Source organism: Pseudomonas sp. MF08817, from assembly GCF_059862705.1.
In genome coordinates this window covers 1-115,343 of record NZ_JCBCUY010000004.1, presented here as the reverse complement: position 1 = coordinate 115,343, position 115,343 = coordinate 1, and the positions used below count along the sequence as shown (strand labels likewise).

Annotated in this window: 98 protein-coding genes, 2 tRNA genes and 1 pseudogene (1 of these 101 running past the window's edge); 56 read left to right on the top strand and 45 right to left on the bottom strand. The window is 62.2% G+C overall.

Annotated features, from left to right (window positions below; genetic code table 11):
* The 15 genes from gltB to AC19YR_RS04080 form a co-directional block, all read left to right on the top strand.
* A protein-coding gene (gene gltB, locus AC19YR_RS04150; protein ID WP_500597293.1) for a glutamate synthase large subunit crosses the window boundary here: on the top strand, window positions 1-3,041 show its 3' portion. It extends 1,405 nt beyond the left edge of the window; the window shows 3,041 of its 4,446 coding nt (coding positions 1,406-4,446); its start codon lies beyond the left edge, outside the window; it ends in the stop codon at window positions 3,039-3,041.
* A 123-nt stretch (window positions 3,042-3,164) separates the two neighbouring features.
* Window positions 3,165-4,583: an FAD-dependent oxidoreductase gene (locus tag AC19YR_RS04145; RefSeq protein WP_500597291.1), complete on the top strand. Its 1,419-nt coding sequence runs from the start codon at window positions 3,165-3,167 to the stop codon at window positions 4,581-4,583.
* Between the two features lie 143 nt (window positions 4,584-4,726).
* On the top strand, window positions 4,727-5,794 hold the full coding sequence (gene hemE, locus AC19YR_RS04140) for a uroporphyrinogen decarboxylase (protein ID WP_095108908.1): 1,068 nt from the start codon (window positions 4,727-4,729) through the stop codon (window positions 5,792-5,794).
* Window positions 5,795-6,086: 292 nt separating this feature from the next.
* Window positions 6,087-7,550: an N-acetylglucosamine-binding protein GbpA gene (gene gbpA, locus AC19YR_RS04135; RefSeq protein WP_500597289.1), complete on the top strand. Its 1,464-nt coding sequence runs from the start codon at window positions 6,087-6,089 to the stop codon at window positions 7,548-7,550.
* A 24-nt stretch (window positions 7,551-7,574) separates the two neighbouring features.
* Window positions 7,575-8,168: a type II secretion system protein N gene (locus AC19YR_RS04130; RefSeq protein WP_500597287.1), complete on the top strand. Its 594-nt coding sequence runs from the start codon at window positions 7,575-7,577 to the stop codon at window positions 8,166-8,168.
* Window positions 8,161-10,080 carry a type II secretion system secretin GspD gene (gene gspD, locus AC19YR_RS04125; protein WP_500597285.1) on the top strand — a complete coding sequence of 640 codons (1,920 nt, stop codon included), beginning with the start codon at window positions 8,161-8,163 and terminating at the stop codon, window positions 10,078-10,080. The genes AC19YR_RS04130 and gspD overlap by 8 nt, the downstream gene beginning before the upstream one ends.
* Window positions 10,077-11,543 (top strand): type II secretion system ATPase GspE, encoded by a 1,467-nt coding sequence (gene gspE, locus AC19YR_RS04120; RefSeq protein ID WP_500597283.1) that lies wholly within the window; start codon window positions 10,077-10,079, stop codon window positions 11,541-11,543. Before gspD ends, gspE begins: the two co-directional genes overlap by 4 nt.
* Window positions 11,543-12,751, top strand: coding sequence for a type II secretion system inner membrane protein GspF (gene gspF / locus AC19YR_RS04115; RefSeq protein WP_500597282.1), 1,209 nt, complete (start codon window positions 11,543-11,545; stop codon window positions 12,749-12,751). The genes gspE and gspF overlap by 1 nt, the downstream gene beginning before the upstream one ends.
* A 3-nt stretch (window positions 12,752-12,754) precedes the next feature.
* Entirely contained in the window at window positions 12,755-13,210 is a 456-nt protein-coding gene (gene gspG, locus AC19YR_RS04110) for a type II secretion system major pseudopilin GspG (RefSeq protein ID WP_095108913.1), read from the top strand.
* A 3-nt stretch (window positions 13,211-13,213) separates the two neighbouring features.
* A complete protein-coding gene (gene gspH, locus AC19YR_RS04105) occupies window positions 13,214-13,681 on the top strand; it encodes a type II secretion system minor pseudopilin GspH (RefSeq protein ID WP_500597280.1) in 468 nt (155 codons plus the stop codon).
* Window positions 13,674-14,039, top strand: a complete 366-nt coding sequence (gspI, locus tag AC19YR_RS04100) for a type II secretion system minor pseudopilin GspI (RefSeq protein ID WP_500597279.1) — start codon at window positions 13,674-13,676, stop codon at window positions 14,037-14,039. The genes gspH and gspI overlap by 8 nt, the downstream gene beginning before the upstream one ends.
* Window positions 14,036-14,578 carry a type II secretion system minor pseudopilin GspJ gene (gene gspJ / locus AC19YR_RS04095; RefSeq protein ID WP_500597278.1) on the top strand — a complete coding sequence of 181 codons (543 nt, stop codon included), beginning with the start codon at window positions 14,036-14,038 and terminating at the stop codon, window positions 14,576-14,578. The genes gspI and gspJ overlap by 4 nt, the downstream gene beginning before the upstream one ends.
* Window positions 14,575-15,423, top strand: a complete 849-nt coding sequence (locus AC19YR_RS04090) for a type II secretion system minor pseudopilin (protein ID WP_500597276.1) — start codon at window positions 14,575-14,577, stop codon at window positions 15,421-15,423. Before gspJ ends, AC19YR_RS04090 begins: the two co-directional genes overlap by 4 nt.
* Complete coding sequence (gspL, locus tag AC19YR_RS04085; protein ID WP_500597274.1) at window positions 15,420-16,505, top strand: type II secretion system protein GspL; 1,086 nt, start codon at window positions 15,420-15,422, stop codon at window positions 16,503-16,505. Before AC19YR_RS04090 ends, gspL begins: the two co-directional genes overlap by 4 nt.
* On the top strand, window positions 16,502-16,942 hold the full coding sequence (locus AC19YR_RS04080; RefSeq protein WP_500597273.1) for a type II secretion system protein M: 441 nt from the start codon (window positions 16,502-16,504) through the stop codon (window positions 16,940-16,942). The genes gspL and AC19YR_RS04080 overlap by 4 nt, the downstream gene beginning before the upstream one ends.
* Here the strand turns inward: AC19YR_RS04080 and AC19YR_RS04075 are convergent.
* Complete coding sequence (locus tag AC19YR_RS04075; RefSeq protein WP_500597272.1) at window positions 16,935-18,209, bottom strand: MFS transporter; 1,275 nt, start codon at window positions 18,207-18,209, stop codon at window positions 16,935-16,937. The genes AC19YR_RS04080 and AC19YR_RS04075 overlap by 8 nt on opposite strands.
* A gap of 120 nt (window positions 18,210-18,329) precedes the next feature.
* Between AC19YR_RS04075 and AC19YR_RS04070 the strand changes: the two genes are divergently transcribed.
* Both AC19YR_RS04070 and AC19YR_RS04065 read left to right on the top strand, forming a co-directional pair.
* Window positions 18,330-19,223, top strand: coding sequence for a LysR family transcriptional regulator (locus AC19YR_RS04070; RefSeq protein ID WP_095108920.1), 894 nt, complete (start codon window positions 18,330-18,332; stop codon window positions 19,221-19,223).
* A gap of 301 nt (window positions 19,224-19,524) precedes the next feature.
* A complete protein-coding gene (locus AC19YR_RS04065; RefSeq protein ID WP_095108921.1) occupies window positions 19,525-20,295 on the top strand; it encodes a ParA family protein in 771 nt (256 codons plus the stop codon).
* A 19-nt stretch (window positions 20,296-20,314) separates the two neighbouring features.
* Here AC19YR_RS04065 and trxC read toward each other — a convergent pair whose 3' ends face one another.
* From trxC to AC19YR_RS04045, 4 genes are all read right to left on the bottom strand, one after another.
* Complete coding sequence (gene trxC / locus AC19YR_RS04060; RefSeq protein WP_095108922.1) at window positions 20,315-20,752, bottom strand: thioredoxin TrxC; 438 nt, start codon at window positions 20,750-20,752, stop codon at window positions 20,315-20,317.
* Window positions 20,753-20,818: 66 nt separating this feature from the next.
* Window positions 20,819-22,603, bottom strand: a complete 1,785-nt coding sequence (locus AC19YR_RS04055; RefSeq protein ID WP_095108923.1) for an SLC13 family permease — start codon at window positions 22,601-22,603, stop codon at window positions 20,819-20,821.
* A 147-nt stretch (window positions 22,604-22,750) separates the two neighbouring features.
* Window positions 22,751-23,515, bottom strand: a complete 765-nt coding sequence (locus AC19YR_RS04050; protein ID WP_095108924.1) for a TOBE domain-containing protein — start codon at window positions 23,513-23,515, stop codon at window positions 22,751-22,753.
* Between the two features lie 62 nt (window positions 23,516-23,577).
* Window positions 23,578-24,318, bottom strand: a complete 741-nt coding sequence (locus AC19YR_RS04045) for a ComFC family protein (RefSeq protein ID WP_500597271.1) — start codon at window positions 24,316-24,318, stop codon at window positions 23,578-23,580.
* Window positions 24,319-24,408: 90 nt separating this feature from the next.
* Between AC19YR_RS04045 and bioB the strand changes: the two genes are divergently transcribed.
* From bioB to AC19YR_RS03995, 10 genes are all read left to right on the top strand, one after another.
* Window positions 24,409-25,464 carry a biotin synthase BioB gene (gene bioB / locus AC19YR_RS04040; RefSeq protein WP_095108926.1) on the top strand — a complete coding sequence of 352 codons (1,056 nt, stop codon included), beginning with the start codon at window positions 24,409-24,411 and terminating at the stop codon, window positions 25,462-25,464.
* 79 nt (window positions 25,465-25,543) lie between these two features.
* Window positions 25,544-26,722: an 8-amino-7-oxononanoate synthase gene (gene bioF, locus AC19YR_RS04035; protein WP_095108927.1), complete on the top strand. Its 1,179-nt coding sequence runs from the start codon at window positions 25,544-25,546 to the stop codon at window positions 26,720-26,722.
* Entirely contained in the window at window positions 26,715-27,446 is a 732-nt protein-coding gene (locus tag AC19YR_RS04030; protein ID WP_500597269.1) for an alpha/beta fold hydrolase, read from the top strand. The genes bioF and AC19YR_RS04030 overlap by 8 nt, the downstream gene beginning before the upstream one ends.
* Window positions 27,439-28,251, top strand: coding sequence for a malonyl-ACP O-methyltransferase BioC (gene bioC / locus AC19YR_RS04025; protein WP_500597268.1), 813 nt, complete (start codon window positions 27,439-27,441; stop codon window positions 28,249-28,251). Before AC19YR_RS04030 ends, bioC begins: the two co-directional genes overlap by 8 nt.
* Entirely contained in the window at window positions 28,248-28,928 is a 681-nt protein-coding gene (gene bioD / locus AC19YR_RS04020; RefSeq protein ID WP_095108930.1) for a dethiobiotin synthase, read from the top strand. The genes bioC and bioD overlap by 4 nt, the downstream gene beginning before the upstream one ends.
* A 118-nt stretch (window positions 28,929-29,046) precedes the next feature.
* On the top strand, window positions 29,047-29,313 hold the full coding sequence (locus AC19YR_RS04015) for a pyrroloquinoline quinone biosynthesis protein PqqE (RefSeq protein ID WP_095108931.1): 267 nt from the start codon (window positions 29,047-29,049) through the stop codon (window positions 29,311-29,313).
* A gap of 251 nt (window positions 29,314-29,564) precedes the next feature.
* Window positions 29,565-31,370, top strand: coding sequence for a phenylacyl-CoA dehydrogenase (locus AC19YR_RS04010; protein ID WP_095108932.1), 1,806 nt, complete (start codon window positions 29,565-29,567; stop codon window positions 31,368-31,370).
* Between the two features lie 300 nt (window positions 31,371-31,670).
* Window positions 31,671-32,960: a GGDEF domain-containing protein gene (locus AC19YR_RS04005; RefSeq protein ID WP_095108933.1), complete on the top strand. Its 1,290-nt coding sequence runs from the start codon at window positions 31,671-31,673 to the stop codon at window positions 32,958-32,960.
* 90 nt (window positions 32,961-33,050) lie between these two features.
* Window positions 33,051-34,847: an acyl-CoA dehydrogenase C-terminal domain-containing protein gene (locus AC19YR_RS04000; protein ID WP_500597265.1), complete on the top strand. Its 1,797-nt coding sequence runs from the start codon at window positions 33,051-33,053 to the stop codon at window positions 34,845-34,847.
* A gap of 374 nt (window positions 34,848-35,221) precedes the next feature.
* Entirely contained in the window at window positions 35,222-37,000 is a 1,779-nt protein-coding gene (locus AC19YR_RS03995) for an acyl-CoA dehydrogenase C-terminal domain-containing protein (RefSeq protein ID WP_500597264.1), read from the top strand.
* A gap of 232 nt (window positions 37,001-37,232) precedes the next feature.
* On the opposite strand, the gene AC19YR_RS03990 is transcribed toward AC19YR_RS03995, so the two are convergent.
* The gene (locus AC19YR_RS03990) at window positions 37,233-38,159 is read right to left on the bottom strand and encodes a LysR family transcriptional regulator (RefSeq protein WP_500597262.1); all 927 of its coding nucleotides are present in this window, start codon (window positions 38,157-38,159) and stop codon (window positions 37,233-37,235) included.
* 102 nt (window positions 38,160-38,261) lie between these two features.
* Here AC19YR_RS03990 and AC19YR_RS03985 point away from each other — a divergent pair, with 102 nt between their 5' ends.
* From AC19YR_RS03985 to AC19YR_RS03965, 5 genes are all read left to right on the top strand, one after another.
* Complete coding sequence (locus AC19YR_RS03985; protein WP_095108937.1) at window positions 38,262-38,960, top strand: MOSC domain-containing protein; 699 nt, start codon at window positions 38,262-38,264, stop codon at window positions 38,958-38,960.
* On the top strand, window positions 38,957-40,156 hold the full coding sequence (locus tag AC19YR_RS03980) for an aminotransferase class III-fold pyridoxal phosphate-dependent enzyme (protein WP_500597261.1): 1,200 nt from the start codon (window positions 38,957-38,959) through the stop codon (window positions 40,154-40,156). Before AC19YR_RS03985 ends, AC19YR_RS03980 begins: the two co-directional genes overlap by 4 nt.
* 238 nt (window positions 40,157-40,394) lie before the next feature.
* The gene (locus AC19YR_RS03975) at window positions 40,395-40,751 is read left to right on the top strand and encodes a type II toxin-antitoxin system RelE/ParE family toxin (protein ID WP_500597260.1); all 357 of its coding nucleotides are present in this window, start codon (window positions 40,395-40,397) and stop codon (window positions 40,749-40,751) included.
* Window positions 40,744-41,064, top strand: a complete 321-nt coding sequence (locus tag AC19YR_RS03970) for a helix-turn-helix domain-containing protein (RefSeq protein WP_500597259.1) — start codon at window positions 40,744-40,746, stop codon at window positions 41,062-41,064. The genes AC19YR_RS03975 and AC19YR_RS03970 overlap by 8 nt, the downstream gene beginning before the upstream one ends.
* Window positions 41,065-41,150: 86 nt before the next feature.
* Entirely contained in the window at window positions 41,151-41,309 is a 159-nt protein-coding gene (locus tag AC19YR_RS03965; RefSeq protein ID WP_500597258.1) for a YqaE/Pmp3 family membrane protein, read from the top strand.
* 31 nt (window positions 41,310-41,340) lie between these two features.
* Here the strand turns inward: AC19YR_RS03965 and AC19YR_RS03960 are convergent, their stop codons facing one another.
* The 16 genes from AC19YR_RS03960 to rpsU form a co-directional block, all read right to left on the bottom strand.
* On the bottom strand, window positions 41,341-43,164 hold the full coding sequence (locus tag AC19YR_RS03960) for a S9 family peptidase (protein ID WP_500597256.1): 1,824 nt from the start codon (window positions 43,162-43,164) through the stop codon (window positions 41,341-41,343).
* Window positions 43,130-44,260, bottom strand: a complete 1,131-nt coding sequence (gene pqqE, locus AC19YR_RS03955) for a pyrroloquinoline quinone biosynthesis protein PqqE (RefSeq protein WP_371856234.1) — start codon at window positions 44,258-44,260, stop codon at window positions 43,130-43,132. Before pqqE ends, AC19YR_RS03960 begins: the two co-directional genes overlap by 35 nt.
* A gap of 4 nt (window positions 44,261-44,264) precedes the next feature.
* Window positions 44,265-44,540 (bottom strand): pyrroloquinoline quinone biosynthesis peptide chaperone PqqD, encoded by a 276-nt coding sequence (gene pqqD / locus AC19YR_RS03950; protein ID WP_095108944.1) that lies wholly within the window; start codon window positions 44,538-44,540, stop codon window positions 44,265-44,267.
* Entirely contained in the window at window positions 44,537-45,289 is a 753-nt protein-coding gene (gene pqqC, locus AC19YR_RS03945) for a pyrroloquinoline-quinone synthase PqqC (protein WP_095108945.1), read from the bottom strand. The genes pqqD and pqqC overlap by 4 nt, the downstream gene beginning before the upstream one ends.
* Before the next feature lie 114 nt (window positions 45,290-45,403).
* The gene (gene pqqF / locus AC19YR_RS03940; protein WP_500597254.1) at window positions 45,404-47,836 is read right to left on the bottom strand and encodes a pyrroloquinoline quinone biosynthesis protein PqqF; all 2,433 of its coding nucleotides are present in this window, start codon (window positions 47,834-47,836) and stop codon (window positions 45,404-45,406) included.
* A 38-nt stretch (window positions 47,837-47,874) separates the two neighbouring features.
* Window positions 47,875-48,669, bottom strand: a complete 795-nt coding sequence (locus AC19YR_RS03935; protein ID WP_500597253.1) for a carbon-nitrogen hydrolase family protein — start codon at window positions 48,667-48,669, stop codon at window positions 47,875-47,877.
* Between the two features lie 12 nt (window positions 48,670-48,681).
* Window positions 48,682-50,373, bottom strand: coding sequence for a flavin monoamine oxidase family protein (locus AC19YR_RS03930; RefSeq protein ID WP_500597252.1), 1,692 nt, complete (start codon window positions 50,371-50,373; stop codon window positions 48,682-48,684).
* 168 nt (window positions 50,374-50,541) lie between these two features.
* A complete protein-coding gene (locus AC19YR_RS03925; RefSeq protein ID WP_095108949.1) occupies window positions 50,542-51,003 on the bottom strand; it encodes an Lrp/AsnC family transcriptional regulator in 462 nt (153 codons plus the stop codon).
* A gap of 247 nt (window positions 51,004-51,250) precedes the next feature.
* A complete protein-coding gene (locus AC19YR_RS03920) occupies window positions 51,251-53,101 on the bottom strand; it encodes a reverse transcriptase domain-containing protein (protein ID WP_500597337.1) in 1,851 nt (616 codons plus the stop codon).
* Between the two features lie 122 nt (window positions 53,102-53,223).
* A tRNA-Ile gene (locus tag AC19YR_RS03915) sits at window positions 53,224-53,299 on the bottom strand.
* Between the two features lie 537 nt (window positions 53,300-53,836).
* Window positions 53,837-55,687 (bottom strand): reverse transcriptase domain-containing protein, encoded by a 1,851-nt coding sequence (locus AC19YR_RS03910; RefSeq protein WP_500597337.1) that lies wholly within the window; start codon window positions 55,685-55,687, stop codon window positions 53,837-53,839.
* 122 nt (window positions 55,688-55,809) lie between these two features.
* A tRNA-Ile gene (locus tag AC19YR_RS03905) sits at window positions 55,810-55,885 on the bottom strand.
* A gap of 493 nt (window positions 55,886-56,378) precedes the next feature.
* On the bottom strand, window positions 56,379-60,122 hold the full coding sequence (locus tag AC19YR_RS03900; RefSeq protein ID WP_095108950.1) for a bifunctional diguanylate cyclase/phosphodiesterase: 3,744 nt from the start codon (window positions 60,120-60,122) through the stop codon (window positions 56,379-56,381).
* A gap of 110 nt (window positions 60,123-60,232) precedes the next feature.
* Window positions 60,233-62,083 (bottom strand): RNA polymerase sigma factor RpoD, encoded by a 1,851-nt coding sequence (rpoD, locus tag AC19YR_RS03895; protein ID WP_095108951.1) that lies wholly within the window; start codon window positions 62,081-62,083, stop codon window positions 60,233-60,235.
* A gap of 67 nt (window positions 62,084-62,150) precedes the next feature.
* The gene (dnaG, locus tag AC19YR_RS03890) at window positions 62,151-64,112 is read right to left on the bottom strand and encodes a DNA primase (protein WP_095108952.1); all 1,962 of its coding nucleotides are present in this window, start codon (window positions 64,110-64,112) and stop codon (window positions 62,151-62,153) included.
* Between the two features lie 481 nt (window positions 64,113-64,593).
* Complete coding sequence (gene rpsU, locus AC19YR_RS03885) at window positions 64,594-64,809, bottom strand: 30S ribosomal protein S21 (protein WP_002551877.1); 216 nt, start codon at window positions 64,807-64,809, stop codon at window positions 64,594-64,596.
* Window positions 64,810-65,008: 199 nt separating this feature from the next.
* Between rpsU and tsaD the strand changes: the two genes are divergently transcribed.
* Window positions 65,009-66,034 carry a tRNA (adenosine(37)-N6)-threonylcarbamoyltransferase complex transferase subunit TsaD gene (tsaD, locus tag AC19YR_RS03880; protein ID WP_095108953.1) on the top strand — a complete coding sequence of 342 codons (1,026 nt, stop codon included), beginning with the start codon at window positions 65,009-65,011 and terminating at the stop codon, window positions 66,032-66,034.
* A 43-nt stretch (window positions 66,035-66,077) separates the two neighbouring features.
* On the opposite strand, the gene plsY is transcribed toward tsaD, so the two are convergent.
* Window positions 66,078-66,647 (bottom strand): glycerol-3-phosphate 1-O-acyltransferase PlsY, encoded by a 570-nt coding sequence (plsY, locus tag AC19YR_RS03875; protein WP_095108954.1) that lies wholly within the window; start codon window positions 66,645-66,647, stop codon window positions 66,078-66,080.
* A gap of 74 nt (window positions 66,648-66,721) precedes the next feature.
* Between plsY and folB the strand changes: the two genes are divergently transcribed.
* Both folB and folK read left to right on the top strand, forming a co-directional pair.
* A complete protein-coding gene (folB, locus tag AC19YR_RS03870) occupies window positions 66,722-67,075 on the top strand; it encodes a dihydroneopterin aldolase (protein ID WP_095108955.1) in 354 nt (117 codons plus the stop codon).
* The gene (gene folK / locus AC19YR_RS03865; protein ID WP_500597249.1) at window positions 67,066-67,584 is read left to right on the top strand and encodes a 2-amino-4-hydroxy-6-hydroxymethyldihydropteridine diphosphokinase; all 519 of its coding nucleotides are present in this window, start codon (window positions 67,066-67,068) and stop codon (window positions 67,582-67,584) included. Before folB ends, folK begins: the two co-directional genes overlap by 10 nt.
* A gap of 41 nt (window positions 67,585-67,625) precedes the next feature.
* Here folK and AC19YR_RS03860 read toward each other — a convergent pair whose 3' ends face one another.
* The 11 genes from AC19YR_RS03860 to AC19YR_RS03810 form a co-directional block, all read right to left on the bottom strand.
* On the bottom strand, window positions 67,626-68,855 hold the full coding sequence (locus AC19YR_RS03860; RefSeq protein ID WP_500597248.1) for a multifunctional CCA addition/repair protein: 1,230 nt from the start codon (window positions 68,853-68,855) through the stop codon (window positions 67,626-67,628).
* 64 nt (window positions 68,856-68,919) lie between these two features.
* On the bottom strand, window positions 68,920-70,482 hold the full coding sequence (locus tag AC19YR_RS03855) for a SpoVR family protein (RefSeq protein ID WP_095108958.1): 1,563 nt from the start codon (window positions 70,480-70,482) through the stop codon (window positions 68,920-68,922).
* A complete protein-coding gene (locus AC19YR_RS03850; protein ID WP_095108959.1) occupies window positions 70,479-71,750 on the bottom strand; it encodes a YeaH/YhbH family protein in 1,272 nt (423 codons plus the stop codon). Before AC19YR_RS03850 ends, AC19YR_RS03855 begins: the two co-directional genes overlap by 4 nt.
* A 117-nt stretch (window positions 71,751-71,867) precedes the next feature.
* A complete protein-coding gene (locus tag AC19YR_RS03845; protein ID WP_095108960.1) occupies window positions 71,868-73,790 on the bottom strand; it encodes a PrkA family serine protein kinase in 1,923 nt (640 codons plus the stop codon).
* 286 nt (window positions 73,791-74,076) lie between these two features.
* Window positions 74,077-74,406, bottom strand: a complete 330-nt coding sequence (glpE, locus tag AC19YR_RS03840; protein WP_095108961.1) for a thiosulfate sulfurtransferase GlpE — start codon at window positions 74,404-74,406, stop codon at window positions 74,077-74,079.
* Between the two features lie 31 nt (window positions 74,407-74,437).
* On the bottom strand, window positions 74,438-75,310 hold the full coding sequence (locus AC19YR_RS03835; RefSeq protein ID WP_095108962.1) for a symmetrical bis(5'-nucleosyl)-tetraphosphatase: 873 nt from the start codon (window positions 75,308-75,310) through the stop codon (window positions 74,438-74,440).
* Entirely contained in the window at window positions 75,310-75,690 is a 381-nt protein-coding gene (gene apaG / locus AC19YR_RS03830; protein ID WP_095108963.1) for a Co2+/Mg2+ efflux facilitator ApaG/CorD, read from the bottom strand. The genes AC19YR_RS03835 and apaG overlap by 1 nt, the downstream gene beginning before the upstream one ends.
* A gap of 123 nt (window positions 75,691-75,813) precedes the next feature.
* Entirely contained in the window at window positions 75,814-76,632 is an 819-nt protein-coding gene (rsmA, locus tag AC19YR_RS03825) for a 16S rRNA (adenine(1518)-N(6)/adenine(1519)-N(6))-dimethyltransferase RsmA (protein WP_500597245.1), read from the bottom strand.
* A complete protein-coding gene (pdxA, locus tag AC19YR_RS03820) occupies window positions 76,629-77,618 on the bottom strand; it encodes a 4-hydroxythreonine-4-phosphate dehydrogenase PdxA (protein WP_500597243.1) in 990 nt (329 codons plus the stop codon). The genes rsmA and pdxA overlap by 4 nt, the downstream gene beginning before the upstream one ends.
* Window positions 77,615-78,931, bottom strand: a complete 1,317-nt coding sequence (surA, locus tag AC19YR_RS03815; RefSeq protein WP_500597241.1) for a peptidylprolyl isomerase SurA — start codon at window positions 78,929-78,931, stop codon at window positions 77,615-77,617. Before surA ends, pdxA begins: the two co-directional genes overlap by 4 nt.
* Window positions 78,912-81,710 (bottom strand): LPS-assembly protein LptD, encoded by a 2,799-nt coding sequence (locus AC19YR_RS03810; protein ID WP_500597239.1) that lies wholly within the window; start codon window positions 81,708-81,710, stop codon window positions 78,912-78,914. Before AC19YR_RS03810 ends, surA begins: the two co-directional genes overlap by 20 nt.
* 130 nt (window positions 81,711-81,840) lie before the next feature.
* Here AC19YR_RS03810 and AC19YR_RS03805 point away from each other — a divergent pair, with 130 nt between their 5' ends.
* Genes AC19YR_RS03805 through AC19YR_RS03795 form a run of 3 tightly spaced genes read left to right on the top strand, consistent with a single transcriptional unit; the run spans window position 81,841 to window position 84,300 of the window.
* Window positions 81,841-82,860 carry an aminoglycoside phosphotransferase family protein gene (locus AC19YR_RS03805; protein ID WP_500597238.1) on the top strand — a complete coding sequence of 340 codons (1,020 nt, stop codon included), beginning with the start codon at window positions 81,841-81,843 and terminating at the stop codon, window positions 82,858-82,860.
* Complete coding sequence (gene murU / locus AC19YR_RS03800; protein ID WP_500597237.1) at window positions 82,857-83,531, top strand: N-acetylmuramate alpha-1-phosphate uridylyltransferase MurU; 675 nt, start codon at window positions 82,857-82,859, stop codon at window positions 83,529-83,531. Before AC19YR_RS03805 ends, murU begins: the two co-directional genes overlap by 4 nt.
* Window position 83,532: 1 nt before the next feature.
* On the top strand, window positions 83,533-84,300 hold the full coding sequence (locus AC19YR_RS03795; protein WP_500597235.1) for a TerB family tellurite resistance protein: 768 nt from the start codon (window positions 83,533-83,535) through the stop codon (window positions 84,298-84,300).
* 177 nt (window positions 84,301-84,477) lie between these two features.
* Here the strand turns inward: AC19YR_RS03795 and AC19YR_RS03790 are convergent.
* Window positions 84,478-85,464 (bottom strand): annotated as a pseudogene (locus AC19YR_RS03790) (alpha/beta hydrolase family protein).
* A 74-nt stretch (window positions 85,465-85,538) separates the two neighbouring features.
* On the opposite strand from AC19YR_RS03790, the gene AC19YR_RS03785 reads away from it, so the two are divergent.
* From AC19YR_RS03785 to trpE, 9 genes are all read left to right on the top strand, one after another.
* Window positions 85,539-87,932: a PAS domain-containing sensor histidine kinase gene (locus AC19YR_RS03785; RefSeq protein ID WP_500597234.1), complete on the top strand. Its 2,394-nt coding sequence runs from the start codon at window positions 85,539-85,541 to the stop codon at window positions 87,930-87,932.
* A 69-nt stretch (window positions 87,933-88,001) separates the two neighbouring features.
* Window positions 88,002-88,631: a response regulator gene (locus AC19YR_RS03780; RefSeq protein ID WP_003210977.1), complete on the top strand. Its 630-nt coding sequence runs from the start codon at window positions 88,002-88,004 to the stop codon at window positions 88,629-88,631.
* A gap of 281 nt (window positions 88,632-88,912) precedes the next feature.
* Window positions 88,913-90,037 carry an ABC transporter ATP-binding protein gene (locus tag AC19YR_RS03775; RefSeq protein ID WP_500597231.1) on the top strand — a complete coding sequence of 375 codons (1,125 nt, stop codon included), beginning with the start codon at window positions 88,913-88,915 and terminating at the stop codon, window positions 90,035-90,037.
* A 47-nt stretch (window positions 90,038-90,084) separates the two neighbouring features.
* Window positions 90,085-91,128, top strand: coding sequence for an ABC transporter substrate-binding protein (locus AC19YR_RS03770; RefSeq protein ID WP_500597230.1), 1,044 nt, complete (start codon window positions 90,085-90,087; stop codon window positions 91,126-91,128).
* Window positions 91,129-91,248: 120 nt separating this feature from the next.
* A complete protein-coding gene (locus AC19YR_RS03765) occupies window positions 91,249-92,496 on the top strand; it encodes an ABC transporter permease (protein ID WP_095108974.1) in 1,248 nt (415 codons plus the stop codon).
* Between the two features lie 16 nt (window positions 92,497-92,512).
* On the top strand, window positions 92,513-93,337 hold the full coding sequence (locus AC19YR_RS03760; protein ID WP_095108975.1) for an ABC transporter permease: 825 nt from the start codon (window positions 92,513-92,515) through the stop codon (window positions 93,335-93,337).
* 317 nt (window positions 93,338-93,654) lie between these two features.
* The gene (gene rpe / locus AC19YR_RS03755) at window positions 93,655-94,329 is read left to right on the top strand and encodes a ribulose-phosphate 3-epimerase (RefSeq protein WP_095108976.1); all 675 of its coding nucleotides are present in this window, start codon (window positions 93,655-93,657) and stop codon (window positions 94,327-94,329) included.
* On the top strand, window positions 94,326-95,144 hold the full coding sequence (locus AC19YR_RS03750; RefSeq protein ID WP_095108977.1) for a phosphoglycolate phosphatase: 819 nt from the start codon (window positions 94,326-94,328) through the stop codon (window positions 95,142-95,144). The genes rpe and AC19YR_RS03750 overlap by 4 nt, the downstream gene beginning before the upstream one ends.
* Before the next feature lie 71 nt (window positions 95,145-95,215).
* Entirely contained in the window at window positions 95,216-96,697 is a 1,482-nt protein-coding gene (gene trpE / locus AC19YR_RS03745; protein ID WP_095108978.1) for an anthranilate synthase component I, read from the top strand.
* 63 nt (window positions 96,698-96,760) lie between these two features.
* Here trpE and estP read toward each other — a convergent pair whose 3' ends face one another.
* Window positions 96,761-98,671 carry an esterase EstP gene (gene estP / locus AC19YR_RS03740; protein ID WP_500597228.1) on the bottom strand — a complete coding sequence of 637 codons (1,911 nt, stop codon included), beginning with the start codon at window positions 98,669-98,671 and terminating at the stop codon, window positions 96,761-96,763.
* Window positions 98,672-99,080: 409 nt separating this feature from the next.
* On the opposite strand from estP, the gene AC19YR_RS03735 reads away from it, so the two are divergent.
* The 4 genes from AC19YR_RS03735 to AC19YR_RS03720 all read left to right on the top strand — a co-directional run bounded on the left by AC19YR_RS03735 (window position 99,081) and on the right by AC19YR_RS03720 (window position 102,332).
* Window positions 99,081-99,674 (top strand): aminodeoxychorismate/anthranilate synthase component II, encoded by a 594-nt coding sequence (locus tag AC19YR_RS03735; protein WP_095108980.1) that lies wholly within the window; start codon window positions 99,081-99,083, stop codon window positions 99,672-99,674.
* 9 nt (window positions 99,675-99,683) lie between these two features.
* Window positions 99,684-100,733 carry an anthranilate phosphoribosyltransferase gene (gene trpD / locus AC19YR_RS03730; protein WP_095108981.1) on the top strand — a complete coding sequence of 350 codons (1,050 nt, stop codon included), beginning with the start codon at window positions 99,684-99,686 and terminating at the stop codon, window positions 100,731-100,733.
* Window positions 100,730-101,566, top strand: coding sequence for an indole-3-glycerol phosphate synthase TrpC (gene trpC, locus AC19YR_RS03725; RefSeq protein WP_095108982.1), 837 nt, complete (start codon window positions 100,730-100,732; stop codon window positions 101,564-101,566). Before trpD ends, trpC begins: the two co-directional genes overlap by 4 nt.
* A gap of 64 nt (window positions 101,567-101,630) precedes the next feature.
* Window positions 101,631-102,332, top strand: a complete 702-nt coding sequence (locus AC19YR_RS03720) for a lipoate--protein ligase family protein (RefSeq protein WP_500597226.1) — start codon at window positions 101,631-101,633, stop codon at window positions 102,330-102,332.
* On the opposite strand, the gene crp is transcribed toward AC19YR_RS03720, so the two are convergent.
* Complete coding sequence (gene crp, locus AC19YR_RS03715; RefSeq protein ID WP_095108984.1) at window positions 102,329-102,973, bottom strand: cAMP-activated global transcriptional regulator CRP; 645 nt, start codon at window positions 102,971-102,973, stop codon at window positions 102,329-102,331. The genes AC19YR_RS03720 and crp overlap by 4 nt on opposite strands.
* A gap of 230 nt (window positions 102,974-103,203) precedes the next feature.
* Between crp and AC19YR_RS03710 the strand changes: the two genes are divergently transcribed.
* Together AC19YR_RS03710 and speD are read left to right on the top strand one after the other, a co-directional pair.
* Window positions 103,204-103,626, top strand: a complete 423-nt coding sequence (locus AC19YR_RS03710; protein ID WP_500597225.1) for an OsmC family protein — start codon at window positions 103,204-103,206, stop codon at window positions 103,624-103,626.
* Between the two features lie 241 nt (window positions 103,627-103,867).
* A complete protein-coding gene (gene speD, locus AC19YR_RS03705; protein ID WP_095108986.1) occupies window positions 103,868-104,662 on the top strand; it encodes an adenosylmethionine decarboxylase in 795 nt (264 codons plus the stop codon).
* Between the two features lie 64 nt (window positions 104,663-104,726).
* Here speD and coq7 read toward each other — a convergent pair whose 3' ends face one another.
* From coq7 to hemJ, 6 genes are all read right to left on the bottom strand, one after another.
* A complete protein-coding gene (gene coq7 / locus AC19YR_RS03700; protein WP_095108987.1) occupies window positions 104,727-105,374 on the bottom strand; it encodes a 2-polyprenyl-3-methyl-6-methoxy-1,4-benzoquinone monooxygenase in 648 nt (215 codons plus the stop codon).
* Window positions 105,375-105,506: 132 nt separating this feature from the next.
* Window positions 105,507-105,845 (bottom strand): histidine triad nucleotide-binding protein, encoded by a 339-nt coding sequence (locus AC19YR_RS03695; RefSeq protein ID WP_017128660.1) that lies wholly within the window; start codon window positions 105,843-105,845, stop codon window positions 105,507-105,509.
* Between the two features lie 65 nt (window positions 105,846-105,910).
* Entirely contained in the window at window positions 105,911-106,699 is a 789-nt protein-coding gene (locus tag AC19YR_RS03690; protein ID WP_500597222.1) for an SDR family NAD(P)-dependent oxidoreductase, read from the bottom strand.
* A gap of 130 nt (window positions 106,700-106,829) precedes the next feature.
* Complete coding sequence (locus AC19YR_RS03685) at window positions 106,830-107,639, bottom strand: DUF805 domain-containing protein (RefSeq protein WP_500597221.1); 810 nt, start codon at window positions 107,637-107,639, stop codon at window positions 106,830-106,832.
* Between the two features lie 83 nt (window positions 107,640-107,722).
* Window positions 107,723-108,691: an NAD(P)H-dependent flavin oxidoreductase gene (locus AC19YR_RS03680; RefSeq protein WP_095108990.1), complete on the bottom strand. Its 969-nt coding sequence runs from the start codon at window positions 108,689-108,691 to the stop codon at window positions 107,723-107,725.
* Between the two features lie 34 nt (window positions 108,692-108,725).
* Window positions 108,726-109,157, bottom strand: coding sequence for a protoporphyrinogen oxidase HemJ (hemJ, locus tag AC19YR_RS03675; RefSeq protein ID WP_500597219.1), 432 nt, complete (start codon window positions 109,155-109,157; stop codon window positions 108,726-108,728).
* Window positions 109,158-109,292: 135 nt separating this feature from the next.
* Between hemJ and argC the strand changes: the two genes are divergently transcribed.
* Window positions 109,293-110,327 carry an N-acetyl-gamma-glutamyl-phosphate reductase gene (gene argC / locus AC19YR_RS03670; RefSeq protein WP_095108992.1) on the top strand — a complete coding sequence of 345 codons (1,035 nt, stop codon included), beginning with the start codon at window positions 109,293-109,295 and terminating at the stop codon, window positions 110,325-110,327.
* A 153-nt stretch (window positions 110,328-110,480) separates the two neighbouring features.
* Entirely contained in the window at window positions 110,481-110,831 is a 351-nt protein-coding gene (gene erpA, locus AC19YR_RS03665; protein WP_095108993.1) for an iron-sulfur cluster insertion protein ErpA, read from the top strand.
* A gap of 62 nt (window positions 110,832-110,893) precedes the next feature.
* Here erpA and AC19YR_RS03660 read toward each other — a convergent pair whose 3' ends face one another.
* Together AC19YR_RS03660 and AC19YR_RS03655 are read right to left on the bottom strand one after the other, a co-directional pair.
* Complete coding sequence (locus AC19YR_RS03660; protein ID WP_500597217.1) at window positions 110,894-111,985, bottom strand: anhydro-N-acetylmuramic acid kinase; 1,092 nt, start codon at window positions 111,983-111,985, stop codon at window positions 110,894-110,896.
* Window positions 111,986-111,988: 3 nt separating this feature from the next.
* Entirely contained in the window at window positions 111,989-113,410 is a 1,422-nt protein-coding gene (locus tag AC19YR_RS03655; protein WP_500597215.1) for a peptidoglycan DD-metalloendopeptidase family protein, read from the bottom strand.
* A gap of 210 nt (window positions 113,411-113,620) precedes the next feature.
* On the opposite strand from AC19YR_RS03655, the gene tyrS reads away from it, so the two are divergent.
* Window positions 113,621-114,820: a tyrosine--tRNA ligase gene (tyrS, locus tag AC19YR_RS03650; protein WP_500597214.1), complete on the top strand. Its 1,200-nt coding sequence runs from the start codon at window positions 113,621-113,623 to the stop codon at window positions 114,818-114,820.
* The last annotated feature ends 523 nt before the right edge of the window (window positions 114,821-115,343 follow it).

The following is a 115,343-nucleotide window of genomic DNA, read 5'->3' as shown; positions in this document are numbered from 1 at the left end:
ACCAGGTGCTGCGCCCACTCGGCGAGCAAGGCTACGAAGCGGTCGGCTCCATGGGTGACGACACACCGATGGCCGTGCTGTCCCAGCGCGTGCGTACGCCGTACGACTACTTTCGCCAGCAGTTCGCGCAGGTCACCAACCCGCCGATCGACCCGCTGCGCGAAGCTATCGTCATGTCCCTGGAAATCTGCCTGGGGGCCGAGCGCAACATCTTCCAGGAATCGCCGGAGCACGCCTCGCGCGTCATCCTCAGCTCGCCGGTGATTTCCCCGGCCAAGTGGCGTTCGCTGATGAACCTTGATCGCCCGGGCTTTGAGCGCCAGGTCATCGACCTCAATTACGACGAAAGCGTCGGTTTGGAAGCGGCGGTGCGCAACATCGCCGACCAGGCCGAAGAGGCGGTACGCGCCGGGCGCACGCAAATCGTGCTCAGCGACCGCCACATCGCCCCGGGCAAACTGCCGGTGCACGCTTCCCTGGCTACCGGTGCGGTGCACCATCGCCTGACCGAAAAAGGCCTGCGCTGCGACTCCAACATCCTGGTGGAAACCGCCACCGCCCGCGACCCGCACCACTTCGCGGTGTTGATCGGTTTCGGCGCCTCGGCGGTGTATCCGTTCCTGGCCTACGAAGTGCTGGGCGATTTGATCCGTACCGGTGAGGTGCTGGGCGACCTCTATGAGGTGTTCAAGAACTACCGCAAGGGCATCACCAAGGGCCTGCTCAAGATCCTGTCGAAAATGGGTATTTCCACCATCGCCTCGTACCGCGGTGCGCAACTGTTTGAGGCCATCGGCCTGTCCGAAGAAGTGTGCAACCTGAGCTTTCGTGGCGTGCCGAGCCGGATCAAGGGCGCGCGCTTCGTTGACCTGGAAGCCGAGCAGAAAGCCCTGGCCGCCGAAGCCTGGAGCCCGCGCAAGGCGATCCAGCAGGGCGGTTTGCTCAAGTTCGTCCACGGTGGCGAGTACCACGCCTATAACCCGGATGTGGTCAGCACCCTGCAAGCCGCCGTGCAGCAGGGTGACTACAGCAAGTTCAAGGAATACACCGCGCTGGTGGACAACCGTCCGATCTCGATGATTCGCGACCTGTTCAAGGTCAAGACCCTCGAGACGCCGCTGGACATCAGCGAGATCGAACCTCTGGAATCGGTGCTCAAACGCTTCGATTCCGCCGGTATCTCCCTCGGCGCCCTGTCCCCGGAAGCCCATGAAGCCCTGGCCGAAGCGATGAACCGCCTCGGTGCGCGTTCCAACTCTGGCGAAGGCGGCGAAGACCCAGCGCGCTACGGCACCATCAAAAGCTCGAAAATCAAGCAAGTGGCCACGGGCCGTTTCGGCGTGACTCCGGAATACCTGGTCAACGCTGAAGTGCTGCAAATCAAGGTTGCCCAGGGCGCCAAACCGGGCGAGGGCGGGCAACTGCCGGGCGGCAAGGTCAATGGCCTGATCGCCAAGCTGCGTTATGCGGTGCCGGGCGTGACCCTGATTTCGCCGCCGCCGCACCACGACATCTATTCGATCGAAGATTTGTCGCAACTGATTTTCGACTTGAAGCAGGTCAACCCCAAGGCCCTGGTTTCCGTGAAACTGGTGGCCGAGGCGGGCGTGGGCACCATCGCCGCGGGCGTGGCCAAGGCCTACGCGGACCTGATTACCATCTCCGGCTACGACGGCGGCACCGGCGCTTCGCCGCTGACCTCCATCAAGTACGCGGGCGCGCCGTGGGAACTGGGCCTGGCCGAAACCCACCAGACCCTGCGCGGCAACGACCTGCGTGGCAAGGTCCGGGTGCAGACCGACGGCGGCCTGAAAACCGGCCTGGACGTCATCAAGGCCGCGATCCTCGGCGCCGAGAGCTTCGGCTTCGGCACCGCACCGATGATCGCCCTGGGCTGCAAATACCTGCGCATCTGCCACCTGAACAACTGCGCCACAGGCGTGGCCACCCAGAATGAAAAACTGCGCAAGGACCACTACATCGGCACCGTCGACATGGTGGTCAACTTCTTCACCTACGTGGCCGAAGAAACCCGCGAGTGGCTGGCCAAACTGGGCGTGCGCACCCTCGAAGAGCTGATCGGGCGCACCGACCTTTTGGAGGTGCTCGAAGGCCAGACGCCCAAGCAGAACCACTTGGACGTGACCCCGTTGCTGGGCAGCGACCACGTGCCGGCGGACAAGCCGCAGTTCTGCCAGGTCGAGCGCAACCCGCCATTCGACAAAGGCCTCTTGGCCGAGAAAATGGTCGAGATGGCCACCGCGGCCATCAACGACCTCAGCGGCGCCGAATTCGCCCTGGATATCTGCAATTGCGACCGCTCCATCGGCGCCCGCATCTCCGGGGAAATCGCGCGCAAGCACGGCAACCAGGGCATGGCCAAGGCACCGATCACCTTCCGCTTCAAGGGCACGGCCGGGCAGAGTTTTGGCGTGTGGAACGCCGGCGGCCTGAACATGTACCTCGAAGGCGACGCCAACGACTACGTGGGCAAGGGCATGACCGGCGGCAAACTGGTCATCGTTCCTCCCAAGGGCAGCGTCTACAAGACGCAGGACAGTGCCATCATCGGCAACACCTGCCTCTACGGCGCCACTGGCGGCAAGTTGTTCGCTGCCGGCACGGCGGGCGAGCGCTTCGCGGTGCGCAACTCCGGCGCTCACACCGTTGTAGAAGGCACCGGCGATCACTGTTGCGAATACATGACCGGCGGCTTCGTCTGCGTGCTGGGCAAGACCGGCTACAACTTCGGCTCAGGCATGACCGGCGGTTTCGCCTACGTGCTCGACCAGGACAACACCTTCGTTGACCGGGTCAACCACGAACTGGTGGAAATCCAGCGCATCAGCGGCGAAGCGATGGAAGCCTATCGCAGCCACCTGCAGCGTGTGCTGGACGAGTACGTTCAAGAGACCGACAGCCCATGGGGCCGCGAGCTTGCCGAGAACCTGGACGACTACTTGCGTCGTTTCTGGCTCGTCAAACCCAAAGCGGCGAGCCTCAAGTCGTTGCTCTCCAGCACGCGTGCCAATCCGCAATAGGGCACAGCTGCACGCGGCGAGTTTCAAGCCGCAAGTTAACAGCAGTGCGCGACTGGCCTGCCACCGTGATTGTCTTGCAGCTTGAAGCCTGGCGCTTCGAGCTGCTGCTAAGAGGTTTTGAAAATGGCTGAACGTCTGAATAACGACTTCCAGTTCATCGATGTCGGGCGCAAAGATCCGAAGAAGAAGCTGTTGCGTCAACGCAAGAAAGAGTTCGTGGAGATCTACGAACCGTTCAAACCCCAGCAGTCGGCCGACCAGGCCCACCGCTGCCTGGGTTGCGGCAACCCCTATTGCGAATGGAAGTGCCCAGTGCACAACTTCATTCCCAACTGGCTGAAACTGGTGGCCGAGGGCAACATCCTCGCCGCCGCCGAGCTGTCGCACCAGACCAACACCCTGCCGGAAGTCTGCGGCCGGGTGTGCCCGCAGGATCGCCTCTGCGAGGGTGCCTGCACCCTCAACGACGGTTTCGGCGCGGTGACCATTGGTTCGGTAGAGAAGTACATCACCGACACCGCGTTCGCCATGGGCTGGCGCCCGGATATGTCCAAGGTCAAACCCACCGGCAAGCGCGTCGCGGTGATCGGCGCCGGCCCGGCGGGCCTGGGCTGTGCCGACGTGTTGGTGCGCGGCGGCGTGACCCCGGTGGTGTTCGACAAAAACCCGGAAATCGGTGGCCTGCTGACCTTCGGCATCCCCGAGTTCAAGCTGGAAAAAACCGTGCTCAGCCACCGTCGCGAAGTGTTCACGGGCATGGGCATCGAGTTCCGCCTCAATACCGAAGTGGGCAAGGACGTGACCATCGAGCAATTGCTCGAAGAATACGATGCCGTGTTCATGGGCATGGGCACCTACACCTACATGAAGGGCGGCTTTGCCGGCGAGGACTTGCCGGGTGTCTACGACGCCCTGGATTTCCTGATCGCCAACGTCAACCGCAACCTGGGTTTTGAAAAAGCCCCGGCAGACTTCATCGACATGAAAGGCAAGAAAGTCGTGGTCCTGGGCGGCGGCGACACGGCGATGGACTGCAACCGCACCTCGATCCGCCAGGGCGCCAAGTCGGTGACCTGCGCCTATCGGCGTGACGAAGCGAACATGCCGGGTTCGCGCAAAGAGGTGAAGAACGCCAAGGAAGAAGGGGTGAAATTCCTCTACAACCGCCAGCCGATCGCCATCGTCGGTGAAGACCGGGTCGAAGGCGTGAAAGTGGTCGAAACCCGTCTCGGCGAACCGGACGCCCGTGGCCGTCGCAGCCCGGAGCCGATTCCCGGTTCCGAAGAGATCATCCCGGCGGACGCCGTGGTCATCGCTTTTGGCTTTCGGCCAAGCCCGGCGCCGTGGTTCGAGCAGTTCAGCATCCAGACCGATAGCCAGGGCCGCGTCGTGGCGCCGGAGCAGGGCCAGTACAAGCACCAGACCAGCAACCCGAAAATCTTCGCCGGTGGCGACATGGTGCGCGGCTCCGACCTGGTGGTGACGGCGATCTTCGAGGGGCGCAACGCCGCCGAAGGGATCCTCGACTACTTGGGCGTCTGACGACGTTAGCTGCCAGTTCCAAGCTGCAAGCTGCAAGTGGAAGCAACCACGCTTTTGACTTGCCGCTTGTAGCTTGTCGCTAGTCACTGTCTTTCTCTGTCTCGCTCTGAGAAAATGCCCGCACTTTTTTTGCGGATGCCGACATGACTGCCCTGAAGAACGACCGTTTCCTACGTGCCCTGCTCAAGCAACCTGTAGACGTCACTCCGGTGTGGATGATGCGTCAAGCCGGGCGCTACCTGCCGGAATACCGCGCTAGCCGCGCTAATGCCGGTGATTTCATGAGCCTGTGCATGAACCCGGAGTTCGCCTGCGAAGTCACCCTGCAGCCATTGGACCGCTACCCACAACTGGACGCGGCCATCCTTTTCTCCGACATCCTGACCATCCCCGACGCCATGGGCCAAGGCCTGTACTTCGAGACCGGCGAAGGCCCGCGCTTCAAGAAAGTCATCAGCACCCTGGCCGACATCGAAGCCTTGCCGATCCCCGATCCGCATAAGGACCTGGGCTACGTCATGGATGCGGTCAGCACCATCCGCCGTGAGCTCAACGGCCGCGTGCCGCTGATCGGGTTCTCTGGCAGCCCCTGGACCCTGGCCACCTATATGGTCGAAGGCGGCTCGTCGAAGGATTTCCGCAAGACCAAGGCCTTGCTCTACGACAACCCGCAGGCCATGCACCTGCTGCTGGACAAGCTCGCGCAGTCGGTTGTCAGCTACCTCAATGGCCAGATCATGGCTGGCGCCCAGGCTGTGCAGATTTTCGACACCTGGGGCGGCAACCTGTCGGCGGCGGCGTACCAGGAGTTCTCCCTGGCCTACATGCGCAAGATCGTCAGCGGCCTGATCCGCGAGCACGAGGGCCGCAAGGTGCCGGTGATCCTGTTCACCAAGAACGGTGGCCTGTGGCTGGAAAGCATCGCCGACGCCGGTGCCGATGCCCTGGGCCTGGACTGGACCTGCGACCTGGGCAACGCCCGTGAGCGCGTGGGCAGCAAGGTTGCCCTGCAAGGCAACATGGACCCCACCGTGTTGTACGCCAAGCCTGAAGCCATCCGTACTGAAGTCGGGCGCATCCTGGCCAGCTATGGCAAAGGCAGCGGCCACGTGTTCAACCTCGGCCATGGCATCACCCCGGAAGTCGATCCGGAGCATGCGGGCGCGTTCCTGCGGGCCGTGCACGAGTTGTCGGCGCAATACCACGAATAAGCTGTCCTGATGTTGCCAAAGCCTGTCCCGCCCCGTGCCGGACAGGCTTTTTTATGGAGAAAAATCGGATGGCAATTGTTTAAAACGTTTTTTCTTGTAAGAGGTTTTTCTTTATTTGTCAGACGTGGCAAATACAAGGAATGGTCCTGCTTTTAGCGGTTATTTGCCCTACATAGAATTTTTATCTACTCCAGTAAGGTTCCAGCCCTTGCTGGGCGCCGTCCGAGCGAGGTTGCGAGCCTAGGTGTCGGCACGATGCCTGCTTTTCTATAAGTTGTCTGGAATCCATCCCATGATTAGAACTGTCCGAAAGTGCGGCATTTTTTCTGCCTGCACGTCATCCATGATCTTTTTCTCGGCCCTGTTAGCGTCGCAAGGCGCCCAGGCCCACGGTTACCTGGAAGTACCGCCCTCGCGGGCGCTGGCTTGCCAGAAGGGCCTGAATACCAACTGTGGCGGCGCGCAATACGAACCGCAAAGCGTTGGCGAAACCTTCAAGGGCTTCCCGGCGGGTGTGGGCGGTGCGCCCTTGCAAGGGCCGGTTGATGGCAAGATCGCCAGCGGCGGTGCCTCGCTGTTCTCCGCGCTGGACGCCCAGTCCGCTTCGCGCTGGTACCAGAGCGAAATCAAGGATCGCAACATCGATTTCCAGTGGCGTTACACCGCGGTCCACCCGGCCACCAAGCACGAATACTTCATCACCCGTAACGGCTGGAACCCCAATGCAGCCCTCACCCGTGCTTCGTTTGAAAGCACCCCGTTCTGCACCGTCGACGGCGGCAACCAGAAACCGGTTTCCGGTGCCCGCCACAGTTGCGTGCTGCCCGACGACAAGGCTGGCCCCCACATCGTTCTGGCCATCTGGACAGTGGGCGACACCGACGCCGCGTTCTACAACGTCGCCGATGTGAACATCCTCGCTGAAACGGCACTGCCTGGCGGCTGGTCGGCGGTGGGCAGCATCGCCCCGGCAACCCGCTTGCTGGTCGGCGACAAGGTCAAGGCCCGGGCGTTTTCCGCCGAGGGTGAGAGCCCGGCCTACAGCGTCGAAATCAGCATTGACAGCGCCGAAGACGGCGCCCCGGAAAACTGGGGCTTCAAACTGGCGGAAAAAATCAATGCCACCCACAGCCTCGTGCGCGCCGGTGTGCGTGACGAAAGCGGTAATGTTGAACCGGCCAAAGGCACCAACAGCCTGTACGCGCAAAAGGATAGCGGCGTGACCCGCTTTGAGGTGCAACTGCAGATGGTTGAAGATGCCGGCGCACGCCTGGCGGTATCTTCGCAACAAGCTGAGTATGTGCTGGACAAAGGCCGCGTGCGGATGGATTTCGGTGCGCTGAGCAACCGCAAGATGAACGTCGAAGCGACTCTGTTCGACGCCAGCAACAAGCCTGTTGGCGTGACCACCGCGCTGCTCGATGGCTCGACGATGCTGGCGATGGATGTGCGCAGCAACCCGGGTGTACACACCCTTACTCTAGTCGGCACCACCGCCGACGGCCGTACCACGCGCCAGGATACCCAGTCCGTTAACCTGACCGGCGAAGGCCTTGGCATCGAGCATGACTTTGTGTTCCCGCAAGGCATCGACCAGTACACCGCTGGGACCAAGGTGCTGCAAGCCAAGACCAACGAAGTCTTCGAGTGCAAGCCGTTCCCTGCGTCTGGCTACTGCAAGCAGTACAGCCCGACTGCCACAGGCTTCGAGCCAGGTGTCGGCGAACACTCGCACATGGCCTGGGACAAACTCTGACGCTAACAGGGCGGGCGGCCCGCAATGGGCCGTCCGCAACCTGATCCTTCTGTGAATGTCGACGTGAAAAAAATGCTCTCGGGATTGGCCAAACACTGCGCCGGCAGGCGCCTGGGCAATGGGTTGCTGCTGGTGCTGCTGCTCGGCGGTGGTCTGTTCCTGGCCTGGCGCGAATGGCTGTTCCGCCAGGACCTGCGTGTGCCGCTGCCGGTAGCGGTTACACCCGCCACGCCCAGCGTCGCGTTTGACAGCACGGCGCTGGCCAGCGTCCTGGGCTTTGCCGCCGCCACCGCGCCCCGGCCTACTGCCGAGCCGCTGACCTTGCACGCCAGTGTGCTGGTCAGCCCTGGCCCGTCCAAAGCCTTGCTCGCCCATGCCCAGGGAGCGCGGTTTTACCTGGAGGGCGAACGCCTGCCGGGCGGTAGCGTCCTGCGCCGCGTGGCCTCTACTTATGTGGTGCTGTGGAACAAGGGCCGCGAAGAGCGGCTGGCCTTGGCGTCAAGCGCCGAGCCTTTCCTGCGCCGGCTCGACCCGGCCCACCGCGTGTCACCCGTTACCGCTTCCGAGCGTTTTCTGCGCCCGTTTCCGGGCCGTCCGAGTAATGCCACTGATGAATAACTTCACCGGCGCGCCTGTTTTGCGCCAACTCATGTTTCTCTGCGCCCTGGCCGTTGTGCTCTTCCACGGCGCGCTCAAGGCTACCCCCGCGCAATGGCAGTTGGCGATGAACAACGCCGAACTTCGGGATATCGTCGAAGAAATCTCGACCATCCTGGGTACCACCGTGGTACTCGACCCGCGCGTGTCCGGCCGGGTCACGGTGATGTCGCACCAGCCCCTTGACCGCGAAGGTGTGCGGCGCCTGTTCTATTCGGTGCTCGATGCCCACAACTTCACGGTGATCGACGAAGGCGACCGCATCCTGATTACCCCGGTCAGCGAAGCCAAGACCCGTGCGGGGCAGGGCGGGGCGAACCCTGCCAGCGCGGCGCAATTTGTCACCCGGGTCATCGCCCTGGGCAGCGCCAGCGCTGCCGACCTCACCGGGTTGCTGCGCCCACTGGTGTCAGCCAACGGCTACGTCGGCCCGTCGGTATCGGCCAATGCCCTGGTGATTACCGACACGGCGGCCAACGTGCAGCGCCTGGCCGGCGTGGTGCAGCAACTCGACTCGGGGCAGAACAACCGCCACACCGTGGTGCAATTGCGCCATGCCCTGGCCGGCGAAGTGGCGCCGGTGGTTGAGGCATCCTTGGGCAAGCGCAACGCCGAGACGGCGGTCCAGGTGCTGGCCGACCTGCGTGGCAACCGTTTGGTGGTGATCGGCCCGGCCACGGTACGCCAGCGCTTGATCGAACTGGTGCGCGGCCTCGACGTCCCTGCCGCCGCCAGCCAGGGCAACGCTCGGGTGATTCGTCTGCGCCACAGCGACGCCGGGCAATTGGCGCAAGTGCTGGAAACCATGGGCCAGGGGCGTAGATCCGCCCAGGCCAGCGGCGGCGCCAAGGACCCGTCGACCGAGGGCAGCTTCATCATCAAGGCCGACGAAAGTCAGAATGCTCTGGTGTTGCTCGCCGAGCCCGCGCAGCTCCGTACCATCGAAAACATCGTGCGCGAACTCGATCAGCCCCGCGCCCAGGTACTGATCCACGCCGCCATCGTCGAGATATCCGGGGACATTGCCGAAGCGGTCGGCGTGCAATGGGGCGTCAACACCGGGGGTGCTCAGGGCTTTATCAACTTTCCCGGCACCAACATCCCGATCGTCGGTGGGTTGACCTTCGACGATAAGCAAGCGGCCCCCGAAGGCGCGCTATTGCACCTGGGCAGCGACCGCTTCGGCGCGCTGATTTCCGCCCTGGCCAGCAACACCCGCAGCAACCTGCTGTCCACGCCCAGCCTCCTGACCCTGGACAACCAGGAAGCGCACATCATCGTCGGCCAGAACGTGCCGTTCAAAACCGGCTCCTACGCCACCAACAGCAACGGTGCGGACAACCCCTTCACCACGGTTGAGCGCAAGGACGTGGGCATCAGCCTGAAGATCAAGCCGTATATCAATGAAGGTTCGACCCTGCGCCTGGAGGTCGAGCAGGAAGTGTCGGACATCGCCCCGGCGGTTTCGGGCATCGATTCCTCGGACCTGATAACCAACAAACGTGCGCTTAAAAGCACGATCCTCGCCGATGACGGCGAGATCATCGTCATTGGCGGGCTGATCCGCGACAGCGTGCGCACCCAGAAAAGCGGCGTGCCGCTGTTGCGCGACATCCCCTACCTGGGCGCGCTGTTTCGCTGGAGCCGCGACACCCAGACCAAAAGCAACCTGATGGTGTTCCTGCGGCCGACCATCGTGCGCAGCAAAAGTGATTTGGCCGAGGTTAGCCAGCAGCGCTACAACGCGCTGCGCGAACTGAGCCAACCCGGCGCGCGGGAAAGCAACTCGCTGTTGTTGCCGGCCGACGCCCGGGAGCTGTTCGAGCCGCCCGCCCAGGCGCCCGTATTTGACCTGCGCAAGGGCGCGCGATGAGCTTGCCCAGCGAGTTGCCCTTCGGCTTCGCCCGGCGTTTTGGCGTGCTGCTGGACCACAGCGGTGCCGAGGCTTGCCTGGCCCTGCGCGACGATGCTCCGCTCACCGCGTTGGCGGAGGCACGGCGGGTGTGCGGGCGCGACCTGCCGTGGCGGGTGCTGGCGGCGGACGCGTTCGCTGCGCGCCTGGCTGCCACCTATCGTGAAGGCCAGAGCGCGGCCGAGCAGGTAGCCCAGGGCCTGGACGAAGAACTCGACCTCCTCAGTCTGGTCGAGCAAGTGCCGCAGACCGCCGACCTGTTGGAGCAACAGGGCGACGCGCCGATCATCCGCCTCATCAATGCCCTGCTCAGCGAGGCGATGCGCGAGCAGGCGTCCGATGTGCACCTGGAAACCTTCGAGCACTACCTGTCGGTGCGCCTGCGGGTCGATGGCCAGTTGCGCGAGATCTTCCGCCCGCGGCGTGAGCTGGCGTCCTTGTTGGTGTCACGGCTCAAGGTCATGGCGCGCCTGGATATCGCCGAAAAACGCGTGCCCCAGGATGGCCGCATGGCCCTGCGCCTGGCCGGGCATGAGGTGGACGTGCGGGTTTCGACCCTGCCGTCGGCCCACGGTGAGCGGGTGGTGCTGCGCTTGCTCGATAAACAGGCCGGGCGCCTTGAATTGCCACGCCTGGGTATGCCCGCCGACACCCTGGCGGCGCTGCGCCAGTTGCTCGGCAAGCCCCACGGCATCGTCCTGGTGACCGGCCCCACGGGTTCGGGCAAAACCACCAGCCTGTACGCCGCCCTGAGCAGCCTCAACGACCAGACGCGCAACATCCTCACCGTGGAAGACCCTATCGAATACCACTTGCCGGGCATCGGCCAGATGCCGGTCAACCCGAAAGTGGACATGACCTTCGCCCGAGGCCTGCGGGCGATTCTGCGCCAGGACCCGGATGTGGTGATGGTCGGTGAAATCCGCGACCGCGAGACGGCGCAAATCGCCGTGCAAGCCTCGCTCACCGGGCACCTGGTGCTGTCGACCCTGCACACCAACAGCGCAGTGGGTGCGGTCACCCGGTTGCTCGACATGGGCGTGGATGCCTACCTGCTGGCCTCGTCCCTGGTGGGCATCCTCGCCCAGCGCCTGCTGCGCACGCTGTGCCCGCACTGCAAGGCGCCGTACCTGGCCGACGCCGCCGAGTGCCAGCGCCTGGGCCTGGCGGTAGCGCCGCAATTGTTCCGCGCCGTGGGGTGCGAGCAATGCCAGCACGGTTATCGCGGGCGTATCGGTATCTATGAACTGATAAGCATCGGCGGGCCGCTGGCCGCGCTGATCCACCAGGGCGCCAGCGAACAGGCCCTGGCCGACGTGGCGCGCCAGCACTCGCGCAGCCTGTTTCAGGACGGCCGGCAACGGGTGCTTGACGGCCTGACCAGCCTCGATGAGTTGCTGCGCGTGACCCAGGAGGCCAACTGATGCCCACCTTCGATTACCGCGCCCAGGACGCCCGAGGCCAGCGCTGCAAGGGGCAGTTGGAGGCGGACAATCCGCGCCAGGCCCGGCAACGGTTGCGTGAGCAGGGTTTCTGGCCCCATTCGGTGAGCGAAGTCAGCGCCGCGCCCGGCACGGAAGCCACCCCCCAGGGCGGCCGCTTGAGCGCCGCCGACCTGGCCTTGGTGACCCTGCAACTGTCCACCCTGGTGCAGGCCGGGTTGCCGTTGGAAGAAGCCCTGCACGCAGTGGCCAAGCAGAGTGCTAAGCGCCGGGTCGCGGCCTTGCTCGCGGCGGTGCGGGCCCGGGTGACGGAGGGCCATGCTCTGGCCACCGCGTTGGGGTATTTCCCCCGCGCCTTTCCCGAACTGTTCCGCGCTACGGTGGCGGCGGGCGAGCGCTCCGGGCACCTGGGCCAAGTGCTGGAGCAACTGGCCAGCTACACCCAGGCGCGCCAGGCCTCGCGGCAGAAAATCCAGATGGCGTTGGTGTACCCGCTGATCCTGATGCTCGCCAGTGTGGCCATCGTCAGCTTCCTACTGGGGTACGTGGTGCCGGATGTGGTGAAGATTTTCGTCGATAGCGGCCAACCGCTGCCGTGGCTGACCCGTAGCCTGATCGCCCTGAGCGACGGCGTGCGTAGCCATGGCCTGTGGCTGCTAGGCGCCCTGGCGCTGGCGTTGATGCTTGGGCGCTGGAACCTACGCCGCCCGGGTTGGCGCCTGCGCTGGCATCAGGTGTTGCTCGACATGCCCGTGCTGGGTGGCCTGTGGCGGGCGATGGAGGCGGCGCGGTTTGCCAGCACCCTGGCGATCCTCGGCAAAAGCGCTGTACCCCTGGTGGATGCCCTGGAAATCGCCGCCGCAGTGGTGGGCAACCTGACCATCCGCGCTCGCATGCTCGCCGTTGCCCGCGCGGTGCGTGAAGGCACCACCCTGACCCGGGGCCTGGAACGCAGCGGCGACATCCCGCCGATGATGCTGCACCTGATCGCCAGCGGTGAACGGGCCGGTGAACTCGACGCCATGCTCGAACGCGCCGCGCAGCAGCAGGAAGCCAGCCTGGCGGCGCGCATCGCCTTGGTGGTGAGTTTGTTCGAGCCGGCGATGCTGGTGCTGATGGGCGCCGTCGTGCTGCTGATCGTCCTGGCGATCCTGCTTCCAATCCTCAGCCTCAACCAATTGGTGAACTGACCCATGCAAACCCAACGCACAGTTTCTCGCCGCGCCCAACGCGGTTTTACCCTGATCGAAATCATGGTGGTGGTGGTCATCATCGGCATCCTGGGGGCCATTGTGGTGCCGCAGTTCATGAGCCGCCCGGACCAGGCCAAGGCCACGGCCGCCCGGGTGGATATCCAGGCGATTTCCACGGCACTGGAAATCTATCGCCTGGACAACGGCCACTACCCCTCCACCCAGCAAGGCCTGGAGGCGCTGAAAAAACGCCCCACTGGCACGCCCGTGGCCCGCGGTTGGAACCCCCAGGGCTATCTGAAAACCCTGCCGACCGACCCCTGGGGCACGCCCTACCAGTACCTCAACCCCGGGGTGCGGGTGCTCGATGGCGGCTACGACCTGTATTCGCTGGGCGCCGATGGCGGAGTCGGCGGCGACGGCCCGGCGGCCGACCTCGGCAATTGGGGGGAGTGAGCCATGCGTGCCTCTTGCCAGGGTTTCACCTTGCTGGAACTGATGCTGGTGGTGGTGTTGGCCGGGGTGTTGCTGGGTGTGGCCAGCCTGGCCTTGGGCAATGGCCCGGCGCGCCAGGCCCGCCAGCAGGCCCACGCCATGGCCGGCCTGATCGAGCAATTGCGCGAGCGGGCAGTGCTCGATGGCCGCGAATACGGTTTGCGGGTGGGTGCCGAAGGCTACCAGTTGCTGCGCTACGAGACGTTGGGCTGGGAACCGCGTGGGCCGCTAAAGCGCTGGCCCGCCAATGTGCGCCCGTACCTGGTGCAAGAGGATCGGCCCCTGCACCTGGGCCAGGAGACGGACACGCCGCAATTGCTGATCCTCAGCAGTGACGAAATCAGCCCCTTTCGCCTGACCCTGGAACACGATGGCAAGGTCCTGGCGAGCCTTTACAGCGATGGCGTGGGCGATGTGGTGGTCGATGGCTAGGCGCACCGTGGGCGGTTTCACCTTGCTGGAAATCATGGTCGCTCTGGCGGTGTTCGCCACCTTAGCGGCGGCGGTGTTCTCCGCCAGCCACGCTGTCATCGGCCAGGGGCGGGGTGTGGAACAGCGCCTCTTCGCCGCGTGGCTGGCAGACAACCGCTTGAACGAGTTGCGTCTGGAAAAAAACCTGGCGCTCGGCCAGCACACCCGTCAAGTCAGTCTGGATCGCCGTGACTGGCACGTACAGCAAAACCTCAGTGCCACGGCGGATAGGCGCTTGCTCAAGGTCGAGGTGGCCGTCAGCCTGGTTGGCCAGGAACACGTCGTATACCGCACCACTGGCTGGATTCCCGCGCCATGACCCGGCGCCAGGGCGGTTTCACCCTGCTGGAGCTGCTGATCGCCCTGACGATCTTCGCCTTGCTCGGGCTCGGCGGCTGGCGCCTGTTCGACGCCGTGGTGCGTGTGCAGCAGGCCACCCAGAGCCACGAACAGGCGCTGCGCGGCCTGCAACGGGCGGTGGCGGTGATTGAGCGCGACGTGCTGCACATCATCGCCGAGCAACCGGTGGTGCTGAGCGCCACCGGGTTGCACTTGCAGCGCGGCAATTGGCGCAACCCGCTGGACTTGCCGCGCAGTGAGCGCCAGGCCCTGAGCTATCGCCTGGACAACGGCGTGCTCTGGCGCGACAGCCGAGCCGAGGGCGATGACCGGGTGCAACGGCAAAAACTTCTCGACGATGTGCGCCACCTGCGCTGGCGCCTGTATGACGCGCAGCAGGGCTGGCGCAACGAATGGCCGCCCGGGCCCAAGGCGCCGCTGGCGTTGGAAGTGCAGTTGTCGAGCGGGCGCTTCGAGGGTATCCGCCGGGTCTTGCTGCTGCCGGCGGCGCTGCCATGAACCGTCGGCAAACCGGCGTGGCGCTGATTAGTGTGTTGCTGGTGATGAGCCTGGCGCTGCTGATCCTCGGCGCGGTGCTGCACAGCCATCGCCTGCTGGTCAAAAGCAGTGCGCAACAGTTGCAGCAACTGCACCTGCGCCAACTCGCCACGGCCGGCGAAGCCTGGGCCTTGCGCCTGTTGCAGGATTCCCCGCGCGGCGCCAACCCGACCTTGGACCTGAGCCAGGAATGGGCTCGTGCGGTGCCGGGGTTCGACACGAACCAGGCCCAGGTACAGATCGAAATCCACGACTTGGCCGGGCGCTTGAACCTCAATCGGCTGCTGGCCGGGGGGCGGGTCGATCAGGTCACACTGGAGCGTTGGGCGCGATTGTTGGCGCTGCTCGACCTGCCGCCACTGGTGTTGCCGCAGGCCGGCGCGCTGCACGAGCTGAGCCAATTGCGCTTGCTGGCGGGTATCGACGGCCTCTTCCTGCAGCAACTGGAGCCTTGGGTGGCCCTGTTGCCCGCGGATGCGGCATTCAACGTCAACACCGCGCCGGCGCTGCTGCTGCGCACCCTCGGCGACCTTGACGACGCCACTGCCCAGGCCTTGGCCCGCCAGCGCGAGGCCGACCCTTGGGCGACGGCCCAGGCCTTCACCCGCGACCCGCTTTTGGCGGGGCTTGAGGTCAATGGCCATGGCTTGGGCGTGGACAGCCGCTGGCTGCGTATCGAGGTTTCGGTGAACGACGGTGATGGCCACTTGCGCCTGAGCAGCGACGTGGAGCGCGACGCCAAGACCGGCCAACTGAACGTCCTGCAACGCCGCCTGCTTCCTTCCATCGACCCGAGGCTGCCATGAACCCCTGGCTCTACCTGAATGCCACTGGCCTGCACGAGCCTTCGCTCGACTGGCCCTGCTACCTGCCGGCCAGCGGCCAGTGGCAGCCTTTGCGCGACGCTGCCCAGGCCCTGGATGGGCAGGCGGTAAACCTGCTGCTGCCCATGGAAGCGTGCAGCTGGCTGCGCAGCGAGCCTTGGCCGGGCAAGCGCCGGCCCGCCGTACAAGCGGTCGCCTTCGCGGTGGAAGAACAGTTGGGCGAAAGCCTGGAGACATTGCACCTGAGCGTTGGCGCGCGCGATAGCGAGGGCTGCTACCCGGTGCTGGTGGTGGGCCGCGAGCGCTTTGCCCACGTGCTCGCGTTGCTGGCCGAGGCAGGCGTGGAGGTGCGCGGGGTGTACGTCGATGCCGACCTGCTGCCCACGGATCAGGCGTGGGGTGTGCGTTGGGCGGGTCGCTGGTTGCTGGGCGGGGCGTTGCCGGCACGCCTGGCGCTGACGGATGAGGCGCTGGCGCTGCTGCGCCCGAGCCTGCCCGCGACCTTACAGTGGCGCGACGACGGGGACCTGGCGCCCTGGCCGTTTCAAGGCGCGGCCACGGCCATCAACCTGCGCCATGGTGAATTCGCCCCGCGTCGCCGGCCGCTGCCCTGGCGCCTGGGCGCGGCGACTTTGCTGGGCTTGGCGCTGCTGGCCTGGGCAGCGGCCGAAGTGCGCTTGAGCTTTTTACACAGCGAAACCCGCCAGCTCCAGGCCCGCAACGAAGCGCGCTTCAAGGCGCTGTACCCGCAGCAAAGCCGTATCGTCGATTTGGCCGCGCAGTTGCAGGCCCAGCAGGTACGTGGTGCGCAGCCCCAGGGCGGGCGCATGGCCGAGTTGGTCCGCCTCACCGAACAAGTGATCGGCGCCAGCACGGTGCAGGTGCGGCGCATTGAGTTGCGCCCGGGCGAGGGTTGGAAAATCCAACTCGACGCCAGCAGCTTCGCCGAACTGGAACAACTGCGCGAACGAGGCCGCGAACAGGGCCAGGCGTTGCGCCTGGACAGCGCGAGCAAGGACGGCGACCGGGTGCAGGCCACCCTAGTGGTGGAGGCGGGCGCATGAGGGCATTAATGCAGCATTGGCGGCGTTTGTCGCGCCGCGAGCAAGGGTTGCTGCTGGGTTTGGCGCTGTTTATCGGCGCGGTGCTGGCCTACAGCCTGATCGGGCAACCGACCCGCCAACGCCTGCACACCGCCGAACGCCAGTATCAGCAACAACGCGTGCTGGCGGCGCAACTGGCAGGGGCGCAGCCAGCCCGGGCCGCATCGGCCGCCGACGGCCGGCCCTTGTCGCTGCGCATTAGCGAGAGCGCCAGCGCGGCGGGGCTGCACGTGGAGCAGATGGAGGTGGACGACGAAGGCCTGGAGCTGACCCTGGCGGGCGAGGCCCGGGCCGTGTTGCAGTGGTTGGCTCAGGTTGAGCGTGAGGGCGCCACGTTACACGGCCTGACCCTGGAAAAACGCGAAGACCTGCTGCAAGCGCGGTTGCAGCTCAGGTAGCGGCCCCCGACAACGGCGCCAGGCGCGCCAGTTTTAGCGCCACCAGCAGGGCCAGCATCAGCAGGGTCGCGATGAACAGGCCAATGCCATTCCAGCCGCCCCAATGCCAGAACACCCCGCCCGCCGTGCCAGCGATGCTGGAGCCGGCGTAGTAGCTGAACACATACAGCGACGAGGCCTGGCCCTTGGCGTGGGTGGCGCGGCGGCCGATCCAACTGCTGGCCACCGAATGGGCGCCGAAGAAGCCGAAGGTGAACACCACCATGCCAATCAACACCAGGCTCAGCGGCGCGAACATCGTCAGCCCGATGCCGCCCAGCATCAGCACGATGGTGCCCCACAGCATCTTGCGCCGCCCGTAGGTGTCGGCCAGGGCACCGACCTGGGCCGAGCTATAAATCCCCGAGAGGTACACCACCGACAGCAGGCCGACGAACGCCTGGCTCAAGTGGTACGGCTCGGCCAGCAGGCGATAGCCGATGTAGTTGAACAGGGTGACGAACGCGCCCATCACCAAAAAGCCTTCGAGAAACAACCACGGCAGGCCGGCGTCTTTGAATTGCAGGGTGAAGCCTTCGAGCAAACTGCGCGGTTGCAGCGAGCGGGCGCGGAAATTGCGCGAATCGGGGAGCAACTTCCAGAAAATCACCGAGGCCGCCAGGGCTAGCACGGCGATCACCAGCATGGCCGTGTGCCAACTGACGAAATCGATCAACACCCCGGCGACCAAGCGCCCGCTCATGCCGCCAATGGCATTGCCGCCGATGTACAGGCCCATGGCCAGGCCCAGGTGCTGCGGGTGGATCTCCTCGCTCAGGTAGGTCATGGCCACCGCCGCCAAACCGCTCAACGACAGCCCGGTGAGGGCGCGCATCAGCAGCACGCCTTCCCAGGTGGGCATCAAGGCGCTGGCCAGGGTGCACAGGGTGGAGGCGAACAGCGCCGCCACCATCATCGGCTTGCGCCCAATGCGGTCGGAAATCGGCCCGGTTACCAACAAACCGATGGCCAGCATGCCGGTGGCCACGGACAGGATCAGGCTGCTGCGCGCCGCGTTGATCCCATATTCAGCCGACAGCAGCGGCATCATCGGTTGCACGCAATAGAGCACGGCGAACGTGGCGAAGCCGCCGGCGAACAGCGCCAACACCGTGCGCATGAACAGGGGCGTGCCTTTTTCGATGTAGAGGTCGTTGAGTTCGGCCACCGCATCGCCCAGGGGCGCGGGCGGGATTTCGTGGGCCAGGGGAGCGGCAGCAGTTTTCACGGAGGGCCTCGCGGGAGGGGCAAGCGGTCAGGCGATGGAAAAAGCATATAGGCGGCGAATGATTCAATCCAATATATTGTTCGACCTGTTTGATAGGTTTAACGACTCAATGGAGGCTTTATGGAATTGCGCCATTTGCGCTACTTCATCGCGGTGGCCGAAGAGCTGCATTTCGGCCGTGCAGCCCAAGTGCTGGGCATCTCCCAGCCGCCGCTGAGCCAGCAGATCCAGGCCCTGGAGCAGGAAGTGGGGGCGCGGTTGTTCGAGCGCACTAACCGCCGGGTGGAACTCAGCGAAGCGGGGCGGCTGTTTTTGGAGGAGGCGCGGCTGGTGCTGGCGCAAGTGGACAAAGCCGCTGACGTGGCCCGGCGCGCGCAACTGGGGGAGTTGGGCGAACTGAAGGTCGGGTTCACCTCCTCGGCGCCGTTCAATTCCACCATTCCCCAGGCCATTTTTGCCTTTCGCCAGCGTTTCCCGGCGGTGCACCTGCACCTGCGGGAGATGAGCAGCACCCAAGTGGCGCAAGCCCTGGTGGACGAAACCATCGATGTGGGGCTGATGCGGCCGTTGCCGTTGGCCGATTCCCTGGATGTTGTCGAGCTGATGCGCGAGCCCCTGGTGGCGGTGCTCAGCGCTACCCATCCACTGGTGCAGGGCAGTGACGAGGGCCTGTTCCTCGCGGCGCTGGCCCAGGAGCCCTTTGTGTTTTTCCCGCGCAGCTACGGCAGCGGCCTGTACACCCAGTTGCTGAGCCTGGCCCGCGACGCCGGGTTCAGCCCCCATTTCGCCCAGGAAGCGGGCGAGGCGATGACCATCATCGGGCTGGTGGCGGCGGGGTTGGGGGTGTCGGTGCTGCCGGCGTCCTACCGGCGCATCCGCATCGACGGCGTGGTCTACCGCCCGCTGCTGGACCCCAAGGCGATATCGGCGGTGTGGCTGGTGCAACGCAAGAACCAGCGCTCGCCCATGGCCAAGGCATTCGTGGAGTTATTGACCCGTAAGGCTGAAAACTAAGGCGCCGCCCTGTGTGGGGCCTTGTCCGCGATGGCGGTCTGCCAACCACCATGTACATGGTCAGACCCACCCCTATCGCGGGCTAGGCCCGCCCCCACAGTTGAACGTGTTCATTTTTCCTCTGTGGGAGCGAGCCTGCTCGCGATGGCGGCACGCAGTGGCGGTGACGAATGGCAGGGGTGTCACAGTTGCTCTCACTGGGATATGAGGCGGCACAAAGGTCAGACAAATGCCAGCGAGGTAGCGAAGCAGCGACGCGGCCTACTACACTCGGGAATTCTTTAGTACACGGAGGTTTGTCATGCGGCGCGTGGTGTTCAATCAGAAAGGTGGCGTGGGCAAGTCCAGTATTGCCTGCAACCTGGCGGCGGTGAGCGCCAGTGAAGGCTATCGAACCCTGCTGGTGGATCTCGATGCCCAGGCCAACTCCACCCAATACCTCACCGGGCTGACCGGCGAGGACATTCCCATGGGCATCGCCGACTTTTTCAAGCAAACCCTGTCGTCCGGGCCGTTTGCCAAGAAAAACAAGGTGGATATCTACGAAACGCCGTTCGATAACCTCCATGTGATTACCGCCACGGCGGAACTGGCCGACTTGCAGCCCAAGCTGGAGGCCAAGCACAAGATCAACAAGCTGCGTAAGTTGCTCGATGAGCTGTCAGAAGATTACGACCGCATCTACCTGGACACCCCGCCAGCCCTGAACTTCTATGCGGTGTCGGCGCTGATTGCCGCCGATCGTGTGTTGATCCCCTTCGATTGCGACAGCTTCTCCCGCCAAGCCCTGTATGGCCTGCTGCGCGAGATCGAAGAACTCAAGGAAGACCACAACGAAGGCCTGGAAGTGGAAGGCATTGTGGTCAATCAGTTCCAGGCCCGGGCCAGCCTGCCCCAGCAGATGCTCGACGAGCTGATCGCCGAGGGCCTGCCGGTGTTGCCGGTGTACCTGGGCAGTTCGGTGCGCATGCGCGAATCCCACCAGGCCAACCTGCCGCTGATCCACCTCGACCCGCGGCACAAACTCACACAGCAGTTCATCGAGTTGCACAACCTGCTGGAAAACGCCTGACGCTTCCCGGCGCCAATGCTTAGGCGATACCGTGCCCGCGCAGCCAGCCCAGGAGCTGCTGCAACGGCAACGCGCCGCTCTGGCGCGCCACTTCGCGGCCATTCTTGAAGAGAATCAGGCTGGGGATCGAACGAATCGCCAGTTGCCCCGACAACTGCGGGTTGGCTTCGCTGTCGAGTTTGGCGAAGCGGCATTTGCCGCTCAGTTGCGCGGCGGCCTGGGCAAAGGTCGGTGCGAACGACTTGCACGGCCCGCACCAGTCGGCCCACACATCCACCAATAGCGGCAGGTCGCCCTTGATCTGGCTGGCGTAGTCGCCCTGGGTCAGGTCGAACGGTGTGCTCAGCAGCACGCCGGCCTTGCAGCGCCCGCACTTGGGCGCGTCCCCCAGGCGTTGGGCGGGGATGCGGTTGAGCCCGTTGCAGTGGGGGCAGGGGATCAGCAGAGGGTCGGTCATGGCGCGGCTCCAGGGCAGTGGGGGTAGACAGCTATCTGGAGCCAAAGCCTGCGCTAATCAAGGGGGCTATTGCAGTGGCCAGAACCACGGGATCACCAGCATCGCCACCAGCATCATCAGGATGTTGAGCGGGATGCCGATGCGCAGGAAGTCGCTGAACTTATAGCCGCCGGCGTTATATACAAAGGTATTGGTCTGGTAGCCGATGGGCGTGGCGAAGCTGACGCTGGCGGCGAACATCACGGCCACCACGAACGGCCGTGGGTCGACGCCCAGTTGTTGCGCCACGCCGATGGCTATGGGGGTCAGCAGCACCGCCACCGCGTTGTTGGAGAGGATTTCGGTGAGGGTGGTGGTCAGCAGGTAGATGAAACCGAGCATCAGCAGCGGCCCCGGGTTAGGGATCGCAGCCATGGTGGAGCTGACCACCAGGTCGATCAGGCCGACCTTGTCCATGGCGATGCTGATGGCCAGCATGCCGAAAATCAGGCTGAGGATTTTCCAGTCCACCGCTTTGTAGGCGTCTTCCACGTCCAGGCACCGGGTGGCGATCACGACCACGGCCGCGATCAGCGCCAGGCCTTCGATCGGCATGAGCTCGAACGCGGCCAGCAACATCACCGCCAGGGTGGCGATGATGGCGATGGGCGCCTTGTCGCGGCGATAAGCGCGCTCCTGCACGGTATTGAGGCTAATCAGGTCGCCATTGTCGGCGAAACGGCGGATTTGCGAGGGCGTGCCCTCCACCAGCATGACGTCGCCGAATTGCAGGTGCAGGTCGTCGAGGTTGCCTTGGATGTTTTCGTCCTGGCGGTGCACGGCCAGCACGTTAATGCCGTAGCGCGCGGTCAGGTCGAGGTCGCGCATGGGCCGGTGGCTGTAGCGCGAACTGCGCCCCACGATGGCTTCGGCGAGGATCACGTCGTGGCTGCTGATGGTCTCGAAGGCTTCGCCACGGTTGAAGCTCAGGCGCCCGCTTTCGCGCAACTCGACCACATCCTGGACTTGCCCGTGCAGCACGAGGCGGTCGCCGCTGGCCAGTTGGGTGGTGGAGCAGGGCGTGCTCAGTTCCTGCTCTTCGCGAAAGATTTTCAGCACTTGCAGGCCGCTGCCGCCGTTGAGGTTGGCCTCGGCCAGGGTCTTGCCGATCACCGGTGAGTCGTGGGGCACCAGCAACTCGCTCATGAAGGTGCGGGCCAGGTCCGGGCGCAATTGCTTGGACAGGCTGTCGCGGTCGGGCAGCAGGCGATTGCTGAACAGCATCAAGTAGACAAAGCCCACGGCGGCGAACATTAGCGCCGCCGGGGTGATCTCGAACATGCCGAACGGCGCCAGCCCGGCCTTGCGCGCCACGCCGTCGACGAGAATGTTGGTCGAGGTGCCGATCATGGTCAGCATGCCGCCCAGCACCGTGGCATAGGACAGCGGGATCAGCAGTTTCGACGGCGAGGTGCTGGAGCGCTTGGCCAGGGCAATGGCCACCGGGGTGAGGATCGCCACCACCGGGGTGTTGTTGAGGAACGCGGAAATCACCAATGCGGTAATCATCAACCCGCCCAGCACCCGCAGCGGCCGGTCGCCCACCAGGTTGCCCAGCCAGTTGCCTAGGGCGTCGATGCAACCGGTGCGCTCCAGCGCCGCCGAGAGCACGAACATGCAGGCGATGGTCACCGGCGCCGAGTTGCTCAGCACGCCGAGCACTTCGCTGGGGCTGAGGATCTGGGTCACCAGCAGGGCCGCGACACCAATGGCGGCGACCACATCGGCGCTCCATTTTTCGCGCACGAAGGACACCAGCAGCCAAAGCAACAGGGCGGCGACAAACAACAGGGGTAGCGAGTCCCAGGACATCGGGCTTCCTTTGGCGGACGAATCTCGTATGAGGTATCGGGCGCGCTCGGGGCGGCCGCGGGCGACACCTTAGAGAGCCGCGCTTAGAGAGTCTAAGACTGATTGGATTGGTTGATATGCAATTTGGTTATTGAGTGCCGCCAAGGTTTACAGCGGCGTGCCCAGCAACACAAGGGAAGGGGCGAATTGCACTTGCACCGGTTTGCCCGCCACCAGGGCCAGCTCGCGCAATTGCTCGGCCTCGGCCAGGGCACAGAGGGTTTGGCCGTTGGGCAGGGCGATGCGCACTTCGCTGGGGCCGCCCTCGGCGTCGAGGATCTCATCGATCAGGCCCAGCAGGCAGTTGTGCCCAGCGATGGGGGCCTGGTCGGCGCCCAGCAATTGCAGCCACCCGGCCTTGATGAGGGCCACCACCTGGGTGCCAACGTGCAGTTCCAGGCGTTGGGTGCTGTCGCGGGTGATCTGCGCCTGGATGGTCAAGCCGGCAGCCAGTTCCAGGCTAATCAGGTCGTTGCGGCCCTGGCTGTCGATGCGCTGGACCTTGCCATGCAACTGGTTGCGCGCGCTGGTGCGCAGCATCAGGCGCCCGAGCAGGTCGAGGTCGCTGGCGTCCTCGGCCGCTTCCAGCACCTGAGCCTGCAAGGCTTGCAAACGCTGATACAGGCGCAGCACCCGCAGCCCTTCTTCGGACAACCGCGCACCGCCGCCGCCCTTGCCGCCGACGCTGCGTTCCACCAGGGGCTTATGGGCCAGGTTGTTGAGTTCGTCGATGGCGTCCCAAGCCGCCTTGTAGCTCAGGCCAGCGCTTTTCGCGGCGCGGGTGATCGAGCCCTGGTCGGCGATGTGCTGCAACAGGGCAATGCGCTGCGGGCGGCGGACGAAATGTTGGGACAGCGGTGACGGTACGGGCATGGCGGCGTGCTACTAACGGCTGGAGTGAGGGGACGTTGGCCGCTTGGCGCTTGAGAGTCAAGTCAGCGCGGGCCTTCGGGCTTGGGCGTGCGGGCCAGGCAATACACATCGACCCGCGCCGCGCCGCCCGCCCGCAGCAGGCGCGCCAGGTTGTGGGCGGTGGCGCCGGTGGTCAACACGTCGTCCACTAGGGCCAAGTGGCGGCCGTGCACCTGGGCCTCGGGCGCCAGGGCAAAGGCGCGGCGCAGGTTACGTTGCCGGGCCTTGGCCGACAGCCCTTGCTGGGTGGGCGTCTCCAGCGGGCGCAGGAGCCAGTGCGGCTGCTCGGGGATGTGCAGGCGTTCGCTCAACCATCGCGCCAGCAGGGCGGACTGGTTGAAGCCGCGCTCGCGCAGGCGCCGGGCGGCCAGCGGCACGGGTAGCAGCAGGTCGGGGCGGGGCAGGCCTTCATCGAAGCGATAGCGCAGGAGTTGGCTGAGAAGTTCGGCCATCATGCGGCCATATGGCCAGTTTGCCTGGTGCTTGAAACGGCTCACCAGGCTGTCCACCGGGAAGCCGTAGGCCCAAGGCGCAACGACTTGTTGGAATGCGGGAGGTCGCTTCAGGCATTGGCCGCAGGTCAGGCCCGCCATGGCCAATGGCAGGGCGCAGCGCAGGCAGTGATCGCCCAACCACGGCAGCTCGCTCTCGCACGGCGTGCAAATGGCTTGAGGCGTACCGGTGGATTCATCGCAAAGCAAACAGGATTGGTTTCTTTTTAACCAGATGTAAACCTGGTGTTTGTCGCGTGGTTGACAGCGCATGGCTCTTCCTTAACTATGCCGAACATCCGTGTCACGACTGTGGGTATCGCCGCCCGGTCGTCTGCCCAGCATAAACAAGGAAATCCGCCGATGAGCGCCAGCATCACCGCCAAACTGCGTCACGATTGGTCTTTGGCCGAAGTCAAGGCGCTGTTCGTTCAGCCCTTCAACGACCTCTTGTTCCAGGCGCAAACGGTGCATCGCGCGCATTTCGACGCCAACCGCGTGCAGGTTTCCACCCTGCTGTCGATCAAAACCGGCGCCTGCCCGGAAGACTGCAAGTACTGCCCACAGTCCGGCCACTACAACACCGGGCTGGAAAAAGAAAAGCTGATGCAAGTGCAGCAGGTCCTCGAAGAAGCGGCCCGGGCCAAGGCCATCGGCTCGACGCGTTTTTGCATGGGCGCGGCGTGGAAGCACCCGTCCGCCAAGGACATGCCCTACGTGCTGCAAATGGTCCAGGGCGTCAAGGCCATGGGCCTGGAAACCTGCATGACCCTGGGCCGCCTCGACCAGGAACAGACCGAGGCGCTGGCCCAGGCCGGGCTGGATTACTACAACCACAACCTCGACACCTCGCCGGATTTCTACGCCAACATCATCACCACCCGCACTTACAGCGAGCGCCTGCAAACCCTGGCCTACGTGCGTGATTCGGGCATGAAAATCTGCTCCGGCGGCATCCTGGGCATGGGCGAGTCGCTGGACGACCGCGCCAACCTGCTGATCCAACTGGCCAACCTGCCACAGCACCCGGAATCGGTGCCGATCAACATGCTGGTCAAGGTTGCGGGCACGCCCCTGGAAAACGCCGAGGATGTCGACCCGTTCGACTTCATCCGCATGCTGGCCGTGGCGCGCATCCTCATGCCCCAATCCCACGTGCGCCTGTCGGCCGGGCGCGAGGCGATGAACGATCAGATGCAGGCCCTGGCGTTTTTTGCGGGCGCCAACTCGATTTTCTACGGCGACAAACTGCTCACCACCGCCAACCCCCAGGCCGACAAGGACATGCAACTGTTCGCGCGCCTGGGCATCGCCCCCGAAGCCCGCGAAGAGCACGCCGACGAAGTGCACCAAGCTGCCATCGAACAAGCGCTGGTGGAGCAAAAGAGCAGTGAGCTGTTCTACAACGCGGCGCTCTGACCGGCCCGAAACAACGGTGGGCGCGAACCGGCGCCCACCGCTTGATTGCTTCCTGCTTTGATCCCCTTTCGAGGCCCCCATGCCCTTCGATCTTCCCGCACGCCTGGCCGCTCGGCGCGCCGCTAACCTCTACCGCCAGCGTCCGCTGCTGGACAGCCCGCAAGGGCCACAGGTGGTGGTCGATGGCCAGCCCTTACTGGCGTTCTGCAATAACGACTACCTGGGCCTGGCCAATCACCCGCAAGTGATCCAAGCCTGGCGCGCCGGGGCCGAGCGCTGGGGCGTGGGCGGCGCAGCGTCGCATCTGGTGGTCGGCCATGCGGGCCCGCACCACGCGCTGGAAGAAGCCCTGGCCGAATTCACCGGGCGGGCGCGGGCGCTGCTGTTCACCACCGGCTACATGGCCAACCTCGGGGCGGTGACTGCGCTAGTGGGGCAGGGCGACACGGTGCTGGAAGACCGCCTCAACCACGCCTCCCTACTGGATGCCGGGTTACTGTCCGGGGCGCGTTTCAACCGCTATCTGCACAACGACGCGGCCAGCCTGGCCAAGCGCCTGGAGCGCGCCACGGGCAATACCCTGGTGGTCACCGATGGCGTATTCAGCATGGACGGCAATTTGGCCGACCTGCCGGCCCTGGCCCGCGAAGCCCGGGCCAAGGGCGCGTGGCTGATGGTGGACGACGCCCATGGCTTCGGCCCGTTGGGCGCCACGGGCGGCGGTATCGTCGAGCATTTTGGCCTGGGCGCGGAAGAGGTGCCGGTGCTGGTCGGCACCCTGGGCAAGGCGTTCGGCACCGCCGGGGCGTTCGTTGCCGGCAGCGATGACCTGATCGAAAGCCTGATCCAGTTCGCCCGGCCTTACATCTATACCACCAGCCAACCGCCGGCCTTGGCCTGTGCCACCCTCAAGAGCCTGGAGCTGCTGCGCAGCGAACATTGGCGGCGCGAGCACTTGAACGGCCTGATCCGCCAGTTCCGCCGGGGCGCCGAGCAGATCGGCCTGCAACTGATGGACAGCTTCACGCCGATCCAGCCGATCCTGGTGGGCGACAGCGCCCGTGCCGTGCGCCTGTCTCAGCGCTTGCGCGAGCGAGGCCTGATGGTCACCGCGATCCGCCCGCCCACCGTGCCGGCCGGCAGCGCCCGGTTGCGCGTGACCCTGACCGCCGCCCACAGCGAGGCGCAGGTACAGCTACTGTTAAATGCACTGGCCGACTGCTTTGCCGAACCTGGACCGGAGCCTACTGATGCGTGATCGACTGATTCTGCTGCCGGGCTGGGGCCTGGGCGTCTCGCCGCTGGAACCCTTGGCGGCGGCGCTGCGGGGCCTGGACGAACACCTGCGGGTGGAGATCGAGCCGCTGCCGGCGCTGTTGTCCGGCGACCCCGAGGAGTGGCTCGACGAACTTGACGCCAGCCTGCCCGATGATGCCTGGCTCGGCGGCTGGTCCCTGGGCGGCATGCTTGCCTCGGCCCTGGCGGCGCGCCGTGGCGAGCGCTGCTGCGGCTTGCTGACCCTGGCCAGCAACCCGAGTTTTGTCGCCCACGAGCACTGGCCCAGCGCCATGCCGGGCGAAACCTTCGACGCCTTCCTCAGCGGTTGCGCCAGCGACCCGCGCCAGACCCTCAAACGCTTCAGCCTGCTGTGCGCGCAAGGCGCCGAAGACGCCCGAGGCCTGGCGCGGCTGATGCTGGCGGCCGCGCCGGCCACCGCGCCCGACGTGTTGTTGGCAGGCCTGGAGTTGTTGGCGCAACTGGATACCCGCCAAGCCCTGCAAGCCTATCGCGGCCCGCAGTTGCACCTGTTCGCCGGCCTCGACGCGTTGGTGCCCGCCGAAGCCGCCGGTGACCTGCTGGCGTTGCTGCCGGATATAGAGGTGGGTCTGATCGAACAGGCCAGCCACGGTTTCTTGTTGGAAGACCCCCATGGAGTGGCGGGTGCGATCCAAGCGTTTTTGCATGAGTGTGCCGATGACTGATTTAGCCTTGCCGCGCCTGAGCGCCGTGTTGCCCGACAAACGTCAGGTGGCGGCCTCGTTTTCCCGGGCGGCGGCCACTTACGACAGCGTCGCCCAGTTGCAACGCGGGGTGGGCGACGCCTTACTGCAACGCCTGCCCCAGGGCTTGCGCCCGGGGCGCTGGCTCGACCTGGGCTGCGGCACCGGCCATTTCAGCCGCGCCCTGGCCCGGCGTTTTACCGGCAGCGAAGGGGTGGCGCTGGATATCGCCGAAGGCATGCTCAACCACGCGCGGCCTTTGGGCGGCGCGGCGCATTTTGTCGCCGGGGATGCTGAGCGCTTGCCGTTGCAGGCCGGGAGCTGCGACCTGGTGTTCTCTAGCCTGGCGGTGCAATGGTGCGCCGACTTCGCCACGGTGCTCAGCGAAGCGCGGCGGGTACTGAAGCCGGGCGGCGTGCTGGCCTTCGCCAGCCTGTGTAGCGGCACCTTGGCCGAGTTGCGCGACAGTTGGGCGGCGGTAGACGGCCAGGTGCACGTCAACCGCTTCCGCGAACGGGGCGACTACCAACGCCTGTGCGCGGCCAGTGGCTTGCGGGTCGTCAGCCTGCAGGTGCGGGCGCAGGTGCTGCATTACCCCCACGTGCGCAGCCTGACCCACGAACTCAAGGCCCTCGGTGCCCACAACCTCAACCCGGGGCGCCCGGGCGGGCTGACCGGGCGGGCGCGCCTGCTCGGCTTGATCCAGGCCTATGAGCAGTTCCGCCAGCCCCAGGGCTTGCCCGCGACTTACCAAGTGGTCTACGCCGTGCTGGAGAACCCCTTATGAGCGCCGCTTACTTCATCACCGGCACCGACACCGATGTCGGCAAGACCACCATCGCCGCCGGCCTGCTGTACGCCGCGCGGTCGGCGGGGCTGAGCACCGCGGCGGGCAAACCGGTGGCCTCCGGGTGCGAGGTGACGGCCAAGGGCCTGCGCAACGCCGATGCCCTGGCGCTGCTGGCCGAATGCACGCTGGCGCTTGCCTACGAGCAGGTGAACCCGGTGGCGTTTGCGCCGGCCATCGCCCCGCACCTGGCGGCGCGCGAAGCCGGCGTGGCGTTGACGGTGCAATCGTTGCTGGGGCCGATGCGCGACATCCTCGCCCTGCAGGCCGATTTCACCCTGATCGAAGGCGCCGGTGGTTGGCGCGTGCCGTTGGCGGGCCAGGACAACCTGTCGGACCTGGCCATGGCCCTAGGCTTGCCAGTGATTTTGGTGGTGGGCGTGCGCCTGGGCTGCATCAGCCATGCCCTGCTCAGCGCCGAAGCCATCGCCCGCGATGGCCTGCAACTGGCCGGTTGGGTGGCCAACATCATCGACCCCAATACCTCGCGGCTGGAAGAAAACCTCGCCACCCTGGCCGAACGCCTGCCGGCGCCGTGCCTTGGGCGGGTGCCGACCCTCAAGGTGGCCAGTGCCCAAGCCGTGGCCGAACACCTGCAACTGGACCTGCTGGATTAGCCACGGGGAAGATTTTGCCTATGGTGGCGCCCCGTGCCATTAGTGTTATTGACGGGCCTTTTGCCGGTGACTCTGCTTCAATGATGGCTGTTTGCCCTTTTAAGGATTGAGTGCTCCCATGAATATCTCCGGGAATACCGCGTTTTATTCCGGCGTCAGCGCCATCCAGACCGGCTTGAACCGCGTCGATCAGGCGGCCGGCCAGATCGCCGGCCAAAGCGTCGACCGCACGCCTGCTGGCTTTCAGGTCGATCGCGCGCAGCAATCAGACATGGCCAGCGACCTGGTGGACATGGCCCAAGGCAAGATCCAGGCAGAACTGGGCGTAAAAGTCGCCAAGGCCTCCGACGAAGTGCTCGGCACCCTGATCGACACTTACGCTTAAGCCCTTCCCCCGACCCTGACGCGGCGTTGCCCGTGTCAGGCGTATAGCTTCGCCTTTATCCCTCTGAAATATTTTGCGGCATTCGCTGCAGGCAACTGTGTGCCCGTGTGTGCGGCGAGCCTAGACGAATGGCGCATCCACGATGCTTGACAAGGTTTGGTCGTAAACGTATGTTTCAAACAACTGTTTGACCGTTACAACAAATCCATACGGTCGTTCATCCCCGGTTACATCAGCAGAGGTTTATCGCTATGCCTGACTACAAGGCCCCCTTGCGTGATATTCGCTTCGTTCGTGACGAACTGCTCGGCTACGAAGCGCATTATCAGAGCCTTCCGGCTTGCCAGGACGCTACCCCCGACATGGTTAACGCCATCCTCGAGGAAGGCGCCAAGTTTTGTGAACAGGTGCTGGCACCGCTGAACCGCGTGGGCGACCTGGAAGGTTGCACCTGGAGCGAGTCAGGCGTGAAGACGCCGACCGGCTTCAAGGAAGCCTACAAGCAATTCGTCGAAGGCGGCTGGCCGAGCCTGGCCCATGACGTCGAGCACGGTGGCCAGGGTCTGCCTGAGTCCCTGGGCCTGGCGGTCAGCGAAATGGTCGGCGAGTCGAACTGGTCGTGGGGCATGTACCCAGGCCTGTCCCACGGCGCGATGAACACCATCTCCGAGCACGGTACGCCTGAGCAGCAAGAGGCCTACCTGACCAAGCTGGTTTCCGGCGAATGGACCGGCACCATGTGCCTGACCGAACCGCACTGCGGCACCGACCTGGGCATGCTGCGCACCAAGGCCGAACCTCAGGCCGACGGCTCCTACAAAGTCACCGGCACCAAGATCTTCATCTCGGCCGGCGAACACGACATGGCCGACAACATCGTCCACATCGTCCTGGCTCGCCTGCCCGATGCACCGGCCGGCACCAAAGGCATTTCCCTGTTCATCGTTCCCAAGTTCATGCCTAACGCCGATGGCAGCATCGGTGCGCGCAACGCAGTCACCTGCGGTTCCCTGGAACACAAGATGGGCATCCACGGCAACGCCACCTGCGTGATGAACTTCGACGCGGCCACCGGTTTCCTCATCGGCCCGGCGAACAAAGGCCTGAACTGCATGTTCACCTTCATGAACACCGCACGCCTGGGCACCGCGCTGCAAGGCCTGGCCCACGCCGAAATCGGCTTCCAGGGCGGCCTGAAATACGCCCGCGATCGCCTGCAAATGCGCTCCCTGACCGGCCCTAAAGCGCCGGACAAAGCCGCTGACCCGATCATCGTGCACCCCGATGTACGCCGCATGCTGTTGACCATGAAGGCATTCGCCGAAGGCAACCGCGCGATGGTGTACTTCACCGCCAAGCAAGTGGACATCGTCAAATACGGCGTCGACGAAGAAGAGAAGAAGAAAGCCGACGCACTGCTGGCTTTCATGACTCCGATCGCCAAGGCCTTCATGACCGAAGTCGGTTTTGAGTCCGCCAACCACGGCGTGCAGATCTATGGCGGCCACGGTTTTATCGCCGAATGGGGCATGGAGCAGAACGTTCGCGACAGCCGCATTTCCATGCTGTACGAAGGCACCACCGGCATCCAGGCACTCGACCTGCTGGGCCGTAAAGTGCTGATGACCCAGGGCGAAGCGCTCAAAGGCTTCACCAAGATCGTGCACAAGTTCTGCCAGACCAACGAAGGCAACGAAGCCGTCCAGGAATTCGTCACGCCGCTGGCTGCACTGAACAAAGAGTGGGGCGAGTTGACCATGAAGGTCGGCATGGCCGCGATGAAAGACCGCGAAGAAGTCGGTGCCGCCTCGGTGGATTACCTGATGTACTCCGGTTACGCCTGCCTGGCCTACTTCTGGGCCGACATGGCACGCCTGGCGGCGGAAAAACTGGCGGCCGGCACCAGCGAAGAGGCGTTCTACACCGCCAAGCTGCAAACCGCGCGCTTCTACTTCCAGCGCATCCTGCCGCGTACCCGTACCCACGTGGCCACCATGCTGTCGGGCGCCAACAACCTGATGGACATGAAAGAAGAGGACTTCGCACTGGGCTACTAAGCCCCGGCGAATTCACCTCTAGCGCCGCCGCCCCCTCGGGAGCGGCGGCCTGCACCCCGCGAGAGCCTGGCTTTCGCGGGGTGTTTTTTTTGCGGCGCGGTCAGGCTCGGGCAGCGGCTCGCCACCGCGTTTTTTGGCGCCCGCCATGTGCCCCAAAAAAACTTGACCTAAACACTCAGGGATTCGCCACGGCGGCCGTTAACGTGATGGCAATGTGCTGTGTGTCACATTGCCTGTGCTTAACTGCCAAAGAAGCAGGCACAATGCCATCTATCTAACCGACGAGTCGGAGCTTTACCCTTGCCGCGTTCTTCCGCTGTACGTTTGAGTCATTTCGTCCCTTCTTTAGTACTGCTGCTGACCGGGCTTGCGGCCGCCTACGTCAAGGAACTCAACGTCTTCTTCACCTCGCTGTTCAACGTGTTGCCGACCCTGGTGCTGTTGCTCGGCGGTGCGTACTGCGCGGTTTACCGACGCCAGCGCGAACTGTTTCTGATGGTCACGGTGTACATCGCCTACTTCCTGCTGGACACCCAGACCGACTACTTCCGCGATAACGGCGTGGTACGTGCGGATGCGGCGGTGGTGTTCCACCTGTGTTGCCTGTTGCTGCCGCTGTTGTATGGCCTGTTCGCCGCATGGCAGGAGCGCACGCACCTGTTCCAGGACATGGTGGCGCGGTTCGCGGTGTTGCTGGTGTTCGGCAGCGTGGCCCTGAGCCTGGAGCAGAGTTACCCCGAGGCGTTGCTCAATTGGCTGGCGGAGATCCGTTGGCCGGCGCTGCACGGCGCGTGGATGAGCCTGATCCAGTTGTCGTACCCGGTGTTCCTCGCCGCGTTCGTGTTGCTAGGCGTGCAGTATTGGCGCCATCCGCGGCCGTTGCACGCGGCGCAATTGGTGGGCCTGCTGGGGTTGTTTTGGATGCTGCCCAAAACCTTCATCCTGCCGTTCACCCTGAACATCCTGTGCAGCCAGGTGATGTTGATGATCGCCGCCGCAGTGGCCCACGAGGCCTACCAAATGGCCTTTCGCGATGAGCTGACCGGCCTGCCGGGGCGGCGCGCCCTCAACGAGCGTTTGCAGCGCTTGGGCCGCAACTACGTGCTGGCGATGAGCGACGTCGACCACTTCAAGAAATTCAACGACACCCACGGCCACGACGTTGGCGACCAGGTGCTGCGCCTGGTGGCCAGCAAACTGTCGAAGATCGGCGGCGGCGGGCGCGCGTACCGCTATGGCGGCGAAGAGTTCGCCCTGGTGTTCGCCGGCAAGACCCTGGAGGAATGCCTGCCGCACCTGGAGGTGATCCGCGAAGCCATCGCCACCTACAACATCCACCTGCGCAACCCCGACAGCCGCCCCCAGGACGACCAACAGGGCCGCCAGCGTCGCGCCGGTGCGGCGGCGACCACCGTGGCGGTGACGGTCAGCATCGGTGCCGCCGAGCGCCAGGAGCAACGCACCCCCGAAGAGGTGCTCAAATCCGCCGACCAGGCGCTGTACAGCGCCAAGGGCGCGGGCCGCAATTGCGTCATGGCGTTCGGCCAGGCGCGGCGCGGGGCGGTGCGCATGGACGAAGCTGCGGGTTGAGTGATGATGGCGCATTCAGCGCCCGCACGGTGATTGTCGGGTGCGGTAGGCGGCAGTAGGTTGGAGCGATCTGCCGCCGGAGAAACCACCATGCCCGAGTACAAAGCTCCCCTGCGCGACATGCGCTTTCTGATCGACCACGTGTTTGATTTCCACGCCAACTACGCCGCGTTGGGGGCCACGGACGCCAGCCCGGACATGGTCGATGCAATCCTCGAAGAGGGCGCCAAGTTCTGCGAAAACGTGCTGGCGCCGCTCAACCGCAGCGGCGACGAAGAGGGCTGCCACTTCGACAACGGCGTCGTCACCACGCCCCAGGGCTTCAAACAGGCGTTCGCCCAGTACGTCGAGGGCGGCTGGCATGGCCTGGCGGCGGACCCGGCCTACGGCGGCCAGGGCTTGCCCCATTCCTTGGGGCTGGTCATCAGCGAAATGGTCGGCTCCAGCAACACCTCCTGGGGCATGTACCCGGGCCTGACCCACGGCGCGATGTCGGCGATCCACGCCCACGGCACCGAGGCGCAAAAACAGCTGTACCTGAACAAACTCACCGCCGGCCAATGGACCGGCACCATGTGCCTGACCGAAGCCCATTGCGGCACCGACCTGGGCATCATCAAGACCCGCGCCGTGCCCCAGGCCGACGGCAGCTACGCGGTGTCCGGCAGCAAGATTTTCATCTCTGCCGGTGAGCACGACCTGAGCGACAACATCATCCACCTGGTGCTGGCTAAGCTGCCGGACGCGCCGGCCGGCACCAAGGGTATTTCCCTGTTCATCGTGCCCAAGTTCCTGCCCGATGCGGCGGGCGAGGCGGGGGCGCGCAATGGCGTGAGCTGCGGCTCGATCGAACACAAAATGGGCATCAAGGCTTCGGCCACCTGCGTGCTGAACTTCGACGAGGCCCAGGGCTTTCTGATCGGCGAGGCCAACAAGGGCCTCAACTGCATGTTCACCATGATGAACCACGCTCGCCTGGGCACCGGCATGCAGGGCTTGTGCCTGGGGGAAGCGAGCTTCCAGGGTGCGATCAAGTACGCCAACGAGCGCCTGCAAATGCGCGCGCTGACCGGCCCCAAGGCGCCAGATAAGAGCGCCGACCCGATCATCGTCCACCCCGACGTGCGGCGCATGCTGCTGACCATGAAAGCCTTCAACGAAGGCAACCGCGCCCTGACCTACTTCACCGCGCAACTGCTGGACGTGGCCCACCTGGGCGCGGACGAGGCACAACGCCAGGACGCCGAAGACCTGCTGGCGTTTCTCACGCCGATTTGCAAGGCGTTCATGACCGAAACCGGGCTGGAAGTGACCAACCACGGCATGCAGGTGTTTGGCGGCCACGGTTTCATCCGCGAATGGGGCATGGAGCAACTGGTGCGCGATTGCCGTATCGCGCCGATCTACGAAGGCACCAACGGCATCCAGGCCCTGGACTTGCTGGGGCGCAAGGTGCTGGGCAGCCAGGGCAAATTGCTGCGCGGCTTCACCAAAATCGTGCATAAGTTCTGCGAAGCCAACAGCGGCCACCCGCAGTTGGGTGCCTATGTCGCTCAGCTCAATGGCCTGAACCAGCAGTGGGGCGAATTGACCACGAAGGTCGGCATGGCCGCGATGAAAAACCCTGACGAAGTGGGCGCCGCCGCCCTGGATTACCTGATGTACAGCGGCTACATCATCCTCGCCTACCTGTGGCTGCGCATGGCCCTGGTGGCCCAGGCGCAATTGAACGAGGGCAGCGGTGTCGGCGATTACTGCCAGGGCAAACTGGCAACGTGCGAGTTCTACTTCAAGCGCCTGCTGCCACGCACCGCCGCCCATCGCGCCGCCATCGAAGCGGGCAGCGATTGCCTGATGAAACTGCCGGCGGGGTTGTTTGCGCTGTGAGAGGAACGGTGTGAGCGTGCCGCGCGGGGCTCCGCTCGTCCGCGATAGCATTGGCTCAACCAGCACTGATGTTGGATATGCCGCCGCCATCGCGGGCGAGCCCGCTCCCACCGTTGAACTGTGGTGTGGGTGAGGTTTTCATTTTTTCTCTGTGGGAGCGAGCCTGCTCGCGATGGCGGCACGCAGTGGCGGTGATGAGTGGTAGGGGTAACACAGTTGCTCCCACAGCGCGGTTTCCCTTCTTTTTTGGTGACCAAAAATAACAAATAAGTCACGAGGCGACCCTATGTGTCGCAAAAGTTGTTCGGGTACACTCGGGGCCTTGTTGACACCCGATCCCACGAATCACTTTTCACGTTCCCACGAGGTTTGCCATGGCTGACTACAAAGCGCCCCTGCGCGATATGCGCTTCGTCCTCAATGAAGTTTTCGAGGTCGCCAAACTCTGGGCCGAGCTGCCTGCACTGGCCGACAGCGTTGACGCTGAAACGGTCGAGGCGATTCTCGAAGAGGCTGGCAAGGTCACCAGCAAAAGCATCGCACCCCTGAGCCGCAGCGCCGACGAAGAAGGCTGCCGCTGGAACGATGGCGTGGTTACCACTCCGCAAGGCTTCCCCCAGGCTTACCAGACCTACGCCGAAGGCGGCTGGGTAGGCGTGGGCGGCGACCCGGCGTTCGGCGGCATGGGCATGCCCAAAGCCGTGTCGGCCCAGGTCGAAGAGATGATTAACTCCTCCAGCCTGGCCTTTGGCCTGTACCCGATGTTGACCTCCGGCGCCTGCGTTTCGATCAACGCCCACGCCAGCGAAGAGCTCAAGGCCGCGTACCTGCCGAACATGTACGCCGGCGTTTGGGCCGGCTCCATGTGCCTGACCGAGCCCCATGCCGGCACCGACCTGGGCATTATCCGCACCAAGGCCGAGCCGCAGGCCGACGGTTCCTACAAGGTCAGCGGCACCAAGATCTTCATCACTGGCGGCGAACACGACCTCACCGAAAACATCATCCACCTGGTGCTGGCCAAGCTGCCGGACGCCCCGGCCGGGCCCAAAGGCATCTCGCTGTTCCTGGTGCCCAAATTCATGGTCAATGCCGACGGCAGCCTGGGTGCGCGCAACCCGGTGACCTGCGGCTCCATCGAACACAAGATGGGCATCCAGGCATCCGCCACCTGTGTGATGAACTTCGACGAAGCCATCGGCTATCTGGTGGGCGAGCCGAACAAAGGCCTCGCGGCGATGTTCACCATGATGAACTACGAGCGTCTGGGCGTGGGTATCCAGGGCCTGGCCTCCGGCGAGCGCTCGTACCAGAACGCCATCGAATACGCCCGCGATCGCCTGCAAAGCCGTTCGCCGACCGGCCCGCAAGCCAAGGACAAAGTCGCCGACCCGATCATTGTCCACCCGGACGTGCGGCGCATGCTGCTGACCATGAAAGCGGCGAACGAAGGCGGCCGTGCGTTCTCCACTTACGTGGCCATGCAGCTCGATACCGCCAAGTTCAGCGAAGATGCTGCCACACGCAAACGCGCCGACGACCTCGTGGCGCTGCTGACCCCCGTGGCCAAGGCCTTCTTGACCGACCTGGGCCTGGAAACCACCGTGCACGGCCAGCAGATTTTCGGCGGCCACGGCTATATCCGCGAATGGGGCCAGGAGCAACTGGTGCGTGACGTACGCATCACCCAGATCTACGAAGGCACCAACGGTATCCAGGCGCTGGACCTGGTGGGGCGCAAGATCGTCGGCAGCGGCGGCGCGTTCTATAAATTGTTCGCTGACGAAGTGCGCCATTTCACCGCCACCGCCAGTGCCGACCTGGGCGAATTCACCAAACCGTTGAACGACGCGGTGGACAACCTCGACGACCTGACGGCATGGCTGCTGGACCGCGCCAAGGGCAACCCGAATGAAATCGGCGCCGCGTCGGTGGAGTACCTGCAAGCGTTCGGCTACATGGCTTACGGCTACATGTGGGCACTGATGGCGAAGGCGGCATTGGGCAAGGAAACCCAGGACGACTTCTACGCCAGCAAACTGGGCACGGCGCGCTTCTACTTCGCCCGCCTGCTGCCGCGTATCCATTCGCTGAGTGCTTCGGTCAAGGCCGGCAGCGAATCGTTGTTCCTGTTGGATGCGGCGCAGTTCTGATGTTTGTAACGCCATGTAAGCATTCTCTTACGTGGCGTGCTGCCGTTCTCCCATATCGGCAGATTGGATCCACAGCTAATCTACTGTTCATGGACGTCGCGCAGGAAGCGCACAAGTAACAACACGGACACGTAGGATTCTGCCAGGACGGCGGAGTGAAATGGATGTCAGGGAAACAGTCTGCAAAGCCCCGCTTCGGCGGGGTTTTCTTTTGCCCGCGAAAAAGTCGCGGCTACAACACGTCCAGGGTCGTCGGCCCGTTCAAGCGCCCGTCCGGGCCGTTCATCACCTCTTCCAGCAGGTTGCGCAGCAACGCTAATGACACTTGCTGGCGCTGCATGTCGCGGCACACCAAGCCCACCTTGAGCAGCACCCGTGGCTCGCTCAGCGGTTTCCACAGCAGCGCCTGATTACCGTGGGCCTGTTGCGAGCGCCCGGGCAACACCGTGGCCAAGCGTGTGTGGGGCAGGCTGTCGAGAATCCCCGCCATGTTGTTCAACTCAGCCTGCACCTGCGGGCGGCGGCCGAGGCTGGCCAGTTGCGCCTGCCAGATTTGTCGCACCTGGAACTCCTCCCCCAGCAGCAACATCGGCAATTCCGCGGCTTGGCTCATGGAAACTTTCTTGAATTCGCGCAGCGGATGATCCTCGGGGATGACCAGCGTCAGTTCATCTTCGTACAACAACACGCCGTGTAAACCGGGCTGGCGCGGCGGTAGATAACTGATGCCGATGTCCAGCGAGCCATTGAGCAAGCGCCGTTCGATCTCCAGCCCCGTGAGTTCGTAGATCTGCACCACCAAGTGCGGTTGGGCCTGGCGCACCCGTTCGAGCATTTGCGGCACCAGGCTGGTGTGCACGGTTTGCAGCACGCCAATGGCCAGGGTGCGCAGGGCCTGGCCCTGGAAGTTGCGCAGGGCCTCGCGGGCGCGTTGCATGCCGTCGAGCAAAGGCAGGGCGTGGTTGTACAGAGTGTGTGCGGCGAGGGTCGGCAGCAGGCGTTTGCTGCTGCGCTCGAACAGGCTCACGTCAAGGTTCTGCTCCAGTTGGCGGATCTGCTGCGAGAGCGCCGGTTGGGAGATCGACAGGCGCTCGGCGGCCCGGCCCACGTGGCCTTCTTCATACACCGCGACGAAATAACGCAGTTGCTTAAAATCCATAAGTTTTACTTATCGAAAATGCTGAAAAAACGAAATGGCCGTTTGCCGCCAAGGCGCCTAGTCTAACCCCTATTCACAGGGCTTACAGGGCCATAAAGCAAGATGAACAGCGTGTGCGTGGAAGGGGTTTACATAGGCAAGGCAAAAAACCTCGGGCAGGGTTTGGTCAGTGACACGGATAAACACCGGGTTGCAAACCGGCTCTGGTTGTGGCCACAGGGCCTGGGCAGCGATGAACACGGCGACCCGCGCTTCCATACCGGCCCCGAACGGGCGCTGCATCACTACCCCGCCGAGCACTACGCCTACTGGCGCAAACGTTATCCACAGATCGACTGGTGCGCGCCAGCCTTCGGCGAAAACCTCTCCTCCCGTGGCCTGAGCGAAGAACACGTGTGCCTGGGTGACCTGTTCCGCTGGGGCGGCGCCTTGCTGCAAGTCAGCCAGCCGCGCTCGCCGTGCTATCGCCTGAGCCACCGCTGGGGCCTGCTCGACTTGCCGCAACAAGCCCAGGACAGCGGCCGCTGCGGCTGGTTCTACCGCGTGCTCAAGCCCGGTTTTGTCAGCGCCGACCAGCCTTTCGAGCTGATCCAACGCAGCTACCCCGGCTTGACCGTGGCCTGGGCCCTGCGCAGCTTTTATCAGGAGCCGCTGGAACACGCCGGGCTGAAAAAACTGGTGGACTGCCCGGCGCTGTCCTCACGCTGGCGCGACATTGCCATCAAGCGCATGCGCAGCGGCCGCGTCGAAGACTGGACCGCGCGCCTGTTGGGGCTGCCCCTGGAAGGCCTGCGCGCATGAACCTGTTCAACTTGCGTCGCAACCCCCCGAGCCTGGATGACCTGGTGACCAGTCCCTGGCAATCGTCGCCCCGCGACAACCTTTCAAGTGAGTGCCTGATGCCCAGTGTGGAACGGCCCCAGCAAATATTCGTGCGTGGCCAGGGTTCCTGGCTGTGGGACAGCGAAGACCGCGCCTACCTGGATTTCATCCAGGGCGCGGCGGCCAACACCCTTGGCCATAGCCCTTCGGCACTGGTCAAGGCCATGACCGCCCAGGCCCAGGCGCTGATTAACCCCGGCGCGGGTTTCTACAACCGTGGCCTGCTTAACCTGGCCGAACGCCTGTGCCACAGCACCGGCAGCGACCAGGCCTACCTGCTGGGCAGCGACAGCGAAGCCCGCGATGCGGCCATTCAACTGGCGCGCAAGTGGGGCCGCTTGCACCGTGGCGGCGCGGCGCGGGTTATCCGGGTCGGCCAGGACTACGCGCCAGCCTTCAACGACTTGCCCGCCCTGCACGCCGATGTCGACGCGCAAACCGTGGCGATCCTGCTCGAACCGCTGCACAGCACCCCCCAGGTAGAGGCGGCTAGCGAGCATTACCTCAAGGGTGTGGAGCGGCTGTGCCGGGAATTGGGCATCTTGCTGATCCTGGACGAAACCCACACCGGCATGGGCCGTTGCGGCACGTTGCTGGCGGAACAGGCCTACGGTGTGCTGGCCGATATCGTCATCCTCGGCCAAGGCCTGGGCGGCGGCGTGCCCCTGGCCGCCCTGCTGGCGCGGGGCCAGGCCTGCTGCTTTGAAGTGGGCGAGGTGGGCGAACAGCACCACGGCAACGCGCTGACGATGGCCGCAGGCCTGGCGGTGCTCAACAGCGTGCTGGACAACGGCTTCCTGGCCCATGTACGCGAGAGCGGCCATTACCTGGGCGAAGGCCTGGCGCGGCTGGCCAACCGCTATGCGCAAAAACAGGTGCAAGGCTGCGGGCTGCTATGGAGCGTGCAACTGGCCGACGACTCGGCGGATGCGGTGGTCAAGGCCGCACGCTACGAAGGCCTGCTGCTCAAGGCTTGCGCCCCGGACAGCCTGAGCTTCACCCCGGCCCTGACCGTCAGCAAAGGCAATATCGACGAAATGCTCCTGCGCCTGGCTCGCGCCTTCGCCCGGGTGCGCACCGCGCAATTGCAATGCCGCAAGGGCATCGCCGTCTGAACCCACGCAATTCCCGAACCGTCTCGCGGTAATAACGCACGCCTCCTGCCTGATTTTTTCGGCAGGGGGCGTTTTTTTTACCGGGTTTTGCACCGGGCCACGTGCGGCTTGGAACCGGCCTGCGGCAGTGGTGTTTTATCGGGGCTGGCAGGGATTGCCCGCTCGCGGCACCTGACGGGTTGCGATTCATCACTTGATTCCATACCACTTGGTGGTATGGTTATGGGAAGGGATGTCCATGACGTTAAGACTGTTCAAGACCAAACGCTTTGCTACCCAAGCCCGCAAGGCCTGGATTTCTGACGCGGACCTGCGCCAGGCCTTCAGGGAAATCCTGCAGGGGCGTGTGGACAACCTCGGTGGCGGGGTGTGGAAAAAACGCCTCAACAGCAATCGCCATCGCTCGATTGTGCTGGCCCGCGGCGGGCGCTACTGGGTTTATCAATGTCTGTTCGCCAAGCAGGACCAGAGCAATATCAGCCCTGATGAGCTGTTGGCGTTTCGCGAGTTGGCCAAGGCCTACGAAGGCTTGAGCGAAGCGCAGGTCGAGGCGTTGTTGGCGATGAACGAATTTATGGAGTTAGACGATGAGTAAGAAATTCAAGAGTGAGGCCCTCGAATCGGTCCACGAATCGGCCAGCGCGTTGCTGGCCGTGGGGGCGATCAGCAAGACCACCATGCGCCAGTTCGACGCGGCGTGCCTGGCGCCCGTACCGGCGCAGATTTCCCCGCAGCAAATCCAGCAACTGCGCGAGCGCAACAATGTCAGCCAACCGGTGTTTGCCCGTTACCTCAACACCAGCGCGTCCACGGTCAAGCAGTGGGAAGCGGGGGACAAGCACCCCAGCGGCATGGCGCTCAAGTTACTGAGCATCGTGCAAAAATATGGCCTTGAGATATTGGCCTGAGAAGGGCGCGGCACTGAACCCTGGCGTTGGGGGGCGGTCGATTGATTGTCCGGCTCCCATGAGCCGATTTTTTCAGGAGCTGCCCCATGGACTTTATCCGCATCATCATCGCCATTCTGTTGCCGCCGCTGGGTGTGTTCCTGCAAGTGGGTTTCGCCGGCGTGTTCTGGCTGAACATCCTCTTGACCTTGTGCGGCTACATCCCCGGCATCATCCATGCGGTGTACATCATCGCCAAGCGCTGACGTTGTTGTAGTAAGCGGGCTGGCCCGCTTACTACAACAGCACCTCGCAATAAAACAACCACTCCTGTTCCAGCGCATGGGCCTGGTTGTGGGCGTTGCGAAAGCCGTGGCGTTCGTCCGGGTAATAGTGGGCTTGGGTGCGAATGCCGTTGGCTTGCAGGGCCGCGAGCATGTCGCGGGTCTGTTGTGGCACGACCACGGCGTCCAGTTCGCCCTGGAAGAAAATCACCGGCACGCAGATGTTCCCCGCATGGAGCAGCGGCGTGCGGGCCGCGTAACGTTGGGCATCCTGCTCGGGGTCGCCGATCAACCAATCCAGGTAATCGCTCTCGAATTTGTGGGTGGTACGGGTCAGGGCCTGTGGGTCGCTGACGCCGTACAGGCTCGCGCCGCCACGGAACACCTCGGTGAACGCCAAGGCGCACAGGGTGGTGTAGCCGCCCGCACTGGCGCCGCGAATGAACGCCCGTTCGCCATCGATCAAGCCTTCCCCGGCCAAGTGGCTGACCACGGCGCAAGCATCTTCCACATCCACTTCGCCCCAACTCAAGTGCAGCGCCTGGCGATAGGCGCGGCCGTAACCGCTGCTGCCGCGGTAGTTGAGGTCGGCCACGGCGAAGCCGCGTTGGGTCCAGAACTGGATGCGTGGGTCGAACACCGGGTAGCAAGCTGACGTTGGGCCGCCGTGGACGAACACCAGCAGCGGTGGTTTCGTCGCGCCGTCGCTGGGCGGGTAGAAGAAGCCGTGGGCCTCGCCGTTGCCGCTGGGGTAGCGCAGCGGCTGGGGTTGGCTGATGCGCTCGGCGGGCAGGGGCGCGCTGCCGCCGGCGAGGATGTATACGCTGCCGCCCTGGCGGTCGATAGCGATCACGGCGGCCGGGGCCAAGGGCGAGGCGGCGACCGCGTAGAGTCGTTCTTCGTCCAGGGCCAGGCTACGAAAACGGCTGTAGGCGCCGGTAAAGTCCCTCCACTCACCTGCGCCGTTGCGGATGCCGAGGCGGCCGAAACCCGCTTCGCACCAACTCGCCAGGTAACCGCCATCGGCCAAGGGCTGCCAGGTGCTGGCGCCCAGTTGCCACGGCGCCGGGCCGTGGTCCGCCGCTGCCGCAGGCAACGGGCGCAGGCCGGATACGCACTCCACCCACGGCTGCCAGAACCCGGCGCGGTCGGTCAGGCAATGGAGCCGCGAGGCGGCGTCGAAGCGCGGCTGCTGCAAAGACTCCTCGGCAGCGTCGCCGGCCACGCAGCGCGGCGCGGCCCATGGCTGGCCTTGCTGGCGTTCGGCGAGCATCAGGCGTGTGGCGGTCCAGGGCTGATGCGGGCGGCTCCATTCGATCCAGGCCAGGCGCAGGCCATCGGGGCTGAGGGTGGGCGCGGCGTAGAAATCGGCCCCTTGCGCCAGCACCTGGCGCGTGCCGTCTTGCAGGCTGAAACTCACCAACCGATGCTGGTTGCCATCTTCTTCCAAGGCCAAAACCTGGCCAGCCGCCCAGTGCAGGTCGCCGTAGCGGCGCGTGCCCAGGGTCAGTGGCGCCGGCGCGCTGCCGTCGAGGGCTTGGCGGTACAGCTGCTGGTCGGCCTCATTGACGAACACCAGGCCTTGATCGCTCAGGCAGAACGCGCCGCCGCCGTATTCGTAGACACGGCTGCGCACGCTGAACCCCTCGGGCGTCAGGCAACGGGCCGCGCCGCCCTGCCAGTGCCAGATACGGCTGGCGCCGTCGCCGGGGTTGTACTGGTTCCAGAACAGCCCTCGGGCGTCGGCGCATAGCTCGGCGAAGTCCGTGCCGGCGGCCACCGCGGCGGTCGCGCTCAGGGGCTTAAATTTTGGCGATAAGGCGTGAGTTCCGTTCATTGCGAAAGGCCAGTTGCGAGATGGATTGGCCAGCCTGCTCGGCTTCGGCGCGGGCGGCAAGGATCATGGGGTGGTGGGGGGATTTGCTGCACACCGGGTCGGCGTGGCTGGCGTCGCCCGTGAGCATGAAGGCCTGGCAGCGGCAGCCGCCGAAGTCCTGTTCCTTTTCATCGCACGAGCGGCAGGGTTCGGGCATCCAGTCGTAGCCGCGATAACGGTTGAAGCCGAACGAGTCGTACCAGATGTGTTGCAGGCTGTGCTCGCGCACGTTGGGGAACTGCACCGGCATTTGCCGCGCGCCGTGGCAGGGCAGCGCGGTGCCGTCCGGGGTGACGGTCAGGAACAGGTTGCCCCAGCCGTTCATACAGGCCTTGGGGCGTTCTTCGTAGTAGTCCGGGGTGACGAAGATCAATTTGCAAGGGTGGCCTTGGGCCTCCAGTTGGGCGCGGTAGTCGTTGGTCACCCGTTCGGCGCGCACCAGTTGCTCGCGGGTTGGCAACAGCCCTGCGCGGTTGAGCTGGGCCCAGCCGTAGAACTGGCAGGTGGCGAGTTCGACGAAGTCGGCCTCCAGGGCCAGGCACAGCTCGATGATGCGTTCGATCTGGTCGATGTTGTGCCGGTGGGTGACGAAGTTGAGCACCATCGGGTAGCCATGGGCCTTCACGGCGCGGGCCATGGCCAGTTTCTGCGCGAAGGCTTTTTTCGAGCCGGCCAGCAGGTTGTTCACCTGCTCGTCGCTGGCCTGGAAGCTGATCTGGATATGGTCCAGCCCGGCCTCTTTGAAATCGCGGATTTTCGCCTCGGTCAGGCCGATGCCGGAGGTAATCAGGTTGGTGTAGAAGCCCAGCCTGCGGGCTTCGCCGATCAGCTCGGCAAGGTCCTGGCGCACCAGCGGCTCGCCGCCGGAAAAGCCCAGTTGCGCCGCGCCCATCTCCCGCGCTTGCGCCATCACTTGGAACCACTGCGCGGTGCTCAGCTCCTGGCCCTGGGCGGCGAAATCCAGCGGGTTGGAGCAATAGGGGCATTGCAGCGGGCAGCGGTAGGTCAGCTCGGCGAGCAGCCACAGCGGCAATCCGACGGCGGGTTTGGGCGGCAGGCGTTCAGGCCAGTTCGATCCAGTGCTGGGCACGGGCGACCTCCATGAATTGCTCGATGTCGTCACCGAGTTCGGCTACATCCGGGAACTGCCGGGCCAGTTCACCGATGATCGCCGCCACATCGCGGCGGCCATCGATCAGGCCACCGATCAGGGCGGCGCTGTCGTTGAGCTTAATCATGCCTTCGGGGTACAGCAGCACATGGCCACGCTGTGCCGGTTCGTACTGGAAGCGGTAGCCGCGGCGCCAGCGCGGGGTGTGGCGACGGTCCAGGCTCATGGCGTGACTCCCCGGTGCCAGGCGCGCTGCGTGGTGACGCTGTGGTAGGGCGGGCGGTCGAGCTCGTAGGCCATGGTCATGGCGTCGAGCATGGTCCAGAGGATGTCGAGCTTGAATTGCAGGATGTCCAGCATGCGCTCCTGGCCCTCGCGGGTGCGGTAGTGCTGCAGGGTAATCGCCAAACCGTGCTCCACATCGCGCCGCGCCTGGCTCAGGCGATTGCGAAAGTATTGGTAGCCGGCCGGGTCGATCCAGGGGTAGTGCCGGGGCCAGGCGTCCAGGCGCGATTGGTGGATGTGGGGGGCGAAGAGTTCGGTCAGGGAGCTGCTGGCGGCTTCTTGCCAGCAGGCGCGGCGGGCGAAGTTGACGTAGGCGTCCACCGCGAAGCGCACGCCAGGCAGTACCAATTCCTGGGAGCGCAGTTGCTCCGGGTCCAGCCCCACGGCTTGGCCCAGGCGCAGCCAGGCTTCGATGCCGCCCTCTTGGCCGGGGGCGCCGTCGTGGTCGAGCAGGCGTTGCAGCCATTGGCGGCGCACGTCGCGGTCGGGGCAATTGGCCAGGATCGCGGCGTCTTTGAGCGGGATGTTCACCTGGTAGTAGAAGCGGTTGGCGACCCAGCCCTGGATCTGTTCGCGGCTGGCCCGGCCCTCGTACATCGCCACGTGATAGGGGTGGTGCACGTGGTAGTAGGCGCCCTTGGCACGCAGTGCGTGCTCGAACTCGGCGGGGGACAGCGGGGTGTCGGTCATCGCGGGGCTCCGGTGAGGGCTGTGGGGAGGCAACCCCAGGCTTCACCGGATCGTGGAGCGGGCGTGCGCGGCGCTCAATAGTCTTTGCGTCGTAGAGCGCCTACGCCTTTTGGCCTAGACCGCCACCGTTTGCCAGGGCGCACCGGGGCTCTCGCCGCTGGCCAGGCAGCGCCAACCGCCGACACGCTCGTTCAGGCGCCGGGCCGCGGCCAGCAGGCTGTGGCGGTCCAGCGCCAGGATGGCCGTTTGCAGTTGCCCCAGGTACTGCGGCCCATGGCCGGCCAACCGAGCGTGCCAGAGCAAATCGGCGGTGATGGGCAGGGTCATGGCTCGGGTGTCGTAATGGCCGGCCACGTCCTGCAACTGCTGGTGCAGGGCCGTGTCGTCGAGGGCAGCGATGCGGCTGGGCAACTGGGCGAGGAAGGCTTCGATGTGCGCCAGGATGCCCGCCACCGGCGTGTGCGGCGATTGCACACCGAACACGATGCCGAGCTGGCCGTTGAACGGGCGCAGGCCACAGAACACCCCGTAGCCCAGTTGCAACTCCACCCGCAGGCGTTGGTAGAAAGCGCTGTGGCACAGCTGCGCCAGCGCGCGCCATGCGGCTTCGTCGGCGAGGTCTTGGGTGGGCGCGGGGCAGAACAGCAGCAAGGCGTTTTCGCCGGATGCGTTGGCAACGGTGCTCCAGCGCTGCTCGCCCATAAGGGAGGGCGGCGTGTCGAGTTGGCTGTCGGGGATGCCCGGGGCACTGCCGAGGACTGCGCTGATGGCCGTTAGCACACTGGCCGGCAGGGCCACGGCCAAGCCATCGCGGCGGGCCTCGCGCCACAGGCTGTGCAGGTCGCCGTCGCTTGGCGGCGCCATGGGCCGGCAATGCCGCGCCAGCAGGCAGGCCAGGTGGTGAAGGGGCATCAGCGTGGCGTGTGAGGTGTGGGCGGGCGCGGCTTGGGGTTCGTCGAGGCAGCGTATGGCCTGTTCCAGCACGGCAGCGAAGGCGTGATGGCGGCCGCTCAGGGTAAGCAGGCAGTGCTCGCCGTGGAGGCTCAGTTCCAAACGGACCCCCGCTTGCCCGGCCTCGCGCGCAAGCGGTTCGAGGCGCTGGTTCAGGGCGCTGGTGCGCTGCTCTGCCAGGGCCGCAGGCAGGCGCCAGCGCAGGTAGAGCGCGCCGTCGCGGCCATCGCTGGGCAGGGCTTGGCTGATGTTCAGGCTGGCATGTTCGCGCCGGCCCCGTGTGCGGTCCTGGGCAAACGTGCGCACGCCACGGTGGGCGCTGGTCTGGCCGCGAATCAGGCCGGCGCGCGGCGCCTCGCTGGGGGGTTGCAGGAAAGGGTTCGGCGCGGGCAGGTGCCACGTCTCGGTCGCCGTTGTGCCCGGTAGCCATTGGCGCAGCAGGCCCTTGAGGGCGGCGATGGCCGCTTCGCTCATGTGGGCTTGCAGCGGTTCTACCCCCAAGCGCGATAGCGCCAGGGCACCGGCGGTTTCACGTTTGCACTGTTGCAGCAAGGCGTATTCCTCGCACAGCGGCGCCCAGTCGGCATCGCGCAAGAAGGCCAGCCAATCGAGCAGCAAGGTGCCGATCTCGGTGCCTTGGTCGACGTCGGCCGGTAGCTCACAACCGACGTGCAGCAAAACCTGCCCGCCGAACAGGTACTGCGGCGCGGCGCTCAGGGTGGTCGCCCAACCGCGTTGCTGCAGTTGCGCCATCACGCCGCCGGGTTTCGGGTTGTTAAGCCAGGTACAGAGAAAATCCAGGGCCTGGGCCGCCACTGCCGGGGCGGCGTGGCCGGCGAACAGCAGGTTGAGGCGCCGCGGGGTGATGTGTGGGTGGACGTGTTGCCCCGCCGCCATCAGCGGCGGTGGCGGCGTTTGCGGTTGATGGGCGCCGCTGTTCTGTTCGGCGGCAAAGCGCAGCGCCAGGGCCTTGAGTTCGTCCAGGGGCTGGGGCCCGGCTAGGCTGAGGGTCATTTGAGCGCTGCGATAAAACTGTTCGTAGAAACCGCGTAACGCCTGCTGGAAAGCCGGGTTGGGCACCGGCAGGCTGAAGCGGTTGCCCGAGTGAAAGGCGCGCAGCGGATGGGCCGCATTCAGGCCATTGAGCAGCAGCGTTTCACCCTGGGATTGCTCATCCCGGGCCCAGGCAATGAACTCGGCGTGCAGCACCTCGCGCTCGCGCAACTGGTCGGCCAGGCTCAGGCGCGCGTGGGCGAGCATGTCGCTCAGGCGCTCGAGGGCGGCGGGGAAGGCGTGGGGCACCAGCTCGATAAAGAAGTCGGTGGTGCGCGCCTGGGTACTGGCGTTGAGCAGGCCGTTTTGGGCCTGCACAAAGGCCATCAAGCCCTGGGCGATCGGAAAGCGCTCGGTGCCCAAAAACAGCAGATGCTCAAGAAAGTGCGCCAGCCCCGGCCAGGCCTGTGGCGCGTCGTGGCTGCCCGCCGCGACCCGCAGCGTGGCCGCGCACCGCGTGAGGTGCGGGGCGCTGTGCAGGGAAATTCGCAGCCCGTTGGCCAGGGTTTCGCAGTGGGGAGGGGGCAGAGTGGGCACGGGCATGGGCGCTTCCAGAACGGTGAAGCGCCCATGCTAGCGGATCAGCGCCGGTTGAGCTCGCCATAAAGCTCGGGGCGGCGGTCGGCCAGATACGGCGTGGCGGCCCGTGAATCCAGGAGCAGTTGGCGCTCCAGGGTGGCGACGATCAGTTCCTCGCCCAACCCGGCGTGGGCGATGCGGCTGCCGTTGGGGGCAGCGATGCTGCTTTGCCCACAGTAGTGGATCGCGCCTTCCTCACCGCAGTAGTTGGCGTAGGCCACATAGCACTGGTTTTCATAGGCGCGGGCGCGCACGGTGACGTCGGCGACAAAGTCGTAGGGCACCATGTTGGCGGTCGGCACCAGGATCAACTCGGCCCCGGCCAGGGCCAGGCGCCGGGTGTTTTCCGGGAACTCCAGGTCGTAGCAAATCAGCAAGCCCAACTGCCAGCCCTTGAACTCGATCACCGGCAAGTCAGCGTTGCCGGCGCTGAACATGCCGTGGTCGAGTTCGCCGAACAAATGGCTTTTGCGGTAGTTGCACAGGCTGTGGCCGTTGGCGTCGATCAACTGCACGGCGTTGTAGATGTGGCCGTTCGCGGCGCGCTCCGGGTAGCCATAGAGGATGGCCACGCCGCTGGCCTGGGCGATCTGCGCAATGCGCTGGGCGCTGGCGCCGTCGCGGGCCTCGGCCAGGGTGCTGACCGCGTCGCTGCCGATGTTGTAGCCGGTGAGGAACATCTCCGGCAGCACCAGCAGGTCGGCCCCTGCCGCCTCGTGGGCGAAGCGCTGCAGGCGTTGCAGGTTGCCCGCCACCTCCAGCGGCTGCGGCGGGCATTGGTACAGGGCTAGGCGCATGGCGGGGGCTCCTCAGTCGGCCAGGGCAATCGGCCCGATATAGGCGAACACATCGCCGGGGCCGGGGTTTTCGGCGTGGGTCTTGCCGCCGAAGTGGGTCATGATGCCCCACACCGCGTTGAGCGAGGTCTGCACCGCGCCTTCGACCCAGGCCGGGGTCCAGGACACATCGTCGCCAGCGATGAAAATACCCTTCTGCGCGGCGGGCATGTCTTGCTGCATGAAGTGCGCGTACATGCGCTGGTTGTAGCGGTAATGGCCCGGCAGTGCGCCCTTGAAGGCACCGAGGAAATGCGGGTCGGCCTCCCAGGACACGGTGATCGGGTCGCCGATGATGCGCGCGGCGATGTCGACCTTGGGGTAGATCTTCTTCAGGGCGTCGAGGGCCAGCTTCACCCGCTTGTCGATGGGTTGGGGGAGCATTTTCAGGGCGTCGCTCATCCACGAGTACGACAGGCAGATCACCCCTGGCTTGTCGTCGCCGTTATCAAACAGGTAGGTGCCGCGGGTCAGGCGATCGGTGAGGGTCATGCTCATCAGGTCGCGGCCGGTCTCTGGGTCTTTGTCTTTCCAAAATGGCCGGTCGACCATGACGAAGGTCTTGGACGACTGCATGTAGCGCGTGCGGTCCAGGGCCATCCACATTTTTTGCGAGAACAGCGACTCTTCGCACTCGATCTGGGTGGTCAGCAACCAGCTCTGGCAGGTGGTCAGCACGGCGGCGTATTCGCGGGTATCGCCCCAGTTATCGGTGACGCTGAAACGGCCATCGGCGGCGCGGGCGATACGCTTGACCCCGGTACGCGGCGCGCCGTGGTGCAACGTGCTCAGGCTGGTGCCGGCGGGCCAGTGGGCGCAGCGCTCGGGCACGTGGCGCCAGATGCCCAGCGGCACCTGCTCGACACCGCCGACCACCAGGTGCTGGTGATCGTCGCAATTGGTCATTACCACGCGGAAGATTTCCAGCATGGAATTTGGGAAATCCGAATCCCAGCCGCCCGTGCCGAAACCGACCTGGCCAAACACCTCGCGGTGCTGGAACGACAGCTTGGCGAACGCCTTGGACGTGGCGACAAAGTCGTAGAACGTGCGGTCATCCCACAGCGGCACCAGGGTGTTCCACAGCTCTTTGAGGCGCGGTACATCGCGCTCGCGGATGGCTTGCTGGATGTCACCGAAGCGCGAGCCGTCCTCCAGGGCATCGGCCCAGGCGTCGGCCACTTCCTGGAACAGCGCCGGCAGGTCGGCGAGTTTTTGCGCGTAGTAGGTTTCGCCTTCGAGGTCGATCACGGTACTGCCGGAGGCGGGCGTTAACGGGTTGGGGAAGGGCTTGGTCTCAAGGCCGAGCTTGTCGACGTAGTGGTAGAACGCCGTGGACGACACCGGAAACCGCATACCGCCCAGTTCGGCGATCACGCCCTCGGCGCCTTCAAACGCCTGGGAACGCAAGCGCCCGCCCATTTTCGAAGCCTCGTACACCACAGGCTTGAGGCCCAGCTTCATCAACTCGTAGGCCGCCACCAACCCGGCGATGCCGGCGCCGACAATCGCCACCTCGGTGCCGTGCTGGGCGGCGGGAATACTGCCCAGGCCGGCCGGGTGCTCGATCCAGTCGTCAAAGGCGAAAGGGAAATCCGGGCCAAAAATGGTGATTGGCTTTTTACCGTCTACAGGGTGGCGATTGTTCTTATTGGAAGGGTTCATGGCGGACCTGGCTGGCGACTCGAACGGGGCACGACCCGCTGAGTATAGGAAAGATGCCGGCCATTCTAGGCAGCGTTGCGCCCGTTAATAAGACGCAGAGTGCTGTCGTATTGGTTTGTTTTCAGGCGATATGACGAAGTTGGCGGGCATTTCGACCAGTGTCGCCCTTCAAATCGGCTGGCCGCGGTCGATCTTGTGGCTGAGGATGATCGAGGTGGTGGTTTTTTCCACCCCTTCGACACTGCCGATCTGGTCCAGCAATTGGTCCAGTTGCTCCGGCGATTCGGTGCGCAGCCACGCCACGTAATCGAACTCGCCACTCACCGCGCACAACTGCTGCACCTGGGCCATGGCACTGAGGCGGCGCAGCACGTCCTTGCCACTGCGCGGCTGCACTTTGATGCCGACATACGCCTGCAACCCGCCATCGGCCAACCGCGTGCCCAGGCGCACGCCATAACCGGTGATGACCTTGCTCTTCTCCAGCCGCGCCAACCGCGACGTCACCGTGGTGCGCGCAATACCCAACTGCCGCGCAAGCATGGCCACGCTTTCGCGGGCATTGATTTGCAGCGCGGCGATCAACTGGCGGTCGATTTCATCAAGAACGACGGGGCGCGAATCAGGCAAGGTGCTCTCCAGCGGCGGACGGCAATGGGCGTGCATCTTAGCGCGTGAACGCTTGGCCCGTAGGGGCAACCTGCGAAAACACAAAAGCCGCGCAATGCGCGGCTTTGGAGTTGGTGGGCCCACACGGACTTGAACCGTGGACCAAAGGAGTTGGATCGCCAACCGGCTCCGGCTTCCAAACGGATACCAACTAGCTTCCACCGAACGCAGCGTGCAGGTTTCCAAGCACTGCGCTCTCCAGATGTAATCAGGCTGCCGCCACGTTAGGCAGGGTGAATTGGCTAAGGGATATACCGTCGTACTTACCACTGTGAATCTTGTGGTGGCACTCATGACATACTGGGAGCTGCTTCCTATTCAGCGAAGCCATAACCCGTTTGAACCCCTTCACCTCTTGTCCCATTTTCCTAATATGCTTTACGTGGTGCATCGCCACTCGGTCGTCACTGCCACAGATTACGCAAGGTGATCCCAGTTTCGAGCGAGTCCGAAGTCTCAAGTTACGCTCCAGGTAGTTAACATCAACGAGACCTGTTTTGAATCTATTGGGTGACGAAGTCCAGCTCTTAATTAGCGGGAACTCAACTTGTCTTATCACTTCGCTGGCTTCATTCCTCACACGGATACGGAGGTTTGCCCCATATTTGCTGAAGACCTTACTTCTCGATGACCTATGTTTGGCCGCCAAGGTTTTCGCCGCTGCGTGTTGAAGAATGTACTGGATACGGGACAACATTCCGAACCGGTCTACGAAAGAGTAGTAGTTCGATATCCCTCTCCATACAGCCCCAACCTGCTCTACGATTTGTATGTCGTCTAGCAATATCCATTTGTTAATCGCCGTGGGTCCACCATTGAGGTCACAGAACCCTTTGGTGTGGAGTTTCTGGATCAGTTCGCTTATAGGGGCGTACATCACCGGGGTCCAACCCGCGACTCTTTTCCTGAATACCGCTCCGTTGCGACTGACTTTCATAATCTTCGGGCGTTCGCTGCCGACTCTGAGGTTTACACCCAAGAATTTTGCCTTCTCGCTCTTCGCATGACGGATGTGCGTCTTTTCCATACTGAGATCGAGTCCCGCTATGGCTAGATGCTCACCGATTTCTGTTCGGAGCTTCTCGGCAAGGCATTTCGGCCCGTTGATCCCTACTACCCAATCGTCCGCGTATCTGACGTATTTCACCCTGATAAAACCGTTGTTTGCCACAAGGGTGGGGGGTATGGTCAGGGCGGCATTGCTTATCGCCTTAATTTCGGCGATGGCAGCCTCCCGTTGTGCGCCCTCCAGGTTTACAACTTTTCCTTGGAGCAAACTCCTACGGCGGAGTAGTTTCCGATATTCTGGGTTGAGTGCTTTCTTATCTTCCTTACCCATCTCATGCTCTTGAATCAAAAGTTCAACCTTACGGTCGAGTTGATGCAAGAATATGTTCGCCAATATTGGGGAAATAATACTCCCTTGTGGTGTGCCGATGGTGCCGGAGAAGAAAGCCCCGTTATCGAAATAGCCCGCTTTCAGCGCTTTTCTGATCAGGTTTACAAATCGTTCGTCCTTGATTCGCAGCTCTAGTTGTTTGATTAGTTTGTCATGGGCAATATTATCGAAGCAGCCTTTGATATCTCCCTCGATTATCCATGTTACTCCTGACCAGTTCTCCCGGATCTGCTTGAGAGCAGAATGACAACTCTTTCCCGATCTAAACCCATGACTGTTATCGCTAAACGTGGGTTCGAAGATAGCTTCGAGGATCATTCGCATGACCTCTTGCACGACCTTGTCAGTGGGTGGCGCAACCGATAGTGCTCGGGTTTTGCCGTTCGCCTTAGGGATTAGAACCCTTCGGGCCCCTCTAAAGGAGAAGCTTTCGTCCCTCATTTTGTCGATGATGTTCTTGATCGTTTTGAGCGAGAACTCATCTAGGGTCGTTCCATCGTTACCCGCAGTCATGTTGCCGGGTTTGCTTTTGATTTTTTCGTACGCAGCAATGTACAAGTCTTCCTTGAACATCAGGCGATAGATACGATCATTAACAAAGTTCGGTACGGTGTTGGCTTTCCTGATTGCTTCTATTCTGGTGAAGCTTTTATTCTGCATCACGCATACCCCCACCGTCCTAGAAACATTACATCCTAGGCCCCTTCCCTTTCACCGGTGATTAGCCGGTCGTATTCGTGGTGGCGGTAGCTGGTGAATGGACGTGTCCCCTCACCGAAAGGTGGTGGGCCGGGCGGGATTTGAACCCGCACTCAACGGTTTATGAGACCGCTGCATTAACCGTTATGCTACCGGCCCAATACAAACAGGTACTACGAGCCTTCCGTCACCATGGGGATTGCTCCCGTTAGGTGATCCCGCAGTTAACGCAACAACGTGCTCAGGTGTTAGGTCGCCCGTTCGGTTATCTTTCGCACTACTTGTGCTAGCGCTTCTGGTGTGGCTTGCAGGGGGCTCATAATCGTCTCCCTGCAACCAGAAGAAGTGGCCTCAATCTCATGCCACCCCGATGTCGAATTTCCCGCGCATCACCTAGGCTTCAAGCAATACAGCTTTGACCATGACCTGCCTACCTGACCTCCTCTCTTGAGGGCGAGATTCCCTCGCAGGAGGCCTTTTGACGGCATGCTCTTGTCCCTTACGGGGTTTCCCCTTCCGGTAAGCCGCTGGTTTACCCCTAAATGCCACAAGGGGATGGCTATTAACCACAACGTTGTTGCGCCATCTTACGGCGCACGTTGGATCGCCAACCGGCTCCGGCTTCCAAACGGATACCAACTAGCTTCCACCGAACGCAGCGTGCAGGTTTCCAAGCACTGCGCTCTCCAGATGTAATCAGGCTGCCGCCACGTTAGGCAGGGTGAATTGGCTAAGGGATATACCGTCGTACTTACCACTGTGAATCTTGTGGTGGCACTCATGACATACTGGGAGCTGCTTCCTATTCAGCGAAGCCATAACCCGTTTGAACCCCTTCACCTCTTGTCCCATTTTCCTAATATGCTTTACGTGGTGCATCGCCACTCGGTCGTCACTGCCACAGATTACGCAAGGTGATCCCAGTTTCGAGCGAGTCCGAAGTCTCAAGTTACGCTCCAGGTAGTTAACATCAACGAGACCTGTTTTGAATCTATTGGGTGACGAAGTCCAGCTCTTAATTAGCGGGAACTCAACTTGTCTTATCACTTCGCTGGCTTCATTCCTCACACGGATACGGAGGTTTGCCCCATATTTGCTGAAGACCTTACTTCTCGATGACCTATGTTTGGCCGCCAAGGTTTTCGCCGCTGCGTGTTGAAGAATGTACTGGATACGGGACAACATTCCGAACCGGTCTACGAAAGAGTAGTAGTTCGATATCCCTCTCCATACAGCCCCAACCTGCTCTACGATTTGTATGTCGTCTAGCAATATCCATTTGTTAATCGCCGTGGGTCCACCATTGAGGTCACAGAACCCTTTGGTGTGGAGTTTCTGGATCAGTTCGCTTATAGGGGCGTACATCACCGGGGTCCAACCCGCGACTCTTTTCCTGAATACCGCTCCGTTGCGACTGACTTTCATAATCTTCGGGCGTTCGCTGCCGACTCTGAGGTTTACACCCAAGAATTTTGCCTTCTCGCTCTTCGCATGACGGATGTGCGTCTTTTCCATACTGAGATCGAGTCCCGCTATGGCTAGATGCTCACCGATTTCTGTTCGGAGCTTCTCGGCAAGGCATTTCGGCCCGTTGATCCCTACTACCCAATCGTCCGCGTATCTGACGTATTTCACCCTGATAAAACCGTTGTTTGCCACAAGGGTGGGGGGTATGGTCAGGGCGGCATTGCTTATCGCCTTAATTTCGGCGATGGCAGCCTCCCGTTGTGCGCCCTCCAGGTTTACAACTTTTCCTTGGAGCAAACTCCTACGGCGGAGTAGTTTCCGATATTCTGGGTTGAGTGCTTTCTTATCTTCCTTACCCATCTCATGCTCTTGAATCAAAAGTTCAACCTTACGGTCGAGTTGATGCAAGAATATGTTCGCCAATATTGGGGAAATAATACTCCCTTGTGGTGTGCCGATGGTGCCGGAGAAGAAAGCCCCGTTATCGAAATAGCCCGCTTTCAGCGCTTTTCTGATCAGGTTTACAAATCGTTCGTCCTTGATTCGCAGCTCTAGTTGTTTGATTAGTTTGTCATGGGCAATATTATCGAAGCAGCCTTTGATATCTCCCTCGATTATCCATGTTACTCCTGACCAGTTCTCCCGGATCTGCTTGAGAGCAGAATGACAACTCTTTCCCGATCTAAACCCATGACTGTTATCGCTAAACGTGGGTTCGAAGATAGCTTCGAGGATCATTCGCATGACCTCTTGCACGACCTTGTCAGTGGGTGGCGCAACCGATAGTGCTCGGGTTTTGCCGTTCGCCTTAGGGATTAGAACCCTTCGGGCCCCTCTAAAGGAGAAGCTTTCGTCCCTCATTTTGTCGATGATGTTCTTGATCGTTTTGAGCGAGAACTCATCTAGGGTCGTTCCATCGTTACCCGCAGTCATGTTGCCGGGTTTGCTTTTGATTTTTTCGTACGCAGCAATGTACAAGTCTTCCTTGAACATCAGGCGATAGATACGATCATTAACAAAGTTCGGTACGGTGTTGGCTTTCCTGATTGCTTCTATTCTGGTGAAGCTTTTATTCTGCATCACGCATACCCCCACCGTCCTAGAAACATTACATCCTAGGCCCCTTCCCTTTCACCGGTGATTAGCCGGTCGTATTCGTGGTGGCGGTAGCTGGTGAATGGACGTGTCCCCTCACCGAAAGGTGGTGGGCCGGGCGGGATTTGAACCCGCACTCAACGGTTTATGAGACCGCTGCATTAACCGTTATGCTACCGGCCCAATACAAACAGGTACTACGAGCCTTCCGTCACCATGGGGATTGCTCCCGTTAGGTGATCCCGCAGTTAACGCAACAACGTGCTCAGGTGTTAGGTCGCCCGTTCGGTTATCTTTCGCACTACTTGTGCTAGCGCTTCTGGTGTGGCTTGCAGGGGGCTCATAATCGTCTCCCTGCAACCAGAAGAAGTGGCCTCAATCTCATGCCACCCCGATGTCGAATTTCCCGCGCATCACCTAGGCTTCAAGCAATACAGCTTTGACCATGACCTGCCTACCTGACCTCCTCTCTTGAGGGCGAGATTCCCTCGCAGGAGGCCTTTTGACGGCATGCTCTTGTCCCTTACGGGGTTTCCCCTTCCGGTAAGCCGCTGGTTTACCCCTAAATGCCACAAGGGGATGGCTATTAACCACAACGTTGTTGCGCCATCTTACGGCGCACTTATGAGTCCTCTGCTCTAACCAACTGAGCTATAGGCCCTCAGTAGGCCGCGGATTATAACGATGGTTTCTCGGCTGTGCTATCCGAAAAGTCTGAAAGGGTGCTGCGAAGAAAGGCTGCGGCGAATTCCTCGGCGGGCAGGGGCAGGCTGATGATGTAGCCCTGGATCTGTTCGCAGCCTTCGGCGGCGAGGAAGGCTTGTTGGGCGTGGGTTTCCACGCCTTCGGCGATGACGGTCAGTTGCATGCTGCGGCCCAGGGCGATGATGGCGCGCACGATGGCGCCGTCGTGGGTGTCGTCGGGCAGGCCGCGGACGAAGGACTGGTCGATCTTCAGGAAGTCTAGGGGCAGGCGCTTGAGGTAGCTCAGGGATGAATAGCCGGTGCCGAAGTCGTCGATGGCCAGTTGTACCCCCAGGTGTTTGAGCTGGTGCAGCACGGCCAGGGCTTCTTCGGCCTGGCTCATGATGAAGTTTTCAGTGATTTCCAGTTGCAGCAGTTCGGGTTTGAGGCGGTTGTCGTGCAGCAGTTGTTCAATACGTGCCAGCAGGTTGGGCTGGCGCAGCTGGGCCCCGGCGAGGTTCACCGACAGTGGGCCGAAGCTGTCGTAGCACAGGTGCCAGGCGTGCATCTGCTGGCAGGCTTGCTCCAGCACCCAGTCGCCGATTTGCAGGATCATGCCGTTTTCTTCGGCCAGGGCGATGAAGTGTTCGGGTGGCACTTCGCCGAAGGTGGGGTGGTGCCAGCGCAGCAGTGCTTCGGCGCCCACCAGGCATTGGTCGCGCAGGCTGAATTTTGGTTGGTAGTACAGCGACAGTTCGTTGCGCTCGATGGCGCGGCGCAGCTCGTGTTCCAGGGCGATGCGTTCGCTGGCCTGGGCGGTGAGGTCGCAGGTGTAGCTTTCGACGCGGTTACGGCCCTTGGATTTGGAGCGGTACATGGCCGCGTCGGCGTTTTTTACCAGGGTGGCGACGTCGCAGCCGTCCTGGGGGTAGAGGCTGGTGCCGATGCTGGCGCTGATGAAGAACTCGTGCTCGCCGGCCTGGAACGGTGCGCCAAAGCAGCAGAGCAGTTTGTTGGCGACGGTTTGCGCGTCGCTGGCGTGTTGCAGGCCCGGCAGCAGGATGATGAATTCGTCGCCGCCCAGGCGTGCCACGGTGTCGATGTCGCGCAGTTGCTCCTTGAGGCGCACGGCGATGCCCTTGAGCAGCAGGTCGCCGACCGGGTGGCCGAGGCTGTCGTTGATGTGCTTGAAGCGGTCCAGGTCGAGAAACAGCACGGCGCCGTGGCCGCCGTTTTCCTGTTGATGGTTGAGGGCGCTGAGTAGGCGGCTCTCGAACAGGGTGCGGTTGGGCAGGCCGGTGAGAGGGTCGTGGTGGGCCTGGTAATCGAGCCGCGCCTGGGCGTGCTTGAGGCTGGAGATGTCGGCAAATACCGCGACGAAGTGGGTGATGAACTTGTCGCGGTTGCGCACGGCGCTGATGGTCAGCCAACTGGGGTACAGCTCGCCGTTTTTACGGCGGTTGGAGATTTCCCCTTGCCAGTGGCCTTCGGCCGTCAGTTGATGCCACATGGCCGCATAGAAGGCGCTGTCGTGCAGGCCAGAGGCCAGTAATCGCGGTGTGTGGCCTAGGGCTTCGGTCTCGCTGTAGCCGGTGATTTCGGTGAAGGCGCGGTTGACGGCGCTGATGTGCTGCTGGGTGTCGGTTATCAGCACGCCTTCGGCGGTGCTTTCGAACACGGTGGCGGCCTGTTGCAGTTTCTCCTGCATCAGGTGGCGTTCGGTGATGTCGCGGGCGATGGTCAGCATGCAGTTGTCGTCGCCGATGGGCAGTGGGCGGCTGGACATTTCGCAGAGGCGGATCTGGCCGTCGTTGCGGCGTATATGGCAGCGGAAGTCGCGCACGAAGCCATCCCGTTGCAGCATATCGAGCATCTGCTTGCGCTCATTGAGGTTGACCCAGATGCCCAGGTCCAGGGTCGAGCGGTCCAGAGACAGGGCGCTGTTGAACCCGGTGATGCGGCTAAAGCCTTCGTTGACTTCTATCAGCAGGCCATCGCGCTGGCGGCTCAGGAGCAAACCGTCGGGCGAGGCGTGGAAAGCCTTGGCGAACTTCTCTTCCGAGGTTTGCAATTGCCGTTGGGTTTCCTTGAGCTGGCTGATATCACGTACCACGACCACCAGGGCGGGGGTGGTATCGAGGTCGAAGGGTTCGGCAGAGATCAGGCCGGTGAACAGTTGCCCGTTACTACGGCGAAAGGGCATTTCGAGGTTGCGGATGCTACCGCCCTGCAAGCGTTGCAGCAGGCCCGGGCCGACCCCGGGGATGCCCCAGATGTTCAGGTCGGTAGCGGTTTTGCCGATGACCTCTGCCGCACTGAGGCCGATCTGTTCTTCAAAGGCGTTGTTAACCTCCAGCAGGCAGCCGTCGCTCAGCCGCGCGATCACCAGAATGTCCGGGCATTGCTGGAACACCGAGGCGAATTTCTGCTCGGACAGGCGCAAGGCCTCTTCGGTGTGCTTGGCTTCGCTGATGTCGATCATCAGGCCGCGCAGGACTGGCTCGTGGCCGTGTTCGATCAGGCTGACGATGTCGCGCACCCACAGGCAGCGACCGTCGGCGGTGATGACGCGGTAGTCGATGCTGTGGTCGCGCCCGGCCAATACTTCCCGGTCGCAGAACGTCTGGGCGCGGGTCAGGTCGGCGGGGTGGATGATGTTGCGCCAGAAGCCCGGGACCAGCCAGTTGGACAGCGGATAGCCGAGCAGGGCTTCGGCATGGGGCGAGACGTAGCTGTAGGTGAAATCGCTGATACGCGCTTCCCAGGCAATGGCCGAAAGGCTCTCCACCAGGCCTCGGTAGTGGTACTCGCTGCTGCGCAGTTCCTGTTCCAGGGCCACGCGCCGGGCGATTTCCGAGCTGAGCCGGCGATTGATGCGAATGACCACGGCCAAAATAGTGAACACCAGGGTCAGACCGGGGAGGCCGTAGATCAGCAGGTCGGACCAGAAAGCGCGGTGGTCAAGGACATTGCCGACCCAGCGCTCATGGATGTTGCTGACTTCCTCCGGGCTCAGATCGGCCAGCACTTTATCGAGGATACCGACGAGGATTTTGCTGTCCTGGGGCACAGCCATGGCCAGTTGATAGCGATACGGTGTTTCGCCACTGACGTACATGCCTTCGAGCTTGAGCTGGCGCAGGCTCCAGACGCTGGACGCGAGGTCGCCGACCACGGCGTCCACTTGGTCGGTGGCCAGGGCTTGCAGGGCCGAGCTGACGTTGGGCAACGCTACCAGGTTCAGGTCCGGATGTTGGGTGCGCAGCAGTTCGTGGGGGGCGTAGTTCTCCACCACCGCCACTTTCAGGCCATACAGGTCCTGGAGTTTGCGCGGCTGGGGCCCGCCTTCGTGGGCGAGGATGACGATGGGGAAATCCAGGTACGGACGAGTGAACGCCAGATAGCCCTGGCGCTCCGGCGTGGACATGATTCCGGGCAGCAAGTCCAGCTTGTTTTGCCGGGCCTGTTCCAGCACCTGGCTCCAGCTCACGGGCTCCACTGGCGTAACGGCGACACCGAGGCGTTTTTCGATCAGGCTGATGTAGTCGGCAGCAAGGCCCTGGTAGCGACCTTCTTCGTCGCGGTACTCGAACGGCGGCCACGAAGCATCAACACCCAGGCGCAATTGCGGGTGGGAGGAAAGCCAGCCACGCTCTTCATTGGTGAGAGTCAACGCGCCAGCTGTTGCGGTCCAGGTCAGCAGCGACAGCAAAAGCACAGTCGACAGTCTGGGCATCACACTCTCGGAGGGCTTGGGAGGGAATGGTTCGAGTGTAGACGGGCAATGGCATGCGGGGATTTTATCGGCATATAGCAAAACCCCCAGCCAGGCTGGGGGTTTTGTTATCACTCGTCGAGGAAGGAGCGCAAATGCTCGCTTCTCGTCGGGTGGCGCAGCTTGCGCAGCGCCTTGGCTTCGATCTGGCGAATCCGCTCACGGGTAACGTCGAACTGCTTACCGACTTCCTCAAGGGTGTGGTCGGTATTCATGTCGATGCCGAAGCGCATGCGCAAAACCTTGGCTTCACGGGCAGTGAGGCCGGAGAGGACTTCGCGCGTTGCTTCTTTAAGGCTCTCAACGGTGGCGACATCGATTGGCGACTGCATGGTCGAGTCTTCGATGAAGTCACCCAGGTGGGAGTCTTCGTCATCACCGATCGGGGTTTCCATGGAGATCGGCTCTTTGGCGATCTTCAGTACCTTGCGGATCTTGTCCTCAGGCATTTCCATGCGCTCGCCCAGCTCTTCCGGGGTCGGTTCGCGACCCATTTCCTGCAGCATCTGGCGGGAAATACGGTTGAGCTTGTTGATCGTCTCGATCATGTGCACCGGAATACGGATGGTGCGGGCCTGGTCGGCGATCGAGCGAGTGATCGCCTGACGGATCCACCAGGTGGCATAAGTCGAGAATTTGTAGCCGCGACGGTATTCAAACTTGTCTACCGCTTTCATCAAGCCGATGTTGCCTTCCTGGATCAGGTCGAGGAATTGCAGGCCACGGTTGGTGTACTTCTTGGCGATGGAGATCACCAGACGCAAGTTCGCTTCCACCATCTCTTTCTTCGCGCGGCGGGCCTTGGCCTCACCGATCGACATGCGACGGTTGATGTCCTTGATCTCGGAAATCTTCAGGCCGGTTTCAGCTTCCAGCGCGCTCAGCTTCTGCTGGCAGCGAACGATGTCCGGCTGCAGGCGCGCAATGGCTTCGGCGTATTTGCTCTTACCCTTGGCCAGTGCGTCGGTCCAGCTTTCGTCAACTTCATTGCCGGGGAACTGGCGCAGGAAGTCGGCACGCGGCATCCGTGCATCACGAACGCACAGTTGCATGATGGCGCGCTCTTGCTGGCGCAGGCGATCCAGGGCGCTACGAACGCGCTCTACCAGGCCTTCGAACTGCTTAGGCACCAGTTTGATCGGCATGAACAGCTCAGCCAGCAGCAACAGCTCGACGATAGTCTGCTTGTGGTCGCGACCGTGCTTTTTCAGGGCCTTGCGGGTCACTTCCATCTGGTCGGAGACAGCGCCAAAACGCTGTGCGGCGACAATCGGGTCGGGACCGCTTTCAACTTCTTCTTCGTCGTCGGTGCTGGCTTCAGCTTCTTCGTCTTCGGTCTCGTCATCCGCTTTCGCGGTTTTCGGGTCGACAGGCGGAGGCACTTCAGCAGCAGGCGGCGCAATGCCGTCGTCCGGGTCGATATAACCGCTCAGGACGTCGGACAGGCGGCCACCTTCGGTGGTGACGCGAGTGTACTCGGAGAGAATATGGTCAACTGTGCCAGGGAAGTGCGCGATTGCGCCCATCACTTCACGGATGCCTTCTTCGATACGCTTGGCGATTTCAATTTCGCCTTCACGTGTGAGGAGCTCTACCGTACCCATTTCACGCATATACATGCGCACAGGGTCAGTGGTGCGGCCAATGTCGGTCTCGACCGCTGCCAACGCGGCGGCTGCTTCTTCAGCGGCTGCCTCGTCGGTATCGGCGTCGGCCAACATAAGGGCGTCCGCATCCGGAGCACTCTCGTGTACGGGAATCCCCATGTCATTAATCATGCGGATGATGTCTTCCACCTGTTCCGGATCTGAAATATCCTCCGGCAGGTGGTCGTTGACCTCTGCGTAAGTCAGATACTTCTGCTCACGACCCAGGGTGATCAACTCTTTGATACGAGACTGCTGTTGCGCTTTTCCGGACATAACACCCTATCCACTGAAGGTCTTGGCGGGCAAAAAACAAGCCGAGGATTATACCTGAGCTATGACCTCACGCGCCAGTTGAGGTCGGGTTTGATGTGGAAACAGTGCGACTGAGAAGGTCGCGCAATTGGTTTTTCTCTTCGGCACTCAATTCACTTTGGCGTGCTTTTCTCAGAAGTTGTTCCAGATTTCGCTCACGTTGGCGAGCTGACAAGCTAGTTATGGTGTCGAAAAACTGTTGTTCAAGGTTATCGCCATCAATCAGCCACTCCTTTTCTGCCAGCGCTCTGAGCAGGCGACCTTGTTCGGTGCCGTGCCAGCGTGCAATCAGTTGAAATGAGTTTAGCTTAGGATTCTTCTGTACGGCCTCGAGCAGTGCCACCAGCAACTGTGTGTTGGTGTGGTCCTCGGCAGCAAAGTGCCCGGCGTCCTCGACTTTTTTTGCCAGTTGCGGGTGATGCAGCAAAGTGCGCAGGGCGGCCAAGGTCGGCGGCTCCACGGCGGCCGGGATGCGCGGTGCTCTTGGTTGGTCACGATCACCGCCGCGCTTGCCCTTTTTATCCCAGGGCTTGTTCTCCCACTTTTTACCGCCGGCCCCTGGTTTTTTCGGGCTCCACTCCTGCTGGGGGGCATACGCCTCATGGGGCTGGTGGTAGTCGGCGTAATCGGGCACCGCGTCGTAGTTGATGCCAGGGTCGTAAGCGGGTGGTGCCTCTTGTGGCGCGCTGTGCACTAGCTGGCTAACGGCTTCGCTGTTGAGGCCGGTGATTTCGCTCAGGCGCTGGCGCATCAGGGTGCGCAGGTTGGCTCCCGGGACTTTGTCGATCAGCGGCGCGGCGAGGGTGGCCATGTGGGCCTTGCCTTCGAGGGAGCGCGGGTCGGCCTCTTCGGTCAGTTGCTGGAAGAAATAATCGGCCAGCGGCTGGGCGTGCTGGTTGATCCGTGCGCGGAACGCATCAGTGCCCTCGGAGCGCACCAAGGTATCGGGGTCTTCGCCTTCGGGCAGGAACAGGAATCGCGCGCGCCGCCCGTCTTGCAGGCTGGGCAGTGTTGCTTCCAGAGCCCGCCATGCGGCGTTGCGGCCGGCCTGGTCACCGTCAAAGCAGAACAGCACGCTGGGCACCACGCGGAACAGGCGCTTGAGGTGCTCTTCGCTGGTGGCGGTGCCCAGGGTCGCCACCGCATTGCGTAGGCCTTGCTGCGCCAAGGCGATGACATCCATATAGCCTTCGACGACGATGATTTCGTCAAGGTTGCGGTTGTTCTTGCGTGCCTCGAACAGGCCATACAGTTCCTGGCCCTTGTGAAACACCGGGGTTTCCGGTGAGTTCAGGTACTTGGGCTTGTCGTCGCCCAGCACGCGGCCACCGAACGCGATGATCCGGCCACGGCTGTCGCGGATCGGGAACATCACCCGATCACGAAAGCGGTCGTAGCGCTTGCCGGTCTCGGCGTTTTCGACCAGCAGGCCGGCGTCGATCATGGCCTTTTGCTGCAAGGTGTCGCTGCTCAAGTGCTTGAACAGGTTGTCCCAACCCGGCGGGGCAAAGCCCAAGCCAAAATCGCGGGCGATCTCGCCGGTCAGTCCGCGGCCCTTGAGGTAGTCCACGGCAGCTTTGCGTGCGGGATGACTCTTGAGGGCCTGACGGTAGAATTCCGCGGCGGCGGTCAGAAGGGGGTAGAGCGGCGAGTCGGTGGGTTGCCGTGGCTTGTGTGGGCGACCGCTTTCTTCACGGGGGATTTCCATGCCGGCGGCTTTGGCCAGTTCTTCGACGGCCTGGGGAAAGTCCAGGTTGTCGTGGTCCATGATGAAGCCAAGGGCATTGCCGCCGGCGCCGCAGCCGAAGCAGTAGTAGAACTGCTTGTCGGGACTCACGCTAAAAGACGGGGTTTTCTCTTTGTGGAATGGGCAGCAGGCCGTGTAGTTCTTGCCGGCCTTCTTCATTTGCAGGCGCGAGCTGACCACGTCGACGATGTCGGTGCGGTTCAGAAGGTCGTCAATAAAGCTCTGGGGAATTAGCCCGGCCATGGCGTTCTCGTCATCACTGCGAAAATTAGACCCAGCGCACGCGGTCGATGTCGGGTTGATCCGAGGCGCAATGGTAGGCGGCTCGACCGGATGTCGTGTGCGTATTCGCTCTAGGGGAGTGTATCTGTCGAAAATTCACTGGCGTTAGCGCCGATCAGTATTCGACCAGTTGAAAGTGCTGCGCTGAATCCGGCAATGGCCAGTGACGGGCCTCGGATAGCTCAAAAAGCGGGCACAGGAGATCGTGCCTTGGGCTGATCGTCTGCTTGGGAAACAGTGGGGTGTGCTCGTCAGTAGCCTTTGTAAGGCTCGTCAGAAAAGACGTGCACCGCTGGCAAAAGAGCCAGGTCTGACGTGGTGAAGCGATTTTGTCTCGGTCGCGTCGGCGGCGTTGACGGTAAAGCATCCAACGATATCCGCAAATGCCAATAGCCCGGCTGAGGGCCGGGCTTGGCAGAAGCTTGCTACGAACGTCTGTGTATTAGTACAGACGAACGGCGCGGCGCTGCTCGCGCTGAACTTTCTTCGCGTGACGCTTAACAGCGGCTGCTGCTTTACGCTTACGCTCGGAAGTCGGCTTCTCGTAAAATTCGCGGCTACGAACTTCAGCCAGAACACCGGCTTTTTCGCAGGAGCGCTTGAAACGACGCAGAGCTACGTCGAAGGGTTCGTTCTCTTTAACTTTGACGGCTGGCATCCAGAGCTACCTTCATTCATTACCGGGGTCAACATCCTCGCGGCAAAAATGCACTTGAAGACGTCGGTTTTTAAGGGTTGCGGATGTTAACCCCTCATCGCCCGGAATGCAAAGCCTCTGATCGAAAAGCGCTGGTCGGGGCGCAAAGTGGCGACTATTATGCGCGCCTTCGAATTTAGCCTCTACAAGGCGCCAACCCATGCTAGTACTGGGATTAGAAACCTCCTGCGACGAAACCGGCGTTGCACTTTACGACAGTGAGCGGGGCCTGCTGGCCGACGCACTGTTCAGCCAGATCGACCTGCATCGCGCCTATGGTGGCGTGGTGCCAGAACTGGCCTCGAGAGATCACGTCAAACGCATGCTCCCCTTGATCCGCCAAGTGTTGGCTGAGGCAGACTGCGTGCCTACCGAGATCGATGCCATTGCCTACACCGCAGGCCCCGGGCTTGTCGGCGCGTTGCTGGTGGGTGCCTCCTGCGCCCAGGCGCTGGCATTTGCCTGGGGTATTCCGGCGCTGGGCGTGCACCATATGGAAGGCCACTTGCTGGCGCCAATGCTGGAGCCGCAACCGCCCGAGTTTCCGTTCGTCGCTTTGTTGGTTTCCGGCGGCCATACCCAGTTGGTTCGGGTCGATGGCATTGGCCAATACGAGCTGCTGGGGGAGACCTTGGATGATGCTGCCGGGGAAGCCTTCGACAAAACCGCGAAAATGATGGGCCTCCACTATCCGGGCGGCCCGGAGATTGCGCGCCTGGCCACCCAGGGTACTGTCGGGCGTTTCGTGTTTCCGCGACCAATGTGTGATCGCCCTGGGCTTGATTTCAGCTTCAGTGGCTTGAAAACCTTTGCCCTTAACACGTGGCAGCAGGCTGTCAGCGCTGGAGACGACAGTGAACAAACCCGCTGCGACATCGCTCTGGCGTTCCAGCAGGCGGTGGTGGAGACTTTGACCATCAAGTGCAAGCGCGCGCTCAAGCAGGCCGGCCTCAAGCGTTTGGTGATTGCCGGTGGCGTGAGTGCAAACAAGGCATTGCGCCTGTCGCTGGAAAAAATGCTCGGTGACATGAAGGGCGACGTTTACTACGCCAGGCCGGAGTTCTGCACCGATAACGGCGCGATGATTGCTTTTGCAGGCTGTCAGCGCTTGCAGGCCGGCCAGCATGAAAGCCTGGCAATTACCGTGCAGGCGCGCTGGCCGATGGAGCAGCTTTCGCCGCTTTAAGACGCTGTTACCGGTCATCCTGAGCGGCGTTCATCTTTCGTATTCAGAAATGCCGTTCGCGCCCGGCAAACAGGTCGCGTAAATTGCCGCGATGGCGCCAGACGATCAGCACCGTGAGCACGCTCATCGGTAGCAACGCCGCCGGCTCTTGCCAGGCCAGTAATGGCAGGGTAAGTGGCGTGGCGATCAGGGCGGCCAGTGAGCTGGTGCGGGTGAGATAGAAGGTCAGCAGCCAGGCGCCGATGGCCAGCAGCGCCGCTGGTGGGTAGAGCCCCAGCAGCATTCCGGCCGCGGTCGCCACGCCCTTGCCGCCGTGAAAGCGGAAGTACAGCGGGAACAGATGGCCGATAACCGCATACAGCCCTACCCAGGCCTGTTGTTGCAGTGACAGGCCGGCGAGGTTGGCAATCAGTACGGGCAGCAAGCCTTTGCACAGGTCGCCAAGCAGGGTCAGAATCGCCAGCTTCTTGCCGGCCACGCGCAGCATATTGGTGGCGCCGGCGTTGCCTGAACCGCTCATCCGCGGATCGGGGGTTCCGGTCAGGCGACTGAGCAGGATGGCAAAGGACAGAGAGCCGAGCAGGTAGGCGAGGATCGCCAGTAACCAAAACATGCTAACTATTCCGGGCGGGGACGCCCTGAGTCTAACGGCGCATTGCGCCCTTGTCGTGCTGCGGAGAAGAGTGCTTGGACAGAGTGTTTATCGAAGGCCTGGAAGTCGACACCGTGATTGGTGCCTACGACTGGGAGCGAGGCATCCGACAGTGCTTGCGCCTTGATCTGGCTTTCGCCTGGGATAATCGCCCGGCCGCCGCAGGTGATGACCTGACACTGGCGCTCGACTATGCCAGCGTGTCGTCACGCATCCAGGCGTTTGCCGAGCAGGCGCAGTTCCAATTGGTCGAGACCTTTGCCGAGCGTTTGGCGCAGGTGTTGATGAGCGAGTTCGGTATCACTTGGTTGCGCCTCAAAGTGACCAAGCCCGGCGCAGTGGCTGCCGCTACCGGAGTGGGCGTGGAGATCGAGCGCGGATGTCGCTGACTCAGGTGTTTTTAGGGCTGGGCAGCAATGTCGAGCGTGAGCGCCACTTGCGGGCCGGCCTGGACGCTCTGGACAGTTTTCTGGTGGATCTCCGCTGCTCGGCGGTATTCGAGAGCCAGCCAGTGGGGATCAAAAGCGGGCCGTTCTTCAATTTCGTGGTGTCGGCGCTTACCGACCTGCCGTTGATGGAGTTGGATCGCCGTTTGAAGCATATCGAGGCGGATAACGGCCGTTACGCCCCTGATCGTAGAGGTTTGCCGCTGGATATTGACGTACTGCTGTACGGCGACTTGGTGGGCAACTTCGACGGTTTGATCCTGCCGCGTGCGGAAATCCTCAAGAATGCCTTTGTCCTGTGGCCGCTGTCGTTGATCGCTCCGGATCGGCTGCACCCTGGTGCTGGCCTGAGCTTCGCTGCATTGTGGCGTGACGCGCAGATCGACCAGGTGCTGGCGCCGGTCGCGTTTGTGTGGCGCGGCCAGCCTCTGACCGCTGCTCATTTGTTGTGACCGGCTCGGCCTCGCAGCCGAGCACTCCCCCGGCGTTGGTTTCAGGCTGACGCCGCTTCCTTGTAAGCCTTCAGGGCGTTGAGGCGCTCCTGCTTCAGGGCCTCCCCCAGTTCGGGGCCCTTGAATCCTTTCTCCAGCAAGGGCTGCACTGCCACACCGCGCGCCGCACTGGCCGCGCCGCGCAGGTAATCGGCCTGTGGATAACTGCGCTGCTCAAAGCCCTTGCGCCCACGGGCGTCCATTTCGCAGGCGACGATGAATTCCTCGAAGCGTTGCGGCCGGCGGTAGACGTCAAAACTTTGCAGCAGCTCCAGCAGGGTTGAGGGCTTCAGCTCTAGGGCGCGGTGACCGTGGGTGTGATATTGGCCGACTAAAAGCGCCAATTCCTGGCAGTCCCGTGGCGCCTTGAAGCGTTCGTTGACGGTTTTTATCAGCTTCAGGCCTTTGTGTTCGTGGGCAATGTGCCTTGGCCATTCGCTTTGGGGCGTGAGGCCTTTGCCTAAATCGTGCAGCAAGCAGGCCCAGCGTACTGTCAGCGGTTGTTGGTGCTGGGCGGCTTGCTCCAGAACGCTCAGGGTGTGCACGCCGCTGTCGATTTCCGGGTGGTGGACCTCGGGTTGCGGTACGCCAAACAGAGCGTCCACCTCAGGTAGCAAGACCTTCAAGGCTCCGCAATCGCGCAGAACCTGGATAAATACCTGTGGTTGTTCTTCCATCAATGCGCGGGAAATTTCTTTCCAACTGCGCTCCGGGGTCAGAGCTTGCAGTTCGCCGGACTCGCTGAGCCGACTCATCAATTCCATGGTCTCCCGGGCCACGGTGAAACCGAGCCCGGCATAGCGGGCGGCAAAACGAGCGACGCGCAGAACTCTGAGGGGATCCTCGGCGAATGCGGGGGAAACGTGACGTAAAACCCGGCCGGCCAGATCTTGTTGGCCATTATAGGGATCGGTCAGATTACCGTGATCGTCCTCGGCCATTGCGTTGATGGTGAGGTCGCGGCGAATCAGGTCTTCTTCGAGGGTGACTTCGGGGCTGGCATGAAAGGTGAACCCGCCGTAGCCGCGCCCGCTCTTGCGTTCCGTGCGGGCCAGGGCATATTCCTCGCCGCTTTTGGGGTGCAGGAACACCGGAAAATCAGCGCCGACTGGGCGAAAGCCTTTGGCGAGCATTTCTTCGGTGGTCGCGCCCACTACAACCCAATCGATATCGGTGACAGGCTGGCCGAGCAAGCGGTCACGCACGGCACCGCCAACTTTATATATCTGCATGAAAAACCTCCGTTAGCGCGACAGGATAACCCTTGTGCCGCATTTGCGGAGGCTCGGTAGAGGGTCAGAGGTGGATGACGGCGAGGTCCAGACGCCCGTAATCGTTCTCACTGTGTTCGTTGCGGGGTGGCACATGGTGGGTTTTCATCACTTGTTCGCCTTGCAGGGTTTCGAGGTGGATATCGAAGCCCCACAGCCGATGCAGGTGTTTGAGCACTTCCTCGGTGGATTCTCCCAGGGGTTTACGGTCGTGTTGCTGGTGGCGCAGGGTCAGGGAGCGGTCACCGCGCACATCGATGCTGTAGATCTGCACGTTGGGTTCGCGGTTGCCCAGGTTGTATTGGGCCGCCAGGGTTTCGCGAATAGTGCGGTAGCCGGGTTCGTCGTGGATGGCAGGCACTAGCAGGTCATCTTTCTGGTCGTCATCGAGGATGCTGAACAGTTTGAGGTCGCGGATCACCTTGGGCGACAGGTACTGAAGTATGAAGCTCTCATCCTTGAAGCTGCTCATGGCGAACTTGATGCTCGATAGCCAATCGGTTCCGGCCAGCTCCGGGAACCAGTGGCGGTCTTCTTCGGTCGGCTCCTCGCACATGCGACGAATGTCCCGGTACATGGCAAACCCCAGCGCATAGGGGTTGATGCCGCTGTAGTAGGGGCTGTCGAAACCCGGCTGCATGACCACGCTTGTATGGGAAGTGAGGAACTCCATCATGAAGCCGTCGGTGACCAGCCCTTCGTCGTACAGATCGTTCATCAAGGTGTAGTGCCAGAAGGTCGCCCAGCCTTCGTTCATGACCTGGGTTTGGCGCTGTGGATAAAAATATTGGGCGATCTTGCGCACGATACGCACGATCTCCCGTTGCCATGGCTCCAGCAACGGTGCGTGTTTTTCGATGAAATACAGGATGTTTTCCTGAGGTTCGGCGGGGAAGCGTGCATTGTCTTTATCGCTGTACTTGTCCGCGCCCTTGGGGATAGTGCGCCACAGATCGTTGATCTGTTTTTGTAGGTGCTCTTCACGATCCTTCTGCCGGCGCCGTTCTTCCTCGGCGGAGATGGGGTAAGGACGTTTGTAGCGATCGACGCCGTAGTTCATCAGGGCGTGGCAGGAGTCCAGCAGATCTTCCACCGCATCGATGCCGTGGCGCTCCTCGCATTGCATGATGTACTGCTTGGCGAACACCAGGTAATCGATGATGGAACTGGCGTCCGTCCACGTGCGGAACAGGTAATTGCCCTTGAAAAAACTGTTGTGGCCATAACAGGCGTGGGCCACCACCAGGGCTTGCATGCAGATGGTGTTTTCCTCCATCAGGTAAGCGATGCAGGGGTCGGAGTTGATGACGATTTCGTAGGCCAGCCCCATCTGCCCGCGGCTGTAGGATTTTTCGGTGCTAAGAAAGTGCTTGCCATAGGACCAATGGTGATAGCCCAACGGCATGCCTACGGAGGCGTAGGCGTCCATCATTTGTTCGGCGGTAATAACTTCGATCTGGTTGGGGTAGGTGTCGAGGGCATAACGATCCGCGATGCGGCTGATTTCGCGGTCGTAGGCCTGGATCAGCTCGAACGTCCATTCCGAGCCGGTGGAAATGGGTTGGCGTTTCTGCTCTTTGGCGGTCATGTCACTAACCTGCGCTGGAAGAGTTCACGGAAGACCGGGTAGATATCGCCGGCCGAGACCAGTTGTTGCTGGGCAAAGGTGTCAGAGAAGGCTTCAGCGATGCGTTCGTACTCAAACCACAGGGCTTGATGTTCGCGCGGGGTGATTTCGACGTAAGTGTAGTACTGCACGAACGGCATGATCTGGTTAATCAGGATGTCGCGGCAGATCGGCGAATCGTCATTCCAGTTATCGCCGTCCGAGGCCTGTGCGGCGTAGATGTTCCATTCATTGCTGGGGTAGCGTGCGGCCATTATTTCCTGCATCAGCTTCAAGGCGCTGGAAACGATGGTGCCGCCGGTTTCCCGTGAGTAGAAGAACTCCTCTTCGTCCACTTCGCGGGCGCTGGTGTGATGGCGAATGAATACCACGTCGATCTTGTCGTAGTTCCGCTTGAGGAACAGGTACAGCAGGATGAAGAAGCGCTTGGCGATATCCTTGGTCGCTTGTGTCATCGAGCCCGAAACGTCCATCAGGCAGAACATCACCGCCTTGGAACTTGGGTTGGGTTGCTTTATCAGGAGGTTGTACTTGAGGTCGAAGGTGTCGAGGAAGGGCACGCGATGGATGCGGGCGCTCAGGCGCTCGATCTCCGTCTCCAGCTCTTGAATATCGCCGAAATTATCGGGTTCTTCACGCTTCAGACGCTCAAGCTCGACTTTGGCGTCCTTGAGTTTGGCCCGGCTGCTGCCGGACAGGGCAATACGCCGTGCATGGGCTGAGCGCAGGGTACGGATGATGTTGATGCGCGAAGGGTTGCCTTCGTTGCTGATGCCGGCGCGCACGGTCTTGAAGGTGTCGGTGCCGGTCAGGTTGCGTTTGACCAGGTTGGGCAATTCCAGGTCCTCGAACATGAATTCGAGGAACTCTTCCTGGGTGATCTGGAAGACGAACTCGTCCATGCCTTCGCCGGAGTTGCCGGCCTTGCCAGGCCCTTTGCCACTTCCTCCGCCTGGTGGGCGTGGGATGTGCTCGCCGCTGGTGAATTCCTTGTTGCCAGGGTGAACCACGGTCTGCTTGCCGCCGCGGCCGTGATGAAGCACTGGCTCATCAATGTCGCGGCCAGGGATGCTGATTTGCTCGCCGTGTTCCATGTCGGTGATGGAGCGACGGCTGACGGCTTCTTCGACGGCTTTTTTGATGTGGTCACGGTAGCGCCGCAAGAAGCGCTGGCGGTTAACCGTGCTCTTGTTCTTGCCATTGAGGCGTCGGTCGATCACATAGCTCATAGGGCCCTCCGGGCAGCTTCAAGTTGTGAGCTGCAAGTTGCAAGGTGAAGCAAATGCCCGCATGTCTGGGCTACAGCCTGTTTCCTTGCAACTTGTGGCTTGGAGCTTGCAACTGCTTCACTGCGATTTTCTGACCCGCAGATACCACTCAGAAAGCAGCCGCACCTGTTTGTCGGTATAACCGCGCTCGACCATGCGTGTGACGAAGTCGTTGTGTTTTTGTTGGTCCTCTTTGCTGGCCTTGGCGTTGAAACTGATGACCGGCAGCAGATCCTCGGTGTTGGAGAACATTTTCTTCTCGATCACCACCCGCAGTTTTTCGTAGCTGAGCCAAGTTGGGTTTTTGCCGTTGTTGTTGGCCCGTGCGCGCAGGACGAAGTTGACGATTTCGTTGCGGAAATCCTTCGGGTTGCTGATGCCGGCCGGCTTTTCGATTTTTTCCAGTTCTTCGTTCAGGGCGACGCGGTTGAGGATCTCGCCGGTTTCCGGGTCGCGGTACTCCTGGTCCTGAATCCAGAAATCGGCATAGAGCACGTAGCGGTCGAAGATGTTTTGCCCATATTCGCTGTAGGACTCCAGGTACGCGGTCTGGATCTCTTTGCCAATGAATTCGATGTAGCGCGGCGCCAGGTACTCCTTGAGGAAGCGCAGATAGCGTTCGCGGGTTTCTGCCTGGAATTGTTCCTGTTCGATCTGTTGTTCCAGCACGTACAGCAAATGAACCGGGTTGGCGGCGATTTCGTGGGGGTCGAAGTTGAAGACTTTGGACAGGATCTTGAACGCGAACCGGGTCGAGAGGCCGTTCATGCCTTCGTCAACGCCGGCGCTGTCGCGGTACTCCTGGATGGACTTGGCTTTCGGGTCGGTGTCCTTGAGGTTCTCTCCGTCGTAGACGCGCATTTTGGAGTAGATGTTGGAGTTTTCCGGCTCCTTGAGGCGTGACAGGACGGTGAACTGCGCGAGCATCTTCAAGGTGTCGGGGGCGCAATGGGCTTTGGACAGGGAGCTGTTGAAGAGCAACTTGTCGTAGATCTTCACTTCGTCGCTGACCCGCAGGCAGTAAGGGACTTTGACGATGTAGATACGGTCGATGAAGGCTTCGTTGTTCTTGTTGTTGCGGAAGGTGTGCCACTCCGATTCGTTGGAGTGGGCCAGCAGGATGCCGGTGAACGGAATCGCCCCCAGGCCTTCGGTACTGTTGTAGTTGCCTTCCTGGGTGGCGGTGAGTAGGGGGTGCAACACCTTGATCGGCGCCTTGAACATCTCGACGAATTCCATCAGGCCCTGGTTGGCCCGGCACAGCGCGCCCGAGTAGCTGTAGGCGTCGGCGTCGTTCTGTGGGTATTCCTCCAGTTTGCGAATGTCCACCTTACCCACCAGGGCGGAAATGTCCTGGTTGTTTTCATCGCCCGGTTCGGTTTTGGCGACGGCGATCTGGTTGAGGACCGAAGGGTAGAGCTTGACCACACGGAATTGGCTGATGTCGCCGCCGAACTCGGCCAGGCGCTTGGTAGCCCAAGGCGACATGATGGTGTTTACGTAGCGTCGTGGGATGCCGAAGTCCTCTTCGAGGATCTGGCCATCTTCGGTGGCGTTGAACAGCCCCAGCGGAGACTCGAAAACCGGTGAGCCCTTGATGGCATAGAAGGGTACTTTTTCGATCAGTTGCTTGAGTTTTTCCGCCAGGGAAGACTTGCCGCCCCCGACAGGGCCCAACAGGTAGAGGATTTGCTTTTTCTCTTCCAGGCCCTGGGCCGCGTGGCGGAAGTAGGAAACGATTTGGTCGATGCACTCTTCCATGCCGTGGAAGTCTTCAAACGCCGGGTAGCGCCGGATCACTTTGTTGGAGAAGATCCGCGACAACCGTGAGTTGGTCGAGGTGTCCAGCAACTCCGGTTCGCCGATGGCCAGTAGCAGGCGTTCGGCGGCAGAGGCGTAGGCGCTGCGATCCTTCTTGCACAGTTCCAGGTACTCCTGAAGGGAGAATTCTTCCTGGCGTGTGGACTCGAAGCGTTGTTGGAAGTGGCTAAAAATACTCATGACGTCACCTCGCTCGATACGTGGAGCCGACGTCGGATCAGTCAGTCGATGCTGGTCAGCCCCCGCAAACGCAGTGGCTGCTTATCCCCCCAGAACACCTTCAAAGCTTTCGATCTGGAAAGCTAATCCCGATGACCCACACGCCGGTGTACCGGCTCTCCCCTGTTTTGGATGGCCTGTGGCTAAGGATAGTTCGGAATCCGGGAGGTCAAGGGCGAATACACAATTAGTTCGCGCCTACCGTTCGTCAGCCCACGGCGGGCGTGGGCTGCAGCGCTGTAAAAAATTATTCCTGGGGGCTTGGCTCGGTTTCTGTCGGATAAGTCGCACGCCACAGTTCAAAACCGCCATCCAGGCTGTAGACGTCCGAGAAACCCTGGCTGACCAGATAGGCCGCAGCACTTTGGCTGGAGTTGCCGTGATAGCAGACAACCACCGTGGGGGCGTCGAGGTCGGCGCCGCGGATGAAGTCGCTGATGGAGTGATTATCCAGGTGCTTGGCACCGTTGATGTGGTCCGCTGCATAGATTTGCGGGTCGCGGATATCGACCACGACCGCGCCTTGCGCGCGCAGAGTCTGGGCTTGTTCGGGAGGGATGCGTTTGAATTCGCTCATGGCGGGCTCCTAGGTTCGGGTGGGGGCGCGGTCAGCGTTTTACCGCAGCCTGGACGTGAGGGGTGGGTTGGGCGGCCTTGGCATGGCCTTCGGCGTCGCAGTCGCAGCTCAGGCGCTCGCCAGTGTCGATATTGAGCAGGGTCATGGCGCCGCCCCACACGCACCCGGTGTCGAGGGCGAAGATGCCGGGCTCGTTGCATTGGCCTTCGAGCGCCGCCCAATGGCCGAAGATGATTTTCACGTCTTGGGTCTTGCGGTCTTTATGGCGAAACCATGGCGCGTAACCCGGCGGCGCGGTGTCGGCGCCTTCCTTGCCCTTGAGGTCGAGCTTGCCTTCGGCGGTGCAAAAGCGCATGCGGGTGAAGTAGTTGGTGATAACCCGCAGGCGGGTCACGCCCTTGAGGTCGTTGTCCCATTTGCTTGGCTCGTTGCCATACATGCCGTCGAGGTAGGGGGCGACGAGACTGTCGTCGCGCAGGGCTTGCTCGACTTCCGCTGCGCACTTGAGGGCCTTTTTCAGGCTCCACTGTGGCGCGATGCCGGCATGTACGAGGGCGATGTTGCGCTGCTCGTCGTAGTGCATCAGTTTTTGTTGGCGCAGCCATTCCAGCAGTTCAGGGCGATCCGGCGCTTCGAGGATTTCGCGCAGGGTATCGCCCTTTTTCAGGCGCTCGATGTTATGGCCGACCGCCAGCAGGTGCAGGTCATGGTTGCCCAGCACACACACCAGGGACTGGCGGATGCTGTACAGGAAACGCAGGGTTTGCAGCGACTCAGGGCCGCGGTTGACCAGGTCACCGACCAGCCACAAGCGATCCTTGGCTGGGTCGAAGCTGACTTGGTCGAGTAGGCATTTGAGAGGTTCCAGGCATCCTTGCAGGTCACCGACAGCGTAGGTCGCCATTAATGCAGGGCTCCGGGCACCGCCAGGCGAAAGGGCGCGATGATGGCGTCGAAGTGTTTGCCGTCTTCGGCGAGCATCTGGTAACTGCCCTGCATGTTGCCCACGCGGGTAGTCATTACCGTGCCGCTGCTGTAGGTGTGGCTTTGGCCGGCGGCGATCAGCGGTTGCTGACCCACCACGCCAGCGCCACGAACTTCTTCGACATGACCGTCGCCGTCGGTAATGACCCAATGCCGCGACAGCAATTTGGCCGGGAGTTGGCCATTGTTGTGCACGGTGATGGTGTAGGCGAAGGCAAAGCGGTTTTGCTCGGGTTGCGATTGTTCTGCCAGAAAGCGGGTGACGACGCTGACGTCGACCTGATAACGAGGATCGGACATGCAAAAGGCCTTAGGAAGCAAAGCGGAGCGCGGGACAGGACTGGTTGAGTCAGTCTAGGCCAAGTATCGGGTAGTAAACCAGACATGAGGCCTGGTGTCTTACCCGATCACGCGGGCGCCTTGTCAGTCGGCGCGCGGGGCTGCAGCGAGTTGATCGCTCAGGGCATCGGCCAGGCGCACGAACGCCGCGAGGTCCAGTTGCTCCGGGCGTAGGCTGCCGTCAACGCCGCAGGCTTGGATCTCGTCGGTGCTGAGCAGGTTTTTCAGGGTGTTGCGCAAGGTTTTGCGGCGCTGGTTGAAGGCTTCGCGAACGACCCGTTCGAGCATGCGGTGGTCCTTGGCCGGATGCGGCAGCACGGCGTGGGGCACCAGGCGCACGATGGCCGAGTCGACTTTAGGCGGCGGGTTGAACGCCCCTGGGCCGACGTTGAACAGGTGTTCGACCTTGCAGTGGTACTGAACCATGATCGACAAACGACCCCAGTCACCGCCGCCAGGTCCGGCCGCGAGGCGTTCGACCACTTCCTTTTGCAGCATGAAGTGCATGTCGCGGATCAGGTTGGCGTTATTCAGCAGGTGAAAAATCAGCGGCGTGGAGATGTTGTACGGCAGGTTGCCCACCACCCGCAGGCTGCCGGGCGCGGCGTTGAGGCTGGTGAAGTCGAACTTCAGCGCATCGCCCTGGTGCAGGTTGAAATTGCTTTTGCCGGCGAACTGCTGGTTGAGGATCGGGATCAGGTCTTTGTCCAGTTCCACCACATCAAGCTGGCCGCCGCTGTTGAGCAGGCCTTCGGTCAAGGCACCCTGGCCCGGGCCGATTTCCAGCAGGCGATTGTCGGGTTTGGCGTTTATGGCCCGCAAAATGCGGTCGATAACGCCGGCATCGTGCAGGAAGTTCTGGCCAAAGCGCTTGCGCGCCCGGTGTTGGTAGTGCTCGGTCATAAACAAGTCTCGGCCATCTGGTAGGCGGTTTGCAGGGCGACTTTCAGGCTGCCGGTGTCGATTTTGCCGCTGCCGGCCAGATCCAGGGCAGTGCCGTGGTCGACTGAGGTGCGGATGATCGGCAGGCCGAGGGTCACGTTGACTGCCGCGCCGAAACCTTTGTATTTCAGTACGGGCAGGCCCTGGTCGTGGTACATCGCCAGCACTGCGTCGCAGTGCTCCAGATATTTGGGGGTAAACAGAGTGTCGGCGGGCAGGGGACCGCGCAGGTCCATACCTTCGGTGCGCAGACGCTCCAGGGTGGGTTCGATGATGTCGATTTCTTCATGGCCCAGGTGTCCACCTTCACCGGCATGGGGGTTGAGCCCGCAGACCAGGATACGTGGCCGGGCAATGCCGAATTTTTGTTGCAGGTCGGTGTGCAGAATCCGCGTGACCCGCTCCAGGCGCTGCGCGGTGATCGCATCGGCCACCTGGCGCAGGGGCAGGTGAGTGGTCACCAGCGCCACACGCAAACCGTGGGTCGCCAGCATCATCACCACTTGCTCAGTGTGGGTCAGGTCGGCGAGGAACTCTGTGTGGCCGGAAAACGGGATGCCCGCTTCATTAATAACGCCTTTGTGCACGGGCGCCGTAATCATCGCTGCGAAATGCCCATCGACGCAGCCTTGGGCTGCACGTGTCAGGGTTTCGAGGACGAACGCTGCATTGGCTTGGTTCAGCTGTCCGGCCACGACCTTGGCCTGTAGCGGGGTGTCCCACACATAGAGGCTGTTGGCGGGGGCCGGGCTGTCGGGCCAGTTGCCCGGTGCGACGGGCAGTAAATCGACAACCACGCCCAGTTGCGCGGCCCGCTCAAGGAGCAGGTCGCGGCTGGTGATGGCGATCAGGGGATGTGGCTGGGGTTGCGAGGCGAGCAACAGGCACAGGTCTGGACCAATGCCCGCCGGCTCGCCGGGTGTCAGCGCGAAACGCTTGGGTTTCACTGCTGCGCCTGGTCGGCGCCAGGCAGTTTGATTTCAACGTAGGCTTCGTCGCGGATCTGGCGCAGCCAGGTTTGCAGCTCTTCGTCGTATTTGCGGTTACGCAGCACGGTCATCGCTTGCTGCTCGCGGGCCTGGTTGGTGCTGTCGGTGGCGCGGCGGCCAAGGACTTCCAGGACGTGCCAGCCATAAGGGCTCTTGAACGGCTTGGACAGCTGACCTTGTGGGGTCTTGGCCATCACTTCGCGGAACTCGGGCACCAGGGCGTTGGGGTCGATCCAGTTGAGATCGCCGCCGTGCAACGCAGAACCCGGGTCTTCGGAGAAGCTCTTCGCCAGTTCGGTGAAGTCTTCGCCCGCTACGATGCGGTCGTAGAGCTTCTGCGTCAGGCGCTTGGTTTCTTCTTCGCTGCGGATTTCGCTCGGTTTAATCAGGATGTGGCGCACATGCACTTCGTCACGGACCTGAGCTTCACCGCCACGCTTGTCGAGGATCTTCAGGATGATGAAACCGCCCGGTGTGCGCATCGGCTCGGTCACGTCGCCCACGGCCATGGTGCTGAGCATGCGGTCGAACGGCGGTGGCAATTGTGCGGCTTTGCGCCAGCCCATATCGCCGCCTTCCAGCGCGGTTTCACTGGCGGACTTAGCAATGGCCAACTGACCAAAGTCAGCGCCTTGCTTGAGTTGCTGATACACGTCGCCAGCCTGGCGTGCTGCGGCCTGAATGGCTTCGGAGTTGGCGCTTTCTGGTGTCGGGATGAGGATGTTGGCCAGGCGGAACTCTTCGGAGAGCTGCATCTTGCCCAGGTCCGAGGCGAGGAAGTTCTTCACTTCCTGTTCGGTGACCTGCACACGCTCAGCCACGCGGCGCTGGCGCACACGGCTGATAATCATCTCGCGGCGCACCTGGTCGCGGGCGTCTTCATAAGACAGACCGTCGCGGGCCAGTGCGGCGCGGAACTGCTCGACGCTCATGTTGTTGCGTTGCGCAATGGTGCCGATGGCCTGGTTCAGTTCTTCGTCGGTGATGCGGATGCCGGAGCGTTCGCCGATCTGCAGTTGCAGGTTTTCGACGATCAGGCGCTCCAGCACTTGCTGGTCCAACACGCCCGGAGGCGGCAGGCCGGCACCGCGCTTGGCGATGGTTTGCTGCACTTCGTGGACACGCTGGTCCAGTTGGCTCTGCATCACCACGTCGTTGTCGACGATGGCCACGACTCTGTCTATGGACTGCACGGCGGCGTTGGCGGCCGTGCCCAGGAACAGCGCGCCCAGCATCAGCGGGCGCAGAGAATCAGAAAGCTTGGTCTTCACGTTCACGATAACCTTGGATGCCTTGGTCGAGGAAACTCTCTACTTTGGCGCCGGTCACGCCGCCGAGTCCCTTGAGAACAATTTGGAGGAAGATGCCATGGTCGCCACGTTCGTTTTCCGGGGCTTCCTGGCTGAATTCGTCGTACTTGACCCAGTAACGGCTAATCAGGCGCAGTTTCCAGCAGCAGTTGTCGTACTCGAAACCACCGAAGGCTTCCAGGGTACGGTTGCGGTTGTAGTCATACTGCCAGCGGCTGATGGCGTTCCACTGCGGCACGATCGGCCAGATCACCGAGAAGTCGTGCTGTTGGATCTTGTAGTAGTCCTTCACGAAGCCGGGTTTGCCTTCTTCGCCATAATTGCCACCCATCTGCCACTTGCCGGTTGTCTGGTCGTAGCGTACTTGGTCGTTGCGATAGCGATAACCGGCGTTGATGACCTTGTTCGGGTTGTCTTCCGGTTGGTAGTGGAACATCGCACTACCCGAGCGCGGGCTGCGGCTATCCGGATCCCAGTTGTAGTCGGCTGTGGTGCGCCAATCACGGTTGAAGCGGAACTCGTATTCCAGTGCGTAAGGCGAGACGTTGGACTGGGCGTCGGCACGATCCTTGAAATCGACACCTGGCAATTGAACTTCGCGGTCCTTGAAGTACAGGGCCTGGCCGATGCTGATGCGCTGGCGCTCAAAGCCGTTGTCTTCGATCCAGCGGTTGGTTACGCCCAGGGACAGCTTGTTCTCATCGCCCACACGGTCGGAACCGGTGAAACGGTTGTCACGGAACAGCGAGGCGTAGTTGAAGGTGCTTTCGCTGGTGTCGAAGACAGGAATGTCGGACTGATCTTTCTCTGGCACGTAGAGATAGAACAGGCGTGGTTCCAAAGTCTGACGGTAGTTTTTACCGAACCATTGCGTGCCTCGGTCGAAGTACAGGCCGCTGTCAATGCTTGCAATTGGGACGTTGAGGTTTTGGCTGCTGCTATAGGACTCACCAGTTCGCAGTGTGTCTTTACCTTGTTGGTCCAGATCAAGATCGTACTGGGTGTACTTGTACTTGAGCGCTGGTTTGATAAAACCATAGGACCAGTTCAATGGCAGACTGACACTTGGTTCCAGATTTAGACGGTTGCCGTTAGCGCGAGCCAGACCCTGAACGTTCTCATCTATGCGTGGACGACCAAATTTCCCAGTCTTGGGGTCAAAAGGCCCACCGTTTTCATCAAGGTAAGTGCCATTCCGAAGATCACGATCAAACCGCACGATTTCCGTGTTGTAAGCGAAATTCAAGCCGCCCGGCTGGACCGGCAACGCACCATTGAAGGTGATCTGTGGCAAGCGGTTGTACGGCGTGATGTTGGAAACTGTCGCCAACTCGTAGGCCTGGGCGTTGATCCGGGCGGCGTAACTGTCGCCACGGTAGGTCACGGCGCCTTGCTGGTTGACGAAGGTGCGGCTGTCTACGCCGATCTGGTCGCTTTGCAGGTCCTGGAAGTAGTACGGGTCGCTGATCTTGGTGTAATCGACCTCGGTCATGACGCGCGAATCAAGACCACCCTTGTGCTGCCAGTTGAGCAGGTAGCGGGTCTTTTCGGAGTCGGTCTGCTTCTTGCGATCGTCGTTGTCGTCGTTGAGGTACGCGGCGCCGAACTGACCTTCGCTGCTTTTGGTCAGGTAGCGGAATTCGCCTTCCATCAACAGGCCGCGTTTGCTCATGTAGCGCGGGTACAACGTGGCATCGTAGTTGGGCGCGATGTTGAAGTAGTACGGCGTGACGAGCATAAAGCCCGTGTCGCTGCCGCTGCCGATGGTCGGCGGCAGGAAGCCGGACTGGCGACGGTCATCGATCGGGAAGTAGATGTACGGGGTGTACAGAACCGGGATGTCCTTGACGCGCAGCGTGACGTTGGTCGCGGTGCCGAAGCCAGTGGCCGGGTTCAGGGTGATGTTGTTGCCTTTGAGCTGCCAGGCGTTGCTGTTGGGTTCGCACGAGGTGTACGTACCATCCTTGAGGCGGATGATCGCGTTCTCGGCACGCTTGGCGTACAGCGCGCTGCCGCGGATACGCGACTTGTGCAGCACGTACTCGGCGTTGTCGACCTTGGCTTCGCCAGTGTCGAGCTGGATGTCGGCGTGGTCGCCCACCAGCAGGGCACCGTTGTCACGGACGCGTACGTTGCCGTTGAGTTCACCACGGTTCTCGGCCTGATACAGGTTGGCCTCGTCGGCCTCCACCTGCATGCTGCCCTGGCGCATGACGACGTCACCGGCCAGGGTCGCGACCTGTTGTTCCTGCTCGTAACGCGATGCCTTGGCGCCGATGAAGGTCGGGGCATCACTTTTATTCGTCTTGTCATTCATGCCAGGACGAATCGGTTCGATATAGGAACCAGAGCAATAAGGACCGGTCTCGGCCAGTTGCGCGGCGGTCAGTTGTTCACGCGGGACCCAGTCCAGGTGGCTGTAGTCGGCACTGCGCGACTTAAGGCCGCGGCCCTTGGCTTCGGTAACCAGCGTAGTTTGGGCGGCGGTTTCGCCACCGCTGCTGGTGCCGGCCGGGCTGTCGCCGCCCGAACTGAGCGCGGCACCGTCATGCACGGGGCGCGGCGGCAGTTGAGCCGCTGGAGCTTTAGGCGCGCAGTCCCAGGCACCCGAAGCAGAGACTGAGCAGTCATACTGTTCCGCGGCGACCACGAACGAAGTGGCTAGAGGTTGCAGGGCCAGCAGACTGCCGGTAACCAACAACGGAAATTTTTTACGAAACGCGGGGGATTTCAATGCCATCTTATTAGTCCGGGCTTCCTGCGTGCCATCTGCCCGCGGTGTGGGCCGCACGCCTCTCGATGGTCTGAAAAAGATGCTGGATAATAAAGCATGACCCGCTTGACGGCTAGCGCCGTCGGAGACCCTTGTAATGCCTGACCAAGATGTACGCTTGCAACACCTGAAAGTTTGGCTCGATGAGCAGTTGGCAATGTTGTTCAGCGCCCAAGGTTGGGGTGCCGTGCCCCCGGCCACGTTGACCGCGGCCAGCAGCGACGCGAGTTTTCGCCGTTATTTCCGTTGGCAAGGCGAGGGCCGCAGCTTTGTGGTCATGGACGCGCCGCCGCCGCAGGAAAACTGCAAACCCTTCGTGGATATCGCCGCGATGTTGGCGAAATCGGGCATTAACGTGCCGAAAATTTACGCCCAAGACCTGGCGCGCGGTTTTCTTTTGCTCAATGACCTGGGCAACCAGACCTACCTGGATGTGATCGACGGCGAAAATGCCGATGCGCTGTTCAAGGATGCCTTGCAGGCGTTGCTGGCCTTGCAGCAGTTGCCGATGGACGAGCCGCTGCCCAGTTACGACGTGGCGTTGTTGCGCCGGGAGTTGGAGTTATTCCCCGAGTGGTACGTCAAGCGCGAGCTGGGCGTGGCGTTCGATGCGCGTCAGCAGGCCTTGTGGCAAGAGGTCAGTGACCTGCTGATCGACAGCGCCCTGGCCCAGCCCAAGGTTCTGGTGCACCGCGACTTTATGCCGCGCAACCTGATGCTGAGCGAACCCAACCCGGGTGTGCTGGATTTCCAGGACGCGGTCTACGGCCCGGTGACTTACGACGTGACGTGCCTGTTCAAGGACGCCTTTCTCAGTTGGCCCCAGGCGCGGGTGGAAGGCTGGCTCAAGGATTACTGGCAGCAGGCCGCCAACCTGGGCATTGCGGTGCAGGCGCAGTTTGATGATTTCCTGCGGGCCAGCGACCTGATGGGCGTGCAACGCCATTTGAAAGTGATCGGCATTTTTGCCCGCATCTGCCACCGCGACGGCAAGCCGCGCTACCTGGCGGACGTGCCGCGCTTCTTCTCTTATATAGAAGCGGTGCTGGCCCGCCGGCCGGAGCTGGCGCAACTGGGTGAGTTGCTCGCGAGCCTGCGCGCTGGAGCGGCGCGATGAAGGCGATGATCCTGGCGGCGGGCAAGGGCGAGCGCATGCGCCCCTTGACCCTGACCACGCCCAAGCCGCTGATCCCGTTGGGCGGCGTGCCGTTGATCGAGCATCACCTGCGGGCGCTGGCGGCGGCGGGTTTTCGCGAAATCGTGATTAACCACGCCTGGCTTGGCCAGCAAATCGAAGACTACCTGGGCGATGGCCAGCGCCTGGGCTTGAGCATCCGCTATTCCCCCGAAGGTGAGCCGCTGGAAACCGGCGGTGGGATTTTCCGCGCCTTGGCGCTGTTGGGCGATGAGCCGTTCGCGGTGGTCAACGGCGATATCTGGACCGACTACGACTTGCGCGCCCTGCGCCGGCCGCTGCAAGGGTTGGCGCACCTGGTGATGGTGGACAACCCGCCCCATCACCCCAGCGGCGGTGACTTCTGCCTGGAAAACGGCCGCATTCACGACGCTACACCGGGCTCGACCGCGCTGACCTTCAGCGGCATTTCGGTGCTCCACCCGCGCTTGTTCGCCGGTTGCGAGGCCGGGCCGTTCAAGCTGGCGCCGCTGTTGCGCAGCGCCATGGCCCAGGGCCTGGTGAGTGGCGAACACCTGCAAGGCCAATGGGTGGATGTGGGCACGCCTGAACGTTTGGCCCAGGCTGAACTCCTGCTGCAAGCGAGGCGCTGAGATGTTGTGGCCAGGGACTCTGATTGGAGCCGGAGCAGGTTTTGCCATTGCCAGCATTCCGGGGGCCTTATTGGGCGCGTTGTTGGGGCAGGCGCTGGACCGGCGCCTGCAACTGCACAGTTGGGCCCATGTGCGCGAGCGGTTGGGCGGGCGCCCGGCGCTGCGCAATGACGAATTGTTGTTCGTGTTGCTGGGGCGTTTGGCCAAGAGCGACGGCCAGGTCGTCGATGGCCATATCCAGCAGGCACGCCAGGAAATGCGCGCCCTGAGCCTGAGCGAGCCGGCGCAGAAGCGTGCCATTGCGGCGTTCAATCGCGGCAAGGCTGGAGGGGATCGCCTGCGAGGCTATCTGCGCCACTTGCGGGCCCAGCCCCACGCGGCCGAAGGCGTGCTGCGCGCGTGTTGGCGCATGGTTTGGGCCGATGGCCGGGTGGGCGCCGCCGAGCGTGAGTTGATCGCGGCGTGGGGCAAGTGGCTGGGCTGGACGCCGCAGCAGGTGCAGGCGCTGGCCAGTGAATACGACCCGCAGCGCAAACCGCTTACCCACAGCACCGGGACTTATCAGGAGGCGTTGCGCCTGCTGGGCGTAACCTCTACCACTGAGCCTGCGCAGATCAAACGCGCCTACCGGCGCCTGCTCAGCCGCCATCACCCGGACAAGGTCGCCGGCACCGGCGCCACGGCGCAGCAAGTGCGCGAGGCGACGGAGAAAACCCGCGACTTGCACAGCGCCTATACGATGATTCGCCAGCGCCGGGATTTTCGGTAGGTCAGGTGCGCGCGAGTGTGTGTGGGAGCCCGCTCGCGATAGCGGTGGTTGGGCTTGGCTGTGCCGGCCTTATCGCGGGCAAGGCCGGCTCCCACTTTTCATTTTCCTCTGTGGGAACGAGCCTGCTCGCGATAGCGGCACTGGCACTGGCAAGACAGTTTCCCACCGTGTTTTGAATCAACCTTGCGTTGGCTGCGGGCTCAACCAACCCCGCACCCGGCGGAACAGTTGTTCCTGTTCGGCGGCGCTGTTGCCGGGCAGGGTCTTGAGGGTGATCTGCTTGAAGTTCGCGGACTTGCTGCGCTTGCTGGCCTGGGCGCGTTCCCGGGCGGCGCTACGCGCCAGCTCGGTGTCTTTGTAGAAAATATCGGCGATGGCCACTTTCAGGGTTGGGGTCAGCTCGACCAGAGGCGGCTGGGTGTTGATCGGGGCCTTGGCGGCGACCATCAGCAGCTTTTCGATTTGCGGCGGTTGTTTTTCGCTCAGGTAACGGGCCGCCCAATAGGCGCCGGTGCCGTGGCCCAGTAGCACGATGCTGCGGGCGTTTTGCTGCTCGGCGTAGGCGATGGCGGCGTCGATGCGGGCGAAGATGCGCTCGGCGTCGGCCTTGATCGTGTCGGTGACCGGTTCGGGGCTGTCAGCCAGGGGCGCTTCACCGCCGGCAGCCTGTTCGATGGGCGGCGCGGTGGCAGCGTCCTTGCTGCTGGTGTCGGCGCTTACGGCGGGCGGGGCGGCTTCTACCACCCGGGCTTGGCTGGCGTTGCTCAACAGGTCAGGCAGGGTCAGGCTCAGGCTGCTCCACGCGGCATCGGGCAATTTGGTGCGCAAAGGGCCGATAACTTGCGGCCAGTCAGCCGTTTCGCCCGCGCCTGGGACGATAATCACCGCGCCCTTGGGCTCGCCGGCGTTGGCCGGTTTCCACAGGGCCAGGAAAGTATCGCTACCGGTTTGTAGCTGTTGCTGCTCCTGGGCGGGAATAATTCGCTCAAGTGCGGCGGCATCTTCCTGACTACGCTATAGCAGCGGCTGGCGCTGGGGGGCTGGTTCTTCGACGGGTTTTTCCGTGGCGGCTGGCGCTGGGTCGGCGGCCTGCACGGAAAAGGCACAGGGCAGGATCAGCGACAGGCACAATGCTGGCAGTGCCGAGCGGTAGACAGGGGGCATCGGATTTTCCAGGCCAGAAATATTCCCGGCAGCCTAATGGGTTGGTCAGTATTTGTCAGTGTGCGAGCGTTCAGATGATGCGTTATTGCTGCCTTTGGGTTATCGGCTGTTTTGTTTTTCCCTTGATGGCGTGGGCCGCGCCCGAGCTACCCGTGGCGTTGGCGCCGTTGAATGCCGAGCAGCGCCAATGGCTGGCCGAGCACCGCGAGCTGCGGGTGGGTGTGGTGCTGCAAGCGCCTTACGCGCAATTCGACCGGCGCCTGCAACGCCTGTCCGGGGCCAACGTGGAACTGATGCAGTGGCTGGCCAAGTCCCTGGAGGTGGAACTTACCTGGCGCAACTTCAACGACCAGGCGCAACTGGACGCGGCGGTGCGCAACGGCGAAATCGACCTCGCCCCGGGCCTGAGCCAGACCCCAGCGGGCCTGCGTTTGTGGCATTTTTCCGACCCCTACATGCGTGTGGCGCAGTTGATCGTCAGCGAGGGCAAGGGCGCCGGTGCGGTGGAGCTGGAGAAACTCGACAACCAGGCCCGCGTCGCCGTGCGCATGCCCAGCACCGTGGCCGACTATTTGCGCACCACCTACAGCCACCTCAACCTGCAAGGCGTGCCGCTGGAGCGCCAGGCCCTGCAACTGCTGCTTAGCCAGCAGGCGCGCTACGCGGTGGTGGACGAGGCGCAGCTCAGCCGCCTGTCGGTGGAGCCGGAGTTCGCCGGGTTGGCGGTGGTCGGTGATATCGGTTTGCCGCAGTTGCTGCGTATCGCCACGCGCCGCGACTGGCCGCAGCTCTCGGCGGTTGTCGAAAGCGCACTGCACGCCATCCCCGCGCGCAACCTGGAGCAACTGCACAACCGCTGGCTGCAACCCAAGTACCCGCGCCTGACCGAATCCCGCGGGTTTTGGCAGAACCTGTGCCTGTTGCTGGGGGCGTTGCTGCTCAGTTGCATGGCCATCGTGACGTGGCAGCGGCGCCAGCAGCACAGCCTGGAGCAACGCCTTCTGGCCGCCAAGGCCGATATTGCCCAGCGCGAGGCCAGCGAAGAAGCGCTGCGCCTGACCCAGTTTTCCATCGACCAAAGCACCGTGGGCATCCTCTGGGTCAATTGGGACAGCCACGTGCGCTACGCCAACCGGGCGGCGCAAACCATGCTCGGCTACCCCGACGGCGGCGTGATCGACCGGCCGCTGATCGACTTCGAGCCGGGCCTGCACATGGACCGTTGGTTGACCCTGTGGAAGCGCGCCCGCGCCAGCGAGGACGGGCCGCAAACCTTTGAAAGCAACTGCGTGCGCGCCGATGGCAGCATTCTGCCGGCGGACGTTTCCCTGAGTTTCTTGCGCTTTGGCGGCGGCGAATACCTGGTGGTGTACCTCAACGACGTCACCGAGCGCCGCCGCGCCCTCGCCGCGTTGCAGGAGAGCGACGCGCGGCTGCAAGGCATCGCGGCGAACGTGCCGGGGTTGGTGTTCCGCCTGGAGCGGGCGCCGGTGACCGGCCAGATCGACTTTGCCTACATCAGCGAAGGCAGCGAGAGCCTGGTGGGTTACTCGCCGGCCGTGCTGCGCCATCGCGACATGGGCTTGCGCAGCCTCGTCCACCCCGACGACAAGGCCAGTTATCACCGCACCCAGGACCAGGCCCTGGACACCGACAGCGACTGGTCGTGGCAGGGCCGTATCGTCACCCGCCAGGGCGGCCAGCGCTGGGCCGAGATCAAGGCCATCACCCGGCGCCTGGAGGATGGCGCGGTGGTGTGGGACGGCATCGTCTGGGACATCAGCGAGAGCAAGCGCATCGAGCTGGAGCTGGCCAGCTCCCGCGAGCAATTGCGCGAGTTGTCGGCGCACCTGGAGAGCGTGCGCGAAGAAGAAAAAGCCCGGATCGCCCGGGAAGTGCACGACGAACTGGGGCAGATGCTCACCGTGCTGAAGCTGGAAACCTCCATGTGCGAACTGGCCTACGCCCAGCTCGACCCGGGGCTACACGAACGCCTCAACAGCATGAAACGCCTGATCGCCCAGCTCTTCCAACTGGTGCGCGACGTGGCCACGGCGCTGCGCCCACCGATCCTCGATGCCGGGATCGCTTCGGCCATTGAATGGCAGGCGCGGCGGTTCGAGGCGCGCACCCAGATCCCGTGCCTGGTGCAGGTGCCGGACAACCTGCCGGCCCTCAGCGACGCCAAGGCCATTGGCTTGTTCCGCATCCTTCAGGAGGCATTGACCAACGTCATGCGCCACGCTCAAGCGCATACTGTCGAATTGACATTGACCCTGGAGGGTGGTGATTTGTGCCTTTGCGTCAGCGATGACGGCGTAGGATTCATCGCCCCTCTCGGTAGGCCAACATCCTTTGGTGTGGTAGGTATGCGCGAACGGGTGCTGATTATGGGCGGTAGCCTGAACCTGGACAGCGAACCGGGGGAGGGCACGACCTTGAGTGTGCGGGTGCCGGTGGATGGGTAGGTGCCCCCACAGCCGCTGATCTCCCCTACGAAGCGGTACTCGCCATCAGACCAATAAAAGGAAACCCCTGTGATCCGTGTACTGGTAGCCGAAGACCACACCATCGTGCGTGAGGGCATCAAGCAGTTGATTGGCCTGGCCAAGGACTTGCTGGTGGTGGGGGAGGCGAGCAATGGCGAGCAGTTGCTCGAAACCCTACGCCACGTGCCCTGCGAAGTGGTGCTGCTGGATATCTCCATGCCCGGCGTCAATGGCTTGGAGGCGATCCCGCGGATCCGTGCGCTGAACAACCCGCCGGCGATCCTGGTGTTGTCCATGCACGACGAAGCGCAAATGGCCGCGCGGGCGTTGAAGGTGGGCGCGGCCGGGTACGCCACCAAGGACAGCGACCCGGCGCTGCTGCTCACGGCCATCCGCAAGGTGGCGGCGGGCGGGCGCTACATCGACCCGGATCTGGCCGACCGCATGGTTTTCGAGGTGGGCCTGACGGACTCGCGGCCCCTGCATTCGTTGTTGTCCGAGCGCGAATTCTCGGTGTTCGAGCGCCTGGCCCAGGGCGCCAACGTCAACGACATCGCCCAGCAACTGGCCCTGAGCAGCAAGACCATCAGTACCCACAAGGCGCGGTTGATGCAGAAACTCAACATCACCTCCCTGGCCGAACTGGTGAAGTACGCCATGGAACACAAGCTGCTGTAGATAGCAGGTGGGCTGAGGACGCCATCGCAAGCAGGCTCGCTCCCACAAAAAATCTCTCAGTTATCCATTTGCGACATCCCCCAACCCCCCGCGCTTGCAGCTTGCCGCTCAATACGTGCGTCTGCTCTTACCTAATCCCGCCATCCGTGTAGGGCGTTCCCTACACTGAAATTTCCATAGGGCCTAGGCGAATCTCTCCTACGCCCCGATTTGCCGGTGTTTGCGCCTCCTCTAGTCTGGGTCCATGGCAGTCCCAACGATCAAGAACAAAAGGTGCGGGTATGAGCGAGGTCGATTCAAGCGCTGTGGCCAATGACGTGCTGGTCAGCTTTCGTGGCGTGCAAAAGAGCTATGACGGCGAGAACCTGATCGTCAAAGACCTCAACCTGGAAATCCGCAAGGGCGAGTTCCTCACCCTGCTCGGGCCTTCGGGGTCGGGCAAAACCACCAGCCTGATGATGTTGGCCGGGTTCGAGACGCCCACCAGCGGCGAGATCCAGCTCGCCGGGCGCGCCATCAACAACGTGCCGCCGCACAAGCGCGATATCGGCATGGTGTTCCAGAACTACGCGCTGTTCCCCCACATGACCGTGGCCGAGAACCTGGCGTTCCCACTGTCGGTGCGCGGTTTCAACAAGACCGACACCAGCGAGCGGGTCAAACGGGTGCTGAGCATGGTGCAACTCGATGCCTTCGCCCAGCGCTACCCGGCGCAACTCTCCGGTGGCCAGCAGCAGCGGGTTGCACTGGCCCGGGCGTTGGTGTTCGAGCCGCAACTGGTGCTGATGGACGAACCCCTCGGCGCGTTGGACAAACAACTGCGCGAACACATGCAGATGGAAATCAAGCACCTGCACGAGCGCCTCGGCCTGACCGTGGTGTACGTGACCCACGACCAGGGCGAAGCCCTGACCATGTCGGACCGGGTAGCGGTGTTCCACCAGGGCGAAATCCAACAGATCGCCGCCCCGCGCACCCTCTACGAAGAACCCAAGAACACCTTCGTCGCCAACTTCATCGGCGAAAACAACCGCCTCAATGGCCGCTTGCACAGCCAGGACGGCGAGCGCTGCGTGGTCGAACTGGGCCGTGGCGAGAAGGTCGAGGCGCTGGCGGTCAACGTCGGCAAGCCTGGCGAGCCGGTGACCCTGTCGGTGCGCCCGGAGCGGGTCAGCCTCAACGGCGCCAGCGCCAGCTGCACCAACCGTTTTTCTGGGCGGGTGGCCGAGTTCATCTACTTGGGCGACCACGTCCGCGTTCGCTTGGAAGTCTGCGGCAAGACCGACTTCTTCGTGAAACAACCGATTGCCGAACTGGACCCGACGCTGGCAGTCGGCGATGTGGTTCCGCTTGGCTGGCAGGTGGAGCACGTTCGCGCGCTCGACCCACTTCTAGAGGCGAACTGATCGCCCACAGGCTTTACCCCCAACCCTGCACGTGGAGAGAACAATAAATGTTGAGATCCCTGAAATTCAGCGCCCTGGTTATGGGCATGATCGGTGCGGCACACGCGATGGCGGCAGGCCCGGACCTGACCGTGGTGTCCTTTGGCGGGGCGAACAAGGCAGCGCAGGTCAAAGCCTTCTACGCACCCTGGGAAGCGGCGGGCCACGGCAAGATCGTGGCCGGCGAGTACAACGGCGAAATGGCCAAGGTCAAGGCCATGGTCGATACCAAGAGCGTGTCGTGGGACCTAGTGGAAGTCGAATCGCCGGAGCTGTCGCGCGGTTGCGATGAAGACATGTTCGAGCCCCTGGACCCGGCTCTGGTGGGCAAGGCCGACGATTTCGTCAAAGGCGCGATCCAGCCGTGCGGCGTGGGCTTCTTCGTGTGGTCGACGGTGATGGCGTACAACGCCGACAAGCTGAAAACCGCGCCCACCAGTTGGGCGGATTTCTGGGACACCAAGCAGTTCCCGGGCAAACGTGGCCTGCGCAAAGGCGCTAAGTACACCCTGGAATTCGCGCTGATGGCCGACGGTGTCGCGCCCAAGGACGTCTACAAAGTACTGGCCGGCAAGGATGGCCAGGACCGCGCCTTCAAGAAACTCGACGAACTCAAGCCCAGCATCCAGTGGTGGGAAGCGGGCGCCCAGCCGCCGCAGTACCTGGCCTCTGGTGATGTGGTGATGAGCTCGGCCTACAACGGCCGGATCGCTGCGGTACAGAAGGAAAGCAACCTGAAAGTGGTGTGGAACGGCGGCATCTACGACTTCGACGCCTGGGCCATCCCCCGTGGCCTGAGCAAGGAACGCGCCGACGCGGCGAAGAAATTCATCGCCTTCTCCGTGCAGCCTCAGCAGCAGAAGACCTACTCGCAGAACATCGCCTACGGCCCGGCGAACACCCAGGCTGTGCCGCTGCTGGACAAGGACATCCTCAAGGACATGCCTACCACCCCGGAAAACATCGCCAACCAGGTGCAGATCGACGTCAGCTTCTGGGCCGACAACGGCGAGCAACTGGAGCAACGCTTCAACTCCTGGGCGGCTAAGTAACGCTTAAAGCTTGGGTGTTGCTGTGGGAGCGAGCCCTGCTCGCGCCCACAGTGGGACGAAGCAGCCAACCATACCCAGGCGGTCCGCCTGGGCAACGATCAAAGATTTGTGGAGTTCGCCATGGCCATCGCCGTTCCCTTGAACGAGGTCACCAGCCCCAACCTCAAGCAGCGCCTGGCCCGGGCCGAGCGGCTTAACCGCTGGAAGGCCCAGGCCCTGATCGCGCCATTGGTGCTGTTTCTGTTGCTGGTGTTCCTGGTGCCGATCGTGGCGCTGCTCTACAAAAGCGTCGGCAACCCGGAAGTGGTCGCCGGCTTACCGCGTACCGTGGTGGCAGTGGCCGGTTGGGATGGCCGTGGCTTGCCCGGCGAGGCGGTGTACCAGGCTGCCAGCGAAGACCTGGCGCAAGCGCGCAAGAATCAAACCCTGGGCGATCTGTCCAAGCGTCTGAACATGGAGTTGGCCGGCTACCGCAGCCTGCTGACCAAAACCGCCCGGGCGTTGCCGTTCGCCACGCCACCGGCCTCGTATAAAGATGCGATGGAAGCCCTGGATGAGCGCTGGGGCGACCCGGCCTACTGGCAGGCGATCCGCCGCAACACCAGCAGCCTGACCCCGTACTACCTGTTGGCGGCGGTGGACCACCGCATCGACGACCTCGGCGAAGTGGCCCCGGCCACGCCCGACCAGGCGATTTACCTGGATATCTTCGCGCGCACCTTCTGGATGGGCCTGGTGATTACCGCCATCTGCCTGGTGCTGGCCTATCCGCTGGCCTACCTGCTGGCCAACTTGCCGGCACGCCAGAGCAACCTGTTGATGATCCTGGTGCTGCTGCCGTTCTGGACCTCCGTGTTGGTGCGGGTGGCGGCGTGGATCGTGCTGCTGCAATCGGGCGGGCTGATAAATGGCGCATTGATGGCCATGGGCGTGATCGATAAACCCCTGGAGTTGGTGTTCAACCGGGTCGGCGTGTACATCTCGATGGTGCACATCCTGCTGCCGTTCATGATTTTGCCGATCTACAGCGTGATGAAGGGTATCTCCCCGACCTACATGCGCGCGGCGATTTCCCTGGGTTGCCATCCGTTCGCCAGTTTCTGGCGGGTGTACTTCCCACAGACCTACGCCGGTGTGGGCGCCGGGTGCCTGTTGGTGTTCATCTTGGCTATCGGCTACTACATCACCCCGGCGCTGCTGGGCAGCCCCAACGATCAGATGGTCAGCTACTTCGTCGCGTTCTACACCAACACCAGCATCAACTGGGGCATGGCGACCGCGCTCGGCGGCCTGTTGCTGCTGGCGACCATCGTGTTGTACCTGATCTACAGCTGGTTGGTGGGCGCCAGTCGCCTGCGCCTGAGCTGAACCTGAGGAGAATGAAATGCTGAGCCCCTACATGTCGCCCATCGAACGGGTGTGGTTCTACAGCTTGCGCATTCTTTGCGGGCTGATCCTGTTGTTCCTGATCCTGCCGGTGCTGGTGATTATTCCGCTGTCGTTCAACTCCGGCAGTTTTCTGGTGTACCCGTTGCAGGGGTTCTCCCTGCACTGGTACCAGGACTTCTTCGCCTCGGCCGAATGGATGCGCGCCCTGAAAAACAGCATCATCGTCGCCCCGGCGGCGACGGTGCTGGCCATGATCTTCGGCACGTTGGCGGCGATTGGCCTGACCCGTGGCGACTTCCCCGGCAAGGCGCTGGTGATGGCCCTGGTGATTTCGCCGATGGTGGTGCCGGTGGTGATTATCGGCGTGGCGAGCTACCTGTTCTTCGCCCCGCTGGGCCTGGGCAACAGCTTCTTCTCGTTGATCGTGGTGCATGCGGTGCTGGGTGTGCCTTTTGTCATCATCACCGTGTCGGCGACCTTGCAGGGGTTTAACCACAACCTGGTGCGGGCGGCGGCCAGCCTGGGCGCCTCGCCGCTCACCGCGTTCCGCCGGGTGACCCTGCCGCTGATCGCGCCGGGGGTGATTTCCGGGGCGCTGTTCGCCTTTGCCACCTCCTTCGATGAAGTGGTGGTGACCCTGTTCCTCGCTGGCCCCGAGCAAGCGACCCTGCCGCGGCAGATGTTCAGCGGTATCCGCGAGAACCTCAGCCCTACCATCGCCGCCGCCGCGACGATGCTGATCGCCTTCTCGGTGATCCTGCTGCTGACCCTGGAATGGCTGCGTGGGCGCAGCGAGAAATTGCGCACGGCGCAGGTGTAGTTGCCCCTTTAGGCGCGGGCAGGCCAGCTCCCACAGTTCAACTGTGGTACGGGTGGGATTTTCATTTTTCCTCTGTGGGAGCGAGCCTGCTCGCGATGGCGGCACGCAGTGGCGGTGACGAAGGGTAGGGATAAGACAGTTGCTCCCACAGAGGGAACCCGCGGTGATCCCTCGACCATGATCTGGAACAACACACTGGACACCCCGGGCAGGCAAGCTATCGTCCACCCCCACATGGACCGATCATCGCCGTGCGCACGCCAAAGCATGAGGTATACAATGCGCGCCACCGTGATCCTGCTCAAAAAAGGTGCGTCATGCAGCCCTTCGCTATTGCTCCGTCGATTCTCTCCGCCGATTTCGCTCGCCTGGGCGAGGAAGTGGACAACATTCTCGCCGCTGGCGCCGACATCGTGCACTTCGATGTCATGGACAACCATTACGTCCCCAACCTGACCATCGGCCCGATGGTGTGCGCCGCGCTGCGCAAGTACGGCATCACCGCGCCCATCGACGCGCACCTGATGGTCTCGCCGGTAGACCGCATCATCGGCGACTTCATCGAAGCTGGCGCGACCTACATCACCTTCCACCCGGATGCCACCATCCACGTTGACCGCTCCCTGCAAATGATCCGCGAAGGCGGCTGCAAGGCGGGGCTGGTGTTCAACCCGGCGGCGTCGCTCGACTCGCTCAAATACGTGATGGACAAGGTCGACATGATCTTGCTGATGAGCGTCAACCCAGGCTTCGGCGGGCAGAAGTTCATCCCCGCGACCCTGGATAAACTGCGCGAGGCGCGCGCCCTGATCGATGCGTCGGGGCGCGATATCCGCCTGGAAATCGACGGCGGCGTGAACGTCGGCAACATCCGTGAAATCGCTGCGGCGGGCGCCGACACCTTTGTCGCCGGCTCGGCGATTTTCAATGCCCCGGACTACCGTGAAGTGATCGCCAAGATGCGCGCCGAACTGGCTCTGGCCCGCCCATGAGCGGCTTTGAGCAGCTGTTCCCCGGCAGCCTGCCGCGCCTGGTGATGTTCGATCTGGATGGCACGTTGATCGATTCGGTCCCGGACCTGGCGGTGGCGGTGGATCACATGCTGCTCAAGATGGGCCGCGCCCCGGCCGGCCTCGACGCGGTGCGCCAGTGGGTCGGCAACGGTGCGCCGGTGCTGGTGCGCCGGGCGTTGGCGGGGGGCATCGAGCATGGTGAGGTCGATGACGTCGAAGCCGAGCATGCCCTGGAGATTTTCATGGAGGCCTACGCCGATGGCCATGAGCTGACGGTGGTCTACCCCGGCGTGCGCGACACCCTCAAGTGGCTGCACAAGCAGGGCGTGGAAATGGCCCTGATTACCAACAAGCCCGAGCGCTTCGTCGCGCCGTTGCTGGACGAGATGAAGATCGGCCGGTACTTCCGCTGGATCATCGGCGGCGACACCCTGGCGCAAAAAAAGCCCGACCCGGCGGCGTTGTTTTTCGTGATGAAAATGGCCAACGTCCCTGCTTCGCAATCGTTGTTCGTCGGCGATTCGCGCAGCGACGTGCTGGCGGCGAAAGCGGCGGGGGTCAAGTGTGTGGCCTTGAGCTACGGCTACAACCACGGGCGGCCGATTGCCGAAGAGTCGCCGACTCTGGTGATCGACGACTTGCGCCGGCTAATTCCCGGTTGCCTGGACTCGGGCGCCGGGGTAACGTTGCCCGACGTCGCCCAACCCTGTTCTGGAAACCCCATCGTGGTGGTCACTCGCAAACTCTGGATGAAAGTCATCAAGGCCCTGGCCCGCTGGCGTTGGCGCGCCTGACTCGAGCCTGGCCGTTCATCCGGCCCGTTTTGCACACCTGACCGTTAGACCCTCCTGCCACGAGGCACCCCATGATCCGCGAAGAATTCCTGCGTTTGGCCGCTGCCGGCTACAACCGTATCCCGCTTGCCTGCGAAACCCTCGCTGACTTCGACACGCCGTTGTCGATCTACCTGAAACTGGCCGACCAGCCCAACTCCTATCTGCTGGAGTCGGTGCAGGGCGGCGAGAAATGGGGGCGCTACTCGATCATCGGCCTGCCCTGCCGCACGGTGTTACGGGTGCACGACCACCACGTCAGCGTGACCCTGGACGGCGTCGAGGTCGAAAGCCACGACGTTGCCGATCCGCTGGCCTTCGTCGAGCAGTTCAAGGCGCGCTACAACGTGCCGACCATCGCCGGGCTGCCGCGTTTCAATGGCGGTTTGGTGGGTTACTTCGGCTACGACTGCGTGCGCTATGTGGAAGAACGCCTGGGCAAGTGCCCGAACCCGGACCCGCTGGGCGTGCCAGACATTCTGCTGATGGTGTCCGACGCGGTGGTGGTGTTCGACAACCTGGCGGGCAAGATGCACGCCATCGTGCTGGCCGACCCGGCCCAGGAAAACGCCTTCGAGCAGGGCCAGGCGAGCCTCGCCGCGTTGCTGGAAAAACTGCGCCAGCCCATCACCCCGCGCCGGGGCTTGGACCTGAGCCGCCCGCCCGCCGCAGACCCGGTGTTCCGCTCCAGTTTCACCCAGGGTGATTACGAGCGCGCGGTCGAGACCATCAAGCAATACATCCTGGCCGGTGACTGCATGCAGGTGGTGCCGTCGCAACGCATGTCCATCGACTTCAAGGCCGCGCCCATCGACCTGTACCGGGCGCTGCGCTGCTTCAACCCGACGCCTTATATGTACTTTTTCAACTTCGGCGACTTCCATGTGGTCGGCAGTTCCCCGGAAGTGCTGGTGCGGGTCGAAGACAACCTGATTACCGTGCGCCCCATCGCCGGCACCCGGCCACGGGGCGCCACCGAGGAAGCGGACCTGGCGCTGGAACAGGACCTGCTGTCCGACGACAAGGAAATCGCCGAACACCTGATGCTGATCGACCTGGGCCGTAACGACACCGGGCGCGTCTCGGAAATCGGCTCGGTGAAACTCACCGAGAAAATGGTTATCGAGCGTTATTCCAACGTGATGCACATCGTCTCCAACGTCACCGGCGAGCTCAAGGCAGGCCTGAGCGCGATGGACGCGCTGCGGGCGATCCTGCCGGCAGGCACCTTGTCGGGTGCGCCGAAAATCCGCGCGATGGAAATCATCGACGAACTGGAGCCGGTCAAGCGTGGCGTGTACGGCGGAGCGGTGGGGTATTTCGCCTGGAACGGCAACATGGACACCGCCATTGCCATCCGCACGGCGGTTATCAAGGACGGTGAACTGCATGTGCAGGCCGGCGGCGGCATCGTCGCGGACTCGGTGCCCGCGCTGGAATGGGAAGAAACCCTGAACAAACGCCGCGCGATGTTCCGCGCCGTCGCCCTGGCCGAGCAAACGCCGCAGGGGTGAGGGTTCGCCGTCGTTTGTGTGGGAGCGGGCAAGCCCGCTCCCACAGTGAGTGTGCAGTGGCGTTTAGAAATCCAGGCTTACGCCCACACTCACACCCTGTTGGGTGAAGTCATCGTCCTTACGCAGGTTGTAGCTGCCGCGCAGAGCCAGGTCGGCGGTCAGTTTGTGGCTGACGCCCAGGCTCAAACGGTTCAAGTCGCTTTGCGGGGTGTAGCCCTCGAGCGTGAAGTCGTTGGCGGGCAGGCTGTTGAGGGCGATTTTCAGGTGCTGGGTGTCGTCCTCGAACTCCCGCTCGTGGGCCACTTCGCCAAATACCAGGGTTTGTGGCGTGAGCTGGTACTTACCCTGCAAGCCAACGCCCAGGCGCTTGGAGGTGCGGGTCTGGTCATCGAAGGTCAGGGCCGTGGCGCTGGCGCCGTTCTCCGAGTAACCGTCCACCTCCACCCGCGCATAGTCGGCGCTGACGAACGGCGACAGATGCCAAGGGCTCGCGGCGGACTGGGCGATGTCATAACCGGCGCGGGTGCTGAAAGCCCACAGGTCGCCCTTGGTGTCGCCTTTCTCGCCGCCGGCGGCAACGCCCAGGTCGAACTTGCGCTTGAGGTTGTCGTAATCCAGGTGCCCGGCGGTCAGCGCGGCATCGGCCCACCAGCGGTTCTGCTGGAATTGCGCAAACGCGGTGCCCAGGTAGCTGTTGAGTTTGTAATCCGAATCGCGGTTGCCCGCCTCCAGGCTCTGGCGGTAGAACCCGGTGGCCAGGCCCACGCGCCAGGCGTCGTTGAGGCGGTAGCTGCCGCCCACCGTCAGGTTGTAACCACTGCCGTCGGCGCTGGCGGCGCTGCTCTGGCTGTCGATGTCCAGATGCTGGCCACCGGCGGCGACCATCGCCCGCCATTGGCCCACGCCTTGCCAGTTTTCCCAGTCGGCCTGCCATTGGTTGCGCAACTCGTCCTGGTGGGCGCGGAGCGTGCCTTGGGCCATTTCCGGTAGCAGAGTGATTTCCCACGGTGCGGACAGCAGCGAGTAGGCGTAGTCGGCGATCAGGCGTTGGCCGGTCTCGGTGGGGTGCACCGAGTCGTTGTAGATCAGCTTCGTTGGGTCGGGCGTGGCGCTGTTGATGCCGTACACCGCGTTTTCGGTGCAGCTCTTGCCGCTGAAGCAAGTGGCGCTGAGGTTCTGGTCGGCGGCCAGGCCAAAGCGTGCGGGGTCGGCGAAGGTTTCCTTGAGCATCAGCGGCACGTTAAGCGGGATGATTTGGGCGTCGATACTGGTCAGGCGCTGCACCAGTTCCTGGTTGAAGGCGCCGCTCAGGCGCGTGCCGAAGTCTTGTAGGCCGCTGCCGTTGAGGGCGGGGGTCAGCCCCAGGTCGGGCAGCAGCCACACCATCACATACTTAGCCCCGGCCGTTTGCAGGGCTTGAGCGCTGTCGGCCAGGCGCCCGGCCGCAGCGTAGGCCTGTTCCTCATTGAGGATGCGACCCTGGAGAAAGTCGTTACCGCCGCCGGAAAGGTAGTACAGGGCCTTGGGGTCGGCACGCAGGTTGTTGCCCGCCAGGTAGCCGGGGCGGCTTCTGTCGCCGGTGTCGGACACGGTGGTGATCGAGTCGAGAATCTGGTCGGTGCGGTAGCCGCCTACCGCCCAGTTGTTGCCATCTACCTGGCCTTGGCTGGCGCGGATGGCGGAGGTTGAGGCGGCCAGTTCATCGGCGGAAAACCCCAGTTTGCCCCCCAGGATTTGCGTCGAGTTGGCGCTGCGCTCTTCACCGCTGCCGTCCTTATAGGTCGGGCCGACGCGGTTGGTGTAGCGCTGGGTCGAGCCGGCGGGGCCGTCCGGGTCGGCGAACTGGCCGGCGTCGTTGAGGCTGTCGCCAAACACAATGAAGTTGGAATAAGAGGAGGGCGCGGCAAGGGCTTGGGCGCAAGCGATGCTGAGCAGGACGCCCGCGACGGGTACGAACAACGTCTGTTTAATCATGTTCAAGTCCGTTTATTTATTGTTGTTGTAAGCGAAACGACAGTACCAAAAGCGTTTGTGTTTTAGCTATGGCTAATGGCTGCCATTGATGTTTGTCCCTGCCGGGCCTGTGGCTTATTGCGCCCTCTGCCAAGCTAAGCTACTGTGCCGGAACGTATGAACGAGACTTCCTCCGTGTTAATCATCAACAACCTCTTGATGCTCATCGTCAAGGCTCACGCCCGCTGGCGTTGGCGCGCCTAACTTTTCTCTGCCGGCCTGGCCGGACCTGTACCGATTTGCCTTCTTGACCTGTGGAACCTGCCGCTTGTGCTGATGCCGTCCTAGCGGGCGCCAATGCGCTGCGCAACCTGGTCAAACTTTCGAAGGCCGTATTAAAAGTCAGTGAATTCAAGAGGTTGAAATTTTCATGTTGCTGATGATCGACAACTACGACTCCTTTACCTACAACGTTGTGCAGTACCTGGGCGAATTGGGTGCCGAGGTAAAAGTCGTGCGCAACGACGAGCTGACCATCGCTCAAATCCAAGCCCTCAACCCTGAACGCATCGTTGTCTCCCCGGGCCCCTGCACCCCGACCGAAGCGGGCGTGTCCATCGAAGCTATCAAGCACTTTGCTGGCAAGTTGCCAATACTGGGTGTGTGCCTGGGCCATCAGTCTATTGGCCAGGCCTTTGGCGGCGATGTAGTCCGTGCCCGACAGGTGATGCACGGTAAGACTAGTCCGGTATTTCACGAGGACAAGGGTGTGTTCGCCGGCCTGAACCATCCGCTGACGGTTACCCGTTACCACTCCCTGATCGTCAAGCGCGAAAGCTTGCCTGACTGCCTGGAAGTGACCGCGTGGACCCAGCACGACGACGGCACCGTCGACGAGATCATGGGCTTGCGCCACAAAACGCTGAACATCGAGGGTGTGCAGTTTCACCCCGAGTCGATTCTTACCGAGCAGGGCCACGAACTGTTCGCCAACTTTTTGAAGCAAAGCGGCGGCACGCGCTAAGGACTTTCCATGGATATCAAGACTGCCCTGAGCCGTATCGTCGGCCACCTGGACCTGAGCACCGATGAGATGCGCGATGTGATGCGCGAAATCATGACCGGGCAATGCTCCGACGCCCAGATCGGCGCTTTTATGATGGCCATGCGCATGAAGAGCGAGAGCATCGACGAAATCGTCGGCGCGGTCTCGGTGATGCGCGAGTTGGCGGACAAGGTCGAACTCAAGACCCTCGACGGTGTGGTCGATGTGGTGGGCACCGGCGGTGACGGTGCGAACATCTTCAACGTGTCCACGGCCTCCTCCTTTGTGGTGGCGGCCGCTGGCTGCACCGTGGCCAAGCACGGCAACCGTGCGGTGTCGGGCAAGAGCGGCAGTGCCGACCTGCTGGAAGCGGCCGGGATCTACCTGAACCTGACGCCGGTGCAGGTGGCACGCTGCATCGATAACGTGGGCATCGGCTTCATGTTCGCCCAATGCCATCATGGCGCAATGAAGCACGCCGCCGCGCCGCGCCGCGACTTGGGCCTGCGCACCCTGTTCAACATGCTTGGCCCGCTTACGAATCCGGCTGGCGTGAAACATCAGGTGGTCGGGGTGTTCACCCAGGCTTTGTGCCGGCCGTTGGCTGAAGTCTTGCAACGCCTGGGCAGCAAGCATGTGCTGGTGGTGCACTCCCAGGATGGCCTGGACGAATTCAGCCTCGCCGCGCCCACCTTCGTGGCCGAGCTGAAAGATGACGTCATAACTGAATACTGGGTGCAGCCCGAGGACCTGGGTATAAAAAGCCAGAGTCTGTTCGGCCTGGTGGTGGAGAGCCCGGCGGCGTCGCTGGAGCTGATCCGCGATGCCCTGGGGCGTCGTAAAACCGAGAACGGCCAGAAAGCCGCGGAAATGATCGTGCTCAATGCCGGTGCCGCGCTCTATGCCGCCGACCATGCCAGCAGCCTCAGAGAGGGCGTCGCCCTGGCTCATGATGCGCTGCACACCGGCCTGGCCCGGGAGAAGCTCGAAGAGTTGGGCGCGTTCACCGCCGTATTTCGCATGGAGAATGAAGGATGAGTGTGCCGACGGTTCTGGAAAAGATACTCGCACGCAAGGTTGAGGAAGTCGCCGAGCGCAGTGCTCGCGTCACTCTGGCCGAGTTGGAGACCCTGGCAAAAGCCGCTGATGCCCCACGTGGTTTCGCCAAGGCCTTGATGGAACAAGCCAAGCTCAAGCAACCGGCAGTGATTGCCGAAATCAAGAAGGCCTCGCCCAGCAAGGGCGTGATCCGCGAAGACTTCGTGCCGGCCGATATCGCTAAAAGCTATGAGAAGGGTGGGGCGACCTGCTTGTCGGTGCTGACCGACGTGGATTACTTCCAAGGCGCCGATGCGTACCTGCAACAGGCGCGCGCCGCGTGCAGCCTGCCAGTGATCCGCAAGGACTTCATGATCGACCCTTACCAGATCGTCGAAGCCCGGGCCTTGGGCGCCGATTGTGTGCTGTTGATCGTTTCCGCCCTGGATGACGTGAAAATGGCTGAGTTGGCGGCCGTGGCCAAAAGCGTCGGCCTCGACGTGCTGGTCGAGGTACACGACGGTGATGAGCTGGAGCGTGCGCTCAAGACCCTCGATACGCCGCTGGTGGGGGTTAACAACCGTAACCTGCACACTTTTGAGGTCAACCTGGAAACCACCCTCGATTTGCTGCCGCGCATCCCCCGTGATCGCCTGGTAATTACCGAGAGCGGTATTCTCAACCGCGCGGATGTGGAGCTGATGGAAATCAGTAATGTGTACTCATTCCTGGTGGGCGAGGCGTTCATGCGCGCGCAAAGCCCGGGGGCCGAATTGCAGCGTCTGTTTTTCCCTGAACGCGGCGTGCCGGTGACCGGCTCCACCCTCGACTGATCGACGACCCTTCAAAAAAACCGGCCCCGCCGGTTTTTTTGCATCTTGCCCAGGACTTACCGCCATGACCCAGCCCCTTGCCCTGACCGTCGAAGCCGGCCTGCTCGCTGAACAGGACCTATTGGCCGCCGTGTGCGCTGGGGAACAGGAGTGTGGCCTGTTGTTCTGGCAGCCCAGCGACCGGGCGTTGGTCATGCCCCGGCGGCTGAGTCGCCTGCCCGGGTTCGCAGCGGCCAGCGAGGTGTCGGCGGCCAACGGCTGGCCGGTGCTGCTGCGCGAAACCGGTGGTGAGCCGGTGCCGCAGTCGGCGGCGACGGTCAACATCGCTTTGGTCTACGCGCCGCCGCGCAGCGAAGGCGACCACGGGCGGATCGAAACCGCTTATCGGCGCCTGTGCGACCCTATCTGCGAACTGCTGGCGGAGTTGGGCGGCGATGCGTCGTTGGGGGAGATCGAGGGGGCCTTTTGCGACGGGCGTTTCAACGTCAACCTTGAAGGCCGGAAAATGGTCGGCACCGCGCAGCGCTGGCGCCAAAGCAAGGGCGGCCAACGTCCAGTGGGGTTGGTGCATGGGGCGTTGTTGCTCGATGACGAGCGCGAGGCGATGGTGGCAGCGGTCAACGATTTCAATGAGGCCTGTGGCCTAGAGCAACGGGTGCGCGCCCAAAGCCATATCGCCTTGCACGAACGCTTCGCCGCGCCCCACGCCTTTGCGCGGTTGGCGGTGCTCTATCAGCAAATGCTGGCCCAGGTGATGGCCGCCTAGCGGGTACCGAACACCACCATGGTTTTGCCTTTGACGCTGACCAGGTTGCGCTCTTCCAGATCCTTGAGGACGCGACCGACCATTTCCCGCGAGCACCCGACAATCCGCCCGATTTCCTGACGGGTCACCTTGATCTGCATCCCGTCAGGGTGGGTCATGGCGTCGGGCTGTTTGCACAGCTCCAGCAGGCAACGGGCCACGCGCCCGGTCACGTCGAAAAAAGCCAGGTCGCCCACCTTGCGCGTGGTGTTGCGCAGGCGCTGGGCGATCTGGCCGCTGAGCACATAGAGAATGTCCGGGTCTTGCTGCGACAGTTCGCGGAACTTGTTGTAGCTGATTTCCGCCACATCGCACTCGACCTTGGCCCGAACCCAGGCGCTGCGTGTCTGTTCATGGCCGGCCTCTTCAAAAAGGCCCAACTCGCCGAAGAAATCCCCCGGGTTGAGGTAGGAAATAATCATCTCCCGGCCATCTTCGTCTTCGATCAGGATCGTTACCGAGCCCTTTATAAGGAAGAACAGGGTGTCCGAGCGATCGCCCGCGCAAATGATGTTGCTCTTGGCCGGGTAGCGTTTTCGCTGACAGTGCATCAACAGCTTGTCGAGGTTCTTAATCTTGGGGGTTGGGGCAATAGCAACCATGGTTGTATCCCGAAAAGACTGCACGGTGGTTTCGATTGTTTTTTGTTGAGGGCGAGAGATTACAGGTTGTCGAAAGCGCGCCATTCATTTGGCGCCAGCTTAACAGACACATTCTGAGAAGAATCGGATTTTATCTATCGTCGCCGCAACTTCCTGCCGGGTGCAAAACACAGCCGTTCCAGGGCCCTGTGCTAAGCTGGCGACCCTTTTTTTACAGTGGAGTCTTGGCCATGAAGGCGCGTATTCAATGGGCTGGGGAAGCCATGTTCCTGGGCGAATCGGGCAGTGGCCATGTGGTGGTCATGGACGGCCCGCCCGAAAGCGGTGGCCGCAACCTGGGCGTGCGGCCCATGGAAATGCTGCTGCTGGGCCTGGGCGGTTGCAGCAACTTCGACGTGGTTAGCATCCTCAAGAAATCCCGCCAAGCCGTGGAAAGCTGCGAAGCCTTTCTCGAGGCCGAGCGTGCGAGCGAAGACCCGAAAGTGTTCACCAAGATCCATCTGCATTTCGTGGTCAAGGGCCGGGCGCTGAAGGAAGCCCAAGTCAAGCGTGCCATCGAGCTGTCGGCCGAGAAGTATTGCTCGGCGTCGATCATGCTGGGGGCCGCCGGCGTTGCCATCAGCCATGACTACGAGATCGTCGAGTTGGGCTGAATCGACACTCAAGGCTTCATAAATGCGGTGCAGACTCTGGCGGTCACTTGCTGAGGTCTGCATAATGCGCCACTTTTTTCAGGGCCGTGATTGCCGCAGGGCAAGCCGCTGGTCCGAACAGACAACCAAAATCGCCATCGCGAAGAGGTGTTAACCGTCCTACGCAGGTACTGCGCAAGTATCTGACGGGCATGCTTGATAACGCGGCCGGGCCGCAGTTCATATAGAGAGTTTTTAAACGGTGAAAAGCAAACTCAAGCTCCATGGGTTCAACAACCTCACAAAGACCTTGAGCTTCAACATCTATGACATCTGCTATGCGGAAACCCCGCAAGACCAGCAGGCATACGTTGAATACATCAACCAGATGTACGACGCAGAACGCCTCACGCAGATCCTCACGGAAGTTGTCGATATCATTGGTGCCAACATCCTGAACATCGCCCGTCAGGATTACGATCCCCAAGGCGCCAGTGTGACCATCCTGATTTCCGAAGAGCCGGTGACCCCGACCGAGAGTCAGATTGAAGAGTCTCCGGGGCCAATCCCAGAAATCATCCTGGCCCACCTCGACAAGAGCCACATCACGGTTCACACCTACCCGGAAATCCACCCGGTAGACGGTATCGCGACGTTCCGCGTGGATATCGACGTGTCGACCTGTGGTGTCATTTCACCGCTTAAGGCGCTCAACTTCCTGATTCACCAGTTCGAGTCAGACATTGTCACCGTGGACTACCGCGTGCGCGGTTTTACCCGTGATGTCGAAGGTTGCAAGCACTTCATCGACCACGAGATCAACTCGATCCAGAACTACCTTTCCGAAGACACCCGCGACGGCTACCAGATGACCGACGTGAATGTTTATCAAGAGAACATGTTCCACACCAAGATGCTGCTCAAGGACTTCGAGCTGGACAACTACCTGTTCGGCGACGCCACCAGCAACTTGTCCACCGAACAACGCGCCCAGGTGACTGAGCGGGTCAAGCACGAAATGCTGGAAATCTTCTACGCGCGCAATATGCCGAGCTGATTTCTCCAGGCAAAAAGAAGGGCGCCCTGGTGGCGCCCCTTTTTTTGCCTGTAAAAGCGCTGGATCAGATCCGATAAGTGCTTTTGGTCATGACCTTGGCCAGCAGGCTCATGCCGAACTTGACCGGTGCCGGGAAGCGGAAACCGCCAGCCTCCAGGGCGCTTTCGGCGTGGTGTTCTTCATCGATGCGCATCTGTTCGAGGATGGCCCGGGATTTTTCATCTTCGGCCGGTAATTGCTCCAGGTGTTCGTTCAAGTGCTTGCACACCTGGTGCTCGGTGGCGGCCACGAAGCCCAGGCTGACTTTGTCGCTAATCAGCCCCGCCACCGCGCCAATACCGAACGACATGCCGTAGAACAGCGGGTTGAGGATGCTGGTATGGCTGCCCAGTTGGCGGATGCGCTGTTCGCACCAGACCAGGTGATCGATCTCTTCCTCGGCGGCATGCTCCATGGCGGCACGCACCTGCGGCAGTTTCGCGGTGAGGGCCTGGCCTTGGTACAGCGCCTGGGCGCAGACCTCGCCGGTGTGGTTGATGCGCATCAGGCCGGCGACGTGGCGGGTGTCCTCGTCGCTCATCGCGGCGTCCGGTTGCAACAGGGCGGGCGATGGGCGGTACGGCTGGCCGCTGAACGGCAGCAGGGTGCGCATCGCGGTATCGGCTTGGAGCAGGAGACGGTCAATGGGCGAGTAGTGACGTTGGGTAGTCATGCTGACCTCCGGGAAGAAACACGGCGGGCAGTTTAACCCAATAGGCGTGGGAAGGTTTGCGCTGGGTCATTGCCGTTGAGGAGCGGGAGCCTGCCGGTGAGGGCAGGCTCGGGGGGGCTTGGGCAGTGAGGATCAGCCCGGTGGCCAGTTCATCTGGCGCTGGCCGAGGACGTGCATATGGATGTGGTACACGGTCTGGCCGCCTAGCTCGTTGCAGTTCATCACGACGCGAAAACCTTCCTCGCAGCCCAATTCCAGGGCCAGGCGCTGAGCTGTGAACAGAATATGGCCGGCCAGGGCCTTATCGTCTTCGGTCAGGTCGTTGAGGGTGCGTACCGGTTTTTTCGGGATCACCAGGAAGTGGACCGGTGCCTGGGGCGCGATATCGTGGAAGGCCAGGACCTGGTCGTCTTCGTAGATGATCTTCGCGGGTATTTCCCGGTTGATGATTTTGGTGAACAGAGTATCCACAGCTATCTCTCCATGGTGAAAGTCGGGGTTGAGTGTACCCACGCGCCCGGCGTGCGCCCAGCCTGTTACCGCGGGCAACAGGCTTTGTTGGCGGCGCCGGTGAGGATGCGGGTCAGCCAGCGCGGGCCGAGGCGTGGCAGGAACGCCAGCCAGCGGTTGCGCCGCCCGGGGATGATGATGGCGCGGTTCTTGTCCAGGGCACGCACGGTGTACAGCGCGACTTCCTCGGGGCTCATCAGGCGATTGCGGCTTTCCAGCCTGCTGGCATCGAGTTGCGCGTTGCAAAAAAACGCCGTGCGGGTAGGGCCGGGGCACAGTACCGAAACCTTTACCGCGCACTTTTTCAGTTCTTCGCGCAGGCCTTCGGAAAAACTCAGCACATACGCCTTGCTGGCGCTGTAGCTGCTCATCCATGGCCCAGGCGCGAACGCGGCGAGCGAGGCGACATTGAGGATCTGCCCGCCGCCCTGCAGGGCCATGGCGTTGCCGAGGGCGTGGCACATGCGTGTGGTGGCCAGGATGTTCACTTCGATCAGGTCTTGCTCGGTCATCCAGTCCTGTGCCAGGAATGGGCCGCAGGTGCCCATGCCGGCGCAATTGACCAGCAGGTCTATCTGTCGGTCGCCTTCTTCGAGCTCCAGCAAAAAACCGGATAAGCGCAGCGGCTCGCCCAGGTCGCAGGCGCGGAACAGCACTTCCACGCCAAAGCGCTGGGTCAGCTCGGTGGCGATGGCTTCCAACGGGTCACGCTGGCGGGCCACCAGAAGCAGGTTACGGCCGCGCCTTGCCAGCGCTTCGGCCATGGCCAGACCTATGCCGCTGGAGGCGCCAGAGATCAGAGCGTAACGGGTCATGCAATTCTCCATCGCAACGGCGCGGCCCCGATGACGGTTATGTCAGCGGGGCCGCGGGTGTTCATTCTGCGCAGAGTCTACAGGTTCGCCGGTGTGTATTGCCGGATTGCTGTGGCGACGAGGGTCAGCTTTATAGCGTCAGCAGCGTGGCGAGAATGCCGGTGACGGCCACTAGGATGAACAGCGCGAGCAACACCAGCCACAGCAGGCAGAGCACTTTGACCGATGTCGTGTTCGGCGGCGGTGGTGGGCCGTAGCGGTTATCGCCTTCGTTGCCCGGCAACACGGCAATCACCAACGGAAAAAAACTGCCCACAACGGGTACAAAGTTCAGCAGCCACAGCCACCCTGACCAACCGAGGTCGTGCAGGCGTTTCACGCTGATGGCGATGTTCGCAAAGACATAGGGGATGAGCACCAGCAGGCCGAACAGCGTCCCCACGATCAAGCGATCCGTGGAGAACAGGAACGAGGTGAGGAGTAGCGGAAGCACACCCACCAGCAGCGCGGCCATGGTCCAGGCCAGATAACGCAGGCGCCCGATACGTCCCTGGACGGTGAATACCTTGAGCTCATCGTACTTGCCGGTGCGTGGGGCGATGCTCGGTTGCGGTGGCGCATAGGGCGGTACTGGGTCTGCCACTGGTGCAGGTGCCGTAGCGAGCGGTAGCGCAGCGGCGGGAACGATGGGCGCCTCAACTTCCGGCTCTTGCGCTTCGATGCGCGGGTCGATGCCGGTTTTGTGCAGCGCATCCAGGTAGGAGAGTGCATCCACGTGGCTGAGGTCGCGTTTGAGTGCCACCGGGGTGCCGTTGAACAGGTCTTCGACGGCGGCGAGGTCACTTTTGAATAGCTGCGCCAGGTTGAGTTTGGCGGTGGTGGGCTCGACGCCGTTCAGCAGTTTGCCATCGAAGACGATCCGGTAACGGGTTTCACTCATGCAGGGCATCCTTGTCTGGGGATAGGAAAGGGCCGCAGAGTTTAAGGCCAGCCGAGTTGGGCTGGCCGAAAAATCATTTCAGATTACTGCGGCCAGCGTTCCGGCAGTTTGGCCGCCAGGGCCTGGGCGGCGCGGTATTCCTGGTCCAGGCGTGCAACCAGTTGATCGACGCTGGGCAGGTCGGTGATTTCGCCCACGCCCTGGCCTGCTGACCACACGGTTTTCCAAGCCTTGGCTTCATCGCTCAGGGGCTTGAGCTTAGAGCCGAAGTTGACCTCGCCCTTGCCCTGCAAGGCCGCCATGTCGAACCCGGCGTTTTCCAGGCTCTGGCGCATGAAACTGGCCGGCACGCCAGACACGGCGGCGGTGTGCACGATGTCGGCGGCTTTTGAGCTGAGCAGCATCTCCTTGTAGGCATCCGGCGCGTGGCTTTCGGTGGTGCCGATAAACCGCGTGCCGAAGTAGGCCAGGTCCGCCCCCAGGACTTGAGCGGCGAGAATTTCGTGGCCGTGGTTCAGGCACCCGGCCAGCAGCAAGGTCTTGTCGAAGAACTGACGGATCTCGGCAATCAACGAAAACGGGCTCCAGGTGCCCGCATGTCCACCCGCCCCGGCGGCAACGGCGATCAAGCCATCGACGCCTGCTTGCGCGGCTTTCTCGGCGTGGCGCCGGGTAGTGACGTCGTGGAACACCAAGCCGCCGTAGCTGTGTACCGCGTCTACCAGCTCCTTCACCGCCCCCAGGCTGGTGATGATGATCGGCACCTTGTGCTCGATGCAGATCGCCAGGTCGGCCTCCAGGCGCGGGTTGCTGTGGTGCACGATCAAGTTGACGGCGTAGGGGGCGGGGTTCTCCATCTGCGCCAACCCGGCTTCGATTTCCTCCAGCCAGGCCTTGAAACCGCTGCTTTCGCGTTGGTTCAACGCCGGGAAACTGCCCACCACGCCATTACGGCAGCAGGCGAGCACCAGTTGCGGGTTGGAAATCAGGAACATAGGTGCGGCCACCACAGGCAGGCGCAAGCGTTGTTCGAGCAGAGCGGGCAGCGACATTGGAAGTACCCCAAGTGATTGTGACTGATAGGTATTAGAACGGCCGTACAACGACCAAAATGACGATAGCCAGCAATATCAGAACCGGGACCTCATTGAACCAGCGATAAAAGACATGGCTGCGGGTGTTTTCGCCACGGGCGAAACGTTTTACCTGCGCGCCGCACATGTGGTGGTAGCCGATCAGCAGCACGACCAGGGTCAGCTTGGCGTGCATCCAGCCACCCTGGCCAAAGTAGGCGCTGGGGTTGAGGCTAATCAGCCAGCCGCCGAAGATCAGCGTCGCCACCATGGCGGGCCCCATGATGCCGCGGTACAGCTTGCGCTCCATGATGCTGAAGCGTTCCTTGCTAACGGCGTCCTCACTTTGCGCGTGATACACGAACAGGCGCGGCAAGTAGAACAGGCCGGCAAACCAACAGACGACACTGACGATGTGAAAGGCTTTGAGCCATAGATAAAGCATTTTTAGTTATTCCCAGGTTCACGGTAGGCGCGATAGTAGAGGCTTGGGCGTGTGCCCGTCACCTTGGCGGTTGTGGCCGAACGGCGCGGCCCCTATTATCGACGGCTTTCCAGTGGGTTCGTTGAGGGCAGGTTTATGGTCAAGGTCGGTATCGTCGGCGGCACGGGTTACACCGGTGTCGAACTGCTGCGTCTGTTGGCGCAGCATCCGCAGGCGCAAGTGGTGGTCATCACTTCGCGATCCGAGGCAGGCCTGGCCGTTGCCGACATGTACCCGAACCTGCGCGGCCACTACGATGGCCTGGCATTCAGCGTGCCGGACACCAAGACCCTGGCGGCTTGCGATGTGGTGTTTTTCGCCACCCCGCACGGCGTCGCCCATGCCCTGGCGGGCGAGCTGCTGGCCGCGGGCACTAAGGTGATCGACCTGTCTGCCGACTTCCGCCTGCAGGACGCCGATGAGTGGGCCAAGTGGTACAACCAGCCCCACGGCGCCCCGCAGTTGCTGGAAGAAGCGGTGTACGGCTTGCCGGAGGTCAACCGCGAGCAAATCAAGCAAGCGCGCCTGATCGCTGTGCCGGGCTGCTATCCGACCGCCACCCAGCTGGGTTTCCTGCCGTTGTTGGAGGCGGGGTTGGCGGATACCACCCGCCTGATCGCCGACTGTAAGTCGGGCGTCAGCGGTGCAGGGCGTGGTGCCAGTGTCGGCTCGCTGTACTCTGAAACGTCGGAAAGCATGAAAGCCTATGCGGTCAAAGGCCACCGTCACCTGCCGGAAATCCGCCAGGGCCTGCGCCGTGCAGCAGGCAAAGAGGTCGGGCTGACCTTCGTGCCGCACCTGACACCGATGATCCGCGGCATTCACTCCACCCTCTACGCGACGGTGGTGGACCGTTCCGTCGACCTGCAAGCGCTGTTCGAGAAGCGTTATGCCAATGAGCCGTTCGTCGATGTGATGCCGGCCGGCAGCCACCCGGAAACCCGCAGTGTGCGTGGCGCCAACGTCTGCCGTATCGCGGTGCATCGCCCGCAGGACGGTGACTTGGTGGTGGTGTTGTCGGTGATTGATAACCTGGTCAAGGGTGCTTCGGGGCAGGCCGTGCAGAACATGAACATCCTGTTTGGCCTGGACGAGAAGCTGGGCCTGTCCCACGCAGGCATGTTGCCCTAACAGTAGATGCAAGCCGCGAGCTTAACGTTGCAAGCCTGAGGCTCGCGGCTTGAAGCTTGCCACTGCGGCCATAATAGTTGACCGTTTTTCTGGGAGAAGCGGATAATACGCGCCATCACGCAATATGGCGGCGTAACGCCGGGAGATATCAGCATGAGCGTCGAATCCTTCACCCCCACGGCTTTGCAATTCACCCACGGTGCAGCGCACAAGGTGAAGAGCCTGGTCGATGAAGAGGGTAATGATCGCTTGAAGCTGCGCGTATTCGTTACGGGCGGCGGTTGTTCAGGGTTTCAATACGGTTTTACTTTCGATGAAGACGTGGCCGATGACGACACCATCATCGAGCGCGAGGGCGTCAGCCTGGTGGTTGATCCGATGAGTTTTCAGTACCTGGCAGGTGCCGAGGTGGATTACCAGGAAGGTTTGGAAGGCTCGCGTTTCGTGATTAAGAACCCGAATGCCACGACTACTTGCGGTTGTGGCTCTTCATTCTCTATCTGATCCACAGCGTCTACTCAACGCCGCACTCCCGTCAGGGCTTGCGGCGTTTTGCTATGTGGCGTTCAGGCGGGGTAGATGGCGCCGAGCACCCGTAGTCCGCGAGCGCCGGTGACGCTGGGGCGGTTGGCGGCGATGCCTTCCAGGCAGCAATGCGCCAGCCAGGCAAAGGCCATGGCTTCGACCCAGTCGGGGTCAACGCCGTAAGTGGCGGTGCTGCTGACTTTCGCGCCTGGCAGCAGCCCTGCAAGGCGTGCCATTAGTGCCCCATTTTGGGCGCCACCACCGCAGACCAGCAGTTCTTGGGTATCGCTTTGCGCGGTCTGCAGTGACTCGACGATGGTGCGTGCGGTCAGCTCTAGCAGGGTCGCTTGCACGTTTTCACTGGGCAGTAATGGTAACCGCGCCAGGTGTGCCTGTAGCCAAACGAGGTTGAACACCTCGCGGCCGGTGCTCTTGGGGCCGGTCCCTTGGAAGAACGGGTCGCTGAGCAGCGCGTTCAGCAGGTGCGGATCCACCAAGCCACTGGCGGCCCACTGGCCGTCGCGGTCGAAATGCTCGCCGCGTTGGTGATGAATCCACGCATCCAGCAAGACATTTCCCGGGCCGCAATCGAACCCGGCGACGGGTTTGCCCGTTTCAATCAGGCTCAGGTTACTGAAACCGCCGACATTCAATACCGCCCGATTGCTTGCGCTGCGTTCAAACAGAGCTTCGTGGAAGGCTGGCACCAACGGCGCACCCTGGCCGCCAGCGGCCACGTCGCGGCTGCGGAAATCGCTGACGACCGTGATGCCCGTCAGTTCAGTCAGCAGCGCGGGGTTACCGATCTGCACCGTGAAACCACGGGCAGGTTCATGGCGGATGGTTTGCCCATGGCTGCCAATCGCCCGAATATCTTGGGGGTTAAGTTTTTGCTGCTCGAGGAGGCGATGAATGCCTTGCGCGGCCAACTCGACCCAATGCTGCTGGGCGATGGCGGAGCGAGCGATCTCGTCAGGGCCGCTGGTGCATAGGCCCAGCAACTCGCTGCGCATGGCCTCGGGCATGGGGATGTAGTGGGTGGCGACCAGCTTGATCGCGGGGGCTTGCTCGATCAGCGCGATGTCCAGGCCATCGAGGCTGGTTCCGGACATCACGCCTATATAGAGCGACATGGCTTAGCGCTTGCTCGAAGCCAGCATAGTGGCTTTCTCTTGGTCCATGCGTGCCATCAGCGGTTGGCTCTGTTGCAGGAAACGGCCGCGCTCGGCTTTGGCGATGGGGTCGGCCATGGGCAGCTTCTGACCCAGCGGATCGACGTGGACGCCGTTGACCTGGAACTCATAGTGCAAATGCGGGCCGGTGGACAGGCCGGTTGTGCCGATATAACCAATCACCTGGCCTTGCTTGACGTTGCCGCCGGTCTTGACGCCTTTGGCGAAGCCCTGCATGTGGCCGTACAGCGTACGGTAGGCGTTACCGTGCTGGATGATGACTGTGTTGCCGTAGCCACCGCGACGCCCGGCCAGCAGGACCTTGCCATCGCCGGCGGCCTTGATCGGGGTGCCACGGGGTGCGGCGTAGTCTACGCCCTTGTGGGCGCGGATTTTGTTCAGGATCGGGTGTTTGCGGCCCATGGAGAAGCGGGAGCTGATACGGGCGAAATCCACAGGGGTGCGGATAAAGGCTTTGCGCATGCTATTGCCATCGGCGGTGTAATAGCTGCTGGAACCTTGCTTGTTGGTGTAGCGCACGGCGGTGTAGGTCTTGCCGCGGTTGGTGAAGCGTGCGGAGAGGATAGGGCCAGTGCCGACGGTCTTGCCGTTGACGACTTTCTGCTCATAGATCACATCGAACTCGTCGCCCTGGCGAATATCCTGGGCGAAGTCGACGTCGTAGCCAAATACGCTGGCCATATCCATGGTCAGCTTGTGCGAGAGGCCGGCGCGAGCGGCCGATTGCGAGAGAGAGCTGTTGATTACGCCGTGGACGTAGGCTGAGCGCACGGTGGGTTTGGCGGTGATGCGATTGAACGCATATCCGTTGGCGCCCTTTGTCAGCGTGATGCTTTCCAGGTCGCTGATCTTGCTGTGCAGGTTGTTCAACTGGCCGTCTGCGCCCAGCTCGAATTCGAGTTTCTGGCCGTGCTTGAGCTGCGTGAACTGCTTGGCCTGCTTGCCGCTGGCCAGTACTTCATGCACGGCAGTGGTGGGCAGGCCAACCTTGGCGAATAGGGTGGAAAGCGTATCGCCCTTGGCGACCACTACTTCTCTATGGTTGGGTGCTGCTTTCTCTTCGATGACCACTGGCGCCGGGGCCGCTTGAGCGGTTTGCGAGGCGTCTTGATCGCTGCTTTCGATCTGGGCGAATGGCGATGCTGACACTTCAGTTGTGGCTTGGGCGGCGTCGGCAGCGTCTTGGTCTTGTGTCAGTTGCTCAGCAGGGCTATCCAACTCAAGACTCAAGGTCGTTCGTTTGGCTTCTACATCACTGGACGGAAATACCAGGAGCGCCAGGCTGAGGAGGGCGGCGATGCCACTTGCAGCGAGCAGGTGGGTCTTCGGATAAAGCGGCGGCGCTTTAGACGGTTCAGTGGTCATAGGTAATTTTGACTTTGAGAAGATGAATTGGAAAAGATGAATGACATGATGAAGACGAAATAACTGTATAAAATATAACCAAATCATCTGTGACGCAAGCGCGTGAACGCCAACTTCGTGGATTGCCTTCTGTGCGCCGGGCAAAACTTGTAATTAGTCCCTGATCTTGTATGGTTGGTTCCCTTTGAATCTGAGCCTTGCGGGTCTGTTATGAAGTCGGTTGAAGAGCAGCTAGCGCTGATCAAACGTGGTGCGGAAGAACTGTTGGTCGAGGCTGAGCTGATCGAGAAGCTCAAGCGTGGCCAGCCTTTACGTATTAAGGCCGGTTTCGATCCGACCGCCCCGGACCTGCACCTGGGGCATACCGTGCTTATTAATAAGCTGCGCCAGTTCCAAGATCTGGGCCATCAGGTGATTTTCCTGATCGGCGACTTCACCGGCATGATCGGTGATCCGAGCGGCAAAAGCACCACGCGCCCGCCCTTGACTCGCGAGCAAGTGCTCGACAACGCCGAGACCTACAAAACTCAGGTGTTCAAAATCCTGGATCCGGCCAAGACGGAGGTTGCCTTCAACTCCACTTGGATGGACAAGATGGGGCCTGCGGACTTCATTCGCCTGACCTCCCAGTACACCGTTGCTCGCATGCTCGAGCGCGACGACTTCGATAAGCGTTACTCCACCAATCAACCTATCGCTATCCACGAGTTCCTCTATCCATTGGTTCAGGGCTACGACTCGGTTGCCCTGCGCGCGGATATTGAGCTCGGTGGCACCGATCAGAAGTTCAACCTATTAATGGGGCGCGAGTTGCAGCGTGCCTACGGTCAGGAGGCTCAATGCATTCTGACTATGCCTTTGCTGGAAGGGTTGGATGGCGTCAAGAAGATGTCCAAATCCCTGGGTAACTATGTTGGGATCCAGGAAGCGCCGGGTGTGATGTACGGCAAGTTGGTGTCGATCCCCGATGCGCTGATGTGGCGCTACTTTGAATTGCTCAGCTTTCGCTCCATGGATGAGATCAACGCGCTGCGGGCAGATGTCGAGGCGGGCGCTAATCCTCGTGACGTCAAGATCAAGCTGGCGGAAGAAATCGTCGCGCGCTTCCATGGCGAAGAGGCAGCCGCAAGCGCGCATCGTGCGGCGGGTAATCGCATGAAGGATGGCGAACTGCCGGATGATCTGCCGGAAATCGAATTGACGGCCGCCGAGGCGATGCCGATCGCTGCTGTTCTTAATAAAGCAGGCATGGTGAAAAACTCGGCAGTGGCACGTGACCTCTTGGGGTCTGGTGGTGTGCGTATTGATGGGGAGGTCGTGGATCGCACCTTTATATGCGAGCTGGGCGCTACCCATGTTTGCCAGGCGGGGAAGAAGGCATTTGCGCGTATTACGCTTAAAGCTGAATAAACCCTGAATTAACGGTTGACGGCGATTTATATCTGTCTATAATTCGCCCCACTTCCGGCGCAGTCGAAACGGAAAACTCCTTGGTAAACAAAGAGTTATGCAGGTTTCGGCAGTGCGGAGCTTCAGGTCATCGAAGCCCGAAAGGAGTTGAAAAAGAGGTGTTGACAGCAGCGAGTAACGCTGTAGAATTCGCCTCCCGCTAACGAGTGATCGTCAGCGCAAGTGGTTGAAGTTGTTAAAGATTTCCCAGCGAAACTTTGAAAGCTTCTTAAAATAATCGCTTGACAGCAACAGAGGCTGCTGTAGAATGCGCGCCTCGGTTGAGACGAAAGATCTTAACCACCCGCTCTTTAACAACTGAATCAAGCAATTCGTGTGGGTGCTTGTGGAGTCAGACTGATAGTCAACAAGATTATCAGCATCACAAGTTACTCCGCGAGAAATCAAAGATGTAACCAACGATTGCTGAGCCAAGTTTAGGGTTTCTTAAAAACCCAAAGATGTTTGAACTGAAGAGTTTGAT

Coding starts and splice junctions, on each gene's coding strand:
- glpE (WP_095108961.1), bottom strand. CDS start 74,406: ATGAGCGAATTCAAACGCATCCCTCCCGAACAAGCCCAGACTCTGCGC.
- folK (WP_500597249.1), top strand. CDS start 67,066: ATGTCGCTGACTCAGGTGTTTTTAGGGCTGGGCAGCAATGTCGAGCGT.
- AC19YR_RS03995 (WP_500597264.1), top strand. CDS start 35,222: ATGGCTGACTACAAAGCGCCCCTGCGCGATATGCGCTTCGTCCTCAAT.
- plsY (WP_095108954.1), bottom strand. CDS start 66,647: ATGTTTTGGTTACTGGCGATCCTCGCCTACCTGCTCGGCTCTCTGTCC.
- AC19YR_RS04055 (WP_095108923.1), bottom strand. CDS start 22,603: ATGTCCTGGGACTCGCTACCCCTGTTGTTTGTCGCCGCCCTGTTGCTT.
- coq7 (WP_095108987.1), bottom strand. CDS start 105,374: ATGACTACCCAACGTCACTACTCGCCCATTGACCGTCTCCTGCTCCAA.
- AC19YR_RS03900 (WP_095108950.1), bottom strand. CDS start 60,122: ATGCCCAGACTGTCGACTGTGCTTTTGCTGTCGCTGCTGACCTGGACC.
- AC19YR_RS03710 (WP_500597225.1), top strand. CDS start 103,204: ATGAAGGCGCGTATTCAATGGGCTGGGGAAGCCATGTTCCTGGGCGAA.
- tyrS (WP_500597214.1), top strand. CDS start 113,621: ATGAAGTCGGTTGAAGAGCAGCTAGCGCTGATCAAACGTGGTGCGGAA.
- AC19YR_RS04000 (WP_500597265.1), top strand. CDS start 33,051: ATGCCCGAGTACAAAGCTCCCCTGCGCGACATGCGCTTTCTGATCGAC.
- AC19YR_RS03985 (WP_095108937.1), top strand. CDS start 38,262: ATGAACAGCGTGTGCGTGGAAGGGGTTTACATAGGCAAGGCAAAAAAC.
- trpD (WP_095108981.1), top strand. CDS start 99,684: ATGGATATCAAGACTGCCCTGAGCCGTATCGTCGGCCACCTGGACCTG.
- AC19YR_RS03775 (WP_500597231.1), top strand. CDS start 88,913: ATGAGCGAGGTCGATTCAAGCGCTGTGGCCAATGACGTGCTGGTCAGC.
- AC19YR_RS04080 (WP_500597273.1), top strand. CDS start 16,502: ATGAGGGCATTAATGCAGCATTGGCGGCGTTTGTCGCGCCGCGAGCAA.
- AC19YR_RS04030 (WP_500597269.1), top strand. CDS start 26,715: ATGCGTGATCGACTGATTCTGCTGCCGGGCTGGGGCCTGGGCGTCTCG.
- AC19YR_RS03680 (WP_095108990.1), bottom strand. CDS start 108,691: ATGTCGCTGCCCGCTCTGCTCGAACAACGCTTGCGCCTGCCTGTGGTG.
- gspI (WP_500597279.1), top strand. CDS start 13,674: ATGGCTAGGCGCACCGTGGGCGGTTTCACCTTGCTGGAAATCATGGTC.
- murU (WP_500597237.1), top strand. CDS start 82,857: ATGAAGGCGATGATCCTGGCGGCGGGCAAGGGCGAGCGCATGCGCCCC.
- erpA (WP_095108993.1), top strand. CDS start 110,481: ATGAGCGTCGAATCCTTCACCCCCACGGCTTTGCAATTCACCCACGGT.
- AC19YR_RS03850 (WP_095108959.1), bottom strand. CDS start 71,750: ATGAGCTATGTGATCGACCGACGCCTCAATGGCAAGAACAAGAGCACG.
- trpE (WP_095108978.1), top strand. CDS start 95,216: ATGATCCGCGAAGAATTCCTGCGTTTGGCCGCTGCCGGCTACAACCGT.
- estP (WP_500597228.1), bottom strand. CDS start 98,671: ATGATTAAACAGACGTTGTTCGTACCCGTCGCGGGCGTCCTGCTCAGC.
- AC19YR_RS03930 (WP_500597252.1), bottom strand. CDS start 50,373: ATGAACCCTTCCAATAAGAACAATCGCCACCCTGTAGACGGTAAAAAG.
- AC19YR_RS03920 (WP_500597337.1), bottom strand. CDS start 53,101: ATGCAGAATAAAAGCTTCACCAGAATAGAAGCAATCAGGAAAGCCAAC.
- rsmA (WP_500597245.1), bottom strand. CDS start 76,632: ATGACCGAGCACTACCAACACCGGGCGCGCAAGCGCTTTGGCCAGAAC.
- AC19YR_RS03690 (WP_500597222.1), bottom strand. CDS start 106,699: ATGACCCGTTACGCTCTGATCTCTGGCGCCTCCAGCGGCATAGGTCTG.
- pqqC (WP_095108945.1), bottom strand. CDS start 45,289: ATGACCGACACCCCGCTGTCCCCCGCCGAGTTCGAGCACGCACTGCGT.
- AC19YR_RS03760 (WP_095108975.1), top strand. CDS start 92,513: ATGCTGAGCCCCTACATGTCGCCCATCGAACGGGTGTGGTTCTACAGC.
- argC (WP_095108992.1), top strand. CDS start 109,293: ATGGTCAAGGTCGGTATCGTCGGCGGCACGGGTTACACCGGTGTCGAA.
- AC19YR_RS04015 (WP_095108931.1), top strand. CDS start 29,047: ATGAATATCTCCGGGAATACCGCGTTTTATTCCGGCGTCAGCGCCATC.
- AC19YR_RS04050 (WP_095108924.1), bottom strand. CDS start 23,515: ATGCCCGTACCGTCACCGCTGTCCCAACATTTCGTCCGCCGCCCGCAG.
- AC19YR_RS04130 (WP_500597287.1), top strand. CDS start 7,575: ATGGGCCGTCCGCAACCTGATCCTTCTGTGAATGTCGACGTGAAAAAA.
- AC19YR_RS03965 (WP_500597258.1), top strand. CDS start 41,151: ATGGACTTTATCCGCATCATCATCGCCATTCTGTTGCCGCCGCTGGGT.
- AC19YR_RS04070 (WP_095108920.1), top strand. CDS start 18,330: ATGGAATTGCGCCATTTGCGCTACTTCATCGCGGTGGCCGAAGAGCTG.
- gspH (WP_500597280.1), top strand. CDS start 13,214: ATGCGTGCCTCTTGCCAGGGTTTCACCTTGCTGGAACTGATGCTGGTG.
- AC19YR_RS03980 (WP_500597261.1), top strand. CDS start 38,957: ATGAACCTGTTCAACTTGCGTCGCAACCCCCCGAGCCTGGATGACCTG.
- AC19YR_RS03935 (WP_500597253.1), bottom strand. CDS start 48,669: ATGCGCCTAGCCCTGTACCAATGCCCGCCGCAGCCGCTGGAGGTGGCG.
- tsaD (WP_095108953.1), top strand. CDS start 65,009: ATGCTAGTACTGGGATTAGAAACCTCCTGCGACGAAACCGGCGTTGCA.
- apaG (WP_095108963.1), bottom strand. CDS start 75,690: ATGTCCGATCCTCGTTATCAGGTCGACGTCAGCGTCGTCACCCGCTTT.
- gspE (WP_500597283.1), top strand. CDS start 10,077: ATGAGCTTGCCCAGCGAGTTGCCCTTCGGCTTCGCCCGGCGTTTTGGC.
- AC19YR_RS04090 (WP_500597276.1), top strand. CDS start 14,575: ATGAACCGTCGGCAAACCGGCGTGGCGCTGATTAGTGTGTTGCTGGTG.
- AC19YR_RS03835 (WP_095108962.1), bottom strand. CDS start 75,310: ATGGCGACCTACGCTGTCGGTGACCTGCAAGGATGCCTGGAACCTCTC.
- AC19YR_RS03810 (WP_500597239.1), bottom strand. CDS start 81,710: ATGGCATTGAAATCCCCCGCGTTTCGTAAAAAATTTCCGTTGTTGGTT.
- bioF (WP_095108927.1), top strand. CDS start 25,544: ATGCCCTTCGATCTTCCCGCACGCCTGGCCGCTCGGCGCGCCGCTAAC.
- trxC (WP_095108922.1), bottom strand. CDS start 20,752: ATGACCGACCCTCTGCTGATCCCCTGCCCCCACTGCAACGGGCTCAAC.
- dnaG (WP_095108952.1), bottom strand. CDS start 64,112: ATGGCCGGGCTAATTCCCCAGAGCTTTATTGACGACCTTCTGAACCGC.
- pqqF (WP_500597254.1), bottom strand. CDS start 47,836: ATGCCCGTGCCCACTCTGCCCCCTCCCCACTGCGAAACCCTGGCCAAC.
- AC19YR_RS03660 (WP_500597217.1), bottom strand. CDS start 111,985: ATGTCGCTCTATATAGGCGTGATGTCCGGAACCAGCCTCGATGGCCTG.
- AC19YR_RS03845 (WP_095108960.1), bottom strand. CDS start 73,790: ATGAGTATTTTTAGCCACTTCCAACAACGCTTCGAGTCCACACGCCAG.
- pqqD (WP_095108944.1), bottom strand. CDS start 44,540: ATGAGCCTGGACCGTCGCCACACCCCGCGCTGGCGCCGCGGCTACCGC.
- AC19YR_RS03975 (WP_500597260.1), top strand. CDS start 40,395: ATGACGTTAAGACTGTTCAAGACCAAACGCTTTGCTACCCAAGCCCGC.
- AC19YR_RS03860 (WP_500597248.1), bottom strand. CDS start 68,855: ATGCAGATATATAAAGTTGGCGGTGCCGTGCGTGACCGCTTGCTCGGC.
- bioD (WP_095108930.1), top strand. CDS start 28,248: ATGAGCGCCGCTTACTTCATCACCGGCACCGACACCGATGTCGGCAAG.
- AC19YR_RS03750 (WP_095108977.1), top strand. CDS start 94,326: ATGAGCGGCTTTGAGCAGCTGTTCCCCGGCAGCCTGCCGCGCCTGGTG.
- AC19YR_RS03795 (WP_500597235.1), top strand. CDS start 83,533: ATGTTGTGGCCAGGGACTCTGATTGGAGCCGGAGCAGGTTTTGCCATT.
- hemJ (WP_500597219.1), bottom strand. CDS start 109,157: ATGCTTTATCTATGGCTCAAAGCCTTTCACATCGTCAGTGTCGTCTGT.
- trpC (WP_095108982.1), top strand. CDS start 100,730: ATGAGTGTGCCGACGGTTCTGGAAAAGATACTCGCACGCAAGGTTGAG.
- AC19YR_RS03990 (WP_500597262.1), bottom strand. CDS start 38,159: ATGGATTTTAAGCAACTGCGTTATTTCGTCGCGGTGTATGAAGAAGGC.
- AC19YR_RS04010 (WP_095108932.1), top strand. CDS start 29,565: ATGCCTGACTACAAGGCCCCCTTGCGTGATATTCGCTTCGTTCGTGAC.
- hemE (WP_095108908.1), top strand. CDS start 4,727: ATGACTGCCCTGAAGAACGACCGTTTCCTACGTGCCCTGCTCAAGCAA.
- gspD (WP_500597285.1), top strand. CDS start 8,161: ATGAATAACTTCACCGGCGCGCCTGTTTTGCGCCAACTCATGTTTCTC.
- gspF (WP_500597282.1), top strand. CDS start 11,543: ATGCCCACCTTCGATTACCGCGCCCAGGACGCCCGAGGCCAGCGCTGC.
- crp (WP_095108984.1), bottom strand. CDS start 102,973: ATGGTTGCTATTGCCCCAACCCCCAAGATTAAGAACCTCGACAAGCTG.
- AC19YR_RS03765 (WP_095108974.1), top strand. CDS start 91,249: ATGGCCATCGCCGTTCCCTTGAACGAGGTCACCAGCCCCAACCTCAAG.
- rpe (WP_095108976.1), top strand. CDS start 93,655: ATGCAGCCCTTCGCTATTGCTCCGTCGATTCTCTCCGCCGATTTCGCT.
- rpsU (WP_002551877.1), bottom strand. CDS start 64,809: ATGCCAGCCGTCAAAGTTAAAGAGAACGAACCCTTCGACGTAGCTCTG.
- AC19YR_RS03855 (WP_095108958.1), bottom strand. CDS start 70,482: ATGACCGCCAAAGAGCAGAAACGCCAACCCATTTCCACCGGCTCGGAA.
- AC19YR_RS03735 (WP_095108980.1), top strand. CDS start 99,081: ATGTTGCTGATGATCGACAACTACGACTCCTTTACCTACAACGTTGTG.
- AC19YR_RS03655 (WP_500597215.1), bottom strand. CDS start 113,410: ATGACCACTGAACCGTCTAAAGCGCCGCCGCTTTATCCGAAGACCCAC.
- AC19YR_RS03970 (WP_500597259.1), top strand. CDS start 40,744: ATGAGTAAGAAATTCAAGAGTGAGGCCCTCGAATCGGTCCACGAATCG.
- gspG (WP_095108913.1), top strand. CDS start 12,755: ATGCAAACCCAACGCACAGTTTCTCGCCGCGCCCAACGCGGTTTTACC.
- AC19YR_RS03785 (WP_500597234.1), top strand. CDS start 85,539: ATGATGCGTTATTGCTGCCTTTGGGTTATCGGCTGTTTTGTTTTTCCC.
- AC19YR_RS03685 (WP_500597221.1), bottom strand. CDS start 107,639: ATGAGTGAAACCCGTTACCGGATCGTCTTCGATGGCAAACTGCTGAAC.
- gspJ (WP_500597278.1), top strand. CDS start 14,036: ATGACCCGGCGCCAGGGCGGTTTCACCCTGCTGGAGCTGCTGATCGCC.
- AC19YR_RS03910 (WP_500597337.1), bottom strand. CDS start 55,687: ATGCAGAATAAAAGCTTCACCAGAATAGAAGCAATCAGGAAAGCCAAC.
- gbpA (WP_500597289.1), top strand. CDS start 6,087: ATGATTAGAACTGTCCGAAAGTGCGGCATTTTTTCTGCCTGCACGTCA.
- AC19YR_RS03770 (WP_500597230.1), top strand. CDS start 90,085: ATGTTGAGATCCCTGAAATTCAGCGCCCTGGTTATGGGCATGATCGGT.
- AC19YR_RS03805 (WP_500597238.1), top strand. CDS start 81,841: ATGCCTGACCAAGATGTACGCTTGCAACACCTGAAAGTTTGGCTCGAT.
- AC19YR_RS04065 (WP_095108921.1), top strand. CDS start 19,525: ATGCGGCGCGTGGTGTTCAATCAGAAAGGTGGCGTGGGCAAGTCCAGT.
- gspL (WP_500597274.1), top strand. CDS start 15,420: ATGAACCCCTGGCTCTACCTGAATGCCACTGGCCTGCACGAGCCTTCG.
- bioC (WP_500597268.1), top strand. CDS start 27,439: ATGACTGATTTAGCCTTGCCGCGCCTGAGCGCCGTGTTGCCCGACAAA.
- AC19YR_RS03720 (WP_500597226.1), top strand. CDS start 101,631: ATGACCCAGCCCCTTGCCCTGACCGTCGAAGCCGGCCTGCTCGCTGAA.
- bioB (WP_095108926.1), top strand. CDS start 24,409: ATGAGCGCCAGCATCACCGCCAAACTGCGTCACGATTGGTCTTTGGCC.
- AC19YR_RS03960 (WP_500597256.1), bottom strand. CDS start 43,164: ATGAACGGAACTCACGCCTTATCGCCAAAATTTAAGCCCCTGAGCGCG.
- rpoD (WP_095108951.1), bottom strand. CDS start 62,083: ATGTCCGGAAAAGCGCAACAGCAGTCTCGTATCAAAGAGTTGATCACC.
- AC19YR_RS04145 (WP_500597291.1), top strand. CDS start 3,165: ATGGCTGAACGTCTGAATAACGACTTCCAGTTCATCGATGTCGGGCGC.
- AC19YR_RS04045 (WP_500597271.1), bottom strand. CDS start 24,318: ATGCGCTGTCAACCACGCGACAAACACCAGGTTTACATCTGGTTAAAA.